80 protein-coding genes and 1 tRNA gene (1 of these 81 only partly in view) are annotated in these 115,343 nt (G+C 44.6%); 38 read left to right on the forward strand and 43 right to left on the reverse strand.

Translation table 11 applies throughout. The features are described 5' to 3' along the window. The 3 genes from L3V43_RS17865 to L3V43_RS17875 all read right to left on the reverse strand — a co-directional run. The coding region (locus L3V43_RS17865) for a non-ribosomal peptide synthetase (RefSeq protein ID WP_237117145.1) at positions 1-9,694 on the reverse strand (9,694 nt) is incomplete at its 3' end. Positions 9,695-9,703: 9 nt separating this feature from the next. Further along, positions 9,704-11,425, reverse strand: a complete 1,722-nt coding sequence (locus L3V43_RS17870) for a cyclic peptide export ABC transporter (protein ID WP_235368705.1) — start codon at positions 11,423-11,425, stop codon at positions 9,704-9,706. A 61-nt stretch (positions 11,426-11,486) separates the two neighbouring features. Then, positions 11,487-13,781: a penicillin acylase family protein gene (locus L3V43_RS17875; RefSeq protein WP_237117144.1), complete on the reverse strand. Its 2,295-nt coding sequence runs from the start codon at positions 13,779-13,781 to the stop codon at positions 11,487-11,489. A gap of 725 nt (positions 13,782-14,506) precedes the next feature. Here L3V43_RS17875 and L3V43_RS17880 point away from each other — a divergent pair. The 11 genes from L3V43_RS17880 (at position 14,507) to L3V43_RS17930 (ending at position 29,283) form a co-directional block, all read left to right on the forward strand. Beyond that, positions 14,507-15,772 (forward strand): HlyD family efflux transporter periplasmic adaptor subunit, encoded by a 1,266-nt coding sequence (locus tag L3V43_RS17880; RefSeq protein WP_235368703.1) that lies wholly within the window; start codon positions 14,507-14,509, stop codon positions 15,770-15,772. Between the two features lie 9 nt (positions 15,773-15,781). Continuing rightward, positions 15,782-16,495, forward strand: a complete 714-nt coding sequence (locus L3V43_RS17885) for an ABC transporter ATP-binding protein (protein WP_010607661.1) — start codon at positions 15,782-15,784, stop codon at positions 16,493-16,495. Between the two features lie 10 nt (positions 16,496-16,505). After that, on the forward strand, positions 16,506-18,926 hold the full coding sequence (locus tag L3V43_RS17890) for an ABC transporter permease (protein ID WP_237117143.1): 2,421 nt from the start codon (positions 16,506-16,508) through the stop codon (positions 18,924-18,926). 68 nt (positions 18,927-18,994) lie between these two features. Beyond that, complete coding sequence (locus tag L3V43_RS17895) at positions 18,995-19,996, forward strand: hypothetical protein (RefSeq protein WP_237117142.1); 1,002 nt, start codon at positions 18,995-18,997, stop codon at positions 19,994-19,996. Between the two features lie 390 nt (positions 19,997-20,386). Continuing rightward, the gene (locus tag L3V43_RS17900; protein ID WP_102056208.1) at positions 20,387-21,769 is read left to right on the forward strand and encodes a sigma-54 dependent transcriptional regulator; all 1,383 of its coding nucleotides are present in this window, start codon (positions 20,387-20,389) and stop codon (positions 21,767-21,769) included. A gap of 18 nt (positions 21,770-21,787) precedes the next feature. Next, positions 21,788-23,080 carry an ATP-binding protein gene (locus L3V43_RS17905; protein WP_102056207.1) on the forward strand — a complete coding sequence of 431 codons (1,293 nt, stop codon included), beginning with the start codon at positions 21,788-21,790 and terminating at the stop codon, positions 23,078-23,080. A 305-nt stretch (positions 23,081-23,385) separates the two neighbouring features. Further along, entirely contained in the window at positions 23,386-24,069 is a 684-nt protein-coding gene (locus L3V43_RS17910; protein WP_237117141.1) for an energy transducer TonB, read from the forward strand. Between the two features lie 13 nt (positions 24,070-24,082). Beyond that, entirely contained in the window at positions 24,083-24,805 is a 723-nt protein-coding gene (locus L3V43_RS23835; RefSeq protein ID WP_010607668.1) for a MotA/TolQ/ExbB proton channel family protein, read from the forward strand. Continuing rightward, entirely contained in the window at positions 24,805-25,221 is a 417-nt protein-coding gene (locus tag L3V43_RS17920; protein WP_237117140.1) for a biopolymer transporter ExbD, read from the forward strand. Before L3V43_RS23835 ends, L3V43_RS17920 begins: the two co-directional genes overlap by 1 nt. A gap of 472 nt (positions 25,222-25,693) precedes the next feature. Continuing rightward, a complete protein-coding gene (locus L3V43_RS17925; protein ID WP_237117139.1) occupies positions 25,694-26,998 on the forward strand; it encodes a lysine N(6)-hydroxylase/L-ornithine N(5)-oxygenase family protein in 1,305 nt (434 codons plus the stop codon). An 86-nt stretch (positions 26,999-27,084) separates the two neighbouring features. After that, the gene (locus tag L3V43_RS17930; RefSeq protein WP_237117138.1) at positions 27,085-29,283 is read left to right on the forward strand and encodes a TonB-dependent siderophore receptor; all 2,199 of its coding nucleotides are present in this window, start codon (positions 27,085-27,087) and stop codon (positions 29,281-29,283) included. A 142-nt stretch (positions 29,284-29,425) separates the two neighbouring features. Here the strand turns inward: L3V43_RS17930 and L3V43_RS17935 are convergent, their stop codons facing one another. The 8 genes from L3V43_RS17935 to dapE all read right to left on the reverse strand — a co-directional run bounded on the left by L3V43_RS17935 (position 29,426) and on the right by dapE (position 54,746). Beyond that, on the reverse strand, positions 29,426-36,859 hold the full coding sequence (locus L3V43_RS17935; RefSeq protein WP_237117137.1) for a non-ribosomal peptide synthetase: 7,434 nt from the start codon (positions 36,857-36,859) through the stop codon (positions 29,426-29,428). Further along, positions 36,859-40,242 carry an amino acid adenylation domain-containing protein gene (locus L3V43_RS17940; protein ID WP_237117136.1) on the reverse strand — a complete coding sequence of 1,128 codons (3,384 nt, stop codon included), beginning with the start codon at positions 40,240-40,242 and terminating at the stop codon, positions 36,859-36,861. Before L3V43_RS17940 ends, L3V43_RS17935 begins: the two co-directional genes overlap by 1 nt. 2 nt (positions 40,243-40,244) lie before the next feature. Continuing rightward, on the reverse strand, positions 40,245-44,783 hold the full coding sequence (locus L3V43_RS17945; protein ID WP_237117135.1) for a type I polyketide synthase: 4,539 nt from the start codon (positions 44,781-44,783) through the stop codon (positions 40,245-40,247). 2 nt (positions 44,784-44,785) lie between these two features. Then, complete coding sequence (locus tag L3V43_RS17950) at positions 44,786-50,242, reverse strand: non-ribosomal peptide synthetase (protein ID WP_237117134.1); 5,457 nt, start codon at positions 50,240-50,242, stop codon at positions 44,786-44,788. A gap of 126 nt (positions 50,243-50,368) precedes the next feature. Beyond that, positions 50,369-51,109 carry an alpha/beta fold hydrolase gene (locus L3V43_RS17955; protein WP_237117133.1) on the reverse strand — a complete coding sequence of 247 codons (741 nt, stop codon included), beginning with the start codon at positions 51,107-51,109 and terminating at the stop codon, positions 50,369-50,371. Next, a complete protein-coding gene (locus tag L3V43_RS17960; RefSeq protein WP_010607677.1) occupies positions 51,106-51,342 on the reverse strand; it encodes an MbtH family NRPS accessory protein in 237 nt (78 codons plus the stop codon). The genes L3V43_RS17955 and L3V43_RS17960 overlap by 4 nt, the downstream gene beginning before the upstream one ends. A 324-nt stretch (positions 51,343-51,666) precedes the next feature. Then, positions 51,667-53,283 (reverse strand): cyclic peptide export ABC transporter, encoded by a 1,617-nt coding sequence (locus L3V43_RS17965; RefSeq protein ID WP_235368691.1) that lies wholly within the window; start codon positions 53,281-53,283, stop codon positions 51,667-51,669. Between the two features lie 266 nt (positions 53,284-53,549). Then, complete coding sequence (gene dapE / locus L3V43_RS17970; RefSeq protein WP_174170309.1) at positions 53,550-54,746, reverse strand: succinyl-diaminopimelate desuccinylase; 1,197 nt, start codon at positions 54,744-54,746, stop codon at positions 53,550-53,552. 321 nt (positions 54,747-55,067) lie between these two features. Here dapE and L3V43_RS17975 point away from each other — a divergent pair, with 321 nt between their 5' ends. Beyond that, positions 55,068-55,829, forward strand: coding sequence for an IucA/IucC family C-terminal-domain containing protein (locus tag L3V43_RS17975; RefSeq protein ID WP_237117132.1), 762 nt, complete (start codon positions 55,068-55,070; stop codon positions 55,827-55,829). On the opposite strand, the gene L3V43_RS17980 is transcribed toward L3V43_RS17975, so the two are convergent. The 4 genes from L3V43_RS17980 to L3V43_RS17995 all read right to left on the reverse strand — a co-directional run bounded on the left by L3V43_RS17980 (position 55,794) and on the right by L3V43_RS17995 (position 59,175). Beyond that, positions 55,794-56,426, reverse strand: a complete 633-nt coding sequence (locus tag L3V43_RS17980) for a GNAT family N-acetyltransferase (RefSeq protein WP_237117131.1) — start codon at positions 56,424-56,426, stop codon at positions 55,794-55,796. The two genes, L3V43_RS17975 and L3V43_RS17980, sit on opposite strands and share 36 nt — an antisense overlap. Before the next feature lie 151 nt (positions 56,427-56,577). Beyond that, the gene (locus tag L3V43_RS17985; RefSeq protein ID WP_237117130.1) at positions 56,578-57,528 is read right to left on the reverse strand and encodes a sensor domain-containing diguanylate cyclase; all 951 of its coding nucleotides are present in this window, start codon (positions 57,526-57,528) and stop codon (positions 56,578-56,580) included. Between the two features lie 132 nt (positions 57,529-57,660). Continuing rightward, the gene (locus L3V43_RS17990; RefSeq protein ID WP_010607683.1) at positions 57,661-58,359 is read right to left on the reverse strand and encodes a DUF3581 family protein; all 699 of its coding nucleotides are present in this window, start codon (positions 58,357-58,359) and stop codon (positions 57,661-57,663) included. 177 nt (positions 58,360-58,536) lie between these two features. After that, on the reverse strand, positions 58,537-59,175 hold the full coding sequence (locus L3V43_RS17995; RefSeq protein ID WP_102056190.1) for a cytochrome b/b6 domain-containing protein: 639 nt from the start codon (positions 59,173-59,175) through the stop codon (positions 58,537-58,539). 238 nt (positions 59,176-59,413) lie between these two features. Between L3V43_RS17995 and L3V43_RS18000 the strand changes: the two genes are divergently transcribed. From L3V43_RS18000 to L3V43_RS18010, 3 genes are all read left to right on the forward strand, one after another. Beyond that, positions 59,414-60,271, forward strand: coding sequence for a transporter substrate-binding domain-containing protein (locus L3V43_RS18000; protein ID WP_237117129.1), 858 nt, complete (start codon positions 59,414-59,416; stop codon positions 60,269-60,271). A gap of 75 nt (positions 60,272-60,346) precedes the next feature. Further along, a complete protein-coding gene (locus L3V43_RS18005) occupies positions 60,347-60,835 on the forward strand; it encodes a glutathione peroxidase (protein ID WP_010379179.1) in 489 nt (162 codons plus the stop codon). After that, the gene (locus L3V43_RS18010) at positions 60,822-61,259 is read left to right on the forward strand and encodes a MarR family transcriptional regulator (RefSeq protein ID WP_102056188.1); all 438 of its coding nucleotides are present in this window, start codon (positions 60,822-60,824) and stop codon (positions 61,257-61,259) included. The genes L3V43_RS18005 and L3V43_RS18010 overlap by 14 nt, the downstream gene beginning before the upstream one ends. A gap of 65 nt (positions 61,260-61,324) precedes the next feature. On the opposite strand, the gene gltX is transcribed toward L3V43_RS18010, so the two are convergent. From gltX to proB, 4 genes are all read right to left on the reverse strand, one after another. Continuing rightward, the gene (gene gltX / locus L3V43_RS18015) at positions 61,325-62,812 is read right to left on the reverse strand and encodes a glutamate--tRNA ligase (protein WP_010607688.1); all 1,488 of its coding nucleotides are present in this window, start codon (positions 62,810-62,812) and stop codon (positions 61,325-61,327) included. Positions 62,813-62,895: 83 nt separating this feature from the next. After that, positions 62,896-63,261, reverse strand: coding sequence for a glutaredoxin (locus L3V43_RS18020; RefSeq protein ID WP_026000901.1), 366 nt, complete (start codon positions 63,259-63,261; stop codon positions 62,896-62,898). Between the two features lie 86 nt (positions 63,262-63,347). Further along, positions 63,348-64,316: a GGDEF domain-containing protein gene (locus tag L3V43_RS18025; protein WP_102056187.1), complete on the reverse strand. Its 969-nt coding sequence runs from the start codon at positions 64,314-64,316 to the stop codon at positions 63,348-63,350. 71 nt (positions 64,317-64,387) lie between these two features. After that, the gene (proB, locus tag L3V43_RS18030; RefSeq protein ID WP_102056186.1) at positions 64,388-65,527 is read right to left on the reverse strand and encodes a glutamate 5-kinase; all 1,140 of its coding nucleotides are present in this window, start codon (positions 65,525-65,527) and stop codon (positions 64,388-64,390) included. Positions 65,528-65,747: 220 nt separating this feature from the next. On the opposite strand from proB, the gene L3V43_RS18035 reads away from it, so the two are divergent. Further along, positions 65,748-65,975, forward strand: a complete 228-nt coding sequence (locus L3V43_RS18035; protein WP_010379194.1) for a hypothetical protein — start codon at positions 65,748-65,750, stop codon at positions 65,973-65,975. 17 nt (positions 65,976-65,992) lie between these two features. Here L3V43_RS18035 and L3V43_RS18040 read toward each other — a convergent pair whose 3' ends face one another. Next, complete coding sequence (locus tag L3V43_RS18040; protein ID WP_010607693.1) at positions 65,993-66,493, reverse strand: DUF1543 domain-containing protein; 501 nt, start codon at positions 66,491-66,493, stop codon at positions 65,993-65,995. 108 nt (positions 66,494-66,601) lie between these two features. On the opposite strand from L3V43_RS18040, the gene L3V43_RS18045 reads away from it, so the two are divergent. Beyond that, positions 66,602-68,242: an amidohydrolase gene (locus L3V43_RS18045; protein WP_237117128.1), complete on the forward strand. Its 1,641-nt coding sequence runs from the start codon at positions 66,602-66,604 to the stop codon at positions 68,240-68,242. On the opposite strand, the gene L3V43_RS18050 is transcribed toward L3V43_RS18045, so the two are convergent. Next, the gene (locus tag L3V43_RS18050; protein ID WP_010379202.1) at positions 68,233-68,451 is read right to left on the reverse strand and encodes a YgjV family protein; all 219 of its coding nucleotides are present in this window, start codon (positions 68,449-68,451) and stop codon (positions 68,233-68,235) included. The two genes, L3V43_RS18045 and L3V43_RS18050, sit on opposite strands and share 10 nt — an antisense overlap. Positions 68,452-68,735: 284 nt before the next feature. Here L3V43_RS18050 and L3V43_RS18055 point away from each other — a divergent pair, with 284 nt between their 5' ends. Next, positions 68,736-69,392 carry a Crp/Fnr family transcriptional regulator gene (locus L3V43_RS18055; protein ID WP_010607695.1) on the forward strand — a complete coding sequence of 219 codons (657 nt, stop codon included), beginning with the start codon at positions 68,736-68,738 and terminating at the stop codon, positions 69,390-69,392. 58 nt (positions 69,393-69,450) lie between these two features. Here the strand turns inward: L3V43_RS18055 and L3V43_RS18060 are convergent, their stop codons facing one another. From L3V43_RS18060 to L3V43_RS18095, 8 genes are all read right to left on the reverse strand, one after another. Continuing rightward, complete coding sequence (locus L3V43_RS18060) at positions 69,451-70,014, reverse strand: phosphoribosyltransferase family protein (RefSeq protein ID WP_010607696.1); 564 nt, start codon at positions 70,012-70,014, stop codon at positions 69,451-69,453. Between the two features lie 457 nt (positions 70,015-70,471). Further along, complete coding sequence (gene parC, locus L3V43_RS18065) at positions 70,472-72,775, reverse strand: DNA topoisomerase IV subunit A (protein ID WP_102056184.1); 2,304 nt, start codon at positions 72,773-72,775, stop codon at positions 70,472-70,474. Between the two features lie 8 nt (positions 72,776-72,783). Then, entirely contained in the window at positions 72,784-73,893 is a 1,110-nt protein-coding gene (locus L3V43_RS18070; RefSeq protein ID WP_237117127.1) for a PQQ-dependent sugar dehydrogenase, read from the reverse strand. A 1-nt stretch (position 73,894) separates the two neighbouring features. Next, positions 73,895-75,784, reverse strand: a complete 1,890-nt coding sequence (parE, locus tag L3V43_RS18075) for a DNA topoisomerase IV subunit B (RefSeq protein WP_010607699.1) — start codon at positions 75,782-75,784, stop codon at positions 73,895-73,897. Between the two features lie 77 nt (positions 75,785-75,861). After that, entirely contained in the window at positions 75,862-76,425 is a 564-nt protein-coding gene (locus L3V43_RS18080; protein WP_102056182.1) for a YqiA/YcfP family alpha/beta fold hydrolase, read from the reverse strand. Beyond that, on the reverse strand, positions 76,410-77,186 hold the full coding sequence (locus tag L3V43_RS18085) for a metallophosphoesterase (RefSeq protein WP_102056181.1): 777 nt from the start codon (positions 77,184-77,186) through the stop codon (positions 76,410-76,412). Before L3V43_RS18085 ends, L3V43_RS18080 begins: the two co-directional genes overlap by 16 nt. Next, on the reverse strand, positions 77,173-77,628 hold the full coding sequence (locus L3V43_RS18090) for a DUF1249 domain-containing protein (RefSeq protein ID WP_010379051.1): 456 nt from the start codon (positions 77,626-77,628) through the stop codon (positions 77,173-77,175). Before L3V43_RS18090 ends, L3V43_RS18085 begins: the two co-directional genes overlap by 14 nt. A gap of 22 nt (positions 77,629-77,650) precedes the next feature. Further along, entirely contained in the window at positions 77,651-78,253 is a 603-nt protein-coding gene (locus L3V43_RS18095) for an NUDIX domain-containing protein (RefSeq protein ID WP_102056180.1), read from the reverse strand. Positions 78,254-78,500: 247 nt separating this feature from the next. Here L3V43_RS18095 and tolC point away from each other — a divergent pair, with 247 nt between their 5' ends. The 3 genes from tolC to L3V43_RS18110 all read left to right on the forward strand — a co-directional run bounded on the left by tolC (position 78,501) and on the right by L3V43_RS18110 (position 81,511). Beyond that, positions 78,501-79,847, forward strand: a complete 1,347-nt coding sequence (tolC, locus tag L3V43_RS18100; protein ID WP_010607703.1) for an outer membrane channel protein TolC — start codon at positions 78,501-78,503, stop codon at positions 79,845-79,847. A gap of 105 nt (positions 79,848-79,952) precedes the next feature. After that, entirely contained in the window at positions 79,953-80,876 is a 924-nt protein-coding gene (gene lpxL, locus L3V43_RS18105; RefSeq protein WP_235368688.1) for an LpxL/LpxP family Kdo(2)-lipid IV(A) lauroyl/palmitoleoyl acyltransferase, read from the forward strand. Positions 80,877-80,902: 26 nt separating this feature from the next. Then, positions 80,903-81,511, forward strand: a complete 609-nt coding sequence (locus tag L3V43_RS18110) for a TcpQ domain-containing protein (protein WP_017217000.1) — start codon at positions 80,903-80,905, stop codon at positions 81,509-81,511. Here L3V43_RS18110 and glnE read toward each other — a convergent pair. Next, positions 81,508-84,303 (reverse strand): bifunctional [glutamate--ammonia ligase]-adenylyl-L-tyrosine phosphorylase/[glutamate--ammonia-ligase] adenylyltransferase, encoded by a 2,796-nt coding sequence (glnE, locus tag L3V43_RS18115; RefSeq protein WP_237117126.1) that lies wholly within the window; start codon positions 84,301-84,303, stop codon positions 81,508-81,510. The two genes, L3V43_RS18110 and glnE, sit on opposite strands and share 4 nt — an antisense overlap. A 79-nt stretch (positions 84,304-84,382) precedes the next feature. On the opposite strand from glnE, the gene L3V43_RS18120 reads away from it, so the two are divergent. The 6 genes from L3V43_RS18120 to ruvX all read left to right on the forward strand — a co-directional run bounded on the left by L3V43_RS18120 (position 84,383) and on the right by ruvX (position 88,668). Then, a complete protein-coding gene (locus L3V43_RS18120; RefSeq protein WP_045989157.1) occupies positions 84,383-85,276 on the forward strand; it encodes a hypothetical protein in 894 nt (297 codons plus the stop codon). An 11-nt stretch (positions 85,277-85,287) separates the two neighbouring features. Further along, on the forward strand, positions 85,288-85,785 hold the full coding sequence (locus tag L3V43_RS18125; RefSeq protein ID WP_237117125.1) for a hypothetical protein: 498 nt from the start codon (positions 85,288-85,290) through the stop codon (positions 85,783-85,785). A 62-nt stretch (positions 85,786-85,847) separates the two neighbouring features. Then, positions 85,848-86,582 (forward strand): 16S rRNA (uracil(1498)-N(3))-methyltransferase, encoded by a 735-nt coding sequence (gene rsmE, locus L3V43_RS18130; RefSeq protein WP_237117124.1) that lies wholly within the window; start codon positions 85,848-85,850, stop codon positions 86,580-86,582. Positions 86,583-86,639: 57 nt separating this feature from the next. Continuing rightward, entirely contained in the window at positions 86,640-87,599 is a 960-nt protein-coding gene (gshB, locus tag L3V43_RS18135) for a glutathione synthase (RefSeq protein WP_010379037.1), read from the forward strand. Positions 87,600-87,618: 19 nt separating this feature from the next. Further along, positions 87,619-88,176: a YqgE/AlgH family protein gene (locus L3V43_RS18140; protein ID WP_010607710.1), complete on the forward strand. Its 558-nt coding sequence runs from the start codon at positions 87,619-87,621 to the stop codon at positions 88,174-88,176. 42 nt (positions 88,177-88,218) lie between these two features. Next, positions 88,219-88,668, forward strand: coding sequence for a Holliday junction resolvase RuvX (gene ruvX, locus L3V43_RS18145; RefSeq protein WP_102056175.1), 450 nt, complete (start codon positions 88,219-88,221; stop codon positions 88,666-88,668). Between the two features lie 250 nt (positions 88,669-88,918). Here ruvX and L3V43_RS18150 read toward each other — a convergent pair whose 3' ends face one another. From L3V43_RS18150 to L3V43_RS18160, 3 genes are read right to left on the reverse strand one after another with little or no spacing between them, the layout of a single operon-like run. Next, positions 88,919-89,806 carry a hypothetical protein gene (locus L3V43_RS18150; protein WP_237117123.1) on the reverse strand — a complete coding sequence of 296 codons (888 nt, stop codon included), beginning with the start codon at positions 89,804-89,806 and terminating at the stop codon, positions 88,919-88,921. Beyond that, the gene (locus tag L3V43_RS18155) at positions 89,784-90,905 is read right to left on the reverse strand and encodes a PilT/PilU family type 4a pilus ATPase (RefSeq protein WP_010607713.1); all 1,122 of its coding nucleotides are present in this window, start codon (positions 90,903-90,905) and stop codon (positions 89,784-89,786) included. Before L3V43_RS18155 ends, L3V43_RS18150 begins: the two co-directional genes overlap by 23 nt. Positions 90,906-90,919: 14 nt before the next feature. Continuing rightward, entirely contained in the window at positions 90,920-91,966 is a 1,047-nt protein-coding gene (locus L3V43_RS18160) for a type IV pilus twitching motility protein PilT (protein WP_010379026.1), read from the reverse strand. Positions 91,967-91,996: 30 nt separating this feature from the next. Between L3V43_RS18160 and L3V43_RS18165 the strand changes: the two genes are divergently transcribed. From L3V43_RS18165 to L3V43_RS18195, 7 genes are all read left to right on the forward strand, one after another. Continuing rightward, entirely contained in the window at positions 91,997-92,680 is a 684-nt protein-coding gene (locus L3V43_RS18165; protein ID WP_010607714.1) for a YggS family pyridoxal phosphate-dependent enzyme, read from the forward strand. 13 nt (positions 92,681-92,693) lie between these two features. Next, positions 92,694-93,515 carry a pyrroline-5-carboxylate reductase gene (gene proC / locus L3V43_RS18170; RefSeq protein ID WP_010607715.1) on the forward strand — a complete coding sequence of 274 codons (822 nt, stop codon included), beginning with the start codon at positions 92,694-92,696 and terminating at the stop codon, positions 93,513-93,515. A gap of 9 nt (positions 93,516-93,524) precedes the next feature. After that, positions 93,525-94,058, forward strand: coding sequence for a YggT family protein (locus tag L3V43_RS18175; protein ID WP_102056173.1), 534 nt, complete (start codon positions 93,525-93,527; stop codon positions 94,056-94,058). A gap of 10 nt (positions 94,059-94,068) precedes the next feature. Continuing rightward, on the forward strand, positions 94,069-94,503 hold the full coding sequence (locus L3V43_RS18180; protein ID WP_010607717.1) for a DUF4426 domain-containing protein: 435 nt from the start codon (positions 94,069-94,071) through the stop codon (positions 94,501-94,503). Positions 94,504-94,510: 7 nt separating this feature from the next. Then, positions 94,511-95,104, forward strand: coding sequence for an XTP/dITP diphosphatase (locus L3V43_RS18185; RefSeq protein ID WP_174170327.1), 594 nt, complete (start codon positions 94,511-94,513; stop codon positions 95,102-95,104). After that, complete coding sequence (hemW, locus tag L3V43_RS18190; protein WP_039494444.1) at positions 95,101-96,237, forward strand: radical SAM family heme chaperone HemW; 1,137 nt, start codon at positions 95,101-95,103, stop codon at positions 96,235-96,237. The genes L3V43_RS18185 and hemW overlap by 4 nt, the downstream gene beginning before the upstream one ends. A 79-nt stretch (positions 96,238-96,316) precedes the next feature. Then, the gene (locus L3V43_RS18195; RefSeq protein ID WP_237117122.1) at positions 96,317-98,149 is read left to right on the forward strand and encodes a DUF885 domain-containing protein; all 1,833 of its coding nucleotides are present in this window, start codon (positions 96,317-96,319) and stop codon (positions 98,147-98,149) included. 155 nt (positions 98,150-98,304) lie between these two features. On the opposite strand, the gene L3V43_RS18200 is transcribed toward L3V43_RS18195, so the two are convergent. The 3 genes from L3V43_RS18200 to L3V43_RS18210 all read right to left on the reverse strand — a co-directional run bounded on the left by L3V43_RS18200 (position 98,305) and on the right by L3V43_RS18210 (position 102,173). Next, positions 98,305-100,107 (reverse strand): HAMP domain-containing sensor histidine kinase, encoded by a 1,803-nt coding sequence (locus L3V43_RS18200; RefSeq protein WP_237117121.1) that lies wholly within the window; start codon positions 100,105-100,107, stop codon positions 98,305-98,307. A gap of 44 nt (positions 100,108-100,151) precedes the next feature. After that, the gene (locus tag L3V43_RS18205; RefSeq protein ID WP_235368681.1) at positions 100,152-101,540 is read right to left on the reverse strand and encodes a diguanylate cyclase; all 1,389 of its coding nucleotides are present in this window, start codon (positions 101,538-101,540) and stop codon (positions 100,152-100,154) included. 548 nt (positions 101,541-102,088) lie between these two features. Further along, positions 102,089-102,173: transfer RNA gene (locus L3V43_RS18210), tRNA-Leu, on the reverse strand. Between the two features lie 317 nt (positions 102,174-102,490). On the opposite strand from L3V43_RS18210, the gene L3V43_RS18215 reads away from it, so the two are divergent. Then, complete coding sequence (locus L3V43_RS18215; protein ID WP_102056163.1) at positions 102,491-102,988, forward strand: RDD family protein; 498 nt, start codon at positions 102,491-102,493, stop codon at positions 102,986-102,988. Between the two features lie 93 nt (positions 102,989-103,081). On the opposite strand, the gene lptG is transcribed toward L3V43_RS18215, so the two are convergent. Further along, positions 103,082-104,149, reverse strand: coding sequence for an LPS export ABC transporter permease LptG (lptG, locus tag L3V43_RS18220; RefSeq protein ID WP_102056162.1), 1,068 nt, complete (start codon positions 104,147-104,149; stop codon positions 103,082-103,084). Continuing rightward, the gene (gene lptF / locus L3V43_RS18225; RefSeq protein WP_102056161.1) at positions 104,146-105,258 is read right to left on the reverse strand and encodes an LPS export ABC transporter permease LptF; all 1,113 of its coding nucleotides are present in this window, start codon (positions 105,256-105,258) and stop codon (positions 104,146-104,148) included. Before lptF ends, lptG begins: the two co-directional genes overlap by 4 nt. A 196-nt stretch (positions 105,259-105,454) precedes the next feature. On the opposite strand from lptF, the gene pepA reads away from it, so the two are divergent. The 3 genes from pepA to L3V43_RS18240 all read left to right on the forward strand — a co-directional run bounded on the left by pepA (position 105,455) and on the right by L3V43_RS18240 (position 110,835). Next, complete coding sequence (gene pepA / locus L3V43_RS18230) at positions 105,455-106,966, forward strand: leucyl aminopeptidase (RefSeq protein WP_010605633.1); 1,512 nt, start codon at positions 105,455-105,457, stop codon at positions 106,964-106,966. 552 nt (positions 106,967-107,518) lie between these two features. Continuing rightward, a complete protein-coding gene (locus tag L3V43_RS18235; protein WP_010377414.1) occupies positions 107,519-107,965 on the forward strand; it encodes a DNA polymerase III subunit chi in 447 nt (148 codons plus the stop codon). Between the two features lie 20 nt (positions 107,966-107,985). Further along, a complete protein-coding gene (locus L3V43_RS18240) occupies positions 107,986-110,835 on the forward strand; it encodes a valine--tRNA ligase (protein WP_237117120.1) in 2,850 nt (949 codons plus the stop codon). Between the two features lie 85 nt (positions 110,836-110,920). Here L3V43_RS18240 and rpoS read toward each other — a convergent pair whose 3' ends face one another. The 5 genes from rpoS to L3V43_RS18265 all read right to left on the reverse strand — a co-directional run. Continuing rightward, positions 110,921-111,901, reverse strand: coding sequence for an RNA polymerase sigma factor RpoS (rpoS, locus tag L3V43_RS18245; protein WP_010605635.1), 981 nt, complete (start codon positions 111,899-111,901; stop codon positions 110,921-110,923). 63 nt (positions 111,902-111,964) lie between these two features. Then, positions 111,965-112,786, reverse strand: coding sequence for a peptidoglycan DD-metalloendopeptidase family protein (locus L3V43_RS18250; protein WP_102056159.1), 822 nt, complete (start codon positions 112,784-112,786; stop codon positions 111,965-111,967). A 123-nt stretch (positions 112,787-112,909) separates the two neighbouring features. Further along, on the reverse strand, positions 112,910-113,548 hold the full coding sequence (locus L3V43_RS18255) for a protein-L-isoaspartate(D-aspartate) O-methyltransferase (protein ID WP_010605637.1): 639 nt from the start codon (positions 113,546-113,548) through the stop codon (positions 112,910-112,912). Between the two features lie 9 nt (positions 113,549-113,557). Beyond that, positions 113,558-114,298 (reverse strand): 5'/3'-nucleotidase SurE, encoded by a 741-nt coding sequence (gene surE / locus L3V43_RS18260; RefSeq protein ID WP_010377409.1) that lies wholly within the window; start codon positions 114,296-114,298, stop codon positions 113,558-113,560. Between the two features lie 35 nt (positions 114,299-114,333). Continuing rightward, positions 114,334-115,343: the 3' portion of a tRNA pseudouridine(13) synthase TruD gene (locus tag L3V43_RS18265; RefSeq protein WP_010605638.1), read on the reverse strand. It continues 28 nt past the right edge of the window; 1,010 of the gene's 1,038 nt are visible here — the last part of the coding sequence; its start codon lies beyond the right edge, outside the window; the stop codon is at positions 114,334-114,336.

Raw genomic sequence — 115,343 nt, forward strand, 5'->3', positions numbered from 1 at the left:
CAATAATGCCTTGTAATGCCTGCTCTATATAGTCAGCTGCTATTACTCCTCGCAACTGTAATGTTGAACTCATCACATAATGCGCACTGCCAGGTTGCATCTGTTCAATAAACCACAAACGCTGTTGTGCATATGACAAAACCGCCGGCTCTGAACTGCTTCGTTTTGTGATCAATGTTTGTTGTGAGTGTTCCGCTGCGTCTATTGTTGCCGCTAGGCTAACTAAGTCTGGCTGAGCAAATATGTCGCCTAAACCTAGCTCTACTGCAAACGTTGAGCGGATCTCAGCTTGTAGCTTTACACTTAATAAGGAATGCCCACCTAGCGCAAAAAAGTGTTGTTCTAAACCAATATCCCCCGCTTCTATCCCCAACAATTCAGCACATATTTGTACCAATCGTCGCTCTGTTTGACTTGTCGCAGTTATTCGTTTCGTTGCTTGCTGATGTGGACTAGGTAGCGCACTGCGGTCCACTTTACCGTTTGGCGTCAATGGTAAACGCGGTAATGTCACAACCTGTTTTGGTACCATGTATTCCGGTAAGACAGTCGCCAATTGCTGCTGTATGTCACCATGACTGTCTTCTTTGTCACTGACAATATAGGCAACTAAACGGCTCTGCTCCTCTTCGCCCACTACCAGCACCACCGCTTCTCTAACACTTGGTAGCGCTAATAATTGCTGCTCTATTTCCCCTAATTCAATGCGGTGACCACGCACTTTAACCTGGTGATCGGCCCGACCAATCACTTCAAACTCACCTGACACCGTCAATCTGGCCAAGTCTCCCGTCCGATATAATGGTCGTGCTGTGCCGTCTGGGGCAATTCCTGTAATAAAGCGAGTCGCAGTTAACGCCTCTTGGCCGAGATAACCTAAGCTGACTCCCTCTCCACCTATATATAATTCTCCAGTACAGCCATGCGGTTGTAGTTGATAACTATCACTCAGCACATAAAGTTGAGTGTTTGCAATTGCCCGACCAACTGTCACTTGCTCGGAAGTTACTTTACTGGCTGCTGACCAAACTGTCGTTTCCGTCGGCCCATATAAGTTCCATAAAACCTCACCTTGCGCCTGCAATGCTTTACTGAGGTGATTATCAAGAGCTTCCCCGCCACATAAAATTGTTAAACCTGATATGGGCTGCCAGCGCCCTTCCGCCAGTAACATTTTCCAGCTTGCGGGGGTTGCCTGCATCATATTGATATCACCTCGGTGTAAGCGTGAAATCAACGCTCCCGGGTCCCGCCGCATCGCATTATCCGCTAAGTATACCGTCCCCCCAACTAACAAAGGTAGAAACAACTCTAGTACATGAATATCAAAGCTAATGGGAGTCACCGCAAGTAACTTAGTATCTGAACTCGCACTCAATAACTCTGCCATTGCCGTTAAAAAATTCACGGCATTATGATGGCTTACCATCACTCCTTTAGGTTGGCCTGTGGAGCCTGACGTATAAATAACATAAGCGCATGCTCCACTTTCAAGACGCTCCGCTTCCCACTCTAACGACCCTGCACAGCTAAGTAGCTGTTCAACATCATAGTATGGCACTGTGCTTGGCAGTTGTTCACAGACCGAAGACTCACTAATTACAAGGCATGCTCCGCTATCGTTAATCATGTGCGTTAAGCGTGCATTCGGATACTCTGGGTCTAATGGAACATAGGCTGCGCCAACTTGCCACACCCCAAGTAAAGTGGGCAATAACATGATGGTGCGTGGTAAACAAACCCCCACCCGTTGACCTCGTTTCACACCAACCTGCCGAAGCCCTTGTGCAATATGTTTCGCATGTTCAAACAATTGCTTATAGTCAAGCTGTTGCTCAAGGCAGCGTACCGCTATTGCATTTGGGTGGCATTGACCCGCCTGCTGTAGCAGGGTTATTACCGTCTGCTGTGGAATGTGACTACAAGGTCCTTGTCCTTGCCGGATAAGATCAGCTTGCTCGTGCTCTGTTAATAATGACAACAGGCCAATATTTTGCTCCACAGGGGCGTGGACTAAAGCCATGAGCAATCGCGCTAAGTGCACCAACAAGGTATTCGCACGTGACTCACTAAAGAGTTGTTGGTTATAAACAAGATTAATAACCAGTTCGGAGTCTTGCCAAAAGGCATTAAAGGTTAAATCATATTCACTAAAGAGTGCTTCTGGCTGGCACTCAGTTATAGTGATGTCAGCAAGATCCAAACTCGCCTGACGTTGGCTGTGTAAATTCAACATGATTTGGAACAACGGCGCGTGCGCTTGACTACGCTCAGTTTGCAATTGCTCAACCAACTTCTCAAAAGGCACAGCCTGATGTGCTTGTGCATCCTGATTTACGGCTCGGATTTGCTGACAAAAATCAGCTACCGACTGCTCCCCATGACAATCTAGCCGCAGAACAACATTATTAATAAAGCATCCAATTAATGGCTCTACTTGGGATGATAAACGATTGGCCACTGGGCTACCGATAACGATATCGCGATTGTTACTGTGGCGGCTCAATAGCATTCCCAAGGCGCCATGTAACAGCATAAATAGCGTCATTTCTTGCTGCTGTGCAAAGGTTTTGAGCTGCTCTGCCTGTTGTGCCAAAAGCACAGTGCCAACCTGTTTGCAGGCAAAGGATTGACTTGTCGGGCGTGCTCCGTCACAAGGTAAGTCATGGCGCTGGGGTAAGTCAGTTAATTGTTCCAACCAGTAATCGACACTGGGTTGTAGTACTTCTTTACCCTGTTGCTGCTGCCAATCAGCATAATCACTATACTGAATAGCTAAAGGAGGAAGTACCGCAGCCTCCCCTCTTTGCAACCCTTGATAAAGTGCCGCAAACTCTCGACGCAATATCTCTACCGACCAACCATCTGCGATGATGTGATGAAGACTGATCATCAGCACCGCTTCCGTTGCACTTTGCCTGACCAAACTCGCTCTAAATAATTGCCCTGCTGTTAGGTCAAAACCTCGCTGTCCTTCTTCTGCTTGTAGTGCCCGTATCTTATGCTGCTGTGTTGCAGGCGCTAGTGATGTTAAATCGTAATGCTGTAAGACAAACCTGACCTCACTTTCCACGACTTGCCGAGGCTCACCTTCATGGCTTATAAAACGGCTTCGCAATATATCATGCCGTGCAATAATGCCTTGTAATGCCTGCTCTATATAGTCAGCTGCTATTACTCCTCGCAACTGTAATGTTGAACTCATCACATAATGCGCACTGCCAGGTTGCATCTGTTCAATAAACCACAAACGCTGTTGCGCATATGACAAAGCCGCCGGCTCTGAACTATCTCTGGGCTCAATTATTATGGCTTTATTAACACCAAGGGCTGCGCTATCAATAAACTGGGCTAACGAGCTAAGCGTGCTGAATTGATATGCTTGAGCTGCAGAGAAGTCAATATTAAAGTAGGTAGCAACGGCTGTTGCCATTTTTATCAAAGAAAGTGAGTGCCCACCCAAACCGAAAAAGCTGCTATCTCGGCCAACAGCTTCACACACAATACCTAGCTTATCAGCCCATAATTCAGCTAACGCAATTTCTGTAGGTGTTATTGGCGGTTGTGTAGTCTGTATCTGTGGTTTTGGCTTTGGTAATCGCTCACGATCTATCTTGCCATTTTGAGTTAAAGGCCAATCAGCAACAATAACGATAGCTTCAGGCACCATATAACTGGGCAATTGTTGCTGCAAGTGTACCCGAAGTAACTCTACTAATTGTTTATCGGTGTCGTTGATGGGCTGAACATATGCAACAAGCTGTTTATCAATAGCGCCTTGCTGTAACACCACCAAACTACTCGCTACACCGTTGAATTGGTTAAGACAACTTCGGACTTCATCCAGCTCTACGCGGAATCCACGAATTTTAACTTGCTGATCTACACGCCCAATAAATGCCATTACGCCTGGGCTAATATAGCGAACATAATCGCCCGTGCGGTAGATCATTCGTGGAAGAGTGCTACCCTCAGAATAAAATGGATTCTCCACAAACCGTTCACGAGTCATCTCATCCTGATTTAAGTATCCGAGCGCAAGTCCATGCCCACCAACACATAGTTCTCCTTCCGCACCAAAAGGAGCGAGTCTATCCCCCTGCAAAATATAGACATGATCTCCAGGTAAAGCCTTGCCGATAGGAATTGAGGTAGGAGCTACTTCATTAATCAAATGACATGTTGTAAATGTCGTATTTTCTGTTGGGCCATAACCATTCCAGAGCTGAACTTCAGGCAACTTCTGTTGACATAACTTTACAGCAGCAACATCTAACACATCACCACCCGCGATAACATTCTCAAGAGCGTGATGTTCGGGAAGAGACTGAGCCCATTGGCTGAACAAACCAGCGGTCAACCACAACGTATTGATCTGCCAAAGCGCTAACTGTTGATTTATTTGCTCAGGAGTGACAAATTTTTCAGGGTAAACAACGCTGGTTCCACCGTTAAGTAGCGGTCCCCAAATTTCGAATGTTGCTGCGTCAAAAGCAATGTTTGCACAGTGCAATACCTGTGTCATTGAATTAAGAGGAAAATACTCGGCGTCACAAACTAAGCGTAAAATCCCTTGCTGTGAGGTTAAAACACCTTTTGGCTTACCTGTCGACCCAGATGTGTAAATAACATAAGCTACTTGCTCTGGAGGAACAGATATTGCGGGCTTGCTCAGCAGCTTAGCGGTATCAATCAATCTTTCCAAATAACCATCACAGAGTAGCAGCTTAGTACCTTGGAAAAATGTGAGTGTACTGCTAAGACTTGGTTCAGTTATCACAAGCGACAACTGAGCATCAGTTACAATATTCTCAAGTCGCTGTTGTGGTTGATTACTATCAAGAGGTACATAGGCGCCTCCAACTTTCAGTATTGCCAACATCGAAACTAGCATTTCTACGCTACGAGATACATGTAAGCCAACTAGCATTCCTGATGTAACGTTATACTTTTCAACTAGAGTGTGAGCGAACTGATTTGCTAGGTGGTTTAACTCTTCATAACTATATTTTTTATTCTTTGCAATGACAGCCACTTTATCCGCATATTTCAGCGCAATGGATTCAAAGCGTTGTGATACTGATTGATTTATTGGGTAAGGGATTTGGGCTTGGTTTAAAGTATGGATTAAATAGTCTTGCTCGGACTGAGTTAACATTTCAAGCTGAGCAGTACTGCCCTCATGGTTGCTTAGCAGGCTTCTCAAAAGCTGCCAAAAGTGTTGATCTAAGCTCTCAATTAAGGCATGGTCAAAACAGTTCTGATCGTAATACCAATTAAGACATAGCGTTTTGTGATCAAAGCTAAACTCTAAGTGCAGATCAAACTTTGCTTTACTTTGATGTAGCTGAAGTAAGGATAAGTTTGTTCCAGATAAGAACAGCTGCTCAGGAGCAATCCCCTGCTCAAAATCTTGTTGTTGCGTCAGCATTATTTGAAATAAATTACGCCCTTGCTCTGGAGCTAAACGTCTCACCAGTTCCTCGTAAGAGGCCTCTTGGTTGGCTTGCGCTTGCCTGTTAACATCTTTTATTTGGGCGAAGAAATCGGTAAGTAACGTATCCTCTACCTGAGTTCTCAACACCAAGATATTGACAAAGAAACCTATTAGACCTTGAGTTTCTATGGTAAGACGATTTGCAGCCGCCGTACCCACAACAATGTCTGTACTATTGCTATGACGTGCTAATAACAAAGCCAGAACCCCATGAACTAGCATAAATGGGGTCATTTGATTATCTTTTAATTGCGCTTCCAAAGGTCGCTTTAAAGCGTCAGAAATACGACTAGAATATTGACCTTGCTGACCTCGTTGCTCTGCTCGTTTGGAAACGTTTAGATATGCAGTTGTTGGCAAGTGGGCAAGCTGACTTTGCCAATAATTATATTGCTGAGCCAATTCGTCGCTATTTTCTCTATCTCGTTGCCACAATGCGTAATCTTTATATTGAATTGGCAGCTCTGGTAGTTTTACTTCTTTTTTCTGCAATGCTAACTGGTATGCAGTTGCAAGTGCTTGACAAAAAATCTCCACTGACCAACCGTCAGCGATAATGTGATGTAAATTTATCACTAAAGTGCCTGACTTTACTTTGTCATCACCAACACCACTTTGCAGCAATACATCCACGTTAAAAAGTGTGTCACGGCCGAGTTCAAAATTATATTCCTGTTGTTCTTGAATATACCTTTGTCGAGCTAATTGATAATCTCGCGCTGTAAGCTGGGAGTAATCAATCACTCTTATGTAGTCATCTCGGGGAGCAGAAATAACTTGAACTACAGAGGAGCCATCTTGAACTAGGTTAGTACGTAGGATCTCATGCTGCGTCGCCAAAGCAATCAAGGCTTTATTCAAGCTATGAATATCGATATGTTCAGAAAACTCAAAAGCAGCTAGCATGTTGTATTCACAACTACCACCTTGTAGCTGATCCAGTGACCACAGCCTTAACTGGGCCATTGACAGGGGGTAACGCTCAGCAGAAGGTTGAGGCAATATTGTTGTGAGGTTTTCAGTCGCTTGGCTCGCAGCATTTAGCTGCTCAGTTAAAGCGGCAATCGTTGAAGCTCTGAATAAAGTCGCCAAGTTAATATCAACTTTAAACTCGCGCTTTAATCCCGAGAGCATGCTGACCGCCAGCAAGGAATGCCCACCCAAAGCAAAAAAGTCGCTTTCTGGCGCTAACTTGGCAATAGAAACGTTTAACAGCTCTGACCATATCGAAGCCACACGCAACTCCATTTCGCTCAGGCTCATCTTTGAGTTAACACCATCACACAAGGCGATTTGTGGGAGCGCTTTCAGATCTATTTTGCCATTTGCTGAAATCGGCCACTGTTCCAGCAACATAAAACCACTTGGTATCATATAGCTGGGTAGTTCCAATGCTAATGCGCGTTTAATCTGCGCCAATAATTCTTCGGTTTTGTTATCCACAGCTTTAACATAGGCATTAAGCTGAGCTTCAGAGGCTGAGGAATCGAGTACGACGATAACCGAGTCGACACCACTTATCTGTTTGATATGATTTTCAATTTCTCCAAGTTCAACTCGGTGACCACGGATTTTAACTTGCTTATTATTACGCCCTAAATATTCAATGTTCCCATCACTTCTAAAACGACCTATATCTCCGGATTTATACATTCTTGCGTCGGGTTGATTTTGCCAAGGATCTGCGAAAAACGTTCGTGCCGTTAGATCCGGACGTTGCCAGTATCCGCGAGTAACTTTACTTCCTCCAATGTATATTTCTCCAGGTACTCCAAATGGAAGCGGACGTTGCTTTGAGTCTAGAATGTACAGTTGAGTGTTGGGATCTGCACGACCTATTGGTACCCTATCTTGGATATCTCCATTTTTCTCAATCTCAAAACAACAGGCTGAAACCGTTGTTTCAGTGGGCCCATAGGAATTGATTAGCCGAGCTGTAGTATTCGTTTCATTTAGCCATTTTCTGACTTTATCTACCGCTAACGCTTCACCACCTAAAATAATAAGCTCAATACAACTCGGTATCTGACCATCAAGCTCGACTGCAAGTCGATGCCAAAACGCGGTCGGTAAACTAAGCAAGTTAATTTCGTACTTTTGACAAAATTGCCAAAAAGCATCAGCACTTCCCAAGCAGGTTTCACTACGTAACACTAAAGTTCCACCATGTACCAAGGCGACAAAGATTTCTTCTATTGCTGTATCAAAGCTCAATGAAGCAAATTGTAATACTCGCTTACCCGCAGTCATGGAATATTTGTGCTGTAATGGCAGGATAAATGCTGCTAGCTGGCGATATTCAACCATCACCCCTTTTGGTTTGCCGGTGGAGCCTGAGGTATACATGAGATAAGCTAAATCGTCTGACTTAGTAGGGATAGAGACTTGCTGATATTCGTATTGTTCAAGCGTCAGATCATCGCTGTTGATGACGGTGCAACCAAGGCTTTGGTTATTTTGATTTTTTAAGTTAGCAAGCCCTGCATTGTCGGATAAGCACAACACTGGGTCGGCATCAGCAACCATAACTTGAAGACGCGCTAGAGGAAGGGCCATATCACATGGTACATAGACAGCTGCCACCTTCATAATCGCCAGTATATTGACAATAAGTGCTATACTGCGTTGCTGGTAAACTAACACTCGGTCTTGTCTTTTCACACCTAACATTAACAAGTGTTGGGCCATTGCATCTGCACGACGCTCAAGTTCGGCGTAGCTAATCGTTTGATCTGCTGCAATCACAGCCGTCCGCGCAGCAAGGTTGTTGCTATGCAAAGCGATTTGCTGATGTAGTAAGGCTTGCTCGGTATCTAACTCGTCAATCGGTGTATTTTTTAGCAGCGCGAACCTTTGCTGATCTTCAGCTGAGAGAATCTCAATATCAGAAACTGGAGTTTCAGCACTTTGTAAGGTGATCTCTTGCATCACGACCATTAGCCTTTCTAACAACTGAATGCCTTCAATTTCATTGAAATAAGCAAGGTTATGATCAAGCATTAACGCTGGTGATAGTTCCTCACCATACTCCCAATAAGTCACCGTAACTGGAGTTATTTCATGTAGATGTGATACATACTCAAGAGACTCGGTACCATTTTCAAAATTCAGGGAGCTATCCAATTTTAAATAGTTAAAGGCAATATCAAATAGTTGATTTTCTTTGCCTGAACTACCCAATGCATTGACCAAGTGCCCGAAGGGAAAACGCTGATGTCGAAAGCACTTTTTCTGCCGATTTGCGATATCTTTGACTAACTCCAGCAACGACTTCTCACCTGCGCAATTAAGTGTTGTTGGACTGATACTGGTAAAAGCCCCCAGCATCCGCTTTTGTTTAGCACCGTTACGGTTATGAAAAGATAACCCTATGTTCAATTCCGTTAATTGGTAAGCTTTGGAAAAATAGATGCTTACTCCAGCTAATACCAATTGAGCAACACTCACTCCCCATGCTTTAGCTCGAGCAACCATGCTTTTGTGTAACTGCGTAGGAATATCAAGTTGTATTCGGTTACTCGGTGTATGTTGTTGACGCCAGCTTTCTTTATGAGTACGGTTAAAAACTCGTGCTTGAGGCGTTATTCCCTGTTCAAGCCAAAATTCTCTATCTCTTTGATACTTTAAACTTGCTACATAATTTTCGTCGTCTGCGACAATTTCAGCCCAGAGCCCCATCTTTGATTGATGTTGTGGGTCTTGACCACGATAATACTGGCTCAATAAATCAGCCCAGTTTGCAAATCCCCAACCGTCCATCATGACATGATGAGCAATCGCTACATACCAGTATTCATTCACGGAAAGCTTGACCAAATAGGCATCGTATAACGGCTGCTCTTCAAGCTGAAACGCTTCTGCAAAACGCTGCTGCAGCCAAACTGTGGCATGCTCAAGAGGAGTTGAGTAAGCCGAAAAGTCGAGTACTTCTAAATTAGTAAGTCTAGAGTCACTAAAATACTGAGATATGCCGCTTTCACTCTGGCGCACTCTCATTCCAAATATTTCATGATTTATGACTAGCTTTTCATGAGCTGCTTTAATCCGACTTTCGTCAATCGCTCCCAACTTAATATAGCCACCAACATTATATAGTGGGTGCTCAAGATACTGTTGTTGGTCCAAGTAAATGTCGCGCTGCGTTAAACTCAACGCTAAGTAGCAGGTTGAGCCTTGCTTTTGTCCATCCATCATCATCTTCCTAGCTCATTGGATTATCGCGTTCAACTGGCCACTTAGTTGTTTAAGTTCTGTTGTGGGAGAGGAGTCGGTAGCGATTGGTTGCAAGATTGATAGCTGACCTTGCTCCATTCGGATCACCTTATCAGCGATTTTGAAGTACCTGTCATCGTGGCTTATAACTACTACGGCTTTATTTGCTGACTTTAATTGCGGAAGAATTTCCGTATAAAATATTTCTTTAAACTCGGGGTCTTGATCGGCTGCCCATTCATCAAAAAGGTATAAGCTTTTATCTTCAAGGACACTAACCAAAAGTGCTAATCTCTTTCTCTGCCCATCCGATAACGAAGTCGTTGAAAATGCGTTATCTACAACCTTCACTTTTTCATTAAGATCCAATGCACGAAGCAATTGAGTAATTCTTTCCGGATCCACTTTCAAACCAAAAAGACGCTTAAATAAGTGATAATCAGAGTAAATGGCTGCAACTTCTTCACGGCAACTAGCTAGGCTTTCCATTGTTACTTTTGTGTCACCAAAGTAAATATCGCCTTCTGTTGCTTGATAATGCAGTGTCATCAATTTACTTAGCGTGGATTTCCCAGAACCATTCCCTCCGACAATAAAAACAACCTCACCTTTGCTAATTTCGAAACTCAACGGTCCTACTTTAAATCCGGGTTTATCATCAACACTCAAATATCGAAAACTTACGTCATCAAAACGAATACTTTGCCATTCTGGAAGTGGAGAAATTTTCTCGATAAATTGCTCTTCGGGTAATGTTTCTAGCAGGGTGTTAACTTTCCTAACTGAGACTTTAGCAATCGCAATCTGGGGAATAGCGTTCAAAATCACCGATACTGGACCTGCGATATACAACAACACCATCACTACACCAATCAACTCAGATGAAGATATTTGGTGATAATTGACAAAGACAAAGCTGATCATTCCAATCACCATAAAACTCAAAATATCACCGTAATTCACAGCAACTCGCAGTACACTTTGCGCTATTTTATCGGAGGCTAGGATATGGCTTTCTTGCTGATGCAATGCATAATCAAAGTAATCGTCACTTTTGGCTCTGTTTAGTTTGAGCTCCTTCGCACCATTAATAATACCGCGGATACCTTCTTGTAAATTATCAACGTGCTTGCGGGACTTTGTTATATATACTCGGCTCACATACATGGGTAATTGATAAGTCACCACACCAAATACAATGCAGTAAGCGACAAACAGAAAAACATCTCTATTGAGATAGTAGAGAAAGATCATCATGCCCAGTAGCGTTACACCATTTGTTAATAAATCAGGTAACACTCTCGCTCCCATCACGATCCTCTGAACATCAGTCGTTAGCGCTGCAATCAATTTAGCTGAACCTACTTTTTCCAACGCCACTATTGGTGCTTTACGGATGCGATCGTACATGTCCTTACGCATCTGCGTCGTGACCTCAAGCGCAACACGAGTCAGTAATACTTGTGAAAGTGAACGTGTTACAAAAATAAGGGCACATAAAATAGCAAACGCAATTGCAAATTTGGCACTGCTTACCTGCCAACCAAAGAGTTCTAATTGATCTGACTCTGTTGCCAACCCTCCCAACGACGGCTGAAGCGCTTTTAGGACCAATGGAATAAGAAGTGAATAAGCGATGCCCGCCAGCGCTCCGAGAAAGATGGCACAAAATACCTTGTTAGGCGCCTTTTTTGTAAATACATCAAACAGCTTCATAGTTATCCTTAGTTAGACTAATGCCAAGAAAATAGCGTCGTTTTTCATTTCCATGACGTGCCTAATCACCCGCAATCAATTCAACGTAAGCAAGCTGCGATGGTTCTGCATCAAACCTTTCGAACTCTACTCGACTAAACTTCATAACCATGTCATCGTAATGTTCACTGATCGGGTTGCCAGACTGCCCAGTTGAGTTCATGTAGAAGTGCTGCTCAGGATCGCCCATCACTATAATTTGCCTCATACCGGCACCAAAGTTTTGCACAAACCCTTGTGATTTGTCGTAATATGAGGCTGCAACATTGACCGAGTGTATTGAGCCGCCAGCAGGAGCCCTGCGCTCAAATAAGCCATCCAATACTCTTATATGACTAAAGGGAGTATGAGCATATTCAGTATGTTGCAATTCTCCCCAATTCCATCCAGCAATGTCTTCACCTAGTTGATTTGATAACACCTGCAAGGCTTTTTTAAACGCTTTATTTATAAGTTGTTGACAATTATCACTAGAGGAGTTTGCTGCACTATCCACACACCATTGCGGATGCTGCAGCAACTCAACAACAGTCGTCAGCGGTAAAGTAGATGCAATGTCCTGCAAAATATCTAGCTGCCCTTGCTGATTCCAAAAGCCAGCCAGCTCGTCCTTTAATAGCAACTTTCTTATCTCACGCTGCCACACAATAAAAATGCTTGGCGCCTGACTATCCGCTGACATATTGCCGGACCAACTTTTCAGCAGCTCTAGCGCTTGACGTTGATGCTCATTCTGCGGTTGAATTTGCTGCGCCAGCGGCAGCAATTTTTTCACTTCAAGATCTAATGTGTCCCCTTGTATGCTCATCATGTCCTTTGCTGTGAGCAGCCTTTCTGGATTTTTTATTAAATCGCTAATCCGCTGACTGCGATAGCTAGGGGCAAATGCATGACTGATAAAATATGGATAAGAATCAAATAACAAACCATCATTGGCTGACACGATAATGCCACTTTCCGGGTTATATAGCTTAGGCATTTGTTGATACGGAATATAACCAGCCCAATCGGTATTAACCCGACCAGCAGGCAATGGGATTACCCCCTCACCAACAGCCCTTATAGGTATGCGTCCTGCTCCAGCGTAACCAATATTCCCTTCGGTATCGGCATAAAGCATATTCAGTGCTGGCGCGACTAAAAAGCTGAGGGCATTTTCAAATGATGACCAATTGTTGGCATAGTTAAGCTTAAAAAAAGCCTCATAAGACGTATCATCAGGGTCTAATCCCGTCCACCTTAGGGAAACAGGGTGCATCATTGACTGCTTGATATCACTGATCAAGGGACCACGCTCAGTAGTTCGAACATTGATTTTTACTGGCTTTATACGTTTATTCAGTAATTCTGGAGTGTCAGCTCTAACCTCTATGATCTCAATTCGTTCACCAAGTGGTTGCCATGAACTCCCTGACTCATATAAGCCTTTTTGGTTAATGTTTAAAGTTTCGAAATATAGGTCTTGCACATCAGCCATCATATTAGTCCCCCCCCAGCTGATATGATCGTTTTGACCAAAGATAATCAACGGGGTACCAACCAAGCCCATTCCTTTAGCTGATAGATGCTCACCTTGTTGCGAAAGTGCATACCAATATGAGGGGATTTGCAGTCCTAAGTGCGGATCATTTGCCAGAATAGGCATATTATCTTTGCTATGCTTGCCACTTATAACCCACGCATTACTACCAACATATTGACCACCAAAGTTAAATTGTTTTTGTAACTGCGAGTTACGTCGCATCACATTTTCAAGTGCGACTAAAGTAGATTGTTGATTAAATTCGGAGTATTGAGCAATACTAAACTTACTGGTGATGCCACCAAATAACTGAGTAAGCTGCTTTTCTGGCAAAGACTGAGCGGCAATATAGTTTCGAATCTCATCATTCATATTGCCAGCCAAATTTAGCGCAAACATTTTAACCCAAGCAATAGTATCTATTTCTTGCCATTGCTGTGGTTTTATATCTAGTAAAGTAAACTCAGCTGGATAAACAGTCTGTTGCGCAATCCAATAGTTAATCCCAGCAACATACGCTGTAACTGACTTTTTAGCTTCAGGAGAGAGGTTTTGCCAAGCTTGCTCTGCAGCGCCATAAATTCCAAGGCTTCGTATCCAAATATCACTTCCTAGAGCATCTCGACCGAGTACTTCGCTCAAGCGTCCTTGAGCCATGCGTTTTTGAAGTTCAAGCTGCCACATTCTATCTTGAGCATGGACAACCCCTGTTGCAAAGAAAATATCTTGATCATCACTACCGTCGAGATAAACAACGCCATTTTGGTCACGATAAACTTTTACATTAGCGCTCAACCATGGAGCCTTTAGCTGCCCTTTGAGTGGCGGGAGGCTTGCCTGAAGATGGTTAACTCCGTATATCAGAATAACGAGTAAAGGTAGTAAGACCACTAAAATTACTCTTGAAATCAATGGGTAACTCTTAAACACGAGCGAACTAATCCTTTTTTATTATAATTTATTTCTAGCACCTGTACTGCTAAACCCAACAACCCCTAAGATCCCCTGAACTCCCAGTGACGACTGCCTCCAGTCACTCGGGCTGTTAAAACGAAATCGTGTTCATGAATGAGCGAGACTTAATCTGTTGAAATTGGCTAAGTCGCTGACTAGGGTAAAATATAACCACAATCAAACTTAACCTTTAGAAAACACAAAATCAACTAAGAAAACAAAAAAATAACACTTGCAACCATTCGTGAAACAAAACAAACTAATGGCTAATTTTTCATCTGTTTTAACATCAGCTTTATAAGTAAAGGAAAAACAGCTAGAGGGTATGTGGTCTTGCCAGTAGTGGTCTACTTCATAAAACATGTAACCCAAGATGTTAATCGCGAGATATATCAATTCCGGAACAAAAAATTGCAAATGTATCGAAAGTGGGACTTTTACCTGCTGTAAGTAAAGTCTTTTAAAAATACATAACCAATTGATTCCAATTGACAAATAAAACAAAAGTAGAAGTTGGTATTAAATCTGCTAACCAAGCTTACATCAGAAGATATACGGTAGAGTTCATGGATATAACTATTAATAAAAAGAGTAAGAAAAACGTCAGCAAAAAAATGTGGTTAATTATCACAGCCAGTGCAATGGTCATTATTGTGTTTTATTTATTCTTTAATAGCGGATACTCCAACGCTTCTTATATAGCCAATAATCGTAGTTTACTTTTTGCTAACGTTCAGCAAGGCCAATTCACTATTAACGTGAGAGGCTATGGTGCATTAGTCCCTAAAGAGATCCATTGGATTTCTACTGATATTAACGGCAGAGTTAAACAACTGTGGGTTAAACCTGGAGATAGCGTAAAGCGTGGTGACATTTTAGTTTCTTTGCAAAACCCCCAGTTAATACAAAAAAAGGAAGAAACCACATGGGAGCTCGAGGCATTGATTGCCGAGAAAAAGGCTGAACGCGTGGCATTAGAATCGCAATTATTCCAACTCAAAACAACGCTACTGGAGACCGATGCCGAGTTTGAATCCACCAAACTGGTACTGGATGCCCAAGAAGCCCTTATAAAAGCTGGTAACTCAACTATTTCAGCACTTGACCACTCGAAAACTAAATTGACCATGAAAAACATTGAGCTGCGTCAAAACTTACAAGCTCAGCAATATAAAAAAATGGAAGAGAATCTCGAAGCTCATATTGCTGGTGCTAAAGCGCGCTTAAATAAAATGCGAAAGACGTTACAACAAGTTCAAGGTCAAGTCGACGCATTAGATATAGTGGCGACCTCCGATGGTGTTGTACAAGAGATGGAGCTGGAACTCGGGCAACAATTGACTAGTGGCGATGGCGTAGCCAAGATAGCCCGCTTAAATGACTTTCAGGCCGAGTTAAAAGTACAAGAGCTTCAAGTACAAAATATTCAACAAGGACAAAAAGTAAAAATAGACACAAGGACTTCGACAGTTAATGGAGTTGTTGAACGGATCGATCCCAATGTTGTTGAAGGAACAGTTAAAGTGGAAGTCAATTTGCTAGGAGAACTTCCACCTGAGGCTCGACCGGACTTAAGTGTCGAAGGGACTATTGCGATCGCAGATAAAAAGGACACTCTATTTGTTAAACGCCCAGTATTTGCCTCAGAAAATACACAAGCATATGTCTATCGTGTAGATAACAATTCAAAAACAGCCCAGCGCGTTAAAGTTGAGTTTGGCCAAGTATCAACAAACACCGTTGAAATACTGTCTGGGCTCAAAGCAGGTGACAGAATTATCATTTCAGACCAATCTGCTTGGGAGCAGCATGCGGAAATTATCCTCAATTAGGGAAGCCTTATGACAAATAAAACAATTATTCAACTGGACAATATCGAGAAAAAATTCTCAACGGAAGATGTTGAAACTTATGCATTAAGCCAGATCAGTCTCACTATTAACTCTGGCGATTATATTGCAATTACAGGCCCTTCTGGTTGTGGTAAATCGACACTGCTATCGCTCATTGGCTTACTTGATGTGCCGTCAGCAGGTAAATACGTACTAAGTGGGCATGATGTCAGCCAAATCAGTCGAGATGAGCGAGCCGCCATCCGTAATGAACATATTGGATTTGTATTTCAGTCTTTTAATTTAATTAGCGATATGACTGTTGAGGAAAATATTGCTCTACCACTAAGTTATCGAAACAACATCGACCAAAAACAAATTAGTCATCTTATTGACTTCGCACTAGAAAAGGTTGATATGCAACATCGCCGTAAGCATTTCCCAAGTCAGCTATCAGGGGGCCAGCAGCAACGTGTTGCCATTGCCCGAGCGATTGCAGGAAAGCCAGCTTTAATTTTAGCTGATGAACCAACTGGTAACCTTGATTCTAAAAACACTGATGCGGTTTTAGAATTACTAAAAAAGTTACACAATGAAGGTACGACGATTGTTATGGTGACACATGACCCGCGCTCAGCTGGACAAGCCAACCGCCAAGTTGAGATGTTTGATGGTAAAATCGTTGCGGATCAAGTCGTAAGCGCAAAAAACTCTGCCGCTTAAGGTGTGCACTATGAATTATTTATTAGATATAAAATACGCTTTTCGACTTTTGGCAAAGTCTCCGCTTTTTACTATTTTGACAACCATCGTATTGGCAGGTGGTCTTGCGGTCAGTATATTCAGCTACTCTTTTTTGCATACCTTCGTCTTTTCTGATTTACCATTACCCGAAGGCGAGTCGATAGTGAAACTACAAGCGACAGAACAGGGCTATGACCGTATGTTTGATGCCGTTGACTTTGCTGCCATTCGGCCACAAATATCAACGCTAAGTGAATATGGCATGTATTATTCAACTTCAGTGCTGTTGGATATTAATGGTCAAGCTCAGTCTCACAATGCTACTTTTAGTGAATGGAACTTGTTCCAATTCTCCCGCGTCCAACCGCTAATGGGTCGAGCTTTTAGACCTGATGACAGCTCCCCTCGGTCAGAAAAAGTTGCCGTGATAGGCTATGACCTTTGGCAAAGTAAGTTCTTCGGCACGCCGGATATTCTTGACTCCACAATTAAAATCAATGGTAAAAATACCCGAGTCGTTGGCGTTATGCCTCAGGGATATGGTTTCCCTGTTGCTTCAAAATTATGGCTGCCGATTCCTGAGCCCTTGTTTACGACTCAAAATAGGGATCAAGTTTATGTAGATGTATACGCTCGGATAAAACCCGATATAGCACAAAACGTTGCCAATGACGCACTATCTCGCATCGCCAAAAACACTTATGAGATGCGTCGTCAAAATAGTGATACTGCAATCGATGACATTTACATCACGACTTTTCAAGCCGCGCAAACCAATGGTGCTGATGGTATTATCGTTTTCACCATTCTAAACATAGTCACCGGATTTATTTTTCTGCTAGCAGCAATTAATGTGGGGAATTTACTGTTAGCCCGCATGAATGCAAGAACCAAAGAGATATCTATCCGAGTCGCCCTTGGTGCGCCGCAGAAACGGCTTATCGTCCAAATGATGTGGGAAAGTATTATTATCTGCGTAGCTGGTGGCGTTATTGCTTTACTTTTATCAGGCTGGGCACTGCAACAAGTTAATCAGTTTTGGATTAACATGAATCTAGCTGACGGATTGGCCTATTGGTGGCACTGGGGACTTGACCTGAATACTATCTTTGCCACTATCATCTTCATTTTTGTCGCTATTATCATGACGGGTGTATTACCTGCGCTACATGTAACAGGTGGCGACTTCAACGCCATTTTGCGAGGTGGTACCAGAGGCGCGGCTAGCAGCAAAGGAAACAAAGTTACTAGAATGCTACTCACTACCGAAATTACTGTTGTTACGGTATTAATGTACCTAGGTATTGTCTCTAGTTTTTTTGCCAATCAGCTGATCAATTTAGATATTGGCTTAAACACCAAAAACATCTTGTCTGCCCAAGTTTCTCTGCCAGCAGAACGTTACGACTCCCACCCTCGCCGCAATGCACTCTACCAAAATATCGCATCTAGGCTACAGCAACAGTCAAGTGTGTCTGATGCAGTTGTCACTACTAGCTTTGGTAAAAATACCTTCATGCAACAAGGTATAAAATACCAGCTGGAGCAAGATAAACCACAAGCTGTGATTAGAAGTGTATCAGGCAACATTCAATTCACAGGTGTCCAGCTACTCACAGGCCGCTATATAGATTCAAGGGACCAAGGGAACACCATGCCTGCAGCAATGATCAGTAAAACTTTAGCACAGACTTATTGGCCTGAAGGATCGGCCATAGGTAAACAACTTAAAATAAGTGACGAAGTAGAAACAGCTAGTACTTGGGCAACAATTGTCGGCGTAGTTTCAGATCGTGTTGAAGGCACTCCAGTTAGCGATCCTAAAAATCTAATGACAATTTATCGTCCAATAAGTCAACTAGATAGCGGTAATATCAATATAGAATACAAGTTTATTGGTTCAGAGCAACAAGCTCGCTCAGTGATTTATGAAACGCTATACGCAATAGACTCAGAAGTACGTATCAGTGCACTTAAAAGTATGGAAGAATTACTCGTAATGCTAAGGGATCTCACTCACTCTGCAACCCAGCTATTTTTGAAATGCGGCTTATTTGCCTTGGCATTGGGAGTGACAGGTATTTATGGCCTCACGGCCAATTCAGTTACCCAACGCCAACATGAAATTGGGATCCGCAGGGCATTAGGTGCAAACGATCAAAACATCATCCGCTGGCTCGTTAAACTCGGAGCAAGACCGATGTTAAAGGGTCTAAGTATTGGTTTAGTTTTGTCAGCCATACTCAGCTTTGCCACTTGGCAGATCATCGCGTTAGATATCTATCTCTACGCGATTAGCGCCGTGGTTGTAATTGTAATAACAAGCACGGCTGTGTTAAGCGCCATTTACCTTCCTGCGCGCCGCTCAATTCAATTAGAGCCGAGTGAAACACTGCGCTGTGAAGACTGATGTAGCAAACCTCCTAGCTGACGATCTTTGTCAGCTAGGTCCTAAAATCAGACCCTAAGGAGAAGGAAATGTTTACAACTACTGTCATACGCGTCGGCTTTACAGCACTTGTTATGCTCTGCGCGACGTCGCAAGCACAACAACCCGCCCCACAAACCACTTCGCTTGAATCGGCATTTTACAATCGACAATATGAGCAAGTCGCTGAAGCATTAGCGGCACAAAAAAACAAAGATCTTAACTCGGAAATAATGGCTGTATCCGTTGCAGTAGCACAAGATAGCGACGATAAAGAAGCGATGCTAAATGCCTTGATCAAGCGGCATCCAGAAAATGCCGAAGTGCATTTTGTAGCTGGCGAATTATGGTATCAAATTAAGGAGCAATCGAACCTCTTTAATAAACTTGGTCTAGTGGAAAAATCTAATAAGCATTCAATTAGAGCTGCTGAGTTAGCACCAAACAATCCTAAATATTTAGTTGCTGCTGCAAAAGCTTTAGCTATTGAAAGCGGCTTTTGGGACTCAGAAAAGAAAGCATCGAAAGCTATCGTCGAACGACTGAAAGACATGGATAAGCATTATTATTATTTGGCTCTCATGGATTACCTTCAAAACACTCAAAATGAAAGCCTCGCGTTACAAACTGTAGATTTTGTGAATCAACACTACCCTCATGATATTGCCTTAGTAAACCGAGCCGCTAATTTGCTTTGGACTTTTTCGGCCAAAGAACAAGCACAGAATCTGTTCGCTAAAGGGTGCCAAATTAATAATGTAGCCACTGGGTTGTTACCTACTTGGCGAGATACTTGTGTGTCTGCCGCTTATTTAGCATTACAGGAACACGGGGATAAGCAATTAGCAGTTGATGCCATGGAGCACTTAATAAGCAAAGAACAAGTAGAAGATGAGCAGCACATAGAATACTTAATGCTGTTAGGTGAACTAAGTCGAGCAGTAAAGGACAACAATAAAGCTAAAAGTGCTTATCAACAAGCGCTAACACTTAGCAATGACAGTTCAACAAAGCGAGATATTCGCCGTGCACTCGATAAAGTAAGCCAATAAGCGACATTAGTAATATAGAGAAGGTAAAAATTGACTTGAAAAAACACAAGTAATTCAGCAAGATGGAGTTATTGCTATTATTTATCCTAGCAAAGATCATGAGTAAAGATTAAATTTTTATAATGTAAATCATATAGATAAAGATTTTTTCCTTGATACACATGATACCTCGAAGCAGCAAGCGTAATGTTTGTGAAGCAGTTGTTGTTGTAATATCAAATTACCGTTTTAATATAGCAGGCGTTAGATACTAATAACGCCGCTTCAGCTAAGCAAATATATGATATAGATAGTCTTACGGGTTGCATTGTCACCACCAGAGGAGTAGTAAAATGACAAAAATGGCAAGATATGCTCTACGAATTGCTGCCTGTTAATTAGGAAATCACGATGAGTGAATCGATTCTTGTAGCAGATGATAATCCAGACATCATCACCTCTGTACAACTACTGCTTGCTGAGTTTGACTATCAGGTATTCAGTGCTACTACCCCAACAGAGCTACTTAATGCACTGGAAACAAAGCACTTCGATCTAATACTCATGGACCTTAATTATCACTTAGACAGCACCTCAGGTATGGAAGGTCTAGAGTTATTAGCTAATATTCGAGCCAAATGGGACATCCCCGTAATAGTCATGACCGGATGGGCTACTGTAGAGTTAGCAATAACGGCTCTCCAACAAGGTGCTAATGATTTTATCCAAAAACCTTGGCAGAACGAACACCTCGCAAACAGCATTAAAACCCAATTAGCCTTAAGCGATAGCCAAAGGTTAAGCAAAAAACTAAGTGCCGAAAACAATCAGTTACGTACGCAACTCAGTAATAATCACTGCACTCTAATCGCAGACTCACCTGCGATGCAGAAATTAATTGCAGAAATAGATCGATTACGAGAAAGCCAATCGAGCATTTTACTTACCGGTGAAAACGGCACAGGAAAAACGCTACTCGCTCGCTATATACATAATGACTCACAACGAAGTCAGCAGCCTTTTATCTCCGTAAATATGGGAGCTATCGCTGATGGTGTGTTTGAAAGTGAATTTTTTGGCCATAAAAAAGGAGCGTTTACAGGAGCAATTACTAGTCGAGAAGGTCTTGTCAAACAGGCTCAATGTGGCACATTATTTTTAGATGAAATAGGGAACACTCCCCTTTCTCAACAAGCTAAAATACTTAGCGTGATTGAAGAGAAAATGTATACACCTGTTGGGAGCACACAGGTATATCACGCTGACGTCAGAGTCATTAGCGCCACTAATATGGATTTAGTCAGAGCGATAATGGAAGGAACATTTCGCCAAGATCTATTTTATCGTCTAAACACTATCGAACTTCGTGTACCGTCACTTAGGGAGCGTTTGGAAGATATTCCTCTTTTAGTAGATCATATGTTAGATAAGCTCATCGCTGAGTATAGCTTCGCACCAATAAGGCTTACGAATTGCGCCATGGAGAAACTTAAAGCACATTCATGGCCAGGCAATATTCGAGAACTTAACCATTGTATTGAACGGGCAGTATTTATGTGTCAAAACGGTGTCATAGATGCACATCATTTGCACTTAGTTACTGAGCCTGCAGCTACAACAGCAAACGCTGCGGTTACCGCAGCGGTACCATTAAATCTGACTTTGGATGAACTCGAACGACAAGCCATCATCGAAAGACTTGAACATTATGCAGGAAATGTGAAAAAGACAGCAGCATCATTAGGCCTTAGCCGAAGCGGCTACTATCGTAGAATTGAAAAGTACAACCTTTAAAACATAGCAGCTTTGACCTTGTCTACCACACTTAAAACCACAACTGGAATGCTCATAGTATTGAGTTTAGCCTTTTGTTATTTATTAAGCTTACTATCGGTATCTAAATATATCATAGCGTTGACAGGGCTATTTCTACTTCCAGCCTGCCTGTTTTTAACTAACCACATAAAAGCGAGCTATTACAACCAAACTAGAAACATTGCTGTATTACTAGAAGCACTGGTGGACGAAGACTACAACATACGGTCAGCCATCCGTGCTGAAGATGATGAGATGCTAGAAATAAAACAGCTCCTCAATACACTTTCACAAAGACTAGCACAACAAAATGTTGCCATAAAAGAAAGCCAACTTTTACTGGAAAAAGTGATCACTCACATTGATGTAGGAATAATTGCCACGGATGTTAACTACGACATAACCTTTGCAAACCCCGCAGCTAATGAGCTACTAGGCCTTCAATCGTCACAACAAGGCGCAAACTTAAGCTGCACTACAATCCCTGTAGAACAAGTTACAAGACAGCCACAAAGCTTTACCATTAAAGATGGTGCTGTTAGTAAAACCTATCGAATTGCGGTAGTAAAATACATTCATCATCAGCAGCTCAACTATCTATTTTTTATCAGCGACGTACAATGGTTACTAATAGATAAAGAGCGAGAGAGTTGGCAACGCTTACATCGAGTACTCAGTCATGAAGTTAACAATAGTTTAGCTCCGATCTCTTCTATTAGTGCCACGTTACTGAAACAGCTTCAGAAACTAGAAAGTGCTACACCGGCTCTTGAGCAGGGTCTTACGGTGATCCATAATCGCTCAACTTCGCTCTACAAATTTATTAGCAACTTTCAGAAAATTAGTAAGCTACCTCAACCTAATAAGCAACCGCTCGACATCTGTGAACTTATCGAAAAATGTATTTTACTATTTCCCGATAGCAAAATATCACTACTAAATCCAACGAAATGCCAGCTATATGCTGATCCACACCAATTAGAACAAGTCTTTGTGAATCTTTTAAAAAACGCTCAAGAAGCCATGAGTACAACAACAGGAGAGATTACCATTGAGTTTGAACAAAGCGACAAATATTGCAGTATAAAGATAATTGATGAGGGTGTCGGCATTAGTAATACTGATAACCTCTTTATTCCGTTTTTTTCTACCAAAGTGTCTGGCAGCGGTATAGGTCTAGTGTTTAGCCGGCAAATACTTTTCAACCATTTAGGTGATTTACAAATTCAAAATAGAAACGATAAAAAAGGAGCTGTTGCAATAGTTTCTCTTCCAAGGTTGCAATCGTAACAATTGCTACAGCGTTATATTACTATTTTTAGGTATACACCTTATTGCAGTAGATGAATCATTCATAAACAAAATATCCATCAATTAGAGGGATCGTTCTTGTATTTTTGTAACAAACAAAATAAAGTAATAACGATTTGCATTTAAATTAGTAACGGATGTACGTAGTTGTGCCTACCTCACACACAAAAGCTTTGCGACAGCAAACCCCAGACGTCGCGTCCTTAAGTTCATGTTTCCTTGTTATTGCTATTCATATCGGAGGCATTGCTTTTGCGTGGACAACTACCTCAATACCGGAGCCAATGGAAATATCTTCTCAGCACTCTAGCATTAAGGGCAAGTTTATCAACTTACCATCCCAAACAGAGGTAACGACAGTTCAACAGCCTGAACCTATTGTAGAACCTGAGCCTATTGTAGAACCTGAGCCTATTGTAGAACCTGAGCCTATTGTAGAACCTGAGCCTGTTGTAGAGCCTGAGCCTGTTGTAGAGCCAGAGCCTGTTGTAGAGCCTGAGCCTGTTGTAGAGCCTGATCCTGTTGTAGAGCCTGAGCCTGTTGTGGAGCCTGAACCTGTTGTAGAGCCTGAGCCTGTTGTAGAGCCAGCCCCAGTCAGCTCCGCAGTCCAACCAGAACAAAAAGATGTTAGTAACACAGCTGAGGTGGCCACCACCTCTCAGGATCCGAGTTTACCGCCAGGACTTGTATTACCGCACATGAGCGACGCTAATGCATTAAACAACCCGACACCTATTTACCCAAGATTATCCCGTAAATTTAAAGAACAAGGGACAGTCTTATTAAAAATTTATATTGAAGCGGACGGCAGCGTCTCTGAGATAGAAATACATGAGTCGAGTGGCCACGGTCGCCTAGATCAGTCTGCAAAAGCAACTGTAAAACACTGGCAATACCAACCGGCAACTCAAGACGGACAAGCGATCGGTTATTGGTACCTACAGCCTGTCAATTTTGCATTAAATTAAATAAGGAACAGTCATGGAGAACCCATACGGAATCGCCGCCATGTGGGCACAAAGCGATATCGTCATTAAAGCAGTAGCGTTTAGTTTGCTGTTTATGTCAATCGCAACTTGGTGCGTCATATTAATCAAAGGCATTAAGCTTTATAAATTAAAACAGCCACTTGTTGGCTCCAAGCAGTTTTGGCACGCACAAGATGTGCAGTCAGGTATTTTATTGCTCGAAACTCCAACGGGCCAAGCGACGCCCTTTAGTTCACTGGTCAACGAAGGCATGCATGCCAAGGCGCATCATGAGCAACACAAAGAAGATTTGCATGGTAATTTACCTATCGCGGAATGGTTAACTGCCAGCTTACGAACTTCTATTGACGAAAGTAAATCGGAACTACAGAGTAACTTAGCGATACTCGCTTCCATTGGTGCCACCGCTCCTTTTATCGGCTTGTTTGGCACGGTATGGGGAATTTACCATGCCCTGATAAGCATTGGCGTTAGTGGCCAAGCAAGTATCGACAAAGTAGCAGGTCCTGTGGGTGAAGCATTAATTATGACCGCTTTTGGCCTTGCCGTCGCTATCCCCGCAGTACTGGGTTACAACGCACTCACTCGGGGAAACAAACGCGTTGTAAACCGCCTGAACCACTTTGCTCACGAATTACACGCATTCTTACTGATGGGCTCTGCACCAAATGCAAACGCTAAGCGCCCAGTATTTAAATCGGTCGGAGGTAAATAATGGCGTTTGGCCAAGGGTTTGAAGATGACGAAGAGGTCATGGCTGAAATAAACATGACACCACTTGTGGATGTGATGCTGGTATTGCTGATCATTTTTATTATCACCATGCCTGTGATCACTCAGTCCATTGAAGTAGAGCTGCCCAAAGCAGCCTTGCAAGAAGCCAGCGCAGAGATATTGCCCGACAGCGTCTCTTTGATAGTACAAGCAAATGGTGATATTCAATGGCAACAACAAGCCATTACGCTCGCGCAACTTCAACAACGTTTAGTGGAAGTTGCCGCACAATCACCGCAGCCTCCGATCCAATTACAAGGGGCTGCCAAAGTTCCCTATGAAAAAATAGTCGAGGTTATGGCACTGGCACAGCAATCGGGCGTTAACTCGCTGAACTTTGTGACACAAACCGAGTAATAAAAGCAAGATAGCGCTAAGCGGGGTGTCGCCTTGTTATAGCGCTATGAAGATTGATAAATAGACAGAACTTAGCTTTTTTAACACAGTGCAACGGGCAGAGATTAGGCACTAAACGACGAAGGATCTCGTTAGACAGTTTAAATACGAATTAATTTCATAAATATTTAAATAAATTAAATTCTCACTCGTCTAATCCAAAACATAATTTTAGTTGAGCTTCTGATAGTCATACCAATTCGCTTAATTAAGTGATCTATTTTGAGGCGAGAAAATCTTGTCGATAACAAGGCGAAAATTTTGCTATTTAGTTGTTCTAAATGAGAAATTTTTAACGCGGTTAGCGTCAGATTTGCTCCTTCAAATTGAGCAAGTATTAAGACTAATTGGTATTAATAGTGCCCTGTCGGTCTTGACGCTCAGCAGGCCCTAGGACAATAGCAGTAGCTAACCGTAACTGTGAGGATTAAGTATGAACAACACATCTCGCTTTTCATTAGTAGGTATTGGCTTCGGACCTTCTAATATTGCACTAGCAATCGCACTTCGCGAACAAGGTCTAACAGATTGGGCTAACCATGCCTTGTTTATGGAACGTCAGCCAGAGTTTTCATGGCATAAAAATATGATGCTCGAAAACACGCACATGCAAATTTCCTTTTTGAAAGACCTTGTCACTATTCGTAATCCTAAAAGTGAATTTACGTTTATTAACTATTTACACCAAAAAAATCGCTTAGCAGACTTTATCAACCTTCAAACATTTTTCCCAAGCCGACATGAGTTTAACGACTACTTAGCATGGGCGGCTTCGCATTTTAAAGATCAAACCAGCTATGGCGAAACAGTATTTGATGTCCAACCGATTTTAGAAAACGAACAAGTTGTTGCGCTACAAGTGCATTCCAGAGGTGTTGATGGCAGTGAAAAAGTAGTTGAAACAGATAACCTAGTCGTCAGCATTGGTGGTGGTGGATATATACCAAAACAATTTAGAAAGCTGGCGGGCGACACCCGCGTATTCCACAGTAATGATTACAAAGTTGCTATTGAAGCAAATAACACAGCTAAGAAAATTGCCGTCATTGGCGCAGGCCAAAGTGCCGCCGAAATATTTATGGATTTACACGGCCGCGCAGATGATAGCCAAGTCGATTTTGTTATTCGTGCAAACTCTATTAAGCCATCGGACGACAGTCCATTTGTAAATGAAATCTTCAATGCAGAATATACTGATAAGGTGTTCTCCAAATCCGATATCGAACGCGAAGCCTTCTTAAAAGAATACCGCCAGACCAATTACGCTTGTCCTGACTTACCCCTTATCGAACAAATTTACGGCGTATTTTACGAACAAAAAGTACGCAGCCACTATCGCCATCGCTTCCTTTCTAGCACAGAAGTCGCAGCGGTTGACGCGGACGAAAACGGTATTCATCTAACCCTCACAAACCGCAAAACTGGCGACACTAAAGTGTGTAGCTACGATGCGGTGGTGTTGGCAACAGGCTATGTACGTGATCAGCACAAAACGCTATTGGCGCCTTTATCGAAATACTTAGGTGACTTTACCGTAGGACGCGACTACCGCATTCAAAGCACGGAAGACTTTAAACCGAATATTTTCTTGCAAGGCGCATGCGAAAGTTCCCATGGACTGAGCGATACCTTGTTATCAATTTTGGCAGTCCGTAGCCAAGAAATTGGCGAGGTACTTAAACAACTAAAACAAACATCAACGCCTCAAGTTACTGATAACACGGCGCTAGTGGACTAGCCTCGAACTAAAACGGGTGATTGAGAAAAGCTCTGCTCAATCACCTCATAAATAAATCTGCTTCTCAAAAATAATAAGGAGTCTTTGTGAAACAACAACGCTCAACCCCATTGTTAACCCTATCACCCATTGCTGCCGCCATTTTAGGTTTAACACTGGTATCAACTGCACATGCTGAAGGTAACTCGCCAAGCAAACTAAAAGCGGTTACCGTCAATGCTGATGCCGACCAAGAAACGGCAACAGGTCCGGTTGAAGGTTACAATGCACGCCGCAGTGCAACTGGCTCAAAAATCGATGTTGCAATAATTGAGGTGCCACAAACCATCAATGTTGTCACCGCAGACAAAATTGAAGCCATCGGCGCAACGCGTGTAACAGAAGCATTATCATATACCGCAGGTGTAAATACCGCACCTTGGGGTGACTTACCACAATACGATTGGTTATACATTCGTGGCTTTGATGCTTATGCACCTGGTTTCTACCAAGATGGTCTACAGATCCGTAACAGTGGTAACTGGGGTTTATGGCAGACCGAAAGCTACGGTATGGAGCGTATAGAAATTCTTAAAGGTCCCTCTTCAGTATTATATGGTCAAAATGGTCCAGGTGGCGTCGTTAACCTAGTTAGTAAAATGCCAACGCCATTTTCGCAAAATGAGCTGCAGATCAAACTTGGCAATAACAGCCTCAAACAACTAGCCGTTGATATGTCAGGTCCAATTGACGACGATAGCGAGTATTTATATCGCGTGACAGGCTTAACCAAAAAGTCTGATTTGAGCACCGATCCACTAGAAAACGATCGCGACTACTTAGCCCTATCAATGACTTGGCAACCAAGTAGCCAAGGGAAAATCACCTTTTACTCACAGTATTACGACATTGAGTCTGGCGCTGCTTGGCACGCCTACCCAACAACAGGTACTATTTTACCTAACCCTAACGGCCAAATCCCGTTTTCAACATTGATTGGTGAGCCTGATTTCAACCGCTACAACCAAGAGCAGTGGGTAGTAGGTTATAAAGGCGAGTATCATTTCAATGACAGCTGGCAAATCAAGCAACACGCGCGCTATGCGGAATTTGACGTTGACTATGGCATCATTTGGGGTAAATGGGCGCAAAAAAATGCTGATAACCCAAATGACCCTGAAAACTTCCGTTACTTAGCCCGTACTCCACTATCAAGTAAAGAGGAAGTCAGCGGCGCAACTATCGACACGCATTTGATCGGTCAGTTTTCACACGGCAACGTAGAACATACATTACTTATTGGTGCCGATTATCAAGATACAGAGATTGAAGTGAGAGCGCGCTACGGCGGTGTGTTAGCTGATCTTGATATATTTAACCCGACTTACGGCTCAAGTGTGATCCAGCCTGAACCTAACATCAAGGGTATTTCCAAGCTAGAGCAGTTTGGTATTTATATCCAAGACCAAATCAAAATTAATGAGAAGATCATCATTTCTTTGGCTGGTCGTTGGGATGAAGCAAAGCTAAAAAATGAGACGCTAGAAGGCCAAGTAGACCCGACATCAGTGCGTACAGACAGAGAATTTAGTGCTCGCGCAGGGGTTGTTTATTTAGCTGATAACGGCTTAGCCCCTTATTTTAGCTACTCCGAATCTTTTGCACCGACAACCAATGTTGACCCTGCTACCGCTCGCCCTTTCTCACCTGAAACAGGTAAACAATACGAAACCGGTGTGCGCTATCAACCAAAGGACTCAACTTCAAGCTATAGTGCAGCGGTATTTGAGATTGAACGTAGTGACTTCACTCAGTGGGTATGGACAACCGAACCTGCTGGCTACAAACAAACGGGTGCCGTCGTTGTGCGCGGTTTAGAGTTTGATACCTTTGTACAACCAACTGAAAAAATGAACTTAACCGCTTCTTACGCTTATATTCCTAAAGCGGATGTCACTGAGAGTGGTCTTGATCCAAGACTTGCTGACGAAGTCGGCAAACAGGATAAAGCAGTTTCAAAGCATCAGTTTAATATCTGGAGTGACTATCAACTTACTGACGACTTCACTGTAGGTTTAGGCGCACGTTACACGGGTAGTAACAAAGGTACTGGTGAAAAAGCACCTAAAACCGTTGAGGGTTACACCCTGTTTGATGCCATGGCAAGCTATGATCTGGCACAATGGCGCTTTGCACTGAACGTACGTAACCTAACTGACAAAAAGGTTATCGCTTCATGTGGTGAAACATCCTGCTCCTATGGCAGTCGCCGAAACATCGCATTAACTGCAACTTACCAATGGTAAGTGCTAGCAACTAGAGTTAACTCTCACAAAAACGGCGCTACTCAGCGCCGTTTTTATTTCCAAAGACAAACCTTCCAAAGACAACCCTAAAGATAAAAATAAAGCGACTTAGAGCCGCTTTATACTTTAACTTTAAACTTCGCTAGACACGTTCTAATATAGTGCAATCTTTAACCACCGCGAAATGTCCAACATCCAAGTCGTGAGACGAAACACTTTGGCTATTCAACCACTCGTACCACCATGCTTTATGCGCTTGCTCTCGACCTTTCATCCAAAATAGTTCAGCCTTACCGGTGTAAACAGGCAGCGTCTCAATATTGACAGCAGCCAAAAATAGCGGTTGGAAGGCCAGATATAAATGGTATAAGTCTTGAGCCGTTAACTGTCCGTAACCCGTCATAAACTCCGTCCTTGGGTGCTCAAACACTTGCTGCATCAACTTTTGAATGTCATCACTTGATATCTGCTGTTGAGCAGAACATTCAGTCAGCGTACTTTGTATTTCAACGTCTTGCATCAAGGCAAACCCACTTTCTTCGCTCAGTAATAAGCTGAAGAAGGTTTGTAGCTGCATCATTGGGCCTATTTGCTCTGCCAGTGTTGAGCGCTGTGCACTTGCATTAGGTGGCGAGTAAGGGTCAAGTAAAAGCAGCTGCTCTACTTGCTCACCTTGTTGTTCTAACTCAGCGGCAATAGCGTGCGCCAACACGCCACCTAAAGACCAGCCACATAAACGGTAAGGTCCGCGAGCTTGCACTTTGCGAATTTCGCTCAGATGCGATGCCACCAGCGCAGATAAATCAGCAGCTTGCCCGGTTAAGGGATCAGGCTGATAGGTCAGCCCGTACACTGTGCGCTTGCCATCGAGATGCCTTGCCAAAGTGGTGTAGTCCAACACTTTACCAAAACCATCATGTAAGCAAAATAGCGCACTTGCAGTGGCTGATTTTTGATTCAGTGCGATAATAGGCTCGCTACAAAGTGTATTTCCGGAGCCTGTAGTGCCTTGCAACTCAGTTAACTGCAAGGCTAACTGGCTCAGATCCGCAGTTTCAAACATGTGTTTTACCGCCATTTCAAAACCACGTTGGCGCATCAATGACACCACTTTTAGACATGCGATAGAATCGCCGCCAAGCGTAAAGAAATTAGCAAAACGACTGATATTATTGATTCCTAAAACCTCAGACCAGACTTGCGCCACACTTTGCTCCATATCGTTTATTGGCGCAACAAATTCTCCGCTATCTTGCCAAACCGGTTCCGGTAAAGCGTCGCGGTCAATTTTCCCATTCGGGCTAAGTGGCAAGCGCTCAAGACTCAAAATGCTGTTTGGCACCATATAGTCGGGTAAGACTTTGGCTAAGATGCTTTTTAGCTCATCACTTGACTGTACTTGTTGAGACTGCACATAGCCAACTAAACGCTCGCCTGACGGCGAAGGCTTTGCTAATACAACGGCTTTTTGAATACCGCTAATACTTGCAAGCTGAGCTTCAATTTCTTCAAGTTCAATACGTAGGCCTCGGATCTTAACTTGGTGATCAAGTCGGCCCATGTATTCAATCAGTCCTTCTTTATTCCAACGCACCAAATCACCGGTACGGTAAAGGCGACCACCTGATGCGGATATCGGATCGGCAACAAATCGCTCTGCGGTTAAGTCAGGGCGGTTAAGATAACCTCGGCTCAACCCTACTCCACCTAAATAGAGCTCACCTACTACTCCTTGAGGAACCGGCGTCAAGTACTCATCGAGTACATAACAACTGGTGTTTGAGATAGCACGACCGATTGGAATTGTGGTTCGTGGCGCTGGCGTAAACTCCCAGTTGGTCACATGAATTGTGGTTTCTGTTGGTCCATATAAATTATGCACCTTAGCATTTGGTAGTGCGGCGAACATACGTTGACGAAGTTCCGGTGGCGCAGCCTCTCCTCCTACCATAATGTTACGTAAATAGTTCTCTTCATTGGGGTTAGTTTGCTCAATAAAGGCTTGTAGCATCGTCGGTACAAAACTTGCTGTTGTAACTTGTTGCGCCTTGATAAGTGCAATTAATTTGTCTGGATCTTTATGATCTCCGGGTTCAGATACTACAATGCGGCCGCCTTGACTCAGTGGGAAAAATAGCTCCCAACAAGACACATCAAAGCCAAATGGCGCCTTATGTAACACCGCATCCTCCCGTGTAAGCTGATACTCGCGCTGCATCCACTGCATACAGCTAACCAATGAGCGGTGACTAATAGCCACGCCTTTAGGTCGTCCCGTCGAGCCTGAGGTATAAATCACATAAGCCAGCTGCTCTGGGTGAGCATCAACAATGAGATTATCTTGGCTGTATGGCGCTAAGTCTATCTGTTGCCATACACACTGCGTGATCTGCTCAGGGAATGACGGCAGTGCATCTACCCCTTCAGCATGAGTCAATAGCAACTGTACGCCACTTGACGCCACAATATATTGCAAACGCTCCGCTGGATAATCTAAATCTAGTGGTACGTACGAGGCACCCACTTTCATGATTGCCAACAGACTTATCACGGTTTCAACACTACGCCACATGCCCACAGCGACTCGGCTCTCTATACCCACGCCTTGTGATTGTAGATAATGCGCGAGCTGATTCGCTTGTTGGTTAAGCTCAGCGTAACGCACGTGATTGTTTTTAAATGTGACGGCAATAGCGTCAGGCTGTTTTTGCACCTGTGCTTCAAATAAGCGGTAGACCGCTTGCTGGGTGTTCTCTTTGGTGGTGTTTTCGCTCCACAAGCGCTGAGTTTGCCACGCATTGTCAGTCAACGCTTGCCAATCACCTAGCTGTTTTAGTGCAGGCTCTGCGACAAGCTGAGTCAACGCATTCAGTAAATAGCCACACAACTGCGCAGGTTCAACACTCGGTAGTGTTTGCGCTACGATGTTAAAGCCATCGCCAGCATCGTCAATAGAAACTCCAATAGGGTAATTGGTGCGTTCCTCACCGCCAAATACTTGCCAGCCATCATCGGTAACATAGAGCTTTTTCGAATCACCATGTTTGTGCGCATTTGGGCTATAGCGATAGTTCAACAGCGTCGAAAACAGCGGCGTTCCTTTCGCTACGTTGCTGCAAGATTGTGCTTTGGATAAGCTCGCACTTTCATGGCAAATAAGCGCAGTTAACAGCTGCTGCGCTTGTTGCAATCCTGATTTAAGATCTGCTTGGCGCAATCGAAAACGGATCGGCAATGTATTGATAAACATGCCAACAGCCCTGTCGGCGCCTTCTCCACCTTGTGAGCGGCCAAACATCACCGTGCCAAATACCGGATCATTTAGTCCGGTCAGCTTTTGTAGCACCATCGCCCAAGCTAGGTGGAATACCGCCGCAGCACTGGTGTTTTGCTTTACGGCAAGGTGGCGCACTTGGGCGGCCAGTGCTTCAGGCACGGCAGTTTCGTGCGTTAGAATGTCCTCACCTGTGCCCTTAATATCTAACAACCCAAATGGCGCAGTTGGCGTTTCTATATCCCCTAATAATTCGCTAAAGAACGTATTTTGCTCCGCTTCGGCCTCTGGGTTTTGCTGCGCTAGCGCCACAAAATGTCTAAACGGCACAGGCTCTGGCAGTAGCGCTGCATTACCCGCTAAAATCATCTGCACTTCTTCAACGAGTACTTCTAAGCTGGTGTGGTCCATCACTAAATGATGACTCGGCAGTTGCAACCAGCAGGTCTCGTCTTGCACTTCGGCAATAGCGATGGCGGCAATTAAAGGTGCACACTGTGTGTTTAGTCTAAAGTGGGTTGGATCTACGGCTTCATTTAAGCGTCTTGCTGCTGCCGTTAAGCCTGCTTCATCGGCAGCTAATGGCGCGTCACAGGCATAATCTAACCACTTGATTTCCACTTTGGCCTGACGCTGCACGACTTGCACAGGCTCAGGCAGGCCCTGCCAAAAAATGGCTGTCCGCAGAATATCATGACGGGCAATAACCAGGTTAAGCGCATCAACAAATGCACTTAGCTGCGCGCGGCTTTCAAAACGTAATAGATTAGGCGTAATGTAAGCGTCGCCTTTTTCTTGCAAAGTATGGTGGAATAAAATTCCCGACTGCAGCGGCGCCAGCGGATAAATATCTTGGACATTTTGTACGCCCCCATCTACTTGCTCGACGACTTTAGCTATCTGGTCATTATCCAGACTGACCAATGGCAGCATTTCACTGGTGATAACAGCGGTATCCGTCGCAATCCCTGACCATGCGGTTTCTGGTGCCGTATCTTGGCGGTAAGGCGTAAGGGCAGCAGCGAAGTGTTTGAGCACTGGCTGACTAAATAGGGTTTTCACTTGTGCTTGCCAGCCAGCTTGGCGGGCACGCTCCACCAGCTTAATTGCCAGCAGTGAGTGGCCACCTAATGAGAAGAAGTTGTCATCCCTGCCCACTCGCTCAAGGCCGAGTAAATCTGCCCATAGGTGTGCAGCCATGGTTTCAGCCTCACCTATCGGTGCGCTGTATTCTTGCGCTTTGGCCCATTGCGGCTCAGGCAAAGCTTTGCTATCGACTTTACCATTGGCTGTCAGTGGCATTTTATCTAACACCACAAACGCATTGGGCACCATATAATCCGGGACATTTTCACCAAGCGCTTGAGCTAATTGCTGCTCATCTTGAATACTACCAGTTACGTAAGCGACCAATTTATCGCCAGTAGCCAAGTGTTTAACTAAGACTTTGGCTTCACGCACTTGAGGTAAGCGTCTTAACTGCTCGGCAATTTCACCCAGCTCTATTCTAAACCCTCTGATCTGTACTTGGTCATCGCTACGACCTAGGTATTCAATCTCACCGTTTAGATTCCAGCGCGCCAAATCACCAGTACGATACATCCTTTGGCCATTACCTAACACGCTGTCTGCAACAAAGCGTTCGGCGGTTAAATCTGGTCGGGCAAAATACCCTCTGGCCAGCTGGATGCCTCCTATGTATAACTCTCCAGTAACGCCCTCTGGCACGGGGTTTAAACTGGCATCTAAAATATAGGTATGGGTTTGTGAAATACCTTGGCCAATAGGTGCCAAGCTTCTCTTGTCGTTAATAAAAGGCCAGTGGGTTACATGAATTGTGGTTTCTGTTGGCCCATATAGGTTGTTCATCACAACATCAGGCAGTGCCTTGTATGTGTCACGGAATAATTCAGCAGGCACGGCTTCACCACCACACATGATATGCCGCAGCGAGGTGCATTCAGCCACATCAGGTAGCTCGATAAAGGCCTGTAATAAAGCCGGAGGAAACGAGGTAATTGCGACTCTTTGCTGTTGGATAAGTCGCTTCAGTTCGAGTGGATCGCGTTGGTCACCAGGTTTTGCAACCACCACAGACATCCCTTCACTCAGAGGGAAGAAAATTTCCCAGCAAGACACATCAAACCCAAAGGCGGCTTTGTGCAATACCGCTTCCTCAGGTTGTGGAGAGTATTGTCTTGCCATCCATGCCATGCAGTTACTCAGTGCACGATGGCTGATCGCAGCCCCTTTCGGGCGACCCGTTGAGCCCGAAGTATAAATCATATAAGCCAATTGCTCGGGATGAATAGCCACGTCGAGCGATTGGGCTGACAACGTTTGCCAAGGCAATTGTGCTAAGTTGACGACTGGCAGAGAAGCCAAATGGTGTGTGATCTGCGTATCTTTCAGCACCTCGGTTAATTTCGACTGTGCGTCAGGGTGAGTGATAATGGCTGTGAGTTGACTATTTTCTGCGATGTAAGCCAGTCGCTCTGGCGGATAATCTTGGTCCATAGGCACAAAGGCAGCGCCAGTTTTTAACACGCCTAATAACGTCACTACCGTATCCATACTGCGCTGTAGCGCTACACCGACTCTATCTTCGCGACCAATATTTAGGCTTTGAAGGTGCTGCGCAAGCTGATTTGAACGTTCATCCAGTTGTTTATAGCTCAACGTTAAATCTGCAAATACCGCTGCCACTGCATCTGGCTGGGTGTCAGCCAAACGGCTAAACTTTTGCTGCACTGGGGTGGTGTCTTCTAGTTGTGGATTTAACCCCCAACGCTGCCATTGCTGCGTTTCACTATCGTCTAGCAAGTTAATGTCACCAAGGGCCATAGTCGGCTCAGTGAGCAAGGCAGCAAGCACTCGCTCAAAGTGCTGACTCATGCGAACAATGCGTTGTGTGGAGATGGCCTTTTGATCGTAAGTAAAGGTCAAAAAGCAAGCGCCCGCTCGGTTTTCATGAGCATCTAACACCAACTCAAACTGCACTTCTCCTGTGGTTGCGGGCAATTCACCCACTTTGAGCCCAGGCAACTGTTGTAACTGGCTTAAATCACCAAACTGATAGTTAAACAATATCTGAAATAACGGATGCACTTCGCTACTTCGCTCAGGTTGCAAGGCTTCAACTAATTGCTCAAAAGGTAAATCTTGATATTCTTGTGCTCCAAGTGTGGAAGCCTTTACCTGTGCTAAAACCTGTTGCAATGAAGTGCGGCTGTCAAAGCGGTTATCCTGCACTTGGGTATTGACGAATAAGCCGACCAAATTAGCGACTTCAGCCCGTTGTCGATTCGCGATTGGCGTACCGACACGGATCTGCTCCATCCCGGTATAGCGCTGTAGCAATACCTGAAATGCCGTCAGCAATATCATGTAATGAGAAACCTGATGGCTGGTGGCAAAAGTACCTAGCTGCTGCGTTAAGCTCTGTGGTAATTGCCAAGCGTGTGAGGCACCGCGAGCGCTGCCATGCTCTGAGTGTTGAGCTAAACCATTATCCACCTTAAGCTGTAACACTGGCTGTTCGTCACCGAGCTTTTGCTGCCAATACGCTAACTGACGCTCAAGCTCACCGGCCGTCATCCAGTCTTTTTGCCATTTAGCATAATCACCATAGGCAATATTCAGTGCTGGTAGCGCTGATTGGGCCAGCTGGCTCGATAAATCTCCCGGTGCAATTTCAGCGCTAAGCAATTGGCTATACAGCGCGGCAAATTCTCCCACTAAAATCTGTAAGGAACCACCATCGGCAATAATATGATGCACTACCACCACCAGTTGATATTGGTTTGGCGCAAGCGTGAGTAACCCCACACGGATTAAGTTGCCTTGGGTGAGATTAAACGGTGTGTTTAACCATTGCTGACGCACCGCATCAATGTTATCACCCGCTCCTACCTCTACCTGAAAATCATTGGCAATCTCGATTGGTAGCACCTGCTGCTTTACCTCAGCATCAACTTGTACAAATTGCGTGCGAAGCGAACTGTGACGAGCAATTAATAGCTGAAAAGCACGTGTCAACGCACTCAGGTTTACCTCACCTTCAAGCTGTAATCCCCCAGTGATGTGATACGCTGCACTGTCTGGGTCTAAATGCCATAAAAACCACTGACGTTGCTGTGCATAAGACAGCTCAGCAGCCTCAGCTGAGTGATGAAAAGGTAAAACGGGAAACTGACGCATGTTCAGCCCATCGGCTTGCACCTTTTGATAGACCAGCTGACGTTTTTCTTGAGGTAACTGATGAAAGCGCTCAGCAATGCGTTGGATGACCTCACTGCTCATTATAGGTTCTCCATAAATGCTTCTAAGTCGAGCAAGGCATCTTCTTGCTCTGGATTTGTTTGTGCTGAAATAATTGCAGCTAAGTCTTTTAGTATTGGATTCGCAAAGGCGTCGCGCACCGCAATGTCTACACCAAATTGTGCTTGGATTTGACTCAGGGTTTCCACCGCAAGTAAAGAATGTCCGCCAAGTGCAAAAAAGTTGTCGTCACGTCCGACTTTTTCAAGCTGCAGTACTTGCTGCCATATCTCGGCCAGTCCACTTTCGATTTCACCTTGTGGTGCCGCAAACGTTGAAAATTGCTGTAGCGATGGCTCAGGTAAAGCTTTACGGTCTAGCTTGCCATTCACGGTGAGCGGCAATTTTTCAAGCTGCACAAACACACTAGGGATCATATATTGCGGCAACTGAGTAGTGAGTTGCGAGTTAAGCGTATCAGGCTCAAGCTCAGCGTCATTTACCAACACCAAATATGCCACTAGTTGCTCGCCACCAGCGCTACTTTTCACTAACACCGCAGCATCAACTACATTGGCTAATTGCCTTAATTGGCTCTCTATTTCGCCCAATTCAATCCGCAAACCACGGATCTTCACTTGCTGATCTAAGCGGCCTAAAAACTCAAGTTGACCTTCATCATTCCAAACTACCTTGTCGCCAGTGCGATACATTCTAGCGCCTTGGCTGTTGCTATCGGCAAATGGATTCGCGACAAAACGATCGGCACTGAGATCCGGTCTAGATAAGTAACCACGCGCCAAGCACTCACCGGCAAGATATAACTCTCCTGCCACCCCTATCGGCACTTGATTGAGTGCACCATCCAATACATAAGCTTGTACGCCAGAGATAGGTTTACCAATTGGAATTACGTCATCTTGCTGGTGACACTGCCAGCTTGTCACCTCTATCGCCGTTTCTGTCGGTCCATAAAGATTGTGCAGTGCCGTTTGTTCAAAGTAGCTAAAAAATTGCTGTTGGGTTTGCAAGGTAAGCATTTCACCGCTCGTAAATACTTGGCGTAAACTTGGGCATAAGGCTTTTCCGCCCAGCGCATCGCGTGAGCTGCTTATCCCCGTCATAAATGCTTGCAACATGGAGGGAACAAAGTGACAAACCGTCACCGCTTCTGTTTCAATAAGTTGCCGAATTTGTGACGGTTCTTTGTGTTGTTCTGGCGCTGCTAATACTAGGCTTGCACCTTGCGTTAATGGCCAGAAGAACTCCCAAATAGATACATCAAAACCAAATGGCGTTTTTTGCAACACCCTATCACTGCCTTGAAGCTGATAGCGAGTTTGCCCCCAAGCCAAGCGATTTGCGACGCCACGATGTACACATGCAACCCCTTTGGGCTTGCCCGTCGAGCCTGAGGTATAAATCACATAGGCTAAGTTATCTAAATGGATTGTCACATTGGGTGCTGTGGTTGGATAAGCGCTTAACTCTAAGTGCTCAAGCCATGTTACTTGAGCGCTGATATTCTCTGCCAGCTGTGCTTTTACTGAAGCATGACTCAAGATACAAGCACAGGCGCTTTGCTCAATAATATAGTGTAAGCGTGCCTCGGGCAGTTGAGGCTCGATTGGTACGTAAGCCGCGCCCGCTTGAAGCGTAGCCAGCATCGCCACCACCATCTCAATGCTGCGCTCAAATAGCAATGCCACTTTCGACTCATGGCTGATATTTTGCGCCACCAAATACTGTGCTAATTGATTTACCCGTTGCTGTAATTCAGCATAGGTGACAGACTCGCCCGTAAACCTTAACGCAATCGCGTCTGGGGTTTTCTGTGCCTGAAGCGCAAATGCTTGAGGTACGCTAAGCAAGCTTGCTGAAGTTTTACCGCCAGATTCAAGCGCCGCTAAAGCCGCCTTCCGCTCAGCACTGTTCAGTAAAAGATCGCGAATTTGAGTCTCTGGAGCTTGGCAAAAGGTGCGCAGGAGCGACTGATATTGCTCGTCAAATGTGGAGATCCAAGCCGCTGAAAGTTTATTGCTATCAACACGCCATTGTAATTGCACTCCACCATCACTTAGCTCGGTTGTATCTAGCGCAAGGTCGCACATTACACCCTGAGTCAAACTAAAGTAATTGGTCAACGAGGCACCATGCAATTGTGCTAAACCACTGCTGCTATCTTTGAGGTGATTGAACATCACTTGATAAGGCGTTGCGCCCTGCAAGTTAGGTTGAAAACGCTTCATCAGTGAGTCTATGGGGATGTCTTGTTGCGCTTGGATTGCTAATGACTGTTCGGCACAGTTGCGCAATAGCTGCTGTAGCGTTAATTCACCAGCGACAGACAAGCGCATCAGCTGTATATTAACAAAAAAGCCAACCACACTATGGGTAGCAAACTGGTTCCGATTTGCCACCGGAACCGCCGTCAGCAGCTCATCTTCGTTTGTGTATCTATGCAGCAAAGCTTGATACGCAGTCAATAACACGACGAATAGCGAGACCCCTTGTTCACGCGCAAATTGTGTGACTTGTGCTGCCAATTGCGCGGGTAACTGAGTAACGAGTTGCTCTGCCTTAGGTACACTATTCGCTGAGTTTGTCACACCGAGTTCAACCACAGGCAAGTGACCTGTGAGTTGTTGCTGCCAAAATTGCCACTGCTGCTGCACTTGCTCAGCATCACTGTTAAGCCAATCATTTTGCCACTGAGCAAAGTCAGTATAATCTAACCGGTTCGCGTCATGGGTGATGGGTTGAGCGAGACTCGCTTTTTGATAAATTTCAACGAAGTCTTTAATAATCAAACTCTTCGACCACGCATCACTAATTATGTGGTGCATCACGACTAAGAGTACATGCTGTTCTGGAGCAAACTGCAACCACTGCATTCGCATCAAAGGACCTGTCCGTAAATCAAAGGGCGTTGCAGCGAAGCGCGCTAACCTTGCTTTATAAACCTGTTCCTGCGCTTGTTCGCGACTCAGCTCTGTATCATGTGCTTGCAGTGCTGCGACTTCAGCGGCTAATTCGTGTTGCTCTACCGATTCCAGCGGTAAGCGCAGTGTCGGCAAAACCACTTGCGCAGGTTTGGCGCCTTCCCCTTCAACAAACTGAGTACGAAGCCCAGCATGGCGCTCAGATAAGTGATCTAAGCTTGCACGCAGCGCGTCTTTGTCTAGATGGCCACTTAAACACATCCCCCCACCAAGGTGGTATGCAGTATTTTCAGGGTTGATCAACCACTCAAACCACAGCCTTTGCTGCGCCGCCGATAACGGCGCTTGAAGTTTGCCAAGTTTTTTAATTACTGGCGCACTCGACTGAACTGGCTGTTTATCCTCGAGCTGTTTAAGCATGGCTTTTTTCTGCGCCAGTGTCATATTACCTTTGCGCGCGGCCAATAGTGCATTGATCGACATGCTTATTTCGCTCCCTCAGCCAGCTCTTCGGCCAGCTCTTGCTGGAGCTCTTGTATTAGAATGGCTTCTATTACTTGGGCAAGACCCAATATGGTTGGCTCTTTAAAAAAGGATGCTGGCGACAAGGTCACTTCGAATTTATTGCTTAGTTGCGACATGATTTGTACCCCCATTAAGGAGTCACCGCCCAGCTCAAACAAATTATCGTGAATGCCTATTTGCTCTATCCCCAACATGGCGCTCCAGACTTGCGCAATACCAACTTGTAAATCATCTTCTGGCGCAACATATGGCGTTGATAACTCAGGACGCTCATAGCCACCACTGCGAGGTGTCGCATCTGCCATAGTCAATTCTGCATCTAACAGGTTACCTTTGGTGGCTTCTAATCGTGCAGGAAGGTCGAGCGTTGAGACCGCAACTTGCGGCAATATTGGTGCGCTGAGTATGCGCGCCATAACTTCAACCCCTTGCTGAGGCGCGATACCGACTCCGTCAGGCATATCCATATCACCAGCCATGCCGACCTCTCGCCAACTGTCCCAGTTAACGGCCAGTATTGGATAACCGCCTGTTTGCACCGATTGCTGAGCGTATTGCTGTGCAATACCATCTAGATAGGCATTCGCTGACGCGTAGGCGGCCTTAGATAAACCACCTGCAATGCTAGCAAGCGATGAGCACAACACCATAAAGTCCAGTGGCTGCTCGTTAAATAAAGCCAACAAATGTTGCGTTCCCACAACTTTGGCAGCAAACATCTGCTCGATAAACGCTGCATCCGTCGAACTAATTAAGGACGTTGCACCACTCCCTGCTGCGTGGATCACCCCATTGATCTGCCCAAACTGCTGATGTGCTTGTGCGACAACCTCTGCCATTTGTTCAAAGTCCGCCACATCCGCTTGTTTAACCAGTACCTGCGCACCAAAAGATTGCAATTGTGCTAATTTTTGCTGTTGTGCCTCTGAAGGCGTGCTGCGACCAAGCAAGACTAATTTAGCCTGGTAGTGCTCCGCCAAATGCTCAGCCATTACCAAACCAACGCCACCTAAACCGCCGGTAATTAAGTACACCCCACCTTGGCGATAAATCGCTTCATTTTGCTTAGGTTTGGCCGTCGCTTCAAAGCCCATCAGCCAACGATGATAAGACCGATAAGCAACCACCTCGCCCGCTTCGCCATGTTGCTCTGACAACAACCAATCTATCCAGTCACCGTGAAGTTGTGCACCAAAATCAACCAATTGACATTGAATGTGTGGGAACTCCTGCGGGATGACTTTACATGGGCCAAGTAACATCGACTGAGCGGGTGAAATCTCATCATTACCCGACACATCGGCCAACCCTTGGCTCACTACGCTCAAATTAACCGGCTGACCTAACTGTTGCGATTCAAGTGCTTGAGCAAGTGCGATTAGACTCATCATGCCCTGTTGTTGAGTTTGGCTTAAATCAGCAGGCTCGCTGGCCGGCAAGCTCCACAAATGGAATATATGCGATACAGGACCATGAATTTGATTCACGCTTGCAATAAGTTGCTGATAGTCGCTCAACTGAGCCGCGCGGATCACAAACTCATTATCCGATTCTTGCTGAAATGCTTGCCCTAATTTGACCCGAATTAGCTTATCGCTCTGCGTGTGTAGCTTATCAAGGAGCAGGTCGCAGGCCTTATGCTGTGTTTCAAATAGCAAAGTACAACCCAGTTCAACCGGCTGAGTTAAATCAGGAACCGAGCGCTTATATGAAGAGATGTAACACCACTGTTCAATCGGTTTTGGTGCCAAGGCGTTATGGTTGTTTTGCGCCACAATATTTGCATCGGCTTCAATCCAAAAACGTTTTCGCTCAAACGGGTAAACAGGTAAGGCGACGCGATGAGGTGTCTGCTCATACAAGGCATCCCAATCAATCTCTACGCCTTCAATCCATAAACGTCCCAAGGCTAAGGCAAAGTGTTGCTCTGTCTCTTGCGCTTTTCTTGGGTGTGGTAGCGAAGTGACAATACTCGTTTGCGCTTTTACTTCTGCATCCCGTCCAGCAAGTTGACTTAGCGTATTACTTGGTCCCACTTCGAGTAGCACAGTTTGTTCTAAGCCATTTTCTGACTCTGGATTGTCAAGATTGACGATAGTGCGCAGACCTTGGTTAAAGCGCACCGCTTGTGCTAAATGCTGCGCCCAATATTGAGGGTCGGTCGCTTGTTGGTCGGTTATCCAAGTGCCTGTTACATTCGATACAAATGGAATGCTTGGGGCATTGCGCTGAACCTGAGCAATCAACTTAGCCAGTTGATCACCTGCATCACTCACCAAGGACGAATGGAACGCATGGGAAACATGTAAAGGCTGTACTACGACCCCTTGCTCAGTGAGCCTATTTGATAGTGCCGCTATCGCTTGCTCTGAGCCCGATACAACACAGTTTTCAGGGCTATTCACCGCTGCCAGCTCAACTTTATGCCCAAGATTGTCGGTATCAAGATAAGGAGCTAAAGCGGCTTCTGAGAGCGCCACCGATAACATACAGCCTGGTGCTTGCGCCTGAATAAATTCGCCCCGCTTGGCGACCAGGTATAATGCATCCTCTAAACTAAACACCCCCGCAATACACGCGGCGACGTATTCGCCGATACTGTGGCCAATCATAGCACTGGGCTTTACTCCCCACGCCAACCATTGCTGCGCCAATGCATATTCCACAGCAAATAATACCGGCTGAGTGACTGAGGTTTGTTTTAGTTGCGCCGCACCGTGCTCAACGTCCGCTTCATCAACAAAAATAAAGTCTTTAATATCTTGCCCAACATGCGCTATCAGGCCCTCCCGACAGCGGTCAAATGCATCTCTAAACACGCTTTCTGACTCATACAGTGCGCGGGCCATATTGATATGCTGCGAACCTTGCCCTGGGAACATAAAGGTAACGGGCCTGTCACCTGAAACCGTTAACTGCCCTTGCGCTCTTAATGTGCTGGTATCGTCAGCCAGTGCTGCAATCGCTTGCTCACTATTTTGCGCCACCACGACGGCACGATGGGTTAGGCCTTTCCTACCCACTTGCAAAGTGTAAGCACTGTCTTGCCACAAAGGCTGAGTGCTTGCTTGCTTAAACCAAGTTGCTAACTGCTCGCGGCGACTGGCCAGTGCAGTTTTGGTGTGGCCCGACAGCGGTAGGATTTGCCAGTTGCGCTGCGACTGCGTCGCACGTTGAACTGGTGGCTCCTCAAGGACCACATGCACATTGGTGCCACCAATACCGAATGAACTCACCCCAGCACGGCGTGGGCCTGTTTCATTTGACCAAGGCGTCAGCTTATCCGCGACATAGAACGGGCTATTGGCAAAGTCAATTTCTGGGTTAGCTTGCTTGTAGTGCAAACTCGGCGGGATTTGTCCGTGCTTCACTGTCAGCGCGGCCTTTATTAACCCGGTAACCCCTGCGGCTGCATCTAGGTGGCCGACATTCGATTTGACTGAACCTACGGCACAATATTGCGTTTGCTCAGTATCCATTCGGTAGGCGCGGGTGAGCGCAGCAATTTCAATGGGGTCGCCAATCACCGTGCCGGTACCATGCGCTTCAACGTAACCAATGCTCTCTGCCGGGGTATCAGCCATTTCCAGTGCTGCGGCGATAACTTCAGCCTGCCCATCCACACTAGGTGCGGTGTAACCTGCTTTAGTATTACCATCATTATTCATTGCAGAGCCCTTGATCACGGCATAAATGGTATCGCCATCAGCCATTGCATCTTCAAGGCGTTTAAGTACCACGACACCAGAGCCAGAACCAATTACCGTCCCTTGAGAATCTGCGTCAAACGGACGACAGTGACCATCTGGAGACAAAATTGCGCCGGGTTGATATACATAACCGCCCTGATGCAAAAAGTTCAACCATGAGCCGCCAGCCAAGGTCATATCTGACTCATAATTCAATAATGAGCGTGTCGCCATGTGGACTGCAGCCAAGGAAGTTGAGCACGCCGTTTGTACCGTTACCGCAGGGCCCTTTAGGTTTAGTTTGTAGGCCAGTGTCATGGTCATGGCATCTTTGTTATTACCGTTCATCAGCGCTTGTAGCTGCGAGATATTACCAAGATCGCTAAAACGGCCACTTTGCATCAAATTAGAGATTAGATAAGTGTTTACGCCACAGCCGCCATAGACACCTATTGGAAAGTCACACTTGTCACCATCGTAGCCAGCATTTTCCAGCGCCTGCCAAGCGGTTTCTAAAAAGAGACGTTGCTGCGGGTCAAGCTCTTCTGCTTCACGCGGTGAATAGCCAAAAAATGACGCGTCAAACTTGTCTTGATCAGGCAACAACGCACACCGAGGGACAAAGTTGGGGTCAGCAATAGTCGCTTCCGACACCCCAAGTTCACGTAATTCTGCCTCTGTGAAGGTTTTGATTGATTCCACCCCGTTTTTTAGGTTTTCCCACAGGGCATCTACATTCTCAGCTCCTGGGAAACGACCTGCTAGGCCGACAATGGCAATATCTGTGCTTGAATAAGTTTCTGTAGTCATGCTTAGCTTTCCACTTTTGTGCGTGTTTTTTTCAAGAAGGCTTGGCGCTGGCGTTGACCACGCGCCGATGCTTTTTTCATTTCTTTGGCAACTGCTTGCTGTGCATTCGCAGCGCCTTCAGGTGTACGTTGTTCAAAGTAAGTGGCCATGGCACTTACGGTTGTCATATGAAACAGTTCTAACATGGTCAATTTACAGCTAAATTCGGCTTCAAGACGTTGCTGAATCTGACCAAACAATAGGGAGTGACCGCCCAAGTCAAAGAAGTTGTCATGCAGGCCAATTTGTTTCGCATCTAGACCTAGCACTTCCGCCCAAATCGCAGCGACTTTATTTGCTAAGCCGCCTGTTGGTACTTGATGGCTTTCACCACTCCCCCACTGAGGTTCGGGTAAGTGATGACGGTCAATTTTGCCATTGGCCGTCACAGGCAAGTTTGCCAATACGGTGATACAACTCGGGACCATGTAGTCTGGTAGTTTTTGCAGTAAACTTTGCTTCAGTGTTTGCGCGCTAGGTAATACGCCTTGGCCATTCTCCTCAGCGCCAACATAAGCCACCAAATGTGTCCCAGAATGACCATGTTGGCCATCACCGTCTTTGGCCAATACAACCGCTTCTTTAATGTGTGGAAGTGCCATTAATTGCGCTTCAACTTCACCGAGCTCTATCCGAAAACCACGAATTTTGACTTGATGATCGATGCGCCCTAAATATTCCAGTTCATCGCGTTGATTCCAACGAACCAAGTCTCCCGTTCGATATAAGACTTCGCCATCGCTACTAAATGGGTTGGCAACAAAACGCTCTGCGGTCAGGGCTGGACGCCCCAAATAACCACGAGCAACACCACGACCACCCACGTAAAGTTCACCGCTTGCTCCTTGTGGTACAGGATTCAGATCGGCGTCTAAAATATAGGCTTCACGCGCACCTATCGGCTTGCCAATTGGTACAGTGCTAACCTCGTGTAGCTCACCCGGTAAACTGATCCATGCCGTTGGTGTAATAATGGTTTCAGTTGGCCCGTAGGCGTTGACAATCCGAGGCGCAGAAAACGCCCGATGAGCGTCTTGATAATCTGTGCGGCTAAATTCTTCACCGCCGACAATACAGGTGCGAATTTGCTTACAGTCGTGCAAATGCGGCGTCAAAAGGCGTAAATAGGCGGGCGGTAAATGCAGTGCCGTCACCTTGTGCACGTTTATTAACTCACTGACGGCCTCCACATTGAGCTGCGCCTTAGTCGCCAGCACTAACGCACCACCTTTGATCAGTGGTGTCATCCACTGCTCACCTGCGGCATCAAAGTTAATCGAAAAGAACTGCAGCTCCGTGTGATCGCTATCCACTCCATATACGTCAACCATATTTTGAATATGCATGGACAATGGGCCATGCGTAACGGCGACCCCTTTGGGCAACCCGGTCGAGCCTGAGGTGTAAATAACATACGCCAAGTGCTGGGAGTGTGATGCAATCGCAGGATTAGTCGTTGCAAAGTCGCCAAGCGCTATATGCTCGTATGCAAGCACAGAGATGGCGTTTTCAGCGTTTGGAATATGCGCCACGAGCGCAGCATTCGTCAGCACCAACTTCACCCCGCTATCCTTCACCATGTGAACAAGCCTGTCCTCAGGGTACGTCGGATCGAGTGGCACATAGGCGGCTCCCGCTTTCCAAATCGCAAATAGGGTGACATACATCTCAATACCGCGCTCAAGCGCCATACCGACACAATCTTCAGGCCCAATACCTCGACTTTTTAAATAGTGCGCGAGCTGGTTGGCTCGTTGATTTAATGCGTTATAACTCACGGTTTGTTGGTTGAAGATAAGTGCGGGCGCATCTGGCGTGCGCTTCACTTGCTCCTCAAACAATTGATAAATGGTAGAGTCATCCGTTGCAACCGCAGGCCCTTTGGCAACCTGAGTCAACCACGCTTGCTCTGCCGAGGTTTGCACACATAGCTGCGCAAGTGGCGTTGCGCCAGACTCAAGCTGGGCATGTAGCAGAGCAACATATTGCTCAGCCATACGCGCTATCGTTTGTGGCAAAAATAGTGCTCTGGGATAAACAAACTCTAGCGCTACTTGATCCTCTTCTAGCTCGTAAGTTTCGAGCGTTAAGTCAAATTGCGGCGCCACTTCTAGCGGCTGCCAAGCGCGGGCTGATAAGTTAGTATCCTTTGCGACCAACGGCTGCCATGCACGAGTATCATGCTCCGTATGGCTAAACATTACCTGGAAAAGCGGATGCGTATCGACGCTCCGTTCCGGCGCTAGCGCTTCGACTAGATACTCAAAAGGAACATCTTGATTTGCTTGTGCGCCCAAGACGGCAGTTTTGACTTGCGCCACAATATCTTGCAAACAAGTCTGACCCGAAAACTTCGCAGGGATCACTTGGGTATTTACAAAAAAGCCTACTAACTCTTGGAGTTGAGGCAAATGGCGGTTCGCAACTGGTATCCCCACTCGAATGTCATGTTGCCCAGTATGACGATAAAGCAATGCATGAAAACTGGCTAACATCACCATAAATAAGCTGGCGTTTTGTTTGGCCGCTTGGCGACGAAGTTGCTTAACCAGTTGAGCCGGTAAGACGACACTGTGATTTGCACCTAACAGTTGCTTATTATTTTCAGGAGAGTGCGCTTTATTAACTCGAGGGAAATCCGTGCACAACTGCAAAATAGGTTGCTCATCGCAGGCGAGCTGTGCTTGCCACCACGTTAATTGTGCTTGCGCTGTATCGGAGGTGAGATACGAGCGCTGCCACAAAGAAAAATCTTGATAGGTGATTGCGCCCTCTCGCACTTTACTCGCGCTCAAGGTACCCAAATAAATATGCGCAAGTTGGTCTAGTAATATTTGCATCGATACGCCATCGGAAACGATGTGATGCATCACTAGGATCAGCTGATAGCCTTGCTCACCTAGATTAATTAGCGCCGCGTTGACGACATCCCCTTTAGTTAAATCAAATTCGTATTGGCTCACTGTGGCAACCAATTCAGCCAATGCCGAAGCTTGCTGCGACGCTGCAACATTACTTAAGTCAAATTGTTGCAGCGGCCAATGACCCGTTTGCGCAACCACTTGGATTGCCGTACCAAGTTCATCGGTATCAAAGCGTGTGCGCAGCGCTTGGTGTTCAGCCACCAGAGTATTTAACGCGTTTTGCAAGCGCGTAGCGTCTATATCTGAGTGTAGGTTGATGCGCGCACCAATATTGTAAGCACTGCTATGGGGTTCTAGTTGCCATAAAAACCATAGTCTCGCTTGCGCATGAGACATTGGAACGGCCTGCTCAATTCCATACTCGTTGGCAATAATGGAATTTATTGATGACACGCTGGAAGCTTCTTTAGCCACCAACTGTTGGCGTTGTGACGCGGCCAAAATAGCATCGGCTTGCTCGCCTAAGCGCAAACAATGAAATATTTCTGTGGGGTCAAACTTCACTTGCCAATGTTGCTCAATGGCGTGAATTAACTGCACCGCTTTTAGCGAGTTACCGCCCTCTGCTAGAAAGTGTGCGTCACGACTAAAATCACTCTTACGATTGAGCACGGCTTGCCAGATATCGGCCAGTGCTTGCTCGTGTTCTGATAAAGGTGCTGGGGCCAAAGTATCTGCCAGTGTTTGACCACGCACCAGCTGATTATGTGCATAAATCGCATAAGCCTTATCAACATTATCGTCTGACAGTGGCGCAGCGACACTCAGTTCAGCGGCTTGCGTCCACATTTGCTTGCAGGCGCTACGCTGTAATTTGCCACTGGACGTTTTTGGCAAGCTTGCAGGTTGCATCATCAAAACGCCTGTGACGGACTCATCACAATATTCTGCAACGATTTCCTTTAAGCGATTGACCAACAACTGCGGACTCACTTGGCGCTGAACCTTGCGCGCAATTTCTAGGGCCACACCAACGCCTTCGCTATGGTTATCCGTGGCTGCAAATACCGCGATCCGACCTTTACGGGCGAACTCAAATTCTGCTTCGATAATTTTTTCAATATCCTGAGGATAGATATTGCGACCATGAGAAATGATCAAATCCTTGATGCGGCCAACAATGTATAGTTGATTATCTTGCCACACTCCTAAGTCCCCGGTGCGAAGCCAGCGCGCTTGCTCATGTTCTACAAAGGTGGCAGCCGTTGCAGCTGGGTTTTGCCAATAGCCCTGAGCAATACTCGGGCCCGAGACCCAAATTTCACCCACATGTCCTGCCGGCAATGCCGCCTTGGTCGTGTTGTCTGTGATCCGTATACTATGATGTGAAGCTGGTACGCCACAGGCTACCTGCTTTACGCCGTGCTCAGCTTGTTGTGCGATACCTTGTGCAAGTGAGGCAGCAGAAAATGACTGTACCACTAGGCCAGATTGTCTTTTTGGCCCAGTAACAAATAAGGTTGCTTCAGCCAATCCATAACACGGGTATATGGCTTGAGGATTAAAACCTGCTGGCGTGGCTTGTGCAAAAAAGCTATCAAGCGTATCAACCCTTACAGGCTCTGCGCCACTAAAGGCCACTTGCCAAGAAGACAGATCCAAGTTCGCCATTGCGCTTGGCCTTATCCTTTCAACACACAAGCGATAACCAAAATCTGGACCACCGCTTGACGTACCTCGGTGTCTAGCAATTGCTTCAAGCCAGCGGATTGGTTTTTCAAGGAAGTAGCGAGGCGACATCAAGACACATTTTGAGCCATTGAATAAAGGCAAAATCAAGCCGGCCATTAATCCCATATCGTGGTACAGAGGCAACCAAGACACCACAACCTCGTCTGCTATCACCCCACTCCCTTCGCTGATGGCAATTTCATTTGCAATCAAATTACCGTGACTCACCATAACACCCTTTGGTGCTGCCGTTGAGCCTGAGGTATATTGTAAAAATGCCAACTCTTGTGGTTGTGGCGTATGCGCTTGCCAGCAGGTATTCTCTTGATAATTTAACTGGTCAACAAACAGTAAACTTGCAGCACTTAGGCCGCTGTTGTGCATTTCTTGTTTGGCTAGTTCAACTAACTGATGATCTGCAGAATGCGCTAAAATAGCGGTTGCTTGACAATTTAACGCAATCCCAACAACGCGCTGAATATGCTGAGAACGTGAAGATTCGGGAACAAATAAAGGAACCGCGATGAGACCGGCATAAAGGCATGCGAAGAAACTGATAACATAGTGTTCATTGTTATCTAGCATCAACAGCACGCGATCACCTTGACGACACTGTAGCTGCAGCTCGGCCGCTAGTCTTTTAATCTGTATATCTAATTCACCATAGGTAAATGAGCGCTCATCCAGCACACCTTCTTTGTCACTAACGACCACCAGCGCGGTTTTATCTGCTTGGATCTGGGCAAGGTGTTGTAAACGCTCAACCATGCTGTGGGGCGTCTCGCCCGTGAGATACGGGTTTAGTTGTAATGGCTTGTGTTGCATATTGCAGCTCTACCTCAATTTTTCTAAATGGGCTCGCGACTAGAGACAAGATTAAAAAGCGAACCGACTAATACCAAGTGTTTAATGCTGTGTGATAACCCAAGTCCTCAAGTGCAGCGCTTGGTTTTACTCACAACTACTGACCAAAGCAGCCGCTGATGTATTATGGCGACTCAGTGTTTGCTCAAGTGCAGACAACACTGAAGCTTGGGCACTGTGAATATAAAAATGCCCACCAGCGAACCCTTGTTGCGATAATGGTTGACGGGCGTGTTGCTGCCAGGCCAGTACTTCGCTAACACTGATTAAGTCATCGTGACCATAAAAAGTGGTTACCGGCACGGTTATTTGCGAAGGGCTAGATGGCGTAAACGAGCGCAATGCGTGATAGTCAGCGGCCAGCACCTCAAGCGTCATTTCCAATAAATCAGCATTGTCAAATAGCATGTCTGGCGTTCCTCCCTGCGCTCGCAATTCAGCAATGAGCGCTTGCCGATCATTAGGTTCTGGATAGCGCTCAGGATGAATAAACTGTGGCGCAGGACACGCCGATAGCATCAAAGTGTTAGGCAAAGGTAAATTGCGCTGTTGCAACTGCAGTGTTACGCCATAGGCAAGCAAAGCTCCCATGCTATGACCAAAAAAAGCATAATCACCGATCATCTCATGCTGATAACACTGAAGTATCGCACTCACTTGCTCGTGGTAGTTTTCGACTTTCTCTTCATCTAACCTAGGGCCTCTTCCTGCAAGCTCAATGGGCACTAGCTTTATCCAGCTAGGCAATTGCCGACTCCAACGTAAGTACATTGAGGCACTCGCCCCAGCACAAGGCAGGCACAACAGCTTAATGCTTGATGTACTCACGCGTCACCTTGTTGCGCTTGCTCAGCCATCCACTGACGCAAAGAAGCAGGACGCATATCAGTCCAGTGCTCGTTAATGTAGCTTTGCACGTGGGCCTTATCGCCCTGAACACCAGCTACAGCTTGCCAACCCGCTGGTACCGCTTTCCACTCGGGCCAAATTGAATATTGTTCTTCTTGATTAATAAGCACGATGAAGGTTTCATCTTCGCGGTCAAAACAGCTCACTGACATGACATCTCCTGATAAATATTGCACTGCTACTATAGGCAGTCGGTTTACATTCTGATGAGGTTGGGTAGTCATGAGGTATGTATCTCCGTGCTACCTTCTCAACATGCCAATAAATTTGGCGATATTGCCTCTGTAGACGAATAGAAATGCGAATTGTTTAAAGAAAAAAGCGTCTATATTCTGATTTTTTACCAGTGCAGATAATTGAAAGCATATAGGTAGGGATATCGCGGCCTAAATATGCTTAGCCGCTAAGCGGTTATCAAGTTAAACGCAGTGATAATGTTGGCTTGCACTGCGCTCAACTTTAACCACTCAGGTTATTTATGCAGCTGCCTCTTCACGCTGATAAAGTTGGCCGTGCTCCATTCGCAACAGTCGATCGGCGCAGTCAAAATACTTATCGTCATGAGAGATAACCAACAGCGTTTTCCCCTGCGCTTTAAGCTCTGGTAATAACTGGCGATAAAACACCTCTTTAAATATAGGATCTTGGTCCGCCGCCCATTCATCAAAGACTAAAAACGGACGCTGCTCTAAATGGGCTACCACCATGGCTAGCCGCTTTCTTTGCCCTTGAGATAACGCACGCGTTGAAAATGCACCATTGGCAACATGCACTTTACGATTAAGTTGGAGCTTTTCTAACAGTGAGTTTGCGGCCGCATCTAATTCAGCCGAAGGGATATCCAGCAATTCTTCAAACAAATAAAAGTCAGAGAAAATTGCGGTGAAAAGCTGTCTATACTCATCTAGATCTTCAGGGTTAATGGTTTTGCCATCTAAGCGAAGTTGACCAGTATTACTCTTGTATAATCCGACCAACATCTTAGCCAGCGTGGTTTTGCCACTGCCATTACCGCCAACCAAAAAGACAATTTCCCCCGGTTTAAACGATAAATCGATAGGTCCAAGTGTGAATAAATCATCAGAAGGTTCATGATAAAACTGATGTGTTAACCCGCTTAATTCAAGCTGTTTAAACGAGGAAGGCGCATTCGGTAAGTGCTTTTCTTTCGCTCCTTCGGATAAATGCGCGGTAACAGCTTCAATGCGTGCAGCTGATGCTTTCGCTATATTGGCCGCGGGCAGAGCCTTTAGTAAGTTCTCTAAGGGCGCAATCATATATATAAAGACCAACGCAAAGCCCGTTAGTATTTGGGTACGCTGCGCTGAATCTGCTACCAGCGCGAACAAAACCGCGCCAATAAATGCGTAGATTAAGAAATTTCCCCAAGCGGTAGAAATAACAAAGACAGACATGCCCACCGTCCGTTGCTTACGAACCGATTCAATGGAATCTCCAAGCACGTTATCTGCAAATCGCTGTCTTTTACCAGCATGCAAGCGTAGCTCTTTGGCACCATCAACCAAAGCACTAAAGTGTCCAAACAAGCGATCTTGCTCTTTTGCTGCACCATTTAAATAGCCGATGGCTTTGAGATGAACCAAATGATAGCCAATAGAGCCTAAACCCAAGACCACCAGCGCCATCACAAATACATCCAGCGATAACCAAGCGATATAAGCCATACAACCAATTACAATAATACCATTGACGACGATCACCGGTAACCGGACGAAAAACTCAGCAACTTTTAAACAGTGTTCAGACAGCGCTGATTGCACCTTGGCTCCGCCCACTTCTTCAAGTTGACGATAATCTGCTTGCAGTACCTTATCTGAAATATGCCTTCTCAGCACAGCATGTGCCTGTTGACTCAATCGCTCAAACAATGTTGAAGCCACCACCTGAAAAACCAGCACAGCCACCACCAAGGCCACAAAAATACCAAAAAATTGATTGGCTTCTTGTTGTGATGAATTCAATACCTTATTAATTTGCGTGAGTAACAATACGGCACACACACCGCAGATTGCACTCGTGAACACAGCCGCACCTAACAACCATTTTGATTGACGAATTAAATACCCAAGCACACGATTTCCTCATAATTCAATTACTGAGTCTGATAGCAACAAGACGAAGCACTTCTAAAGTTGTTTAATGAAAGTCTAAAAAAAACTAGATTTATACCAATTTACCTAAATGTTGAGGCCAGAAAATCTTGTCTTTAGCCCGGCAAAAATTTTGCTATTTAGTTGTTCTAACTGATAAATTTTTAACACAGCTCGCGTCAGATTTAATCCCTCAAATTGAGCAAGTATGAAGTCAAACTGGTATTGTCTGCCTGACGGCGTGCAACTTATTCACCAGCGGGCAAGTTAAGGTGTTGCTTTGCGCCAAAAAAATCACTGAGCACCGTTAAATAAATCTGCTCGATTTCCAGTAAATCACTTATGGGTAAACACTCATTGGCTTGGTGTATCGTGTCGTTTTTAACACCACATTCAATCGTTTGGGTGTGGCCATTGGCAAAAAAACGCCCATCAGACGTGCCTCCAGCGGTGTTTACTATGGGGTATCTCGCAGTACACCGCACGATGGCGTTTTCCACTAAGTTTAAGAACGAATCTTCGATATCTGCACTGGTATAGTAGGGGTTACATGCCCTTGACCAATCTAGACTCAGGTTGTCTTTAAATCTTGCTAAGTGATTTTCGATAATGCCGATGATCTCTTGATTACTATACCCATGGCTGTATCTAATATTGAAATTAACCTGGCACGCTTCAGGTACGATATTATCCACATCAGTCGTCGTATTGACGCCCGTGACTTGAAGGGTTGTTTTGACATCTGGCTGGTCTTTTTGCCACTGTAAACCGCACAGTGTCGCCACTATTTTACCCGCGATATGCGCTGCATTGATCGTTTGTTCGGGATAAGCGACATGGCCTGCTTTCCCTTCAATTTTTATGGCACCTGAGATTGAGCCGCGGCGACCATTTCGGATCACATCACCCACTCGATTGTGTGAGGTAGGCTCTCCAACAAGGCAAGCGTCAATCGTTACACCATCTTGACTGAGTCGCTCGACGATTCGCTTGGTACCAAATTCAGCTTCCCCCTCTTCATCGGATGTCAGCAACCAATAGAAAGTGCCTTTAAGCTTTTGCTTCGAAGCCAGTAAGACTCGTGTGGCACTCAGCATGGCAGCAATGCCCCCTTTCATATCGGACACGCCCCTGCCATAAATAACATCGTTTACGACAGTCGCTTTAAATGGATCGGAATGCCAATGCTCCTGCTCAGCGGGGACAACATCAACATGACCAGAAAATGCAAAACTTGGACCTTCAGAAAAAACCTGCTTGGCTATAAGGTTACGCACCCCGTTTTCTTCAAACCATGAGGTTTCAAACCCGAGTTCCTCAAGATATTGGGCGATTGTTAAGATCAACCCGGCATCACAAGGCGTCACAGACGGCGCCGCGATGAACTCCTGTAGAAGACTTATAGAGGTACTTATTTGGGTTATTTTTTTAGTTAGTTCTTGCATGTAGAGCCTAGTTCCCAAGCCGAATATTTGTTTTTGTTGCACACCACTTTTAGGCAGCAACCACGACACTCAGACTAGTGACGAAACTAAACTAAATTTTTTTACATAAGATTATTGATTTGTCGGCGTTCGGTATTTTTTACCCCGCCAAAACATGTAATTTGACCATTAACTGCATTTTTCTAGTGCCGTTTTTGGCAGATAACAGCCGAACAAACATAAGCACTAAAGTAATGTGGGAGTTTGAGACTAAAAGGCGGTATTAAATTAATGAAGTTGCGTTTCGTCATTAACCATAAACCTCTATAGCTGTTCGTTTCAATGCTGCCGAATTTAGTGCCTTTTTTTAAACCTCCTTATGATACGTATGCGCATGGTGTTGACCTCACCCCTTTACGATCTACAGCGACTTTTTCTGAGTTATTAGAGTCACCACATTTTATCGACCATATAACTCGCTTTAGCTTAGAGAGAGGCGTAACGAAATCAAGGGCTCAAGCCTCCGTGTGGCATATGTATTACACCTTCAATATTTTCCCAAGCATCATCGTAAGCCATTCATTATTGCTAACACCATTGCCACTAAAGCTTTGCGAATTGAGCTACAACCCTGAGCAGCTCAGCATTTTGCTGCCGCATCAAGGTAAAGCACTTAAAAACAGTGACACAGAAGCACGCTATCACGACTTATTGTTCAATCACTTATCACCGCTTCACGACCTGCTACACCAAGCTTTTGGCGTAAAAGAGCGGACGCTATGGAGTAATTGCTTTTATCGCTTGAATGACTTTTTCGACATTATTATGGGGCTTGTGGGTGCGCATCCAACATTGCTTGAAGATAAACAAATACTGACTACATCCGCCCACTTTGGGGCGCTAAAGAATCCGCTTAAGTTTACCGAAATAACCGCACATGATCCGAGTGGCAAATATCAAATCCGCCCTGAATGCTGCCTTCTCCACGACCGAGAAAATGGCAATTACTGCCGCGACTGTCCCAAACACAAGCACAATATGGTGCAAAGAAAAGCCGCGCTAAGTAACCTAAGCAAACTGAGGAAAAACGTCTCGATAGAATGAAGCTTTCTCAGCCATCACTAACGCAGCACGCTTATGAGGAAAGTCAAACTCAAACAGGCTATGATAACCAAGCTCTGAAATGCGAGTGAGTAGCCGCGTATTATCATGGCGAGGCTCTAGCACAATACGCTGAGTATCTTCATGCCCTAAATAAATAAGGTGACTTAAACTGGTCATCCAAGCACGAAAATTTTCGGGACCTCTACATGATTGCTCACCAACTAATAAATGGACGCCTCTATCTTTGGGCTGCCACTCATAATATCCCGCTAACTTATCTAACTCAGCCCAATAAACTTCAACATAGCCAAATGGCTGCTCATCAAAATACATGACGAGCGGCAAACTAAAGTTGTCTGCTAAACGTTCGCTGAGATACTGCCACTGCTTTTCTTCTGACCACGCCTGCTGCCAAAAATGTGCAACTCGAGGATCGTTCATCCACTGACAAAATAGTGGTAAATCCGCTTTTGAGATCAGCTTAAAGCGCACTGTCTTATTGATCTGCGGGTTGTGATACGAGGCGAGCTCTGTACCTTGCAGCGCGGTTTTGTCGGCACAAGGGAATTGCTGCCACAAAGGGTGAATTGAATACATACTTTTCCACTTAAATTACACAAACGACTGTCATTGAAGCGACAAAGCCCGTTTGAAAGATTTAGTAACCGAGTCATGAGGTTACATGCACTCTGTTTAGTAGACGGTGACTAAGGGAATTAATTTAAGGAAAGCGCGATTTGTAGGCACGCTAGTTCATTTTTTTCTGATACATGTGTTTGTCTGCTCGAGAGAATAAACTGGTCATGCTTTCAAACTTACTGTCGCTCTTGGCAAATCCCGCAGAAAAACCACACTTGGGGAGCTTTTTCTTTTTTAACGCCTGATAGAAATTAGCCTCACTTTGAAAAATAAAGTCGTTTACTGCTTCTTCATTATCTCGTTGTACAACAGCCAGAAACTCATCGCCGCCATAGCGCCCAATAATATCATCTTCGCTACTTGCGGCTTTCAAGGCTTCAGCCAAACTTTGTAACACCTGATCTCCAACTTCATGACCATAGCTGTCATTTATCGGTTTAAAACCATCTAAATCAAGAAAGACACAGTAAAGCGCACCACCCAGTTTTAAGGCAATATCACGCTTATGTTCACCGAGTATTTCAGTCGCGCGGCGATTTAGTACTTCAGTCAACGGATCTTGCATCGCTATCGCTTTGATTTTGCTATAGCGCTCAATCATCACCAAATCGTCTTCTAGCATATCGCGTAAGTGCTCTATAAATTCAACCAACGAAGCGTTGTAATTTGTAGGTTTAAAATCCATCACACACAATGTGCCAAACGATTTTCCATTGGGCCAGTGGATTGGTACACCCAAATAAGACTCAAAGCCATCATTGGCAACCTCAGGGTTATCGTCCCATTGATAGTTTACGCTGGCGTGCTGCTCATATAGATTGCGATTATTAGCGACAACATGCTTACAAAAGATATTGGTTTCTTGCGGTATAAAACCACCTGCAGGATACGGGTTTTCTTCTTGGTCACTTGCAATCATCACTGCAAAACCGTCTTCTTTTTTTTGTACCACAAACGCAGCAGGCGCCGAAAAAATCTTCGCCATCAAATCGACTGTTTTTTGCCATTTTAATAATGTTTGTTGTGAGGCTTCTGGTTTGAGCAAGTCAGCATACGGCACAGTAATACCATTTAATTCAATTACATTTTATCTAAACAGTATAGCGGACAGCTGAAGAGTGGATGAATTATTGTTTCAAAGGAAAACGGTGTGGGCAACACGCTGACAGGTGCGTCAGCGTGTATTGGGAGGTTACGGCTTTAATGCTACTTTTCTATCATTGTAATAGGCAATCAAATCATCAACGGTTTGCTGACAATACTCACGGATCCCAGAAACTAACATGTGCTTTTCACCATAACCGACTTTAGTGCCGTTCGACAGCAAGTTAAAACGCAGGTTGATTTTGCCACGTTTGCCTTCATAGCTAAACTCTGGCTTAGCCGCTTCCAATGTTACTTCCGTTACCGATATATCATCCATATGAATAGACATAGATTCGTATATCACCATTGGCCTTGCTGGGTTTATCATTACCTCTTGCTCACCCATCAATGGGATGATCACATGAGGAAAGGTAGTGCCTGAAAATTCTACGTAATTTCTCGTCAAACTATTGATGAGCGTTGGGCACGTGCTGGTTTCGCCAGCGCGCGACACTGACAGCATCACTTTATCATTTGCGGTAATATCAAATTGCGCAGCACCTTCTGGCAATGTAAGGGTTGTTGTTTCATCAACCATGCCCACAAAGCTAAACTCCATATTCTCGCTTAAGCCGTAGTGCTTTAACACTAAGGAGAAAAGTAGATCACCCGGTACACAAAACTTCTTTGCATCGATGTCGTGCAGTGGGTTGTAGTCGTCCGCGACTCCTTTTGCAAATAAACTCCCCTGCTCTCTGGTAATGGTGATCTCATTTGCTTGTTGTTGATAATACGGCTCTAACATCGCTACTTTTCTCTAACCTCTATGATAAAACTGCGCCATGTTACCAGAATTTTCTGAAATAGAGGTCATATCTGTTACGATAATCTGTTAACAAATATTACATTGACCGGACTTGGCACTAAAAGTTAGCGAAGTTATTGAAAACAATGACCTCGCTAACCTCTGTTTAGAGTTAAGTTACATTAACCCTTGTAATGGCTCAGCGCCCCACGTAAAGAGTAACAAAGCTGAAAGTGCAATAAAGATAAGGTATGCAACAACACCCGATTTCATGACAGGCGTGCTGACTGCATGTTCTTGCTTACCAGTAACTAATGTCTTTACTAGGTTTTGACCTTTTAGGCGATACACCACAATAGCAAATATATGCAGTGCAATGGCCGCAATTAACAGCTCAATATTGGTGTGATGTATATCACCTGCTAATTCAACTAAGTCGTAAGATACATATTGTGCAAGTGGGCCTTCCACCAAAATATCATCTGTTGTCATCAAGCCAGAAACAAGCTGGACAATGATCAGCACAAAAAATAGCAGCACCATCAAACTTCCCGCAGGATTATGTCCTACATGGCTTTGTTTTGATTTAATGGCCGATAAAATTGCTTTAGGTGAATGAAATAACGCGCTTAATTTAGCGGTTTGGCTACCAATGACACCCCAAATTAATCGCGCTGCCATCAGTGCTAACAATAAATAGCCAGTAACAAAGTGAAGATCCATCATGCCTTCTTCACCGGTAATATATAAGGTTACTAGTCCTGCTACGAGCAGCCAGTGAAACCCGCGGATAAATCCATCCCACACTTTGGTCATTGTTTATTTGCCCCATAGGTAAAAATCATTGCAATGATGACAGGTTATAAAACTCAGCACAAAGAGTTAAGGTTAAATAACCACTTATCTTGATTTGGCACCGTATTTTGCGTCCAATTTATATACATCTGTCTGATGTTTGTTAGGCTTTTAGACATGTTTTTGCAGCAAACTTCGCAGCTCCGAGTAATAATGTTCTATAGTAAACTGGTGTTTGCTTTACTGGGTTGGAGCAATAATGAAATATTTACTGCTAATGCTGCTGTTATTTGGTGCGTGCTGCAACGCAAAAATATTGCTGATCTCGAATGAACCTGCCGATGAGCAAAGACTTTTTACCAGACAAGCCCATAGTTTAGAGTCAGATACCAACAACTTGCTTTTAAACCAGTTTGGCCGAGATTACTTTGACTTTAACATTGTCACCCCAACCAAGCTTAACCAATTACTAGCAAGCGAAGAGCCTGTGTGCGCGGTGTCTCGCCTAAAAACCCCAAGTCGCCAGCAAGCCTTCTTGTTTACCATCCCCATCCACCTATATCCGAGCCATAGATTATATTACTTCAAACAGCACACCCCGATGGATGCCAGCCTTGTGAACGCCACGGGTAAGCTAAAGTCGCTTGCAAGTTTAATGGCTTACTATCCACAGACCACTATCATCAAAGAGGTCGGCAAATCTTATGGCAATACCATTGACTCTGCATTAGCGCTACTTGAGCCCAAAAATGTTGCCATTAGACCGTATAAAACCTCAGCACAAACCATTATGGAGCAGTTTAGTGCAGGTAAAGTCGACTTTATATTAGCCTACCCCGCTATTTTTCAGCAAAGCTTTCCAAAGGACAAAGCCCATCTAGTGGGCTCATTACCGATTGCAAATAACCTCCCTCATCTTGAAGGCCATATTGCTTGTAGCCACACCCAAGAAACACGAGCATTTATCGACAAGGCCAACCAGATGATCCGTGCACTATATTCCACCAGTACCTACCTAACCACACACTTAAAATATCTCCCCAAGCAAGATCACGCATTGATCACCAGGCGGCTTGCGATGCTAAGCGCCAAATATCAACATACTCCTGCAAAATAATTTCAACTGCGGTTGCACAAGGGTCATACTTAGTCTAAATTAAATCGCACACGATTAAATCACAAGAGACTAAAAATGACGACACTCTATCAGTTTGAAGCAAACACGTTACAAGGTCAGGCATATCATTTTACCGACTTACAAGGCAAAGCTGTGCTTATTGTTAACACGGCTAGTGAGTGTGGATTAACACCACAATATGAAGGACTCCAAGAGCTACACCAAAAATACGCGGATCAGGGACTTGTGATCATCGGCTTTCCCTGCAATCAGTTTGGTAAACAAGAACCCGGAGATGCAAAACAAATTCAAGAAGGCTGCTTAATTAACTACGGTGTTGATTTTCAGATGATGGAAAAGATTGAGGTTAATGGCGATAAAGCACACCCACTGTATCAATACCTAAAGTCCGCGCTTCCAGGGCTATTTGGTAATAAAATCAAATGGAACTTCACTAAGTTTTTATTTAACCAGCAGGGTGAACCCGTTAAGCGCTATGCCCCAATCACCAAGCCTGAACAAATAGCCAAAGATATTGAAAAGTTACTAAATGAGTCAATCTAACCCGCAGCTCAATCTCGATAACCAGATCTGTTTTCGGCTATATAGTGCATCAAGACAGGTTACACGACTCTATCAGCCGTTACTCAAAGAGGTTGGGCTCACGTATCCGCAATACATAGTGTTATTGATTTTATGGGAGCAGGACGGACAGCTCGTGAAAGAAATAGGCGAACGAGCTGAACTCAATAGCAACACCCTAACACCGCTCCTTAAGCGCTTAGCAGAGCGTGGTCTCGTTACCCGTAGCAAAAATCCTGATGATGAACGACAAACCTTCATTCACTTAACTCAAGCAGGTAAAATCCTCGAGCAATCATGCGCTTGTATCCCAGCACAAATGATGGCAAAAGCGGGCTTAAGTATGGAGCAAATTCAACTGTTAAGGCAGTCTCTTGATGTGTTGATGGCACAAGGAAAGCGGTAAACACGATACATTTCGGACAATAAAAAAGCCGCTACATCAGCGGCTTTTACAATACGGTCTCGCTATTATGCAATAGACGGGTACTCACGGTATGCTTTTTCAAGCTTTTTCGCTTGCTTTTTAGATACACCAATATGCTCTAGTGCCACTCTTAAACGCGCACGAGAAAGGTCTGAACCTAACACTTCCATCGCATCTACTACTGAGGTCGATGAGGTTTTGCCTGTAATAGCAACGAAGATAGGCTCTAAGAACTCTTTGATCTTTAACTCATGGTGTGTCGCCACAGCCTTTGCAATAGAGAAGATCTCAGACTTGTTCCACGTACGCAGCTTTTCCAATTCCCAAATAAAGAACTGCAGAGCTTGACGAACCACTTCTTCGTCCGCTTTACCAGCCGTTAATAACGCTGGATCGTATTCAGGTAAGCCCGCCACAAAGTGGCCTGCTAGCCCCACCAAATCAGATAACGTGTTAATACGCGCCTTGGCTTCAGGAAGTACGCGAGCCAACATATCACCGTTAAACTTCCAGTCGACAAAGCGCTGGATAAGTTCTGCATCGGTTAGGTTTTCACGGATCCACAGACCGTTTAACCAGTTAAGCTTGTCAATATCAAAGATAGGTCCACCAAGCGATACGCGCTTCATATCAAAGTGTTCAATCATCTCAGCCAAAGTGAACTTTTCACGCTCATCCGGCATTGACCAACCCATACGACCTAAATAGTTAAGTAGTGCTTCTGGTAAGAAACCCATTTCTTTGTAGTAGTTAATTGAAGTTGGGTTTTTACGCTTTGACAGCTTAGACTTATCAGGGTTACGAAGTAGCGGTAGGTGACCAAGTACAGGTGCTTCCCAGCCGAAGTCTTCGTACAATTTTAGTAGTTTAGGCGCAGAGTTGATCCACTCTTCACCACGGAAGATATGGCTAATCTCCATGTGATGGTCATCTACTACGTTTGCAAGGAAGTAAGTTGGGAAGCCGTCGGCTTTCAACAAAACTTGCATGTCTACGTTTTCCCATGGGATCTCAATTTCACCGCGTAGGTAATCGTTAAACTTAAACGTGCCTTCTTCTGGGATTTTCATGCGAATTACGTAAGGCTTGCCAGCTTCAAGGTTTGCCTTTACTTGTTCTTCAGATAAACGTAAGCCACGGCCATCATATTTAGGGCGTAAGCCTTCTGCCATCTGCTCTTCACGCATTTGGTCTAGCTCTTCAGCCGTCGCAAAGCAGTAAAACGCTTTACCATCATCTACAAGCTGCTGTGCAAACTTTTTGTATAAGTCAGAACGCTCTGATTGACGGTATGGACCAAACTCGCCACCCACATCCGGACCATGATCCCAGTCAAGCCCTAACCAACGTAGGCTGTCCATGATAGCTTGCTCAGATTCAACAGTACTACGTACCTGATCGGTATCTTCAATTCGTAATACAAACTCACCACCTTGCTGCTTGGCAAAGCAATAGTTGAATAAGGCAATATAAGCCGTTCCTAAATGCGGATCACCTGTTGGAGAGGGTGCGACACGAGTACGGATAGTCATCAAAATTCTCTTAAAAATGGATTAGTCGATTAATGGCGCTATGCTAGCATAGCGCCTGATTAGCGCATAGTAAGGCGCGTGAATTAAGCTGCTTTTTCCAGCTTTTCTAGATAAGCAACAATGTCATTGGATTCGTATAGCCAAGTGACTTCGCCTTGCTCTTCGATTCGCAAGCATGGCACCTTCACTTTACCACCCTGCTCTAGCAACTCTTGGCGATATTGCTCATCATTTTTGGCATCACGGGTTTCGAGCTTAAGCCCTTCACGCTTGGCAGCGCGGCGCACTTTAACGCAAAATGGACATGCCTTAAATTGGTATAACTTTAAGTTTGCCGTCATAGCATCTAGCTTTTGCTGTTGTTCTGCGGCACGTTTTTTACTGCGCGGGGTAAAAATAAAATCAAAAAGTAAAATCAGACGTCCTAAAAACCATCTTACAAATTGCATAACGTTTCCCAAACCTTTTGCTACATTCGCTAAAAAATAAGTTGGGGAGTTTAGCATAATCTTTAAGCGCTATATATAAGCGGAGCTTAAAACAACTCTATTTCTGCACATGCGTATTGTGATTCAGCTAACCCTAAAGCGAGGTAGTTTGTAACTTGGTTTCTGCCATTTTCTTTTGAGTGATAAAGCGCAAGATCGGCTTTATGAACTTGCTCAGAAACTTGTAGTGTATCGACCACTTCAGTAAAACCTAGGCTTACAGAAACATGCTCTACTTGCGGAAATCGGCTGGAAGCTATTGTACTTCTCAAGCGCTCAAGTGCTACTGCAGCAGAGTCATCATTGCGACTTTGAAATAGCGCCGCAAACTCCTCTCCGCCGTAGCGAAACACATAGTCTTCTGCTCTAAAGTTAGCTTTGATCTTTTGTGCTACCAACAGGATCACTTCATCGCCAATCACATGACCAAAATTGTCGTTTACCTGTTTAAAGTGATCGATATCTACCATCGCTAAATACCACTTGCGGTCTTCACTGTCATCACGGCATACCGTAAACCCGTCCCCATTGGTTATTTCCATGACTTTTTCATCAAACGTTTGGCGATTGAGTAGCTCGGAAAGCGGATCGATACGAGCAAAGTGCAATGTTGCCATTTGATGCGCAAAAACAGTGAGTAAGTGCTTCATTAAAGTCGCAGTGGTGAGATTTACTTGACCTTCTATATATAAAAAACCAACGAGCTGAGCTTGGTGATAAAACGGGATAACACTATCGCCGTGGTATTGAATGAGGTGTTTGTCATCTTGGCGCTGCTGTAATTTATCTACCACGGCATCTACCGGTCCCACCACAACACAAAAGTCGCGATGGCTCACAAATATAGATTTTGGGACTTCTTTTTCCGATAAGCTTTTACTGAAATAAAATGCATAGCTTTCCCCACAAACATCAGAGATAACCCGCTCAAGGGCCTGCATTAGCACCAGTTCACTCTTTTGCGCCAAGAGCTCTAAAGTAAGTTCGTGACCACAGGGTGAATAGCTAATCGACATTCAAGGCCTCTCAATTAAGTTGACTCTTGATAAGTGTAGAACAGCCTTCTGAATTTACAGTAATTTATAGGCTAATTTAATACTTCTTGTTGGCTATGTTGATTTAAGAGCACCAAATTATCGCGATGGATGATCTCCTCTGCACTTTCAAAGCCAAGACACTGCGCAAATTCACTACTATGACGGCCAATTACCAAACCAAGTTCTTGATTACTTAAGCTAGTTAAACCTTGTGCCTGTAGCGTGCCTTGTTGGCAAAACACTTGAACCAGCTCACCACGTTTAAATTGCCCTTCAATCGACACGATACCTTTTGCTAGTAAACTTGCTCCTTGATTACATACCGCATTGATTGCACCACTATCACAAATTATTTTACCGGTTGATTTAGGGCCAGACAGCAACCAGCGCTTGCGCCCTCCAACCGGAGCGTCAAACTTCAAAAACGTCGTGCTTGGTGCGGTTTGCGTAAGTACTTGCGGTAAAATGTCGTATTCACTACCTTTTGCAATCACGACATCAACGCCTGCTCGTTGTGCGATGTCGGCGGCTTGCAACTTAGTCGCCATACCACCCGTGCCAAGTTGTGTGCCACTACCACCAGCAAGAGCTCTAAGTTCGTCGTTTATATGTGTTACTTGCTCTATCAACTGCGCATCTGGATTGGCTCTGGGATCTGCGGTAAAAAGACCATGCTGATCGGTGAGTAATACCAATTTATCGGCATTTGCTAAAATTGCGACGTAAGCCGAGAGGTTATCGTTATCGCCAACTTTGATTTCAGACGTTGCCACCGCATCGTTTTCGTTGATGATCGGCACGACATGATGCTCTAAAAGCTTAGTGAGCATGTCCCGTGCCGTTAGATAACGTTCGCGGTGCTCAAGATCGGCTCGTGTCAGTAGCATTTGTGCCACATTAACGTCGTAAATACTAAACAATGACTGCCATAAATGGATTAATTGACCTTGCCCAATCGCAGCTAACATCTGTTTTTCAGCGAGCGAATGACCAATTTGTTGCTGCAATACACCGCGCCCAGCAGCAACAGCACCGCTAGATACAACAATGACCTGATGACCAGCTTGACGCAACGTTACACACTGCCTTACCAGCTCAACAAGTCTGGGCTTGTTTAAGGTCTGGCTGCCTGCAGTTAAGACACTTGTGCCGAGCTTGATAACAATGGTTTGTTTATTGTTTTTGGTCATAGTATTTGTTGGTTTTTACAGCGATAGAGCTTCGTTATACCACGGACCTTCCCCCCTCCCAAGTAATAATACCAATTGCATTGGTATAAACTCATGAATTTTATTTCTAACTCAGAGTGAATTGGTATAATCCGCCGCACTGATTTCGATCAAGGCTTTTTTGCACCGCGTGTGAGAGAGTGTTCACCATTCAATGAAAGAATAATTAGCTGAGTTCAGAATGAAAAAACACAAAAAGAACAAAGAGATTATGATGCTACCTTTGCTGTTTGTAGTGATCTTAATGTGTGTGGGTGGCCATTTTATTTTGCAACCTAGCTACAAAGACAGCCACATTGTCGAATACTCTCTAGCTGCACTGCCGTTTTTAATGTTTGCCGTCGTGATTGTCGCTATCAAAATAGCCATAAAAGCAGATAACGATGAAAACAATGAGGGTGAGGGCTAAAGTATCCCTCACATTGGTTATAGAGGATGATAACCAAACCACAAAGGGGTAAGCGGTGTTGATTGGCCACTGTGGGTGAGCTTGATATTTAAGTTTTGATCAAATAAATCGATGGCAAAACAGTCATCTACATCATGTAAATCGTCTTTATGAATATGGCTAAAACCGTTAAGCAAAAACGCTTTTGCCTTCTCTTTTGCTTCATCGGCATTCGTTGCAACGAACAGCCCAAAGTCATGCGCCTCAGCTAAACTATCTGGCTTATATCCTCCCAAGTTCACAAAATACAAATGCTCAGCTTGCTCAACACGCTCTTCGGTAAGTTCAATGGCATAGCCATCGGCATGTTCAATGATTGTGTAGCTATCCATATGCACCGAGTTTTTATCACCAACCCATTGCTGCTTTAATTTGGGATAAGCTTCTTCAATTGTATTTGCCGCGACAAAGCGCACATCATGCATTTCAATATGGCAACCTTGAATACGGCCGCCTAGGTATACAACAAACAACTTCACTTTGACACTCCACTCCTTTAAAACCCAAGTATACTCTCAACGCAAAGACTTGGCTTTATTGAGTTAGATGATTATTCTGAATAAATACTCTCAGTGAAGGACAATATAATGAAAAAAACATTCCTCGCGCTTTTGGCTAGCTTTAGCCTGTCAACAACAGCTCAAGTAACCTTAATTCACAATGTAAATGGCTATACGCCCACTAAATCGCAGCAAATTGAGCGCTTTTCTTCTTTGGTAATTAAAGACGGTAAAGTCGTAAAAACAAGTTCAAAGGATCTGAGTACCCAATACCCGAGTGCAACCAAATTTGATGGTGAGGGAAAAACCCTATTACCTGGTTTAATTGATGCGCACGGTCATATCATCGGCCTTGGCAATAATTTACTCACACTCGACGTGCGCGGTAGCAAAACCATTGCAGAAGTAGGAAAACGGCTTAGCCACTACGCAAAAGCCCATGAAGGTGAATGGATAATAGGTCGAGGCTGGGATCAAACCTTATGGCCCGGCGGTCAATTCCCAACCGCAGCCGATCTCGACAAATACGTAAAAGATAAGCCCGTCATGCTCACTCGAGTAGATGGTCACGCTATTTGGGTAAACTCAAAAGCGATGGCGCTTGCCAACATTTCGAAATCAACAAAGACGCCGGAAGGCGGTGAAATCATTACATTGAATAGCGGTATGCCGAGCGGGATCTTTATCGACAAGGCAGAAGACCTTATTCGCACTCATGTCCCAGCTCAGTCGGATGCACAAGTAAACAAGGCGCTTAATAAAGCCGGAGAACACTTGCTGAGTTTAGGCATTACCTCAGCTCATGATGCTGGGATTGACCACACCACGTGGCAGGTTTACCAAGCACGCGCCAAGGAACACTCAATGCCTCTGCGCGTCTACGCTATGCTCAGTGCAAGCTCCCCCAAACTCGCAGAGATGTTGGACGTGGGAGTAATCAAAGATACACGAGATCAACTCTCTATTCGTAGTGTAAAAATCTATGCTGATGGTGCACTTGGCAGCCGAGGCGCGGCACTTATTCGCGACTATCATGACCGCAAAGGCCACAAAGGGTTAATGCTCGAAAACCAAGCGACGCTTGAAGCATTGATCACCCAAGCCATACGCAGCGGCTACAGTGCACACACTCACGCCATTGGCGATAGAGCGAATCGCATCGTGCTAGACTCATATCAACACGTTTTTAAAAAAGCAGGTGGTAGACTGCTCAGAAATCGCATTGAGCACGCACAGATTGTCCATCCGGATGATATCCCCCGCTTTAAGACGTTAGATATTATTCCATCAATGCAGCCTGTTCATGCCACATCTGATATGCATATGGCCGAAAAGCGCCTAGACGACAAACAGCTTAGCGGCGCTTACGCATGGCAAACATTCTTAAAGCAAGGAAGTAGAGTGGCGGCGGGTTCTGACTTTCCAGTGGAGCTCGCAAACCCTTTCCATGGTCTGCATGCCGCTATCACCAGACAAGACCATCAAGATTTACCCAAGGATGGCTGGCGCCCAACAGAAAAGCTAACCAGAGAACAAGCACTCCAGGCATTTACTGTTGATGCTGCGTATGCCGCATTTCAAGAGTATAAACTGGGAAGTTTAGAACAAGGAAAGTGGGCCGATTTTATCTTAATAGACCAAGATTACTTTACCGTAAGCGAAGATAAAATTGATGATATTAAAGTCGAGCAGACCTGGATTGCAGGTGAACTTAAATATCAGCGTTGATCTTTTTGTAATTTCACCAAGTGGTAGGTGTTAACTAGTGCCAGTAGACCATTAGTTAACGCCACCGGCCAAGCTTGGATAAGTGCACCATAGGCGGTAAAACAAATACAGCCCATTAAATTGAACCAACGCAACTTAGCAACATCGCTCATCATCAAAGAAACGACCAAAAAAGCAGAGGCTAAATAGCCTAAATATTCCCAACTCATTTGTCCTCTCCCCTAAGTTGCGTTAGCATATAGTTTATGCTCGAATTTACGTATCGAGCAGAATAAAAAGGCTAACCCACAAGCCCCTAGAAATTAGCACCAATAAATTAGCTCTAACACGGGAAGTGGGGGTTTAATGGTAATATCGTTTATTAAATTCTTCGCCACAGCGCTGAGATAAAACCGATACTACTTAAACGGTGTGAGTTAGCGTAAAACTGAAAAATTCATGCTAACGTCATTATAGTTTAATAAATAGGACATTTGTCCGAAGAGCCATCTAGATGTTTCAATATCATTTTTCAACCAATTTGGTCGAACAGTTACTCGCTTTTGCTGGTAATAGTTTTCAGCACAGCAAAAAAGAAGTCTTGATCCACCAAGATGAACCATTGAGTAAACTCATATTGGTGACCAGTGGCACTGTGTCTTTTAGTTATGATGTCGGTAACGGTCGTCGTCTATTACTCGGACAACTGGACTGTAACAACACGCTAATTGGCGAAATCGAAGCGCTGAATCATCAGCCTTGTATTTATACCGTGACTTGCTTGAGCGATGTAACCTATCACCTCATTGAGCTAAAATATTGGCGAAAATTACTGCTTGAGCAGCCGGAGCTGAGCCTATATACCGCGCAAACCATCGCTGCTAAGTTTACTGAAAACCAAAAGATAAACTTAGACAAGTTGCTGTTGCCGCTGAGCTACAACATTGCTAAAGACTGCTTATTACGTGCCGAGAATTCGAATCCAACATTACTTCGTGCCTATTCAACGGTAAGTGCTGAAGCCGAAAGGTTTGCGACCACTGAGCGTGCATATCGTCGGGTGGTAAGTGAATTGGTAGAAAAGGGCTTGATAGTACGTAGTAGTGAAGGCTTAAAGCCAGTCGATGTTGACGCGCTTGAGGATTTTGTTGATAGCTTCGCGCAAGCTTAATTTTTCGCGGTTAGAATAACTAGGGCGAGTACTTTCTCGCCCTTGAGTACTGATTAACTTATTTTGCAAATAGGTGTTTAATATTTGCTAAGTCAGACTTTCCTTCCACTAATTCTTCCGGTGTTAAGCCGGACAGCTCGTGAGGGAATACCAACCACTCATCAGACTCATGAATAAAATAATCTGGTGTCATTGGTACTTTTTTGTTTGCTGGCTTGTAGTATGGGCAAGCAACACGAATATCGCGAGGCAGGTTCAAGCGCATTAGCTCTGCAAGCTTTTCTTTCAACGCAAAAATACTGCGGCCAGAATCAAACACGTCATCAACGATTAGCAATGAATCGTCAGCGTTTGCATTTTCCACAATGTAATGCAAACCGTGAACTTTGATTTCTTTAGATTGCTTACCAATGCCATAGTAAGAAGAAGTACGTACTGCGATATGATCAGTCTCTATACCTTTGTAATCGTAGTATTCTTGAACTGCGATACCAATAGGCGCACCACCACGCCAAATACCGATAATAAAGTCAGGTCTAAACCCGTCTTCATAAACTTTAGCGGCTAAGCGAAATGAATCTTCTAGCAATTGTTGCGCTGTGATATAGCACTTATCTGACATAAATACCCCGTTAGGAAGCCCGTGTGATGGTGACAAGCAGCAAGCGCTGCCAATTGATACCAATTACAATTGTTTGCAAGCCATAGGCACTTGTGTGATTGGTATAACCGAATATTTTAACGTAAAGCGCAATAAAATGCTGCAATAATAGTGTCTTTTTATTTTCATTTTTTGATCTGGGACGCCATATTCTAAGGTTAAAAATCGCCGGGTGAACCGGCTCCTACGCAAAGTTCAATGGGTGAACAGACACCGCATAGCGTTATTTAATTGGTGGGAACGAGTTCACCTCGCGATGTTCTAAACGGCTCAAAGATCGCCGGGTGAACCGGCTCCTACACAAAGTTCAATGGGTGAACAGACACCTGCATAGCGTTATTTAATTGGTGGGAGCGAGTTCACCTCGTGATGGTTTTCAAGAGATAAAAATAAGGCCGCGGTGGGCGGCCTGTATCGGTTATTCTTCGGTATCTACGCTAGCGTCATTGTCTTCTGGTGTCTCAACACCATTGTGCTCCAGATCATAGCTATCTACGCGCTGTAATCCGCGCGGTAACTTATTACCTCTGCGCCCTCGCTCACCGTAATAGTGCTCTAAATCACTCGGCTTTAAGGTTAGCTTGCGCTTACCTGCATGTAAGGTAACAGAAACGCCTTCAGGTACTACCGCTAACACTTTGACAAACTCTTCGCGGCTTTGCACTTTCGCGCTAGGGATAGAGATAATCTTATTCCCCTTACCTTTACCAAGCTTAGGTAAATCACGTAATGGGAATAGTAGCATTCTGCCTTCGCTCGAAATCGCCATACACATATCGGTGGCAACATCAAATACCTGGATAGGAGCCATCAAATGCGCACCTTTTGGCACGCTAACGAACGCTTTACCATTTTTGTTTTTGCTCACCATATCAGCAAAGTCACTGATAAAACCGTAACCGCCATCGGTCGCCATCAGATAAGTCGATTTCTCTTCGCCCATGACCACATGTTCAAAGTTACATCCTGACGCTAAGTTAAAGCGTCCCGTCATCGGTTCACCCTGACTCCGGGCTGAAGGTAAGCTATGCGCATCGGTTGCAAAGGCTCGCCCTGAAGTATCTAAGAACACCGCAGGCTGATTACTCTTGCCTTTCGCAGAGGCTTTATAACAGTCTCCTGAGCGGTAGCTTAGCCCTTCGGCATCGATATCATGGCCCTTCGCAAAACGCGCCCAGCCTTTTTCAGATAGCACAACAGTTACAGACTCTGATGGGATCAAATCTTTTTCGCTAAGTGCTTTGGCTTCACCACGCTCAACTACCGGTGAGCGTCTATCATCGCCATACAATTCAGCAGCTTCTTGGATTTCTTTTTTCATCAACGTCGACATACGACGCTCAGAGCCTAAGGTTTTTTCCAATCCATCACGCTCTTTTTCAAGCTCATCCTGCTCACCACGGATCTTCATTTCTTCAAGCTTTGCAAGGTGGCGTAATTTCAGGTCTAGAATTGCTTCTGCCTGCTTATCTGAAAGACCAAAACGCGCTATTAACTCTTCTTTTGGTTTGTCTTCGTTGCGAATGATTTCGATGACTTCATCGATATTCAAAAATGCAATCATCAAACCTTCAAGAATATGCAAACGCGCAAGCACTTTGTCTAAACGATACTGCAAACGTCTACGCACCGTTTCACGACGGAATACTAACCACTCAGATAAAATCTGACGCAAGTCTTTAACTTGTGGACGCCCGTCTAAACCAATCATGTTGATGTTAACACGGTAGTTCTTTTCAAGATCCGTCGTGGCAAATAGGTGCGCCATTAATGGCTCGACCTTAACTCGATTTGAGCGCGGTACGATGACGATACGCGTCGGATTTTCATGATCCGATTCGTCACGTAAATCCGCTACCATAGGGAGTTTCTTCGCTGTCATTTGTGCTGCTATCTGCTCTAGCACCTTGGCACCCGAACATTGATGTGGCAACGCGGTGATCACCACTTCGCCTTGCTCTTCGGTGTACACAGCACGCATCTTGATTGAGCCACGACCTGTGGTGTAAAGCTTTTTGATCTCTTCTTGCGGCGTAATGATTTCCGCATCGGTTGGATAGTCTGGCGCTTTGACCAATTCTAGAATTTCTTCTAGTTCGGTTTTAGGCTTATCCAATAACAAACAACAAGCTTCAGCAACTTCACGTACGTTATGCGGCGGAATATCGGTTGCCATCCCCACCGCAATACCCGTCACCCCATTCAGCAAGATATGTGGTAAACGCGCGGGTAACACTTGCGGCTCATCTAAGGTGCCATCAAAGTTAGCGGTCCAATCGACCGTACCTTGGCCAAGCTCTTTCAGCAGTACTTCTGAGAACTTAGATAAACGCGCCTCAGTATAACGCATCGCAGCAAATGATTTAGGATCATCCGCAGCACCCCAGTTACCTTGGCCATCCACCAGCGGATAGCGATAAGAAAACGGCTGCGCCATGAGTACCATGGCCTCATAACAAGCACTGTCGCCATGAGGGTGATATTTACCCAATACGTCACCAACGGTACGGGCAGATTTTTTGTATTTTGCTTGAGCAGATAAGCCCAGCTCACTCATCGCATATACAATACGACGTTGTACAGGCTTCAGGCCGTCACCAATATGTGGTAACGCCCTATCCATGATCACATACATGGAATAGTTCAGATAGGCATCTTCAGTAAAACGCCCCATCGGAAGTTGTTCAATGCCTTGCAAGGACAAGGCTTGAGGATCTGTCATGTTACACCTTACTTGTCGTTGTAGCTGATGCGATATATCACATTGGCGTAATCATCGGAAACGAGCAGGCTACCGTCGTCGAGTTCTGCAATTGCGGCTGGTCGACCATGGGTTGTTTCGTTTTCCATAAAGCCGATAAGGAAAGGTTCATAGCCTCTAATTTGGCCATCTTGCACATTTGCTCGCATTACTCGATAGCCCACTTTTTTGCTGCGGTTCCAAGAACCATGTTCAGCAACAAAAAGCTGATGCTTCATTGCCTTTGGAAATTGCTCGCCACGGTAAAAGTGAATGCCTAGCGGTGCAACGTGCGCTTGTAGTGCAAGTGCTGGCATGGCGTAGTCAGTCACCGATTTACCCTCGCCAAATTCAGGGTCTAGCACGCTGCCGCCATGAACATAGGGGAAGCCAAAATGCTGACCAATTTCGTCAACACGGTTGATTTCACATGGTGGAATGTCATCTCCCATCATGTCACGACCGTTGTCGCTGAACCATAACTTTCCAGTTACTGGGTGATAATCAAAACCCACTGAGTTACGCACGCCTTTGGCAATCGTCGAAAGCTTTTTCGTCTCAAGATTTAGTGAAAATATACGGCCAAACTTAGGGTCTTCGGCACAAATATTACAAGGCACGCCAACTGGAATGATCAGTTCGCCTTCCGGCGATACTGTCAGGTACTTCCAGCCGTGGTGACGTTTGTCAGGCAAATCATCGAACACCACTTCTTTTACCGGTGCCTTGAGGTTTTTTGCGATTTGCTTAAAACGCACAATACGCTCAACTTCAGCAACATATAAGTCACCGTCTTTTAGGGCGATACCGGAGGGCATATTCAGCCCTTCTGCAACCAAGATTTTCTTGTCGGCTACGCCATCACGGTTGTTGTCAATGAGTGCGTGAACTTTACCCGCTTTACGAGAGCCAACATACACAGTGCCATCTTTGCCCACCGCCATTTGTCTCGCATTTTCAACATCTTTCGCAAAATAGCTCAGCTCATACCCTTTAGGTACTGAAAGGCGCGAAAGCATATCATTTGCCAGCGCAGGTGAGCTTAATAACGCTACTGCCAGCGTCGTCGCTATCGTGGTCAATTTACTATGTATTTTCATGTTAAACCTCTGCCTTATCTCCGTGCTGCTCAAGCCAAATTTTACGGTCGCTAGAGCGCTTTTTAGCTAACAGCATATCCATCATTTCGAGGGTTTGTTCAGGCTCATCTAATGTCAGCTGAACTAAACGTCTAGTATTTGGATCCATAGTGGTTTCACGCAATTGCAACGGGTTCATTTCACCCAACCCTTTAAAGCGCTGTACGTTGACTTTACCGCGTTTCTTTTCGGCCTCGATACGGTCTAAAATGCCCTTTTTCTCATCTTCATCAAGGGCGTAGTAAACTTCTTTACCAACATCAATGCGAAATAGCGGCGGCATGGCAACAAAAACGTGGCCCTTACGAACAAGCTCTGGGAAGTGCTTCACAAAGAGTGCGCATAATAAAGTTGCAATGTGAAGTCCGTCAGAATCCGCATCCGCGAGGATACATACTTTGCCATAGCGCAGGCCTGATAAATCTTCAGAGTCTGGGTCAATACCTAAGGCAACAGAAATATCATGTACTTCTTGCGAGGCTAAGATCTGTCCAGATTCCACTTCCCAGGTATTTAGGATTTTACCGCGCAGCGGCATGATTGCTTGAAACTCACGGTCTCGTGCTTGTTTTGCTGAGCCACCTGCTGAGTCCCCTTCCACCAAAAAGATTTCTGAGCGTTCAGTTTCACTTCCAGAACAATCGGTTAATTTACCCGGTAAAGCAGGACCCGAAGTGACTTTTTTACGAACCACTTTTTTTGCAGCACGCAAACGTTTTTGCGCATTGCTAATACACAACTCAGCAAGTAACTCTGCAGTTTCAGTGTGTTCATTTAACCATAAACTAAAGGCGTCTTTGACAATGCCAGACACAAAGGTAGCGCACGAACGTGATGACAGCTTTTCTTTGGTTTGACCGGCAAATTGTGGGTCTTGCATTTTAACCGACAAGACATAACTACAGCGGTCCCAAACATCATCAGGCGTCAGTTTCACGCCACGCGGGATCAGGTTTCTGAATTCACAAAACTCACGCATCGCTTCAAGTAAGCCCTGGCGTAACCCATTTACATGGGTTCCGCCTTGTGCCGTTGGAATAAGGTTTACGTAGCTTTCAGCGATGGATTCCCCGCCCTCAGGCAACCAATGAAGCGCCCAATCAACCCCTTCGGTTGAGCCACTGAAACTGCCTGTAAATGGGGATTTCGGCAGCACTTCGTAGCCTTCAGCGCTGTCTTTTAGGTAATCCTCAAGACCTGCCTCGTAGTGCCATTCTTGCGTTTCTTTCGTCTGTTTATTTACAAAACGAATTCTAAGCCCTGGACACAATACAGCCTTAGCTTTGAGCAAGTGGTTTAACTTAGTAATTGAGAAGTTAGCTGAGTCAAAATAACTCGCGTCGGGCCAAAAGTGTACTGAGGTGCCGGTATTACGCTTACCAACGCTGCCGGTCACTCTTAAGTCTTCGACTTTATCGCCGTTTTCAAATGCCATTTCATAGATTTGCGCATCGCGTTTAACGGTAATTTCGACCCGAGTCGACAACGCATTAACAACCGATATACCCACCCCATGAAGACCACCGGAGAACTGGTAGTTTTTATTGGAAAACTTGCCCCCGGCATGAAGTTTGGTCAGGATCAATTCAACCCCAGGCACGCCCTCTTCTGGGTGAATATCCACAGGCATTCCTCGACCGTCATCGATGACTTCAAAGGAGTTGTCTTCATGCAAGATCACGTCAATCTTGGTGGCATGTCCGGCTAAGGCTTCATCGACACTGTTATCGATAACCTCTTGGCCTAAATGATTAGGTCTGGTGGTATCGGTATACATGCCAGGACGGCGCTTAACTGGCTCTAAGCCATTGAGTACCTCAATAGCTTCGGCATTATAGTTTTGCTGACTCATAGGCTAGTTCTAGTTATCTTTTTATCCGCTAGTATATGCACAACATACAGTTTTGAGCAGAGCTTTGTGCATAAATTCTAATTTTTGATAGTTAAAAATTTGGTGATGGTGTCAAAATAGCGTGGAAATTCAACAAAGCTATGATCCCCACCAAACTCAATAATTTGACGACAATGACTATAATAACGCACCGCCTCTGCAAAAGGCAGCACCTCGTCGCCCGTTTGTTGCAATAATAGCAAGTTTTCTGGATTACTCAGCTGCTCGACATACATGGATTTTAACGCATCAATATGTTCATACTGCAGCTCATAATGACAGTCCTGATAAGGATTGTATTGTGGTCCAAGGTAGTCATTTAATAATGAAAAAGGCCTAACTGCAGGGTTTATCACCACCGCTTTACAGCCAAGATGTTGCGAAAAGTAGGTGGCGTAATAGCCGCCTAACGAGCTACCTAATAACACAGTATCAGAATCAATGACGCTATCCAACTGTGCCAATGCGACTCTCGGGTCATAATGTAGTCTTGGGACAAGGTATGGCGTTTTTTTATCCATCATATATTCACCAAACGCCGTCGCTTTATAGGATAGCTCAGAGCTATTAAAGCCGTGAATATAAACTACTTTCCGAGCCATTTTACCTCTGTTGTTATAGCGCTTTTACTAAATACGATGACACGATAAGCGGGACCCAAATCAGACTGATACCAGTCCTTTGTGTGCTTATCAAATTGGATTGATGTTGCAGGCGTAGCGTAGATAGGTAAAGTGCGAAATTGTTGTTGATATTCATTATGCACATGACCATGAAATAGCCCTAAGACTTGCTCTGAATCCACCAACAGGTTTAACAGTGCAGGACCATTTTCGAGCATATGTTTATCTAAATAGCCATCTATCGGCCTAGGATGGTGGTGAGCAAAAGCAATCGTATTGTTGTTGATACTATTGTTAAGCTTGTCTTTGAGCGCACCTAAATGTGACTTAGCACACCATCCGGCGGGTGTTTCACCCTTTGAGTTTAACAGTAACACCTGCCCAAACGGACCTGTGATGCATTTATGACGGACGATTTGCCCAGCACTTATTTCTTCGAGTAAAGCTAGCTCGTCGTGGTTACCCGGCACCCAAAGCACCGGACATTGCAACTCACTCTCCCTCACTATACGAGCAAACTCATGATAAGAAGCCGCACTGTGATCTTGTGTTAAATCACCGCCAAACACCACACAATCGAAATGCTCTTTTGCCATCGCGGCGAAAGTGCGTTCAAGGTTAGCGGCGGTATTTACCGCAAAATATTCCCCAGAGGGCGTGGCAAACAAATGGCAATCCGTAAAATGACCAATACGAATTTGCGCTTTATCGAATTGCAGCTCGAGATCAAACCAAGCCATTGTTTACATCCCAGTTTAAATGCACGCGGCCTTTTTCTAAACACACCATAAGCCAATCAGCTAAAAACGCATTTATTTGATACTTTTCATCTTTTTGGTGCATATCAGGATTTGGGTAACCATAGGATGGCTTTATTCGACGATGATAATCACGGTGAATTACTTCAGCCACTTTAGCATCATGGTAGAGGCGCACAGACAACGAAAAGTGTGGCAAATGGGCGCTTACTGTCGCCATCTGCTCGATGTGAATGTCCGTTGTGTATTTACTGACTCCAGCTACGCTCAAACTGTATCGCGCAGAGGCTAAGTCAATCACTCGACTCTCACCGACCACTTCTTCAGGTAGCAATTTTAGCGCCCGTAAATAATTACGTTCGCACAGCGTGATGTAACGGGGCAGAGATTGAATATACTGCTTTGAGCTCAGCACTTGTGACAAAAATACGACTCCTAAACTGCTTCTATATCCGCGCTTTATTTAATGCCAACCATTGTAGACTAATAACAGTGGCAGCGTTATCGATTTCCTCATTATCAAGACGTGCAAGGGCTTCATCAAGTGGCATCACATGCACTTTAATATCTTCACCTTCTTCAGCCAGTCCATAAACCCCACTCGCTTTAGATAAATCAGCAAGCGCTAGATACAAATATAGTCGCTCTGTTGTACCACCTGGGCTTGATAAATAAGAGCGCATATAAATGAGCTTATCAAGCTCAAGTCCAGCTTCTTCTTTGGCTTCTTTTCTTGCAACACTCTCATAGTCTTCGCTCCCTTCTGCCATCCCTGCAATGCATTCCAAAAGCCAAGGAGAGTGTCTTGAAGCCAACGCTCCAATGCGAATTTGCTCAATAAGCAACACACTGTCTGTAACAGGATCATACGGCAATATTGCAACCGCATGACCACGCTCTAATATCTCGCGAGTTATCAACTCTGATACACCGCCATTAAATAAGGCATGGGTAAATTGGTACTTGTGAATGGTAAAAAAACCATTGAAGATTGTTTCTATTGAAGAAACATTGACGTCGACTTTGTTGAACTGACTCAAAGGTTTCATAAAATAATCCTGTATTTTTTAATAGCAACGGTTTAAAAGCTAACCAATCGCCCTTATAGTAGGGTCATACCTGAATAAGTAAACGAAGTCGTTTACCTTTAACTTTTTCCACTTTACAATACCCAAGTGGTATTAATATATTCTGTTACACTTGTTGGCGATGTTTTACGCATTTGGTCTTTAATTGGGCCGCAAAAACAGGGTAACATGCTGACAGTATAAAAATTGTCTAAGGACTGAGCGAAAAATGAAAAAAACTCTACTATCATTAGTTGTTGGGTTGTCGTGCGCACTTTCAAGCAGCCTGTCCCACGCGGAAGACCTACTGCAAGTATACGACATTGCAACGGCTAACGATCCTACCGTATTAAAGGCTAAAGCGCAGGCTGATGCGCAAAAATATGCACAAGACCAAGCATTAGGCGTATTGCTACCTCAGCTTGGCTTTCAAATGAGTTATACAGACGTTAACTCTGAAGGTCCATCGAGCCAGCAAAATGACTCGACAGGCTACACCATGTTTGAGTCTGACACTGACACCTTTCAGCGTTCAATCTCTCTAAGCCAAACCATTTTTGATATGGCATCTTGGCAGGGTCTTTCAATTGCAGAAAAACGTGCAATGCAAGCATCGACTCAATATGAGCAGCAAAAGCAAACTTTGATTGTCCGTATCGCTGAAGGTTACTTTAATGTGCTAAGTGCGTTAGATAGCCTAGAGTTTGTACAAGCCGAGAAGCGCGCTATTGAACGTCAACTAGAGCAGACAAAACAGCGCTACGAAGTAGGTTTGACAGCAATTACAGACGTGCATGAAGCAAGAGCACAATTTGACCGTGCAGTTGCAGACGAAATCATAGCAAGTAATGCAGTTGAAACAGCACGTGAAACATTACGTACGATTACTGGTAAGTACCACGCTAAGCTAGATAAGTTAAACACTGAAAAGTTCTCAACAGTTAAGCCTACGCAGAATACGAACGATTTTATCGAAATTGCAAAAGCGAAGAATTTAGACCTTCAAGTTGCAAAATCTGCGGTAGACATCGCAAAAGATCAAATTGATTTAGCTCAATCTGGGCATTACCCAACACTAAACTTAAACGCTACTTACTCTGATTCTTTAGCTGACAGTGCAGGTAGACAACATGCACCACGTAGCGACAGAACTTCGGTAGGCTTAACGTTAGACGTACCAATTTACACAGGTGGCCGTACAGTTGCAGCAACAGATCAAGCTCGCGCAAACTTTGTTGCTAGCAGCGAAGATATGGAAGCGGCAATGCGTAACATGACACGCTCAGTGATCACGTCTTATAACCAAGTGGTTTCAGACGTTGCAACTTACCGTGCGCTAGAGCAAGCGGTTGTTTCAGCAGAAAGTGCATTACAAGCAACTGAAGCGGGTTTTGATGTAGGTACTCGTACCATCGTTGACGTACTAGTCAGCACGCAAAACCTGTATAACGCGAAACGTAACCTAGCTGATATCCGTTATCGCTACGTACTATCATCGCTACGCTTAAAACAAGCAGCAGGTACACTATCTCGTACCGATCTTGAAGCAATTAACCAAGGTTTGATTGAAGGCTAAGTACTTCGATTATCACCTCTGAAAAGGCCAGCTATGCTGGCTTTTTGTATTTTTACAGCAATATAGATAAACTAGCCTCTTCAATTAAGTCTCAGGTATATTACTTTGGTTACTCACTCACCTTTCAGATGGTCATTCTTAGCACCTAAATTTTGGCTGACTTGGCTTGGTGTTTTCGCCCTGTATTTGATCTCATGGCTCCCACAAGGTGTTCAATTTACACTGGGTAGAGGCCTTGGACGTCTAGTTCATAAATATATGAAACGCCGCCGTCATATTGCTGATGTCAATTTGAAACTTTGCTTTCCACAGCTAAGTGAAGCAGAACACAAAGCTATGCTACTAAAAAATATGGAAAATACCGGCATAGCAACTCTTGAAACGGGGATGGCATGGTGGTGGCCAGATTGGCGCATCAATCAAGTGGTGGGCTCTATTAACGGATTAGAGCATATTGAAGCCGTGCAAAAGCAAGGAAAAGGGGTACTTATGCTGGTTCCCCATATGTTGCATCTTGAGATGGCAAGCCGAGTGCTAGGCACTAAAGTGCAAGGTGTTGGCTTTTATCGCCCACACAATAATCCACTTATGGAGTTTTTTATGACCCGTGGGCGACTACGCTCAAATGAGTATTTAGTCACTAAGCGAGACGTCAAAGGCTTATTGAAAACACTCTCAAGCAAACGCGTGTGTTATTACTTGCCAGATCAAGATTATGGCCGCAAGCGCTGTGAGTTTGCCCCTTTCTTTGCGGTTCCTGATGCAGCAACAACAACTGGCACTTTATTATTTTCTTCAAGCAAAAAGGCTGAGACTTTAAGCTTACACTGTACGAGAGACGCAAAAGGGATGTATCATTTAGACATACAACCTATTTTAGAAGCATTCCCAAGTGGCAATGATCTTGCAGATGTTACTCGCGTCAACGAGAGAATGGAGCAAGCAATCAATTGTGCGCCGGATCAATATATGTGGGTGCATCGTCGCTTTAAAACGCGACCTGATGAAAAGGCACCTTCGTTTTATTAGGGCCTAGAGTCTTGGAGTAGTTTGAAATGGCTAAGAAGAAAAAAAATAAATTATCGTCAATCTGGTTTTGGACTAAACACCTATCACTAGGTGTGTTACTCATTTGGGCTGCCTACTATTTTCTTTTTGGTGCCTCTAAAGATATGAACTTTAGGGAAACCACCAATGTTGCAGCGCAAGGCCTGTCGCAATTTTACGAAAGCTTTCGAAATAGCATGAGCAATCGTGATACCGATCGTGAAAAGTATGTTATCACACTCGGAAAGCCCACCTACCCTCTTGACGATGCGCTAGCACAAAGAGCGCTCGCAGTTAAACCATCTAACCCTAAATGGACCGGTGAAAAACAACCAAGACGCTTTGACACAGGCGATACTTTAAAAGATGTACTTACAAAGCAAGCCAAAGAAGAAGGTGTGGAACTGTTTTGGTATCTAGAGCGTGACTATGTGGTGAAGTATAACTTCCGTCTCGATACTGACTTTGTTTCTGCACTCTATCAGGTTGGAACGGCGATAAACGACGACTTTGAATTTCAAGTCTACACATTTTTCTGCCCGCGAGAGCGTGCTGCGGTTATCACCGAAAACCCACCAATCTATGTACGTGAAAACTGCCGTAAGCTAGCGGGTTAAGCAAGTACCCGCTGCCAAACTTGAGTGACTTGTTGTGCGTGTTGATCAAACGCTTCACGCCCAACAACCCTACCTAATTGGTTTAAGCTATTAAAATGATATTGATCTCTAAACAAACAATATGCAGAGATTAAGTGCTTCATTTCATCACTATCAATCACTTCAACTTCACCCGCTTGTTCTAAAATACGTATATTATCTGGATAAGTACAAAGTGCTGGATACTGACTGCTATATCGCAACACAATGTACTGACTGATAAATTCAATATCCGTCATGCCGCCAATTCCCTGCTTTAAGTCAAAGTGACTGTCACTATCTTGGTTAAGGTGGGCTCGCATTTTTTCACGCATATTGCGAACATCTTCCGCTAATTTAGGCACGTCTCGCTGCTGCATTAGTATTGCATGACGTATTTCCTCAAATCGTGCGGCCATTTTCGACTCACCTAACACCATACGAGCTCTCACTAGCGCCTGATGCTCCCATGTCCAAGCTTGCTCTAACTGGTATTGGTAAAAGCTTTCTAGATTGATAGCGAGTAAGCCCGAGTTTCCTTCAGGGCGAAGTCGAGTATCTAATTCGTAAAGCATGCCAGAGAGCGTTTTGGTATTGAACAAATGCATTAAACGCTGTGCCAGCTTCATATAAAACTGTCTTGAAGAGATAGCTTTATCACCCTGAGTTTGGCTTTCGCCGTCACGATTATGCACAAACACTAAGTCTAGATCTGAGTTGTAACCGAGCTCATATCCCCCCGCCTTGCCATACGCTATTACAGCAAAGCCTTTTTCTTCTATTGTTGCACCTTCAGGCGCACCAAAACGCGCCACCATATGCCCCCAAGCAATATCGACGGCTTTTGCGATAATCGCCTCAGCAAGCGCGGTTAGATGATCGCTCACCTTCATAATATCCAACACGCCAGTGGCGTCTGCAGCCGCGACTTTTAGCTGATGCGTTTGTTTAAATTGTCGCAGCGCTTCCATCTGTAGCTCAACATCTTGCTCATCTATACGTAAAAATGCTTGCTGGATCTCGTTTTTATAGGCCGTTAATGGCAAAGGTTTGTAGAGAGTTTGTGGGTCGATAAGCTCATCAAGGAGGATCGGGTATTTCGCAATATGCTCAGCAATCCACGCGCTATGACAACAAAGCTTGATAAGTTGAGTCAACGCACCGTGATTTTCGTAAAGTAGCTCCAAATATGCAGTACGAGACGCTACTTGATTGATCACACTGAGCACGCGAGCAAGCGCCGGCTCCATGTTTTGTTTACTAAGCTCTCGTAGCAAGGCTGGCATTAACTTATCGAGAATATCGCGACCACGAGTGCCCGCCTGCTTTTTACTTAGCCCTTGTTTAAACTCCATCAAGTCAGTTTGCCAAGTCTCAAAACACGGTGCAGCTCGGCACTGGCCTAGCTGAGCAATTTCTCCCGTTTGCCACGCGTAAACCGCGCTATCGTCTTCATCTAATTCTTCTTCAGGCGGTTCACCAATGACTTGGCTAAACTCAGCCCGGATATGCTGCGTCACAACCTTTAGCATTTGCTCGACTTCGGCGTAATCGTTACATTGCAATAAGTGGCTCAGGCGCAGACAATCTAAGTTGTTGTCGGGTAAAGTTTGCGTTTGTTTGTCGTCAAATGCTTGTAGATATTGCTCAACTTTACGCAGCACTAAATAGTTCTCATGCAGACGGTTTTTGACCTCGACAGGGACAATATCAAGCGTTTCAAGCTCTTCTAATGCCTGTAACAATGAAGGGGTTTGTAATGGCGTTTCGCGACCGCCGCGTATCAGTTGCAAAGCCTGCACAATAAACTCTACTTCTCGAATGCCACCAGCGCCCAGCTTTATGTTATTCGTTAAGCCTTTGCGTCTCACCTCTTGGGCAATCATGTTTTTCATCTTTCGCAGTGAATCTATCACAGAAAAGTCGATATAACGGCGATAGACGAACGGCCGAATTAGGTCGTAAAACTCTTGCCAATACGGCGACGGCTCACCAATTGGCCGCGCCTTTAACATCGCATAGCGCTCCCATTCTCGACCTTGATCTTGGTAATAATCTTCCATCGCGGCATAGCTCATTACCAAAGGACCACTATCCCCAAATGGTCTTAAACGCATATCGACTCTGAATACTTGGCCATCAATGGTAACTTGATTAAGCGCTGAAATAAGTTTTTGTGCCACTCTAGTGTAAAAAACTTGCGCCTCAATACTACGCCGGCCACCGGATGTGTCGACACTTCTCGGATAGGCAAAGATCAAATCGATATCAGAGGAAAAATTCAGCTCCTTACCGCCAAGCTTCCCCATGCCTAATAACGTCATAGGTATCGAGTTACCAGCCTCATCTTTTGGTGAGCCTGATTGCGCTTCTACGCTTAAGTACGCCCATCGGTACGCATTTGAAATCAAGGTATCGGACAGCTGTGAAACATAGCGAATACTGTCATCAATCTCATTGCCTGCAACCAAATCCAGCCACATCACTTTAAGCCAATACTTTAAGCGATAGTGACGCAGCTGCTGCCAAGCTTGTTTTTCTTCAACCAATGGCGCGGAAAAGTCAAACACATCAGGACAGTCGCGCATTTGCATCTGCGTATCATCGAGCAACCAAGCTCCCCACTCAGGAAATCGTGCAAGTGTACGCTCGGCAAAATCACTCAACGCCAGTAACCGTGCCAGTTTGGGCTCCATCGGCGCATCACCATAAATCATTTGGTAACGCTCTTGAGCAAGCGTATTTAGCGCTGCTTGAACAAACAATTCCGACATAAAAAACTCCACGGTAGACTGGCTCTCTTTGTGAGCAGTGTTATAGTAACTCTATCTAAAACACAACCTTACACCGAGTATGAGTTATTTGTCTTTAAACAATATCAACTTTTTAGCGATTTTGATTTGCTTTGTCATTGTCTGCGGTTTAACTATTTTGCTGCGCTTAATGATCCAGCGTAGCGCCAACAATCTTCTGGATGACGAGCTCGCACAACGTGACAACTTTGCACTTGGGATCAGCTATGCCAGTCAAGTGACGATGCTGTGTGTTTGTGTTGCATACTTATTCAATGATTTAGGTGTGGTGAGAGCACAGGCACACCCTCTGCAAGTGGCCCTACATATTGGGTTGATCATTGCCTTTGTATACTTCGGTCAATGGATCCATCGCAAATGGATTTTGTATCAGTTTGACGAAGAAGAAGCGATTTTAAAGCAAAATATCTGCGCCGCGATGGTGGACTCAGGCATGTTACTCGGTAACACCATATTGGTGCTTGGTTTATATCATTGGGTGCATCCGAAAGGCTGGAGCGATCTATTAGTCGTAGCCCTTGGCTTTATGCTATTGCAGCTGCTTTATACGCTAGATAGTAAAATCAGAGAAAGTCGCTTTGCCAAGTTTAACCAAGGGGCTTCTTTACAACAAAATTTTAATCTCAGAAACACTTCTATTGGTATTCGGTATGCGGGCAAATCCATCGGCCTCTCTTTAGCCATGTATGCGGGACTGCACAGCGCTCCCTACCATGGTGCAAAAGTGGTAGAAAACTTGTTTTCGGTTGTCATGCATTGCGGTGTAATGTGGCTTTTTCTTTACATTGGTAGCTACGTCTTACTGCATTTATCCTTACCTAAGGTCAATATTGGCCTAGAGGTAGACCACCAAGATAACGTTGGTATCGCATGTTTGGAGTTTGCGGTTTTCTGCTCCATAGGCTATTTACTTATTAACTTGTTTTCGGTGTAACGCAATACTGCATGAATGCTTTAAGTGATGGATTTTTACTGGTAGATAGCAATTGGGATTTTAGCCAAGAACTCGTCGAGCATTTGCAAAACGTGCGCTCTAGCCAAGCCAGTAATATTATTATCGCAGGTGACAACACCAAACAAATGCTCAAGATGATGTTTAAAGAGCAAATAAAAGACTACTGTTATTGTGACTTTGACAATGAAATCAGCGTCTCTGAACTTGCCAGCTATTTGCACCGTCATCATAACATTAATGCTGTGCTGCTCTATTCTCTGGACTATCATTTAGCTACCGAGGAGCAGCGCTTTATTTTTGATTCTCTTCACCCACACCGGTTTTTAATCGAACAAACCCCGCAAGGTTTTCAGATCACTAAACAGCACTCACAAGCATTAATCAATCACTTATCTTGTCATCCGGATACCGCGGGCCTCCCCGACCCTGACTTGATGCTTGCTAAGCTCACCGGGTTACTTTGCGGTAAAGCTAAAGTGGCAGGATGATGTAGACTAACCGTGCGCGAGCGCTTACCATTGCCACAAAACAGCAACTGAATAATCGAATTATGCGTATTCCACATATTTATCAAGACTCGCCTTTGGCCATTGGTGTGCCAGTTACTTTGGACGATGACGCCGCAGGACACATAGGCCGAGTGCTTAGAATGACAACCAAAGATAAAGTCAGCCTGTTCAACGGACAGGGCGGCGAGTACCTATGTCAATTAAGTGAAGTTGGGAAAAAGAAAGTCGTTGCTGTACCTGAATCATTTGAAGACAAAAATGCAGAATCCCCACTTGCCATACATCTTGGGCAAGGGATTTCTCGCGGTGATAAAATGGACTTCACAATTCAAAAGTCGGTAGAGCTGGGTGTGAGCGAAATCACCCCTTTGTTTACCACACGCTGTGGCGTTAAATTAAGTGGCGAACGTCTAGCAAAAAAACACCAGCAATGGCAAAAGATAGCAATTGCCGCGGCCGAGCAATCCGGACGTAATACCATCACTATTATTAACCCACCAATGGAGTTGTCTGAGTGGCTTGCACAGCAAAGCGACGAGTTAAAAATCACACTACATCCTCGCGCCGAACATTCAATAAAAACACTGCCGTATAGTCAGTCTGGGATCCGCTTTTTAGTGGGGCCTGAAGGCGGCTTTACCGATGAAGAACTCGATGCTACCGCTCAACAGCGGTTTGTTGATGTCCGTTTAGGCCCACGTGTACTTCGTACAGAAACCGCAGCTCTCACGGTACTGAGCGCACTACAGCTGCAATTTGGCGATTTAGCACTTTAAATACACAGAGCAACCCCCATATCATGGGTAAACTCAGCAAGCGCAATGGGAGCGTCTATGACGATTAAATTAGGGATCATTTCCGATCCAATCAGTGGCTTTAACATTAAAAAAGACACCGGGTTTGCCATGATGCTGGCGGCACAGCAGCGCGGCTATGAATTGTATTACATGGAAATGAATGACCTTTTCTTGTACCAAGGCGTTGCCAAAGCGACCGCGGCAAAAGCGCAGGTATTTGACGATACTTCCCATTGGTATGAACTAGCTGAGAAACAAGAAATCGATTTGGGCGACCTTGACGTTATTTTAATGCGTAAAGATCCGCCTTTTGACACTGAATATATTTACGCCACTTATATTCTTGAGCGCGCTGAACTTGCGGGTTCGCTTGTGGTAAATAAACCACAAAGTCTGCGCGACGCCAATGAAAAGCTCTTTACGGCGTGGTTTAGTGAGCATACTCCAGATACTTTGGTTACGCGTAATCAATCACAAATTCGCGAGTTTTTAGCTAAACATGGCGATATCATTCTCAAGCCTTTAGATGGGATGGGCGGCGCGTCTATTTTTAGAGTGAAACAAGATGATGCAAATATTGGCGTGATCTGCGAAACGCTTACCGAGCATGGCTCTCGCTATGCGATGGCGCAAAACTATATTCCAGCCATTAAAGACGGTGATAAGCGCGTGTTAGTGGTAGATGGTGAAGTGATGCCGTACTGCTTGGCTCGCATTCCACAAGGCGGTGAAACTCGTGGTAATCTCGCGGCAGGCGGCCGTGGTGAAGCAAGACCTATTAGCGAATCGGACCGTAAAATTGCCGAAGCCATTGCCCCAACGTTAAAGGCAAAGGGCCTAATATTCGTTGGCCTAGATATCATTGGCGATAAGCTCACCGAAATCAACGTCACCGCACCAACTTGCGTAAAAGAAATTGAAGCGGCGTATGACATTTCAATTATGGATAAGTTTTATGATGCGATCGAGCGAAAACTCGACCATACTAAAAACTAACCATTAAGGGGGTCTGGTTATGAAATCACTCGCTAATCACTTTTTAGTGGCAATGCCCAGCATGGACGACCCTTTTTTCAATCATACGGTAACCTATCTTTGTGAACACAGCGAAGATGGCGCGATGGGGTTGGTGGTAAACCACCCTATCGATATCACCGTGGGCGAATTGCTTGATCAAATTGATATCGATAACGACAAATCTAGCCAAGCGGCTAAGGTAAATATCTACGCAGGTGGGCCTGTTCATACCGACAGAGGCTTTGTATTACATACGCCAAAGTTTGGTTACGCCTCAAGCCAAGAGCTTAGCTCCGAAATTATGATCACCACATCAAAAGATGTTTTAGCCTCTTTAACGTCATCACACTCTCCCGAAGGATTTATCATCACCTTGGGCTACGCCGGATGGGTAAGTGGTCAGCTAGAGAAAGAACTGAAAGAAAACACTTGGTTAGTCGTCGAGGCTGACCCCGAAATCATATTTAATACGCCACCCGAAAAGCGTTGGGAAAAAGCAGTGCAAATGCTTGGTTTCGACGTTGCACAATTAAGCTCGCAAGCGGGTCATGCGTAACTAGCCTGTCATTTTGAGCTTAGGTTAATAAACGAAGTATTCATGGAAATCAAAAAAGAAAAAGTGCCTAAAGGTAAACGTAGCATCATCGGTTTTGACTTTGGCACTAAAAGTATCGGCTTGGCTATCGGCCAAGAAATCACCGCAACCGCATCAAGCTTAGGTGCAGTTAAGGCAAACGATGGTATTCCAAATTGGGATGACATCGCGGTATTCATTAACGAGTGGCAACCTGATTTATTAGTGGTTGGCTTACCACTGAATATGGATGGTACCAATCAAGATTTAACATTCAGAGCAAAAAAGTTTGCTAACCGCTTGCATAACCACTTCCGGTTGCCGGTAGAAACACAAGATGAGCGCTTGACGACAGCTGATGCCAGAGCACGTTTATTTGAACAAGGTGGCTATAAGAACCTTGCAAAAGGTAAGGTAGATGGCATGTCTGCTTGTATCATTCTCGAAAGCTACTTTGAGGCAATGTGGGAATAGCCTGCCTAACTCTTGGGCCTGTTGAGCTTTATTTTCCACCAAGTGAATTGATATTCATACACGGCATAGTCGGTGTAGCGATAACACACTAAAAATATCAATCTAGCGCCGACCTTTAATATCAAAAATTCAGTACTGATATTAAAGGTACGGCTAACTGTCTGTAAAAGTCCATCATATTTAACGGACTCTCAACGCTTTCAATCACCAGCAGTAAGGCAACTCTAGCCACGAGCAGGAGTATGAATGACTAGCGAAGCTCCTGTACGGGGTTTACGACTTGGTACTTCTTCAAATCAGGTATTAACCCTGCTTGCTGATACGCGCTAGTGATCCGGCCTTGCTCACGTAGTATTGCAAGGCCTTTTTGTAATGCAGCAAACGCTCGTTCACCTTCTGGGTGAAGCCGAGACACCGCAAAATGTCTGCTGTCGTTTAACAGCACGACTAGATGCTCATTAGCAATGAGCTCAACATCTTCCAAAACAAAGCGATTATCTAGCTTCGGCATAAGCGGCATCAACATAAAGTCGACCCAACCTTTGCTCACCATACGCGCTTGTGACATCCAATCTGGTTCAGCATGAAGCTGTTTAAGCGGAAGTGACTCCAAGGTTTGCCAGTCGGTCTGCCATTTAGGGTTGGATACCGAAGTTAGCTGGGTGAGCCCTTGCTCCTCTTTTAGCTGCTTTACTTTTTGATTATCTATCCCGTGATAAATACCAGCAAAATACTGACCTTTTTGAATAACCGGCTCACTGATAAAAAGCAGCCGACCTTTATTTTCAAGGTCTGCTTTCCAATAGCTATCAAAGTGAAGCAGTTGCTCTCCTTTTTCAAGCAAATTGGATTCACGAAAACTGACGAAACCTGGAGTAAAGATAAACGTTTTATCGAAGCCACCTTTTTGCAAGGCTTGCTGTGCTACCACCATATCGACAACATCACGGCGTAAATACTGGCCACTAAAATCGGTAATTTTTGTGACGTCGCGTTCACCAACAAAACGTTGATAATCAGCGAGGACATCATCTCTAATAAAAACATTAAGTGCTTCGCTGGCATTAAGTACACCAGCAAAGCTCAGCACGAAAGTGAAGAATAGGTAGCTACGTTTAGTTCTTCGAATCCAACCCATCTACCGTAACCCCTTGTAGGAAGCCCGCACCTTTTTGTTCATTATTTTGCAGCTTGATCATCAGGCGCAGATCGTTTGGCGAGTCAGCATGATGCAGGGCATCGGCATAGTTGATCCGCTGCTGCTTATAAAGCTCAAACAATGCTTGATCAAAGGTTTGCATGCCCATGTCTTTCGATTTTGCCATTGCCTCTTTAATTGAGCCAATATCGCCTTTTTTAATAAGCTCGGCAACGAGTGGGGAGTTAAGTAGTACTTCAATGGCGGCTTCTCGGCCTTCGCCCTTTGAAGAAGGCACAAGTTGTTGCGCCACAATAGCACGTAAGTTCAGCGCCAAATCGTACTTCAGTTTATCGTGCTTTTCTTTAGGGACTAAGTGCATGATACGGTCAATGGCCTGATTGGCATTATTGGCGTGCAAGGTTGCAACGCATAAATGCCCCGTTTCAGCAAAGCTCAGTGCATACTCCATGGTTTCTTGCGAGCGAATTTCACCAATTAAAATAACATCTGGCGCTTGGCGTAATGAGCTTTTTAAGGCAGATTCAAAACTGTCAGTATCAATGCCCACCTCACGCTGAGTAATGATGCTTTTTTGGTGTTGATGCACAAACTCGATGGGATCTTCAATGGTCAAAATGTGGCCACGTTGGTTACGATTACGATAACCGAGCAGTGCTGCAAGCGAAGTTGACTTACCCGTGCCCGTACCACCTACAAATAACACCAAGCCACGTTTGGACATGATCACATCGGTCAGTACCGACGGCAAACCTAGCTCATTGACATCAGGAATAGCAGTAACGATACGGCGGATAACCATGCCCGCACAATCCCGTTGCCAAAATGCTGAAACACGAAAACGCCCGATATCGTTAGCAATCGCAAAGTTGCACTCTTTAGTGTTAAAGAATTCTTGCTTTTGCTTGTCGCTCATAATCGAGGTAACAAGATTCAGTGACTGCTCGGCATCTAAGCTTTCTTCACTTAACGCTCTAAGTTCGCCATCAATTTTGGCGCTCACCGCAAGCCCTGCCGAGACGAATAAGTCGGATGCTTGCTGATTTGCCATCGTTTGCAAAAACGGTTCTATATTCATCGCTACACCACTACTTAATAGCCGCTATTAAACTGATTTTTGTCATGCGCTTTTGCACGCGCATCTTGCTGTGTGATCAAACCACGGTTTAATAAATTTGTAAGGCATTGATCCATGGTCTGCATACCGTGCATTGCACCGGTTTGAATTGCCGAATACATCTGTGCAATCTTGTCTTCACGAATAAGGTTACGAATAGCAGGGATCCCGAGCATGATTTCATGCGCTGCTATGCGCCCGCCGCCAACTTTTTTCACCAGTGTTTGTGAAATCACCGCTTGTAGCGACTCTGACAGCATAGATCGCACCATGTCTTTTTCTTCACCTGGGAACACATCCACAATACGGTCGATGGTTTTAGGTGCTGAGGTAGTATGCAAAGTACCAAATACTAAGTGGCCTGTTTCCGCGGCAGTTAGCGCTAAACGAATGGTCTCAAGATCACGTAATTCACCAACTAAAATAACGTCAGGGTCTTCACGGAGTGCACTTCTCAGCGCCGCGTTAAAGCTGTGTGTGTCTCTATGTACTTCACGTTGGTTAATAAGGCTTTGCTTGTTGTCGTGAACAAATTCTATCGGGTCTTCGATGGTTAGAATATGGTGATGTTTGTTGTTATTAATATAATCCACCATCGCAGCCAGGGTGGTTGATTTACCAGAACCTGTCGGGCCGGTTACCAATACTAAGCCACGTGGGTTGTCGGAAATTTTGGTAAAAATGTCTGGTGCCCCCAAATCATCTAAGCTCAGCACTTGATTTGGAATGGTACGGAACACCGCAGCAGGACCACGATTTGAATTAAAGGCGTTAACACGAAAACGCGCCAGATTTGGCACTTCGAACGAGAAATCTACCTCAAGGTTTTGCTCATAGTCACGACGTTGATTATCATTCATAATATCGTAGATGAGGCTGCTGACGTCTTTTGCTTCTAACGGCGGGATATTCACCCGACGTACGTCCCCGTCAACGCGGATCATAGGGGAAACACCTGAAGAAAGGTGTAAGTCAGATGCTTTGTGTTGAACACTAAAAGCCAATAATTCTGTAATATCCATTTATAACTCCACAATGAGCACTAGTACTATATGGTTACAATAGCAGAACGCTTAGATAACGCCTACGGCAGGATAGAAAAAGCCAAACAAAACTGTCAATTCAGCGAAACAGTACAATTACTCGCGGTTTCTAAAACCAAACCTATCGCCGATATTGAGGCTGCAATTGCGGCAGGTCAAACCCAATTCGGTGAATCTTACGTACAAGAAGCGGTTGATAAAGTTGCCTATTTTAAACAAAACAAAGCGCTTGAATGGCACTTTATTGGTCCAATCCAGTCCAATAAATCAAGATTAGTCGCCGAAAACTTCCATTGGGTACAAAGCGTGGATAGAGAGAAAATCGCACGCAGGCTAAATGAGCAAAGACCAACAAACTTAAAGCCACTCAAGGTGCTATTGCAGGTCAATATTAGCGGTGATGACAACAAATCAGGTTGTCATCCCAATGAGGTTGATACGCTCGCGCAGTTTATTAATGACTGTCGTCAATTGGAGCTTCGTGGCTTGATGACTATCACTGAGCAAACCGATGATAAACAAAAGCAATTACAATATTTCCAGCAAATGCGCGCTTGCTTTGATAGACTAAAGGACCAATATCAACAGCTAGATACCTTATCGATGGGAATGAGTGGCGATTTAGACACTGCGATTGCAGCAGGTTCCACTATGGTTCGCATTGGTACTGATATTTTTGGCAAACGACAGTGAGGTGAATAACACAATGTCAAACAAGACAATTGCATTTATTGGAACGGGAAATATGAGCTATGCCATTATCGGTGGCATGATCAAAAGTGGCTTTGACGCGCAGTCTATTATTGCCACCAACCGCAATGCAGAGAAACTTGCCAAAGTCGCAGAGCAATTATCGGTAAAAACAACACAAGATAATCTAGAAGCAGTCGCCGCGGCTGACGTCATTGTCTTGTCTGTAAAACCACAGATGATGGCCGAGCTGTGTCAGACCTTTCAAGATGCAGATATTGATATTAGCAATAAACTGTTTATCTCTGTCGCCGCCGGAATTACCGTTGCACGACTGAGAGAAATGCTCGGCCAACCGGTAAAAATGGTGCGCTGTATGCCTAACACGCCATCGTTGCTTGGACGCGGTGTGTCTGGCTTGTATGGCGTCGACATCAGCGATGAAGAAAAAGACTATGTTGAGCAAGTATTTTCATCCACAGGTATTGCCCTGTGGCTTGATGAAGAGTCGAAAATCAACGACGTTATTGCGGTAACAGGTTCGTCTCCAGCGTATTTCTTCTTATTTATGGAAGCCATTGAAGAAAAGGCTAAAGCCCTAGGTTTTAGTCCTGAGGAAGCCAGAAAGCTTGTGCAGCAAACTGCGCTAGGCGCGGCTGAAATGGCATTATCGCAACCTGAAATTAGCATTGCTCAGCTACGCGCTAACGTCACCTCTAAAGGTGGCACAACCCACGCAGCCGTTGAGCATTTAAAAGCACAGCAATTACCAAAAACCGTAGCGGACGCGATGGATGCATGTATCGCGCGCGCTGAAGCAATGGAAAAAGAAATCTAAAGGTGACCAATGAATGCCATGCAATTTTTAGTCGGGATCGTATTTGATCTATTTTTAATGGTCGTATTACTACGATTCTGGTTGCAGCTTGTCAAAGCGGACTTTTATAACCCGCTAAGCCAAGCGGTTGTTAAAGCAACCTCTTTTGCCGTGAACCCACTGAGAAAAATCATTCCGGGCGTGGGCGGTTTAGATCTTGCCTCTTTGGTGCTGGCATTCATTATTGGTTTTGCCAAAATGGCGACGCTGATGGTGTTATTCGGTGGTTACTTTGACGCTTTAGGCGCGCTGATTGGTGGCGCTATTACGGTAGTAAAAGAAGCATTTAGTCTGGTGTTCTGGATCCTTATTATTCGTGCCATTTTAAGTTGGGTAGCGCAAGGCTACAATCCAGTTGCCGCCGTGTTCGAGCAATTAACAGAGCCGATGCTAAGACCTATTCGTAAAGTGATCCCACCGCTAGGCGGACTGGACTTATCTATTTTAGTCCTAATTATCGGCATGCAATTTTTGCAGATCCTAATGATGGATTTACTGAGATAGGAGCATCCCAATGAAACCATTTATTATTGTGTTAATGATGCTGCTTGCACCGGGCGTATTCGCTCAAGATGAACAAGGCGGCCAATTTAAAGACTTAGGTCCTTGGGAAGTGCATTATATCGCCTTCCCGTCTACTTTTGTTCAGCCCACAATTGCAAAAGCGTATGGCTTAATTCGTAGTGGTAACAAAGCGATTGTGAATATCTCGGTCTTGGCCGACAAGCCAGGAAAACCAGCAGTTAAGGCACGCGTTGCAGGTAGCGCCAAAAACTTACTTGGTAAAACCGTACAGCTAGAGTTTAAAGAAGTCGTAGAAGGTGAGGCAATATACTATCTTGCCCAATTAGATTACGACGATGAAGATATTTTTCGTTTCGACATTGAGATCAGTGAAGGTAAGCAAAGCCGCAAACTCACGTTCTCACAAAAGTTTTATGTAGAGTAGAGAAAATATGTCAAATAAAGTGGTACTTGCCACGGGTAACCAAGGTAAAGTCAAAGAGCTTAGCGCGATGCTAAATCAGTATGACATTGAGGTATTACCGCAAAGTGATTTCAAGGTGCCAGAGGTTGCAGAAACCGGCACTACCTTTGTGGAAAACGCCATTATCAAGGCACGTCATGCAGCTAAGGTTTCTGGCTTGCCTGCCATTGCCGATGACTCAGGCCTTGAGGTAGACGCGTTAAACGGCGCACCTGGAGTATATTCAGCGCGTTATGCTGGCGCAAACGCCGACGACCAAAAAAATATTGATCACTTACTCGCAGCGCTTGGTGAACAAACTGAGCGCAGCGCCCGTTTTTGGTGCGTTCTAGTTTATATGCGCCACGCTGACGACCCTACGCCGATTATTTGTCAGGCAAGCTGGGAAGGTGAAATCACCACAACGCAACAAGGCCGAGAAGGGTTTGGTTACGACCCAATCTTTAAGGTACAAGGTTTAGACTGCACATCAGCAGAGCTAACCAAGGAAGAAAAAAACGCAATCAGCCATAGAGGACAGGCACTTAAACAACTCGTCAGTCACTTTCAAGGCCTCGCGTGAAACTACCTCCATTAAGTCTTTATGTGCACGTACCTTGGTGCGTGCAAAAGTGTCCTTACTGTGATTTCAACAGCCATGGTAAAAAGGGCGATATTCCTGAAACGGAATATATTCAACATTTGCTCCACGATATCAAAGCCGATCTTCACTATGTTCAGGGCCGCAAACTCAGTAGTATTTTTATTGGCGGTGGCACCCCTAGCCTGCTTTCAGGTGAAGCGTACCGCTATTTACTCAGTGAAATTGAAGCGCTAATTGGTTTTGAGGATGACATTGAAGTCACTTTAGAAGCAAATCCAGGCACAGTTGAGACAGATCGTTTTAAGCATTATGTTGCGGCTGGCATCAATCGTATTTCGATAGGCGTGCAAAGCTTACAACAGGAAAAGCTCACTCAACTTGGTCGTATTCATGGCGAACAAGAAGCGCTCAACGCCGCACAAGAAGCCCATCAAGCAGGGTTAAATAGCTTTAATCTTGATTTGATGCATGGCCTTCCCAATCAATCGGTTAGCGATGCCTTAAGTGATTTAGAAAAAGCCATTGCGATGGCACCGCCACACCTTTCTTGGTATCAATTAACCATTGAGCCAAATACGCAGTTTGCCTCTAAGCCTCCGGTTTTACCTGAGGATGAAACACTGTGGGACATCCAAGAACAAGGTCAGGCATTACTTGCGGAGCACGGCTACCAGCAATATGAGATCTCAGGCTATGCCAAAGCGGGATTTCAATGTCGACATAACTTGAATTATTGGCAATTTGGCGATTATCTTGGGATCGGCTGTGGTGCACATGGCAAAATCACTTTGCCTGAGCAGCAACAGATCTTAAGAACCGTAAAGGTAAAACACCCTCGCGGCTATATGGATCTGAGTAAACCCTATTTGTATGAGCAGTGGCATGTTGCAAGCGATGACAGACCATTTGAGTTTTTTATGAATGTGTTCCGTTTAAAAACTGCCGCATCAAAACAACAGTTTATTGACTACACTGGTCTTGAACTTAGCGCTATTGCAACGCAAATTGCTGAGGCCGTAGATAAGGGTTTGATTGAGGAAACCAACGATTCATGGCTAGTTACAAATAAAGGCCACCGATATCTCAACGATCTGCTAGAGTTATTTGTTTAATATAGAAATTATGCGGGTGACATTCACTGCAACCAGCATGAAAACCGCCATTCGGCAACATATAATAAAAGGGTATAAAATGCGTAAATTAACCATTTTAGCAGCAGCGGTAAGCGTCGCGCTTTTTGCTGGCTGTCAACAAACCACACACTCTCCAGCACCTGCTCCAAAAGCTGAACAACAAGTCGTAAAAAGTGAAGTAGAAAAGGCGAACGCACTTTTTGAAGCGTCGTTTACCCGTGGCGTAATGCGTAGCCCAGTTTACCAAACTTATATGGGTATCAAACAAGACTACGACAAGTGGGATGACGGCAGCGAAGCGCGCCAACTTGAAGATCTTGAACTGACGAAACAAGACTTAGCTGCGCTTAATGCAATTGATCGAAATAAGCTAGATGCCAATACGCAAGTGAGCTACGACTTATTCAAGCAAGGTCTTGAAAACACCATTGCAGATTTTAAATGGCGTTATCACTCATATCCGGTAAATCAGATGTATGGTACGCACTCAATGGTGCCTGCATTTTTAATCAACCAGCACCAAATTACCGATGTCAAAGATGCCAAAGCGTATATTTCACGTTTAAACGGCGTACCGGCTGTATTTGATCAGCTCATCGTTGACTTAAAAGCGCGTGCGGATAAAGGTATTATTGCACCAAAATTCGTTTTCCCTCACGTCATTGAATCAAGTGAAAATATCATTAAAGGTGCGCCATTTGCTGCGGGTGACGACTCAACGTTACTGGCTGACTTCAAACGCAAAGTAGCAACACTTGAAATCAGTGAAGACGAGAAATCAGCGCTGGTAAAAGAAGCAACAGATGCGCTAACAACAGCAGTAAAACCTGCTTATAACAAGTTGATTGGTTACCTACATAAACTTGAGAAAAAAGCAGACAAACGTGACGGTGCGTGGAAATTTCCTAACGGCGAAAAATTTTATAATAACGCCCTAGCACGTACGACAACCACAGCATTAAGCGCTGAAGAAATTCACGAAATCGGTTTATCTGAAGTGGCGCGTATTCATGACGAAATGCGAGCAATCAAAGAAAAAGTGGGCTTCAAAGGCGATTTAAAAGCCTTTATGGAGTTCATGAAAACCGACAAACAGTTTTACCTTCCCAATACAGAAGCTGGTAAGGCACAATATTTAGCCGAAGCCAAAGCGATGATCGATAATATGAAGTCACGCTTGGATGAGCTGTTTATCGTTAAGCCAAAAGCGGACATGATAGTAAAACGCGTAGAGGCATTCCGCGAAAAATCTGCAGGTAAAGCTTTCTACCAGCAACCCGCGCCTGACGGCTCACGTCCTGGTGTTTACTATGCAAACCTTTACGACATGGAAGCGATGCCAACTTACCAAATGGAAGCCTTGGCTTATCACGAAGGTATTCCGGGTCACCACATGCAGATCGCGATTGCTCAAGAGCTAGAAGATATGCCTAAATTCCGTAAGTTTGGTGGCTACACTGCATACATCGAAGGTTGGGGCTTATATTCTGAACTTGTACCAAAAGAAATGGGTTTATACGAAGACCCCTATTCAGACTTTGGTCGCTTAGCGATGGAATTATGGCGTGCATGCCGCTTAGTTGTAGATACAGGGATCCACGCAATGAAGTGGACACGTCAAGAAGGTATTGATTACTACGTAAACAACACACCAAATGCTAAGTCAGACGCAGTGAAGATGGTAGAGCGCCATATTGTTATGCCTTCACAGGCGACAGCATACAAAGTGGGGATGTTGAAGATCCTAGAACTTCGCGAAGCCGCTAAAAAAGAACTGGGTGATAAGTTTGATATTCGTGAGTTCCACGACGTCGTACTGAAAAATGGCCCAGTTCCACTAAACGTGCTTGAATCATTTGTTGATGAGTGGGTCGCGAGCAAAAAAGGCTAACTCCTACTGCCAATAAACCGAATAAAAGCCAGCATGATCAGTCATGCTGGCTTTTTTTACTTTATTTACCTTACATAAGCTGTATTCAGATAAGCAAATCGGTATAAGAAATAACGGCCGCTAGAGCGCGAGTTGTTATCCCGCGCTCAGGTTACTCATTCTTCTATAAAATTAAACTCTGTTCCGGTTAAAATAATATGCAAGCAGGCACCGCCATGCGCAGGGCTTTGCATTTTGATTTCGCCCTTCAACTTCTGTGTTACTAAGTTATATACAATACTCAAGCCAAGTCCTGTCCCCCCCGAAAAACGCTTTGAAGTAACGAAAGGCTCAAATATAGCAGGCAATAGCTCTTTATCTATACCGGCACCATCATCTTTAAAATAAAAATGGATATAGTCATTAATTAACACGGTAGATACCACAATATTGAGCTTTTGCCCGTCAATCTTGGCGTGCTTGATGCAGTTGTTAATACTGTACCCAACAACTTGGCTAAACACCGACGGGTAGCTTATTAAAGTTAAGTTTTCGGGGATTTCGAGTTCAATGGCATAGTCTTCTTGGTTTAATTCTGATTGGTAGCAATCAAAGACATTTTTAACTAAATGCTTAAGGTTGAACGAACTCTTTTCTTCAAACTCTCGATTCACTGCCACTAGCTTAAAATCATCTACTAACGAGGCTGTGCGGTGGAGGTTATTTTCTAATAAATATAGCGCGGCTTCTGCCTCAGTAATTAGTGTCGTCAAGGTTTGCCGCTGTAACTTCCCAAGTTCAAGTTGCGATTTTAGTGTCGCGACTTGCTCTTTTAAATGCGATTGACTGGTAATAGCAACACCAAGCGGCGTATTAAGCTCATGAGCAAAGCCACTCACCATATTTCCTAAGCTCGCCATTTTGGCTTCTTCAATCAAACGTTGCTGCGCTGCGCTTAGGCGCGCAAGCAAGGTTTCAATAAATGCTAATAGGTCATCGAGTTGATGAGCAATTTGTGCAATCTCATCGTTACCGTCAATATTCACCCTTAAGCTAAAGTCTTCAAGCTTAGCAACTTTTACGAGTACTTTATTAATAGCCAGTATATGCCGTGTGACTTTGCTATTTTGATAATTCAGTAAGATAAGCACAGCAATATTCATCAGTACAATTAAAATGAGGCCATATAAAATGATACTTTCTTTACGTTCTTGCGTAACGGCTTGGGTACGGATTGATACCAGTTCAAACTGGCTTCTTAATTTTTGCTTCTCGGTGAATAGCTCCGCACGTACGCCTTCACCATCGTGCAAACCTAGCTTTCGCAAAATAGCAACATAGCTTGCAAAACCCGCTTCATAACGTTTAAGCAAGTTGCTTATCTCTTCACTAAGCGCACTGTCTTTGATTAGTTGCTCAGCATGCATGACAAGTTGTTCATGCTGCTGTAAATAACTTAAGTCAGCTCTTAACAAAAAGTCTTTTTCTCGACGCCTTAACTCCAATATGGCAATTTCCAACTGAGGCATAGCCTTACCAGAAATTCGCTCCTGCAAAGCATGGGCGCTACGTCTGAAATCACCATAAATACCTGCATTTTCGTCATAGCCGAGTTGCTCATGCAAACGGATAAGTTCGTCTAGTTTACTAAAGTAGGTTTTTGACAGTTCATCGAGTTGTAATAGCAAAGGCAGCAAGGCCTCTTCATTGGCCATAGAATTAAGCAAGCTACTAAAGCTATCCTGATAGCTGTACTTTAATTGCGGGATGGCAGAAACATCATCTTTTTGTGCTCGAATAAGAATATGCTCTTCTTGATCCATGGTTCGTTGTAGAGCGGTTTGCAGCTGAGTAAGTTGTGCGGTAAGGCGGGCACTACGACTCACTTCGTAATACAAAAACCAGCTGACAAAAATGATCACAATCGCAGAAGTCAACGCGGCAATTTTGAAAAATAGAACTGACTGCTTTAGCTGCACGGCACATTCTCACTTAATTGATACTCTGTAAGCTTAGTATAGTTCTATTGGGTTTCCTGATTTGTTTCCAAAAACTCACTTTCTTGTTGTCGTTGCGACAGGTTTTTATCGTAATACATACTGTGATCGGCGCGAGCCATGAGTTCCGAAACACTATCTTGATTTGCTGAAGGGAAAGCATAGCCAACGCTTACCGTCGCTTGAATAGTGTGTCTATCAACTTGTAGCGGTTGCTTTTCAACCTGCTCCTTAATATTTTTTATAATTGAGTTAACCAAAGCGTCCTCTGAAACTCTGTGCAAAATAATAACAAACTCGTCCCCCCCCAATCGCGCGATAAAATCATACACACGCACTGAGTTCATCAAAATTGACGAGACATGGAGTAACAGCTTATCTCCCACTTCATGACCAAACTTATCGTTTACTTGTTTAAAATTATTTAGATCGAGGTTAAGCAGCACAAATGACGGTTGCTCTGAACGACCAAGTAACGTATTGAGTTGTCTAATCGCATAGCGACGGTTGGGCAACTTAGTTAAATCATCTTGCAACGAGGCGGTATGTGCTAAGTGATACGATCGATAGAGCACTAATAACGAGAGAAACAATATTGAGGCAACAGCAGTAACCAAAATCTGAGCTTGTTGCCTTGCTTTTGCATAAGTGCTCTCGTCTATTTGATAATCAGCCACAAGCTGCCACTCACCAGATGGTAAGTTGATTGGGATGACTAAATCTGGAGTTTCAAACAAGGTAGCAGAGCCATAAAAGGCATCCCCCTGTTCACCGAGTCCATCTCGACCTCGAATCGCTAAAGTGGCACTGTCCAATTCGTTAATGCCACTGTATTCAAGCAGCTTCTGATAATCTAGAACCACACTAATCGCGCCCCAGTAGTTTTCATTCCTCGGATAATCCGAAAACACAGGAAACCTCGCTATCAACGCTTCACCGCCTTGCACTAGCTGTAATGGACCGGCGATAAATACCTTTTGAGAGGTTCTTGCAATTTCAACAGTGCGAAATTGTTCAGGGTTAGTGCGAAAATCGAAACCGATAGCCGCTCGGTTCCCTTCAACTGGATAGACATGACTAATGATATTATTTGGTGCGAGACCGACATGGCGAATCAGCGTCGACTTTTCAACGGCTTTAGCAACCACATGAGACCAATGCTCAATTGCAAAGTCAGGATCAATTGTAACAAAGGTCGCTAAACTCTCAGCCAGATAGGTGTCCATAAATATGGCGTTTTCAATTTTAGCGCGGACAAGTGAAATGTTAGACCTTACCGTTTCGGTTCTTTCGCTTACTTCCTGAACCACAATAGAGTGAGAAATAAGCTTTACCGCGTAGAAAGTCAAACTCCAGAACACGATGGTAAACAACGATAACAGCACTATGGTTTGCTTTTCTACAGTTACCTTCATCGCCTCTCTTGCCCAATAAAATTTAGCTGCCTAAATCTACAATAAACCAATTTAATTACAAAAGCATAGGCAATTTACCGAAAACCGCCAGTTTTGTGAGGAAGTAACTGTCAGTTTAGAATTATAGGTTGAATCGTGGAGGTGGCTTGATTTGTAGCGACGAATAGCACCTGTGATGTGACGCTTGCTTAAATCAATTCATCGAGATAAGACCAATTCGTCGAGATAAATCTCGACCTACAATTCGAGGCATAAAAAACCCAACCAATTGGTTAGGGTTATAAAAAGTGGTACCAGTGGGCGGGCTCTTAACCTGTATTAGCGCCACCCGCGTGGCGTCCAAGTCCGATATCATAATTTCAAAGCATAAATTTGAGGCATAAAAAAACCCCTGCTAAAAAGCAAGGGTTATAAAAAGTGGTACCAGTGGGCGGGCTCTTAACCTGTATTAGCGCCACCCGCGTGGCGTCCAAGTCCGATATCATAATTTCAAAGCATAAATTTGAGGCATAAAAAAACCCCTGCTAAAAAGCAAGGGTTATAAAAAGTGGTACCAGTGGGCGGACTTGAACCGCCACGCCCGAAGGCAACGGATTTTGAATCCGTCATGTCTACCAATTCCATCACACTGGCATAATTTTTCTTTCATCTTCTAAAACAAGAGAAAATAAAGAAAAACCACTTTGAGCTCAGGCTTTTTTTATTTGCCTTCGTCTCTATGCTTTGCATTATACAAAGGCGATTAAGAACGGCAAGTAATTTTTTTGCAATAAGGCGTTAACTGCTTGTTATTTGCACACAAGTAGTTAAATATTGCTCTAAATTCAACTTTATTCATGTCAAAGCTATAAAGACTGGGCATTACTAATCCATTAGTTAACGTAATTCAGTAAACGTTTTATCGGTTTATGTGTAAAATACCCCGCAACCTTGTAATTATGAGAGTTGTTATGTCACATTTTGCTCCAGCGAATTTCAGCCGTCGCTTGGCTTCACTTATATACGACAGCTTAGTGGTCGTCGCGTTCGCAATGCTGACTACCGTGTTATTTTTACTAACTATCAATGCCTTAATTTCATTTAACGTGCTCACGCTTGGTAATCATGAAGACGTATCGGCGCTGATCCAAGCGGATCCCATTTTATATACACTTAGAGCCACTTTATTAGTGTTGGTTTCAGTGCTGTTTTTTGCCTATTTTTGGACTAAGAGCGGTCAAACTATCGGCATGCGCGCATGGCGCCTAAAAGTGCAAAACCCCGACGGAGCACTGTTAACTTGGCCAAAAGCAATCGCTCGTAGCCTATGCGCACTACTTGGGCTGGGTAATCTGATAGTGTTGTTAGACTTTAAAAAGAAAAGATCGCTCCAGGATATGCTGTGTGGCACTGAAGTGGTAGTACTCAGCAAAGAGGAAAATAAAAAGGTTTATAACAGCTTAGATTAATCTAAGCTTCAAATAGCAGCCTATTCCATTAGCCATGTCCATAAAAAATATAGGCCTCAACATGAGGCCTATTTCTTTATTTAATTCAAAACGTTAATTTTGTTTCTTCAGCAGATGGATAGCCAATCCAATAAATAACAAGCTTGGCATTAACGCGCCAACCACCGGTGGAACTTGATATACCATCACAATAGGGCCAAAAATTTCATTACTCAGGTGGAAGGCTAAGCCTGTTACCACGCCCATAATAATCCGCGCGCCCATACTCACCGTCCTCAGTGGCCCGAAGATAAATGACAAAGCCACTAGTAGCATAACCCCAATCGTCAGCGGCTGCATCACCTTACGCCACAGCGCGAGTTCATAGCTACTTGAATCTTGCTCATTTTGCTTTAGATAAGCGAGAAATGACCATAACCCCGTAAAAGACAAAGCATCAGGCTCTACCGACACGACACCCAATCTGTCTTCGCTTAATTCAGACTCGTAGAGCATTGATTTTGAATAATGCGTTGTAATTTGCTGTTGATCGATATGTACTTCTTCCACGTCTTGCAATTGCCAGCCGTTAGACATACTTTGCGCCGACTGAGCACGTACTATTTTTGCCAGTGTTAGTGAATCATCGAAATAATAAATCGCGATATCTTTAAGCTTACCGTTTTTTTCAACATTACCAATGTTAATAAAATTGCCGCCATCTTTCGCCCAAACACCACGCTGAGCGCTATAGACTTCACCGCCATAAATTGCTTCGTTTTTTAACCGTTTTGCGGTTTGCTCCGCTTTTGGTGCGCCCCACTCCCCAAGCGCCATCATCAGTAGTGCAAGCACCACTGCCGTTTTCATCACCGACATAATAATTTGAAAACGCGACCACCCAGCCGCTTGCATCACAATTAGTTCACTGCTTGAGGCAAGTGCACCAAGCCCAATCAGTCCACCTATCAGCGCAGCCATCGGGAAAAATACCACGATATCGCTTGGCATGCTGTAAATGGTATAGAGCATGGCACCGAGTAAATCATAGCTGCCACGACCAACCGAGCGCAGTTGCTCAATAAACTTAATAAGCGTATTGATCCCAACAAAAACTAATAGCGCGAAACCTGTGGTTTGTAAGATGCTACGCCCTAAATACCAATCTAGCGTCTTCATCATACCGTCGTCTCCCGTTTCATAAATACCGAGCGAACCCACACACCAAAAGGTCTTCCTTTCGCAATTAAATAAACGCCAATAAAGAGCACACTTAAGTGGATCCACCAGAGACCGACTGAGGCTGGTACTTTTTCTTCAGCTAACAAAAACTTGCCTGCATTGAGTAAAATGAAATAACCCAAATACAGGGTAATTGCTGGCACGAGCTTAGCGAACTTGCCTTGTCTTGGGTTAACCACACTCAGAGGCACAGCCAATAGAGTGAGTAATAAAATGGAAATAGGCACCGACAATCGCAACTGAAATTGCGCTTTTGCTTCTGGCGTATCCATTTCAAGTAACTGTAAGCTTGGAATAGCCTCTAATTTACGGCGCTGGTGCTCAATTTCTTGTTCTTTAATTTGCACTTGATAAGTACCAAATTCAGTGCGATTAAGTGCTTGGCTGAAGCCATCAGTCTCGTAACGCTTACCTTCATGAAGGAGTAGTTGCTGCTCACCACTATCAAGCTCAATCACTTCACCTTTTTGCGCATACACTAGACGAGCGGCTTGATTTGAGTCCTTCTCGGGCAATTGCGCGACAAACACTTTGTCTAATTCGCGGCCTTGTTCGCTAATACCGTGAACAAATACCACCGCTTTTTCATTGCCCGTTTGCTGAAATCTACCGGCTCTGAGAGTAGAAAGCCCCGACTCCGCATCGGCTTGCTCTCTTAATTGGTACTCTTTTTCGCTCGCCCAAGGTGCAATATACATACTCACACAAGCGGCCAGTAATGCAAAAAACACACTAGAGACTAAAGTCACCCTAACCACATACCACTCACTGACCCCGCAAGCGCGCAGTACCGTCATTTCACTGTCGGCGTAGATGCGACTATAGGCTAAAATGATCCCTAGAAAGAGACTAAGCGGTAAAATATATCCGGCCAACTGTGGCAGTTTCAACGCAAGCATAGCAAGTACTAACTTACCCGGTATACTCCCTTCAGACGCTGAGCTCAGAATGAGTACAAACTTTTGTGACAAAAATATTGTCATTAAGGTGAGAAAAACCGCAACCTGAGATTTTAGTACTTCACCCGTTAAATAGCGGAAAATAAGCAATGTTCGTCCCTATAAAACGTCTTGTTTCACTGGAATAGTGGGAAAAATTGAGTAAACTGATTATTTTAGTCACTTTATTATATGTCAATGCGCCGGAATATCCTACCTAAGGTTAAAGCATATTCATGACTTTAATGTAGGAAAGTGTGCTGGCATAAAAAGTTCAAAATGACATGACAAAGACTCAGGAGTCGCAATGGAATTCAGCGTTAAAAGTGGTAGTCCAGAGAAACAGCGTAGCGCATGTATTGTTGTAGGTGTATACGAGCCACGCCGTCTCTCACCAATTGGTGAACAGCTGGATAAAATAAGCGAAGGCTATATCTCAAATTTACTTAGACGTGGTGATCTTGAAGGCAAACCAGGACAAGTTCTACTTCTTCATCATGTACCAAATGTACTCAGCGAACGCGTTTTGTTGGTGGGTTGTGGTAAGGAAAGAGAGCTCGACGATAAACAATACAAACAAATCATCTCTAAGACCATCAATACGTTAAATGAAACTGGCTCAATGGAAGCGGTATGTTTTCTGACCGAGCAACATGTTAAGGGCCGTGATACTTACTGGAAAGTTCGCCAAGCGGTCGAAACCACGCAAGATTGCCTGTATACCTTTAATCAACTAAAAAGCAAAAAGAGTGAGGCTAGACGCCCGCTACGTAAAATCGTCTTTAACGTACCAACGCGTCGTGAATTAACAATCGGTGAAAGCGCGATTGAGCACGGTCTTGCTATCGCAGCAGGTAGTAAGCTGTGTAAAGACGTTGCTAATATGCCGCCAAACATCTGCAACCCTCGTTATTTGGGCGAGCAAGCACAACAGTTGGTTGAAGACTTTGATAACGTTACCGTTAACCTTGTTGGCGAACAAGAAATGGAAGAGCTGGGTATGCACTCATACCTAGCGGTTGGCCGTGGCAGTCGCAACGAATCAGTGATGTCAGTTATCCACTATAACGGTGGTGACGAAGGCCAAGCACCAATCGTGTTTGTGGGTAAAGGCTTAACATTTGACTCAGGTGGTATTTCTATCAAACCTGGCGAAGCGATGGATGAAATGAAATACGACATGGGCGGAGCCGCGGGCGTGCTTGGCTTGATGCGAGCTGTCGTACAAATGCAACTGCCACTTAACGTGATTGGCGTTTTAGCTGGCTGCGAAAATATGCCTGGAGGCGATGCTTACCGTCCGGGCGATATTTTAACCACTATGTCGGGCCAGACCGTTGAAGTACTCAATACAGATGCCGAAGGCCGCTTAGTACTGTGCGATGCACTAACTTACGTTGAAGCATTCGAGCCTGAAACCGTTGTTGATGTTGCGACTTTAACGGGGGCATGTATTGTTGCGCTTGGTAGCCATGCAACAGGTTTATTATCGAACCATAACCCGCTTGCCCATGATTTGCTAAAAGCGTCAGAGCAAAGCGGCGACAGAGCGTGGCAACTACCGCTTTGGGATGATTATCAAGAACAACTTGAGAGCCCATTTGCAGACTTTACGAACTTAGGTGGTCGCGCAGCTGGCACAATTACAGCCGCGTGTTTCTTGTCTAAATTTACTAAAAAGTACAACTGGGCGCATTTAGACATCGCAGGTACAGCATGGCGCAGCGGCAAGAACAAAGGCGCTACAGGTCGTCCTGTGCCTATGCTGATGCAATACTTACTTAACCGCGCCAATATCACGGACGCGCAGCAAGACTAATAGTCTAGTCGCGATACTTAACAAGCATAAGTCGCGACATAAAGTCGCTGCTACAAAAGGCTAATCCAAACCGTAGCAGCGGGTTTATCCCGCGACATGTAGCAGCGGGTTTATCCCGCGACATGTAGCAGCGGGTTTATCCCGCGACATGTAGCAACGGATTTACCCCGCGACATGTGGCAACGGATTTACCCCGCGACATGATGTAGCAGCGGGTTTATCCCGCGACATGATGTTGCAGCGGGTTTACCCCGCGACTATATCCCGCGCCAAATTAAGCCTACAAAGCAACTAAACCATATCAGCAAGCGCTCCTCACCCCTTGCCATATTTTATTCAGCTTATCCGGTATCTTGATTGATGGTGGTGCCTTTATATGGCAGAATACAGGCTTATTTATGTGCATTTAAGTGGCGCTATAATTAGTTTTAAACTAAGCCGCGCATACTGATTTTCTTCGTCTACGCTATCACGGTAAACAAGATTACAGATATTGAGCAGCTGTGGAGCCTGTGGCAAACCTCAGAACTCCTCGCAATTGGTATTATTATCATGACTATCAAAGCGCGCTTTTACGTGTTAAAACAAAACGATGAGCCGGGGATTAGCGTTCCGGCTCATTTTGATCTGGCAGCACAAACTGCGGCGAGCTTATATCAAGCTGGACACCGTATCTTTGTTAACGTCGATAATACTGACGACGCTCATTTATTCGATGAGCACCTTTGGTGTTTTGACGCAGACAGGTTTGTGCCCCACAACTTACAAGGCGAAGGCCCCAAAGGCGGCGCACCAGTGGAAATTGGCACTATGCCTCCTGCTGCTCGTCGCCCCGTGCTGATTAATCTGGCTCGGGTCGTCCCTGACTTTATTCGTCGCTTTGAACAGGTGATAGATTTTGTGCCTGTTGAAGCCAGCGCTAAGCAAGCCGCACGAGAACGCTTTAAGCAACTTCGTGCACTTGGCGCAACAATTTCCACTGAAGACATTGAGAAATAGCATTTTTAGGGTTCTGTGTAATGGATAAAACCTACAATCCACAAGATATTGAACAGTCTTTGTATCAAGACTGGGAGTCAAATGGCTACTTTAAGCCATCAGGCAATGGTGACGCATACTCGATTATGATCCCACCGCCGAATGTCACAGGTAGTCTACACATGGGCCACGCGTTCCAAGACACTATCATGGACACTTTGATCCGCTATCAGCGTATGAAAGGCAAAAACACACTATGGCAAGTGGGTACCGACCACGCAGGTATCGCCACTCAGATGGTAGTTGAGCGTAAGCTTGCAGCTGAAGAAAGTAAATCACGCCATGATTTAGGCCGTGACGAATTCATCAATAAAATCTGGGAATGGAAAGAGCAATCAGGTGGCACAATCACCAAACAGTTACGCCGTTTAGGCGCGTCTGTAGATTGGGATAGAGAACGTTTTACGATGGATGACGGCTTGTCTGAAGCAGTAAAAGAAGTATTCGTTCGTCTATATCAAGATGACTTAATTTACCGTGGTAAGCGTCTAGTTAACTGGGATCCTAAATTACACACTGCAATTTCTGATTTAGAAGTTGAGAATAAAGACAAGCAGGGCCATATGTGGAATTTACGCTATCCACTTGCGGATGGCGTAACCACAAAAGATGGTAAAGACTACATTATCGTAGCAACCACTCGTCCAGAAACCATGCTTGGTGACACTGGCGTTGCGGTAAACCCGGATGATGAACGTTACCAAGACTTAATTGGCAAAGAAATTCTACTTCCTATCGTCAACCGTCGCATTCCTATCGTTGCCGATGAACATGCAGATATGGAAAAAGGCACGGGCTGCGTAAAAATCACGCCAGCACACGACTTTAACGATAACGAAGTTGGTAAGCGCCATGAGCTGCCAATGATCAACGTGTTCAACAAAGACGCGGCTGTTCTAAATACGGGTGAGTGCTTTACTTTTGATGGTAAACCACTTGAAGCGATGGATGCACCAATTCCAGAGCGTTTCCACGGCCTTGACCGTTTCGATGCGCGTAAGCAAATCGTTGACGAGTTTGAGCAGCTTGGTCTACTCGAGAAAATCGACGATCACAGTCTAACCGTTCCTTACGGCGACCGCTCTGGCGTAGTTATCGAGCCATTACTTACCGATCAGTGGTATGTTCGCGTTGCTCCTCTTGCTGAGCCTGCGGTAAAAGCGGTAGAAGATGGCGATATTCAATTTGTACCTAAGCAATACGAGAACATGTACTTCTCTTGGATGCGTGATGTTCAAGACTGGTGTATTTCCCGTCAACTTTGGTGGGGCCACAGGATCCCGGCATGGTATGACAGCGAAGGTAATGTATATGTTGGTCGTGACGAAGCAGAAGTTCGTCAAAACCATAACCTAGATGCGAGTGTAACGCTGACACAAGATGAAGACGTACTAGACACTTGGTTCTCTTCTGCACTGTGGACTTTCTCAACGTTAGGTTGGCCTGAAAACACGGAAGATCTAAAGGTATTCCACCCTTCAGATACCTTGGTTACTGGTTTCGATATTATCTTCTTCTGGGTAGCTCGCATGATCATGATGACCATGCATTTCATCAAAGATGAAGATGGTAAACCTCAAGTTCCATTTAAGACCGTTTATGTGACTGGCCTTATTCGCGACGAAAATGGCGATAAGATGTCTAAGTCAAAAGGTAACGTGTTAGATCCACTAGACATGATTGACGGTATCGATCTTGAGAGCCTAGTGACAAAACGTACTGGCAACATGATGCAGCCACAGCTTGCGGCAAAAATCGAGAAGAATACGCGCAAAACATTTGTCGATGGTATTGAAGCACACGGTACTGATGCATTGCGTTTCACTCTTGCAGCAATGGCATCAACGGGACGTGATATCAACTGGGATATGAACCGTCTTGAAGGGTACCGTAACTTCTGTAACAAGCTGTGGAATGCTAGCCGTTATGTATTGATGAACACAGAAGAACAAGACTGTGGCTTCAACGATAACGAAAAAGTGTATTCTCTAGCGGATCGTTGGATTTTAGGCCAATTCCAAAATACAGTTAAGGTGTTCTCTGAGCACTTAGATAACTATCGTTTTGACCTTGCGGCAAATACCATTTATGAGTTCACATGGAACCAATTCTGTGACTGGTATCTAGAGCTAACTAAGCCAATTCTATTTAAAGGCAATGAAGCGCAGCAACGTGGTACACGTCATACGCTTATCACCGTATTGGAAGGCTTACTTCGTTTGATGCACCCACTAATGCCTTATATCACAGAGACAATTTGGCAACGTGTAGCACCAATCGCAGGTGTCGAAGCGAAGACAATTATGCTTGAAGCGTTCCCAGTATTCGACGAAAGCAAAGTTGATGCGCAAGCGATGGCAGACCTTGAGTGGGTGAAGCAGTTTATTATTGCTATCCGTAACATTCGTGGTGAAATGGACATCAGTCCAAGCAAGCCGCTAAACGTGTTACTTACTGGTGCAAGCGAAGATGACAAACGTCGTCTAGAAGAAAACCAAGCTTTCTTAAGTGCTCTGGCAAAACTGGAAACGGTAGATTTGCTTGCAAGCAAAGACGAAGCACCAGCTTGTGCGACTGCGTTTATCGGCGACCTTGAAATCATGATCCCAATGGCAGGTCTGATTGATGTAGAAGCTGAACTTGCACGTATTGCCAAACAGCTTGAAAAAGCAGAAAAAGGTCTTGAGCAGGTCGAAAAGAAACTCGCAAACGAAAAGTTTGTAAGTAATGCGCCTGAAGCGGTACTTGCTAAAGAGAAAGCAAAATTAGCTGAGTTTAGCGATGCAAAAACGAAGCTACTTGAACAAAAAGCAAAGATAGAAAGCTTGTAATCGCTTTCTATCTTGGTTGGTTTTATACCACTGCAAAAATTAAAAAAGCCGCATATTGCGGCTTTTTCATTAACTGATTAAAGTATTACTGTTGCTCGAATAGGCTGTCGGTACTTAACCCTTCGTGTTGTAAAATATCCTTCAAGCGTCTCAATGCCTCAACTTGAATTTGCCTTACACGCTCTCTCGTTAGCCCGATTTCGCGGCCAACATCTTCAAGCGTAGACGGCTCATAACCGAGCAGACCAAAGCGTCTCGCTAGCACTTCTCGCTGTTTTGGATTTAACTCTCCAAGCCAATCAACAATGTGCTTATTAATATCGTTGCTCTGCACTTCGGTTTCTGGACCACCGCCCTTTTCATCCGCGATTATATCGAGCAGTGCTTTGTCATTTTCACCACCAATAGGCGTATCAACCGAAGTGATCTTTTCGTTCAGACGCAGCATCTTGCTGACCTCTTCGACAGGTTTGTCGAGACATTCAGCGATTTCTTCTGCGGTAGGTTCATGATCCAACTTTTGCGTCAATTCACGTGCTGTACGTAGGTAAACGTTGAGCTCTTTGACAACATGAATTGGCAAACGAATGGTACGAGTTTGGTTCATGATAGCGCGTTCGATGGTTTGACGGATCCACCAAGTTGCATAAGTAGAAAATCTAAATCCACGTTCCGGATCAAACTTTTCTACAGCTCTTATCAGACCTAAGTTACCTTCTTCAATGAGGTCAAGTAATGCCAAACCACGGTTGTTATAACGACGAGCGATTTTAACCACTAATCTCAAGTTACTCTCTATCATCCGTTTACGTGAGGCTTCACATCCCTTTAACGCTTTACGCGCAAAGTAAACTTCTTCTTCTGCACTGAGCAGTGGGGAAAATCCAATTTCACCTAAATAGAGTTGAGTGGCATCTAAGTTTTTAACCACTTCTTCTTTGGCAAAAACTTCTTCGTCGTCTTCGAGGTCTTCAAGTAATTCGTCTTTCGGTTCGTCAATATTATCATCTTCGAGCTTGTCTAACTCAGGAGTAGATTTTGTAGGTAATTTTGCAGTGTGAGCCATAAGTATTCTCCCCAAGCGAATAAAAGTAAGGGTACTCGAACCAATCGATGTACTCGCATTACTTTATGGCAAGTATTTTGCCGGGTTTACAGCTTGACCTTTAAAACGGATCTCAAACCTAAGCGCCGTCTTAGAAGCATCTGTACTACCCATTTCGGCAATTTTTTCCCCAACTTTAACTTTTTGCTGTTCTCTGACGAGTAACTTAGCGTTGTGGGCATACGCACTTAGATAATCATCTGTATGTTTCAGAATGATTAAATTGCCATACCCACGCAACGCACTCCCTGCATATACAACTACACCGCCAGCAGCAGCCTTAACTGAAGTGCCCAGTTTATTTGAGATCTCCAATCCCTTATAACCATTCTCTTTAACAGAGAAGTGACGAGTCACCTTGCCTTCAGCAGGCCATTTCCATAGTACCTTATTATTATACAAAGCCTTGGTACTACTAGATTTTTGTGTGGCTTGTCTTTGAACATACTCTCGTTGATTTGGCTTATCAAGCTCTTTTTTGGAGGTTTTGTTACTTTTTTGTTTTAAAGACTGAGACTTGTGGTTTACTTTCGTGTATTTTATGTTCTTTTTGTTTTTATTTCTGGGATATTCTAGACGAATGATCTGATTGGGATAGATCGTGTACGGAGGCTTAATTTTATTGATTTTCGCAAGTGTTCTTACATCTTTGTTCGCGCTAAATGCAATTGCAAATAAAGTATCGCCTTTTTTTACTTTGTAACTGCTTCCGTTAATATTAATTTTATGTGACGAGGTGGTCTTACCAGAGTATAAAGTTGTTACAGGTGCAGGCGTATGATTCGACGAACAGGCAACAAGCAGGCCGCTTAAATAAATCGATATGATGACCTGAGACTTGCGCATTACTTATATTTTCCAGTGCTACTATCAACGACTATCATATCAATCTAACTTAATTTTGCTTGGTTTTCACATTCTACTGGAAAAATAGTTATATTTTATGGAGTTGTTTTTAAAACCAGCAAATTAACCGACTTCGCCAGCGATTAAAGGCACAAAGCGCACGGGAGCTAGAGCATGGCGAATAAACTGCTCACCTTGTTTAACAAATAACGTGAGTATTTGCTCTTCAATCCCAATTGGAATGACCATGGCACCGCCATCTTCTAGTTGCGTCAACAAATCATCTGGAACTGATTGTGCAGCGGCTGTAACAATGATCCCCGCAAAGGGCGCTTTTGAAGCCCAGCCCTTCCAACCGTCACCATGTTTCATGGTAACATTGTATAAATCCAGCAAATGCAGCCTTCTGCGCGCTTGCCACTGCAGCGACTTGATCCGCTCGATGCTAAAAACCTGTTCAAACACTTGTGCCAGTATGGCGGTCTGATAACCAGAGCCCGTCCCCACTTCCAAAATGCGCCCTTTAACACCCACTTGTTTTAACACTTCAGTCATTTTAGCGACGATAAAAGGTTGTGATATCGTTTGCCCTTGACCGATAGGAAGTGCAGTATTTTCATATGACTTATGTTTAAGCACTTCATCGACAAACAAGTGTCTAGGCGTGTTAGCGATGGCATTGAGTACCATTTTATCTTCTACGCCTTGCTGTGTTAGCAGTTCCACCAGCGCGTTGGCACTGCCCTGATAATTATTCAGCACATACGCCTCTTAAGATAACCAGCTCGCCACAGCATCTAAGCTCTCGTAAGCCGTCATATCCACCTTGAGCGGTGTGATAGCGGCATAACCATTGTTTACAGCATGAAAATCCGTGCCTTCACCAGCGTCACTTTCATGACCTAACGTGCCATACCAGTACACACTTCGGCCCCATGGGTCGATTTGTTCGGTCATGGTATCCGCTTTATGACGTGAGCCTAGTCGAGTGACTTTAATCCCTTTTAAGTCACTTAATGGAATATCAGGGACGTTGATATTAATGATTTGGTCTTTTGGTAGCGGGTGGTTTGCAAGCTTTTTAATGATCTCTACCGTGACATGCGCTGCAGTTTCGTAGTGGGCTTCATTTTTAGAGCAAAGAGAAACGGCAATCGCAGGCAAGCCCACATGTCGACCTTCAGTGGCCGCCGCAACAGTGCCAGAGTACAGCGTATCATCGCCAAGGTTAGCGCCATTGTTGATCCCTGCAACGACTAAATCCGGCAATTCATCCATCAGTTTGTTCACTCCAAGGTGAACACAGTCGGTGGGCGTGCCATTCACGGAGATAAAACCATTATCTAGCGTAGTCGCTCTGAGCGGGTTTAATAAGGTTAACGAGTTACTCGCACCGCTACAGTTTCTATCTGGACCAATGACGGTTACGTCCGCGATTTGTGATAACGCTTGATACAAGATAGCAATACCCTTGGCGTGAACACCATCGTCATTACTCAATAGGATCTTCATATTTCACCTCTTTTTCTTGTTAGACAATGAGTATCTCACTGCTGTATCGACTCTTCATGTTTATTAAACTTTTTACTGGCATCTTTATGATTAACAAGCTCTCTGAGCAGCGCCGTGGCAAAAGTTCCTTTTGGTAAACTGAATTCTAGGGTGAGCGTACTGTTGTCAGCCATACTCACTTTAAGTGCTTCGGGTATTAATCTAAGCGCTCTACGCTCATTTTTCATCCCAAATTCAGCCAACCCTTCGTGCCATTTAGCGAAAGGAGCCAACCATTCACGCTCTTGCGGCAACAAGCCCTTTTCACCTTTGCCAACCAATGGCGCCGAAAGCAAAATGTCGCCATTCAGTAACCGTTCGATGAGCTCGCAATCAATTTCTGAATCAAAAAAGGCGTTACTACCGCTCAGTAAAAAGATTTCACGATGCCAAGTCGTTGCCAAACCATGCTCTGCCACGCGGCGACTGACGACTTCGTTAAACAGATGAGAGCGGGCGGCTGAAAGCACCAGCCCTCTGAGCTTTTTATCGCGGATCTTTTCGCCGTCAAATAACCTATCTGCCATGGCTAAGTTGTGGCCATCATGACCAAAACGTTGTTCTCCAAAATAATTAGGAACCCCTTGGCGTACGGCATTAATACGCGACAGAATATCAAGTGGAGCAGTCACGTTTCTGAGGGTAATGGCAAAGCGATTGCCCTTATGACAGCCTGTTTTTAACTTTCGATTGTGCCGTATTTGTTGCACCACAAAAATAGAGTCACTATTTAATGCACTAAAATCTACCGACTTTTTAATTGGCACCGGCACACTAAACCACTGCGTACATACGCCGTGTCTGTCTTTAATTCCTGCATAACTGACATCTCGCGGTGAAATTTGAGCAAATTCTGCAAGCTTTTTAGCGACAAATGCAGTGTTTTCTCCCTTTTTTATGATCTGCAAGCAAACGTGCTCACCTTCGCCAGTAAAAGGAATATCTAAAATTTCTTCGACTCTAAAGTCTTCTGGTTGTGACTTATAATCGCCATCAGATAACGGTT

The organism is Pseudoalteromonas sp. L23 (genome assembly GCF_021728455.1).
GTDB lineage: Bacteria > Pseudomonadota > Gammaproteobacteria > Enterobacterales > Alteromonadaceae > Pseudoalteromonas.

Excerpts from the sequence above, each read along its gene's own strand:
- L3V43_RS17870 (WP_235368705.1), bottom strand. The coding sequence starts at position 11,425 with ATGAAGCTGTTTGATGTATTTACAAAAAAGGCGCCTAACAAGGTATTT.
- L3V43_RS17880 (WP_235368703.1), top strand. The coding sequence starts at position 14,507 with ATGGATATAACTATTAATAAAAAGAGTAAGAAAAACGTCAGCAAAAAA.
- L3V43_RS17885 (WP_010607661.1), top strand. The coding sequence starts at position 15,782 with ATGACAAATAAAACAATTATTCAACTGGACAATATCGAGAAAAAATTC.
- L3V43_RS17890 (WP_237117143.1), top strand. The coding sequence starts at position 16,506 with ATGAATTATTTATTAGATATAAAATACGCTTTTCGACTTTTGGCAAAG.
- L3V43_RS17895 (WP_237117142.1), top strand. The coding sequence starts at position 18,995 with ATGTTTACAACTACTGTCATACGCGTCGGCTTTACAGCACTTGTTATG.
- L3V43_RS17900 (WP_102056208.1), top strand. The coding sequence starts at position 20,387 with ATGAGTGAATCGATTCTTGTAGCAGATGATAATCCAGACATCATCACC.
- L3V43_RS17910 (WP_237117141.1), top strand. The coding sequence starts at position 23,386 with ATGGAAATATCTTCTCAGCACTCTAGCATTAAGGGCAAGTTTATCAAC.
- L3V43_RS23835 (WP_010607668.1), top strand. The coding sequence starts at position 24,083 with ATGGAGAACCCATACGGAATCGCCGCCATGTGGGCACAAAGCGATATC.
- L3V43_RS17920 (WP_237117140.1), top strand. The coding sequence starts at position 24,805 with ATGGCGTTTGGCCAAGGGTTTGAAGATGACGAAGAGGTCATGGCTGAA.
- L3V43_RS17925 (WP_237117139.1), top strand. The coding sequence starts at position 25,694 with ATGAACAACACATCTCGCTTTTCATTAGTAGGTATTGGCTTCGGACCT.
- L3V43_RS17935 (WP_237117137.1), bottom strand. The coding sequence starts at position 36,859 with ATGAGCAGTGAGGTCATCCAACGCATTGCTGAGCGCTTTCATCAGTTA.
- L3V43_RS17940 (WP_237117136.1), bottom strand. The coding sequence starts at position 40,242 with ATGTCGATCAATGCACTATTGGCCGCGCGCAAAGGTAATATGACACTG.
- L3V43_RS17945 (WP_237117135.1), bottom strand. The coding sequence starts at position 44,783 with ATGACTACAGAAACTTATTCAAGCACAGATATTGCCATTGTCGGCCTA.
- L3V43_RS17950 (WP_237117134.1), bottom strand. The coding sequence starts at position 50,242 with ATGCAACACAAGCCATTACAACTAAACCCGTATCTCACGGGCGAGACG.
- L3V43_RS17960 (WP_010607677.1), bottom strand. The coding sequence starts at position 51,342 with ATGTCAGTGAGCTGTTTTGACCGCGAAGATGAAACCTTCATCGTGCTT.
- dapE (WP_174170309.1), bottom strand. The coding sequence starts at position 54,746 with ATGCAAGAACTAACTAAAAAAATAACCCAAATAAGTACCTCTATAAGT.
- L3V43_RS17975 (WP_237117132.1), top strand. The coding sequence starts at position 55,068 with ATGCTGCCGAATTTAGTGCCTTTTTTTAAACCTCCTTATGATACGTAT.
- L3V43_RS17980 (WP_237117131.1), bottom strand. The coding sequence starts at position 56,426 with ATGTATTCAATTCACCCTTTGTGGCAGCAATTCCCTTGTGCCGACAAA.
- L3V43_RS17990 (WP_010607683.1), bottom strand. The coding sequence starts at position 58,359 with ATGTTAGAGCCGTATTATCAACAACAAGCAAATGAGATCACCATTACC.
- L3V43_RS17995 (WP_102056190.1), bottom strand. The coding sequence starts at position 59,175 with ATGACCAAAGTGTGGGATGGATTTATCCGCGGGTTTCACTGGCTGCTC.
- L3V43_RS18000 (WP_237117129.1), top strand. The coding sequence starts at position 59,414 with ATGAAATATTTACTGCTAATGCTGCTGTTATTTGGTGCGTGCTGCAAC.
- L3V43_RS18005 (WP_010379179.1), top strand. The coding sequence starts at position 60,347 with ATGACGACACTCTATCAGTTTGAAGCAAACACGTTACAAGGTCAGGCA.
- L3V43_RS18010 (WP_102056188.1), top strand. The coding sequence starts at position 60,822 with ATGAGTCAATCTAACCCGCAGCTCAATCTCGATAACCAGATCTGTTTT.
- gltX (WP_010607688.1), bottom strand. The coding sequence starts at position 62,812 with ATGACTATCCGTACTCGTGTCGCACCCTCTCCAACAGGTGATCCGCAT.
- L3V43_RS18020 (WP_026000901.1), bottom strand. The coding sequence starts at position 63,261 with ATGCAATTTGTAAGATGGTTTTTAGGACGTCTGATTTTACTTTTTGAT.
- L3V43_RS18025 (WP_102056187.1), bottom strand. The coding sequence starts at position 64,316 with ATGTCGATTAGCTATTCACCCTGTGGTCACGAACTTACTTTAGAGCTC.
- proB (WP_102056186.1), bottom strand. The coding sequence starts at position 65,527 with ATGACCAAAAACAATAAACAAACCATTGTTATCAAGCTCGGCACAAGT.
- L3V43_RS18035 (WP_010379194.1), top strand. The coding sequence starts at position 65,748 with ATGAAAAAACACAAAAAGAACAAAGAGATTATGATGCTACCTTTGCTG.
- L3V43_RS18045 (WP_237117128.1), top strand. The coding sequence starts at position 66,602 with ATGAAAAAAACATTCCTCGCGCTTTTGGCTAGCTTTAGCCTGTCAACA.
- L3V43_RS18050 (WP_010379202.1), bottom strand. The coding sequence starts at position 68,451 with ATGAGTTGGGAATATTTAGGCTATTTAGCCTCTGCTTTTTTGGTCGTT.
- L3V43_RS18055 (WP_010607695.1), top strand. The coding sequence starts at position 68,736 with ATGTTTCAATATCATTTTTCAACCAATTTGGTCGAACAGTTACTCGCT.
- L3V43_RS18060 (WP_010607696.1), bottom strand. The coding sequence starts at position 70,014 with ATGTCAGATAAGTGCTATATCACAGCGCAACAATTGCTAGAAGATTCA.
- parC (WP_102056184.1), bottom strand. The coding sequence starts at position 72,775 with ATGACAGATCCTCAAGCCTTGTCCTTGCAAGGCATTGAACAACTTCCG.
- L3V43_RS18070 (WP_237117127.1), bottom strand. The coding sequence starts at position 73,893 with ATGAAAATACATAGTAAATTGACCACGATAGCGACGACGCTGGCAGTA.
- parE (WP_010607699.1), bottom strand. The coding sequence starts at position 75,784 with ATGAGTCAGCAAAACTATAATGCCGAAGCTATTGAGGTACTCAATGGC.
- L3V43_RS18080 (WP_102056182.1), bottom strand. The coding sequence starts at position 76,425 with ATGGCTCGGAAAGTAGTTTATATTCACGGCTTTAATAGCTCTGAGCTA.
- L3V43_RS18085 (WP_102056181.1), bottom strand. The coding sequence starts at position 77,186 with ATGGCTTGGTTTGATCTCGAGCTGCAATTCGATAAAGCGCAAATTCGT.
- L3V43_RS18095 (WP_102056180.1), bottom strand. The coding sequence starts at position 78,253 with ATGAAACCTTTGAGTCAGTTCAACAAAGTCGACGTCAATGTTTCTTCA.
- tolC (WP_010607703.1), top strand. The coding sequence starts at position 78,501 with ATGAAAAAAACTCTACTATCATTAGTTGTTGGGTTGTCGTGCGCACTT.
- L3V43_RS18110 (WP_017217000.1), top strand. The coding sequence starts at position 80,903 with ATGGCTAAGAAGAAAAAAAATAAATTATCGTCAATCTGGTTTTGGACT.
- glnE (WP_237117126.1), bottom strand. The coding sequence starts at position 84,303 with ATGTCGGAATTGTTTGTTCAAGCAGCGCTAAATACGCTTGCTCAAGAG.
- L3V43_RS18120 (WP_045989157.1), top strand. The coding sequence starts at position 84,383 with ATGAGTTATTTGTCTTTAAACAATATCAACTTTTTAGCGATTTTGATT.
- L3V43_RS18125 (WP_237117125.1), top strand. The coding sequence starts at position 85,288 with ATGAATGCTTTAAGTGATGGATTTTTACTGGTAGATAGCAATTGGGAT.
- rsmE (WP_237117124.1), top strand. The coding sequence starts at position 85,848 with ATGCGTATTCCACATATTTATCAAGACTCGCCTTTGGCCATTGGTGTG.
- gshB (WP_010379037.1), top strand. The coding sequence starts at position 86,640 with ATGACGATTAAATTAGGGATCATTTCCGATCCAATCAGTGGCTTTAAC.
- L3V43_RS18140 (WP_010607710.1), top strand. The coding sequence starts at position 87,619 with ATGAAATCACTCGCTAATCACTTTTTAGTGGCAATGCCCAGCATGGAC.
- ruvX (WP_102056175.1), top strand. The coding sequence starts at position 88,219 with ATGGAAATCAAAAAAGAAAAAGTGCCTAAAGGTAAACGTAGCATCATC.
- L3V43_RS18150 (WP_237117123.1), bottom strand. The coding sequence starts at position 89,806 with ATGGGTTGGATTCGAAGAACTAAACGTAGCTACCTATTCTTCACTTTC.
- L3V43_RS18155 (WP_010607713.1), bottom strand. The coding sequence starts at position 90,905 with ATGAATATAGAACCGTTTTTGCAAACGATGGCAAATCAGCAAGCATCC.
- L3V43_RS18160 (WP_010379026.1), bottom strand. The coding sequence starts at position 91,966 with ATGGATATTACAGAATTATTGGCTTTTAGTGTTCAACACAAAGCATCT.
- L3V43_RS18165 (WP_010607714.1), top strand. The coding sequence starts at position 91,997 with ATGGTTACAATAGCAGAACGCTTAGATAACGCCTACGGCAGGATAGAA.
- proC (WP_010607715.1), top strand. The coding sequence starts at position 92,694 with ATGTCAAACAAGACAATTGCATTTATTGGAACGGGAAATATGAGCTAT.
- L3V43_RS18175 (WP_102056173.1), top strand. The coding sequence starts at position 93,525 with ATGAATGCCATGCAATTTTTAGTCGGGATCGTATTTGATCTATTTTTA.
- L3V43_RS18180 (WP_010607717.1), top strand. The coding sequence starts at position 94,069 with ATGAAACCATTTATTATTGTGTTAATGATGCTGCTTGCACCGGGCGTA.
- L3V43_RS18185 (WP_174170327.1), top strand. The coding sequence starts at position 94,511 with ATGTCAAATAAAGTGGTACTTGCCACGGGTAACCAAGGTAAAGTCAAA.
- L3V43_RS18195 (WP_237117122.1), top strand. The coding sequence starts at position 96,317 with ATGCGTAAATTAACCATTTTAGCAGCAGCGGTAAGCGTCGCGCTTTTT.
- L3V43_RS18205 (WP_235368681.1), bottom strand. The coding sequence starts at position 101,540 with ATGAAGGTAACTGTAGAAAAGCAAACCATAGTGCTGTTATCGTTGTTT.
- L3V43_RS18215 (WP_102056163.1), top strand. The coding sequence starts at position 102,491 with ATGTCACATTTTGCTCCAGCGAATTTCAGCCGTCGCTTGGCTTCACTT.
- lptG (WP_102056162.1), bottom strand. The coding sequence starts at position 104,149 with ATGATGAAGACGCTAGATTGGTATTTAGGGCGTAGCATCTTACAAACC.
- pepA (WP_010605633.1), top strand. The coding sequence starts at position 105,455 with ATGGAATTCAGCGTTAAAAGTGGTAGTCCAGAGAAACAGCGTAGCGCA.
- L3V43_RS18235 (WP_010377414.1), top strand. The coding sequence starts at position 107,519 with ATGACTATCAAAGCGCGCTTTTACGTGTTAAAACAAAACGATGAGCCG.
- L3V43_RS18240 (WP_237117120.1), top strand. The coding sequence starts at position 107,986 with ATGGATAAAACCTACAATCCACAAGATATTGAACAGTCTTTGTATCAA.
- rpoS (WP_010605635.1), bottom strand. The coding sequence starts at position 111,901 with ATGGCTCACACTGCAAAATTACCTACAAAATCTACTCCTGAGTTAGAC.
- L3V43_RS18250 (WP_102056159.1), bottom strand. The coding sequence starts at position 112,786 with ATGCGCAAGTCTCAGGTCATCATATCGATTTATTTAAGCGGCCTGCTT.
- surE (WP_010377409.1), bottom strand. The coding sequence starts at position 114,298 with ATGAAGATCCTATTGAGTAATGACGATGGTGTTCACGCCAAGGGTATT.